This is a genomic window from Clostridium aquiflavi (assembly GCF_031344075.1).
Taxonomy (GTDB): domain Bacteria; phylum Bacillota; class Clostridia; order Clostridiales; family Clostridiaceae; genus Clostridium; species Clostridium aquiflavi.
Genome location: NZ_JAVJAN010000010.1, coordinates 1 through 96,447, shown reverse-complemented (window position 1 = coordinate 96,447; position 96,447 = coordinate 1). Strand labels below are relative to the sequence as shown.

Here is a 96,447-nt window from a genome sequence, read left to right as displayed (position 1 = left end):
GTACTCATAATACCTTTAAAACACATTATTTTAAAAGTTATCCACAAATTTTTTAATAATATAAATTCCTAAAGAATTAAAAAGGAGTTCAAAGACTCTTTCTCTTTAAACTCCTTTTAAATTATTAATCCCTTAAAGTTAAAGAATTATACAAATCAAACCGCCATTACCTTCATTAATAATTTTTTGAAGTGTCTTTTGAATTTTAACTTGTACATCTTCTGGCATCTTATATAATTTGTTTTGAAGTCCTTCTTTAACTAGTACTTCTAAAGATTTTCCAAACATGTTGCTTTGCCATAGTTGTGCTGGGTCTGTTTCAAATTGTTCTAGTAACCCCTTTACAAGTTCTTCTGATTCCTTTTCAGATCCCATTATTGGGCTAATCTCTGTCTTTATGTCACACTTTATAAAATGTAAGCTTGGAGCACTTGCTTTTAATTTAACACCAAATTTACTTCCTTGTTTTACAATCTCTGGTTCCTCGAATTTCATTTCTGATAGTTGTGGTGCTACCAATCCATAACCAGCTTCCCTAACATCCTCCAAGGCATCTTTAACCTTATCATACTCTAATTTTGCATAAGTTAAATCTTTTATTATACTTAAAAGATCACTTTCTGAATTTACTTCTAAATCACATATTTCACTAAGTATTTTATAAAATATACCATCTTTAGGTTTCATAAGTATATTTGCTGTTCCATTGCCTAAATCAACTTCTTTAATAGATGTTGTGCCCATAAATTCTTTTTCTTCAAAACTATTTAATATATGTTTAACATCTCTAACTTTTGAAATTTCATTACTCATAGTTAAAATGACATCGAAGAAGTTCTTTTTCAACCAATGATTACAGTCTAATTTTTCTAACCATTCTGGCATATCTATATTAACTTCTTTTACTGGGAATTCTCTAAGTACATACTCAAATAAGTCTTCTATATCTTCTTCATCCATATTGTATATATCCATTACTTTTACTGCTACATTATATTTTGCTTCTAATTCATTTTTTAATGCTTTTGTTTCTTGAGAATTGGGTTTATTAGTATTAAGTACAACCACAAATGGTTTATTTATTGATTGAAGCTCATATATAACTCTTTCTTCTGCCTCCATATAATCTTCTCTTGGTATTCCTGTAATACTTCCATCTGTTGTAATTACAAGTCCTATGGTTGAATGATCACTGATAACCTTTCTAGTGCCTATTTCTGCTGCATCTTCAAAAGGAATTTCATACTCATACCATGGTGTATGTACCATCTTACTTTCTTCACCTTCTAAATATCCCAATGCACTTTTTACAATATATCCTACACAATCTACCATTCTAACTTTAAATTTTGTTTCATCTCCTAAATTTATCTCTACCGCCTCATTTGGTACGAATTTAGGTTCTGTTGTGTGAATACTTTTACCTGAACCACTTTGTGGTAACTCATCTTTCGCTCTTTCTTTCTTATAAGTATTATCAATCTTTGGTATTACCATAAGGTCCATAAACCTTTTTATAAAAGTTGATTTACCAGTTCTTACCGGTCCAACTACTCCTACATATATGTCCCCTTGGGTTCTTTCAGCTATATCTTTGTATATGTTAAAGCTGTCCACATTATTCCCTCCTTATTCTTTTTACCAATATATATATATTCTTAAAAAACTAAAAATATACAGATTAAATAAAATTTTAAATAGAAAAGTCCTAAAAAGACTTTATTAACACAGTTATATGGTTAAAAAATTCTTTTTAGGACTAATATTAAAATATTTCACTTTTCTTTTCGCGAAGCATAAGTTCTTCAATCCCTAATTTAGGATCCTTTTTCTCAAATAAAACTTTATACAAAATGTCAGTTATAGGCATAGATACTCCTATTTTTTCTTTCAATTCATAAAAGGCTTTACAAGCTTTTACACCCTCAACTACCATTCCTATTTCTTCAATTGCTTTATCTGCATTCATACCACTTCCAATTAATAAACCTGCTTTTCTGTTCCTAGAATGATTAGAAGTACATGTTACTATCAAATCTCCCATTCCAGTCAAACCATAAAAAGTTTCTTCTCTTCCACCAAGAGCTAAACCTATTCTAGAAATTTCTTTCATTCCTCTGGTCATTAATGCAGCTTTAGTGTTATCTCCATAACCTAAACCATCTAAAATTCCAGCAGCTAGTGCAATTATGTTTTTAACAGCACCTCCAACTTCTACTCCTATCAAATCTTCATTTGTATATACCCTAAAGAAAGAGGTCATAAATAAATTTTGAACTTCACTAGCAGAATTCATATTTTCTGAAGAAACTACAAGTGTTGTTGGCAGTTTCAATACTACTTCTTCAGCATGACTAGGTCCCGATAAAACAACAATTGGATTATTTAACTCTTCCTTAATAACGGCAGATAATCTTTTATCAGTATGTTCTTCGATTCCTTTGGCAATTGAAATTATAATAGTTTCTTGTTTTATTTTATTTTTTAACTGTTTGCAAATACTGCGTATTGTATGAGATGGTATTGCTAAAACAATATATTCAGCATTTTCAGTTGCTTTTTCTAAATTATCAAATGCTTTAATATTACTAGGAATTTCTAAATTTTTTATATATTTATCATTTCTTCTATTAATATTTATGTCATCAACAACTTTTTTATCTCTATTGTATATACTTACAGTATTCCCCTTCTCCGCAAGCAGTATAGCTAAAGCTGTTCCAAAACTTCCTCCACCTATAAAACTTACTTTATTCATTACTATTCCTTCCTTTGTCTATACTCGATTTGTATACCAGTACCTTTAAAATCAAAACTATTTCTTAATTGATTTTCTAAATATCTTTCATAAGAAAAATGTGAAGCACTAGCATCGTTAACGAAAAATACAAACTTAGGTGGTTTAGTAGCAACTTGAGTTGCATAATATATCTTCATTCTCTTAAGGCTAACTATTGGTGGTTCTTTCATTAGTATCGCCTTACTTATTACATCATTTAATATTCCTGTAGATACTCTCTTGTTATAATTGTTATAACATTTTTTAGCTAATTCTAAAATTTTATGAGTTCTTTGTCCTGTTAATGCTGAAATAAATAGATATTCAGCATATGGCATAAATTTCAAACTACCTTGTAAGTCTTTTTTAAACTTCTCCATAGTTTTGTCATCTTTCTCAACAAGATCCCATTTATTTACAAGAACTATAATAGCTTTATTTAACTCATGAGCATAACCTATTATTTTTTCATCTTGTTCTGTTACACCATCTTGAGCATCTATCATAAGTATACATACATCTGCTTTTTCTATTGATGCATATGTTCTTATAACACTATATCTTTCTATTTCTTCTTTAACTTTGCTTTTTCTTCTAAGTCCAGCTGTATCGATTAAAATGAATTTTCCTTGTTCTGTTTCTAAATAACTATCTATAGCATCTCTAGTTGTTCCTGCTATATCAGAAACAATAAGTCTTTCTTCTCCTAACAACTTATTTATCAATGATGATTTTCCTACATTAGGCTTTCCAATCATAGCTATTCTGATATATTCATCCTCTTCAGCATCAGCATCAAATCTATCAAAATGTTCTACTACTCTATCAAGCATATCACCAAGACCTAATGCTTGTGATGCTGATATTGTTATAGGATCACCAATTCCTAAGTTATAAAATTCCCAACTGTTTTCTTCATATTTTAAAGAATCAATTTTATTTACTACTAATACTACTGGCTTTTTACTTTTTCTTAACATATTAGCTACTTCTTGATCCGCAGCAGTTAAACCTTCTTTACCATCAACTATAAATACTATTACATCAGCAGTTTCTATAGCAATATTCGCTTGTCTTCTCATTTGTTTCATTATTATATCGTCATTTGTAGGTTCTATACCACCAGTATCTATCATAGTAAAGTTATAATTTAACCATTCAGCCTCAGCATAAACTCTATCTCTTGTCACTCCCGGTGTATCTTGTACTATGGAAATTCTCTTCCCTGCTAATTTATTAAATAATGTTGACTTACCAACATTTGGTCTTCCTACTATTGCAACTATCGGTTTTCCCATTAAAATTCCTCCTTATATTCGTTTAATATACTAATTAAATTTTCTCCTGTGTAATCTGTTACTATAACTTTTACATCTAATGCCTCTTCAATATCTCTAATTTTCAAATCATCTAGCATAATTTGTTCACTAGAGTCAGCTAATTCATATCCTTTTCTAAACATACAATCAGCCATTAATAAATATTTCGTATTTATTTTTCCTTTTAATTGATTTATTATATCAGTTCCAGTTAAAAGTCCTGTTATAGTTATTGTTTCTCCAAAATAATTGTTTATTACTTTGTATACATCTAATTTTATATTAGGATTTTTTTTCAAAATCTTATCTCTAGCTTTTATAATTTCTTCATAAGCTAAAGCACCTGTTGCGATTGAAAAACTCCCCTTAGAATTTTTATCTAGATCATTTAATGTTTCATCTATAACATCATTAAAGTATCTTACAACCCCTACGCCATCTTCTAGTTGTTCATATCCTCTATAGAAGTCATTACCTGGAACTTCCTTGCCTGAAACTATATAAAATTCATCTGATAGCCTTACAAAAGGTTCATTTACTTCTTTCATAAATTTATCTTGAAGTTCTTTAACCATTTCGATTTCTTTTGCAGATTGCTCCTTAGTAAATGTCTTTACATGTTGAAGTTTTTCTCTAAATTTAGTTATTCCTATTGGAACAACAGCCACACTAGCTACAAATGGATGAAGCTTATATAAATCTTCTATAGTTCTCTTTAATTCATCTCCACTATTTATGCCTGGTATACATACTATTTGAGCATTTATTGTAATTCCTGAATCTGTTAATCTTTTTAATCTCTCTAATATATTTCCTGCAAATCTATTATTCAACATTTTAACCCTAAGTTCTGGGTTTGTTGTATGTACTGATACATTAATTGGACTTATGTGATATTTTATTATTCTATCAATATCTTCTTCCTTCATATTAGTTAATGTAACAAAGTTTCCTTGAAGAAAAGATAATCTAGAATCATCATCTTTAAAATATAAAGTATCTCTCATTCCAGGTGGTAATTGATCTATAAAACAAAAAATGCATTTATTACTACATCTTTTTGCTTTATCCATTATGCCACCGCCAAATTCAAGACCTATATCTTCTCCGTATTCTTTTTCTATTTCTATTTCCCAAATTTCGCCATTTGTTTTTTCTATTTCTAAAACTATTTCTTCATCTGCTGATAAAAATTTATAATCCATAATATCGCCTATTGGAGTTTGATTAATAGATATTAGACTATCATTTATTTCTATTCCAACTTCTTCAGCAATACTGTATTCTTCTACTTTTGTTATAATATTTTTCATTTTTTCACTCCTAATTATAACATCCCATCTTCATTATAGTACGTTTAATTATATAATAACTAACTAGTTATTGCAAACACTATATTTAAAACCATTTTTTATTCATTTTTCCCTAAAATAAACTTTAAGTTTAAACCTTTTTTTATAAGTAAAGGCTAGGAATAATTTACTTCCTAGCCTCTACTTTATTCTTTTATTCATTTAAATCCACATAAGTTCCGTTCTTTGAAAAAATTGTCCATTCACATATATTAGTAACATGATCTGCAATTCTTTCTAAATACTTTATTACAAATAATAGTTGTGTTCCTTGATTAATTAAATTCTCATTCTTTTTAATTTCATTTATGCAAACACCAAATAATCTTTTATATAAATCATCTATTGCATCATCCATTTTACATATTTTATATGCAAATTTAACATCATCCCTTATATATGAATCTATTGCTAATCCAATCATTTCTCTAACTCTTATTTCCATATCCCACAATTCACTAATATTTTCTTTAAATACTACTCTATCTAATCTTTTAGTTATTTTGCATATATCCACTGCATGATCTGCCATTCTTTCTAGATCTGTTACTATTTTTGATGCTGTAAACACTCTTCTTAAATCTGTTGCAAGTGGTTGCTCCATTGCAATAAATTTTATACAATCTTCTTCTATTATTTTTTGCAACTCATCTACTTTATCATCGTATTTTATAACCTTATCTGCCATATCTGAATCATGATTTTTCAATGAAACCATACTATCATGTATTTGTTTTTCTACTAAACTTGTCATTTTTAATAATTGTCTATTAATTTCTTTAACTCTAGCATCTTGAGATTCTCTTGTCATTAATCCTCACCCTTTCATTTAACCAAATCTACCAGTTATATAGTCTTCTGTTCTTTTATCTCTAGGATTATAGAATATATCCTCAGTTTTTCCAAATTCTATAACTTCTCCACTTAAAAAGAAAGCTGTTTTATCTGCTATTCTTCCTGCTTGTTGCATATTATGAGTTACTATAACTACTGTATAATCTTTTTTTAGTTGCTCTATTAATTCTTCTGTTTTATTCGTTGAAATTGGATCTAAAGCCGATGTTGGTTCATCCATTAAAATAACTTCTGGAGATACTGCTAAAGTTCTTGCAATGCATAATCTTTGTTGTTGCCCTCCAGAAAGTCCCATTGCACTTTTTTTTAATCTATCCTTTGTTTCATCCCAAAGCGCTGCACCTTTTAAACTATTTTCAACAATTTCATCTAATATTTTTTTATCTTTAGTTCCATGAATTCTTGGGCCATATGCTATATTATCATAAATAGACATAGGAAATGGATTAGGTCTTTGAAATACCATCCCAACTCTTTTCCTTAAATATATCTCATCATAATCTTTATATATATCTTTATCTTCAAATAAAACCTCTCCAGTTATTCTAACTATTTCAATCAAATCATTCATTCTATTTAAAGTTCTTAAAAAAGTTGATTTACCACATCCCGATGGTCCTATTAATGCTGTAACTTCATTTTTATTTATATTCATATTTATATCTTTTAACGCTTGATTTTCAGCATAATATAAATTTAAATTCTTAGTTTTTATAATACTCATTCCTTATACTCCCCTACTTTCCACCATAAGATTTCATTAATCTATTTCCTATTAACCTTGCTAAAATATTAAATAAAAGAACTGCTATAATTAATACTGCTGCTGTCCCATTAGCAATTTGAGCTGCATCTACTACTATTCCTTCAGAATTTAATTTCCAAATATGAACAGCCAAAGTTTCTGCTGGTCTAAAAAGAGAAAATGCCGATTTATTTCCAACCAAACTTATTTGATTAAAATTTAAAGCTCCTGAACTTAATCCTGCTGTATACAGGAAAGCTGCTGCCTCTCCAAAAATTCTACCTGCTGATAATATTATTCCAGTTAAAATCTCGCTCATGGCTGTTGGCACTGTAAGTTTAGATATTGTTTGCCACTTACTTGCACCAAGTCCTAATGAAGCTTCCTTTACCTTCTTGCTAGCTGCTTTTATTGCATTTTCTGAAATTCTAGTCATAGATGGTATATTTAATATACTGACTGATATAGCTCCAGCGAGTATTGAATATCCCCAACCTGCCATATTAACAAACACTAATAGTCCAAACATACCTATAACTATAGATGGTAATGAAGAAATTGTTTCAAGAGACATTCTTATTATGTTTAAAAACTTTCCTTCTTTTGCATACTCAGCTAAGTATATTCCTGCACCTATTCCTATTGGTACTGTTATTATTAATGAAACAATAAGCATATAAAATGAATTAAATAATTGTGGTCCTATTCCTCCACCAGCTCCTGTTAATTTAGGTTTTCCAAATAAGAAAGAAGGTTTTATCATATTTCCACCTTTATATAATATATAAGCAATAAATGCACCTAACAAACCTACTATAAATATGCTTATTATATAAAACACTACAGTGGCCATTTTATCAACTTTTTTAGCATCCATTATACTGCACTCCTTTTTTCTATCTTTCTAACTATTACTATAAAAATAAATGAAATAACAAGTAATATTAATGCTAATGTCCATAATGCGTCATTCCACATTGTTCCACCTACTGTATTAGCCATATCCATTGTTATAATACTAGTTAATGTAGACATCGAAGAAAGAAGTCCTTCTGGCAATTTAACAGTATTACCAATTACCATTTGTACTGCAAGTGCTTCTCCAAACGCTCTTGCTATACCCAATACCACACCTGTCAAAATTCCTGATTTCGCTCCTGGTACTATTACTCTGCTTATTGTCTGCCATCTTGTCGCTCCTAATCCATAAGAAGCTTCTATATGATCATTAGGTATATTTTTTATTGCATCTATAGCTAAAGTAGCAATTGTAGGTAATATCATTAATGATAAAACTAATATTCCTGATAAAAGTGAGAATCCCATTCCTCCAACATTGTTTTTTATAAATGGTACCAATACTGATATTCCAACCCACCCATAAACAACTGATGGTATTCCAACTAATATTTCTAATGATGGTTTTATTACATTATTACCAAACTTACTAGAAATAATGTTAGTAAAAATAGCTAGTGCAACTGCAATAGGAGCACTTAAAATTACAGCTCCTATTGATACACATGTAGAACCTAAGATGAATGCTAAAGCTCCAAAGGAAGGCTGCTCTTGATTTGGCTTCCAATCATTTTTAAATAAAAATTCAGTTATGCTATATCCATTTTGGGTAAATGATTTAATTCCTTTTGAAGCTATAAATAATAATATCAAGCCTGTAATTACTATTATTAGTATTCCACATAGAGTTGCAAAGCCCTGACCCAAATATTCATTTTTAAGCCTTTCCTTAAAACTTCTCTTTTTCATCTTTTAATCATCCTTTAAATTATTATTTTTCTTTTATTTCAGCTCCTGAAATAAATCCTAAACTTTCTATGCTTTCCTTATTATCTTCACTTGTTATAAAATTTATAAATTCTTGACTTAATCCTTCTGCTTCACCTTTTGTATACATATGACCCCATGACCAAAAAGAATAACTTCCGTCTTTTATATTTTCATTATGTGCAGATACTCCATCAATACTCGTAACTTGTAATATTTCTTTAGCATCAGCTGTATTCATATAAGAAAGAGCTAAATAACTTATTGCTCCATCATTTTGTTTCATCGCAGTAAGAACTGCACCATTTGAATCTTGAACTGCCCCTAAAGAATCATTTTCTAATGACTTATTTCCATCTAATATTTTATTTTCAAATGTACCTCTTGTTCCAGATCCTGATTTTCTATGAATTAAGAATATTTCTTTATCTGGGCCTCCAACGTCCTTCCAATTTGTTATTTTTCCTGAAAATATTCCTTTTAATTGTTCTTTACTTAAATTTGTAACTCCTAATGATTTATTTACAACAATTCCAAAACCTTGACCTATAACTTTATGATCTACTAATTCTTTAGATTGCGCTTCATCTAATTTTTCTTCTGCAAATATATCTGAATTTCCAATATCAACTGTCCCTTCTAATACTTGAGTAAGACCTGTTCCTGAACCACCTGCTTGCGCACTTACTGCAGCATTAGGATTTATTTCATTAAATTTTTCAATTGATTGCTCCATTAATGGTAATAATGCCGATGATCCGCTTACCGTTATTGATCCACTTATTCCATTTCCTGCCTCACTTGCACTATCTTCAGATCCACATCCGACCATGCTTCCTCCAATCATAGTTATTAATAATGCGCTGACTATAAGTTTTAAAGTATTTTTTTTCATATAAAATTCCTCCATCAACTTTTTTTACATTAATTAATTCTTTTATACTTATAATATAACCAGTAAGTTAAGCTATTATTAGATTAAAGTTAACTTTTATTAGGACTACGTTAAATGAATTTAACATTGGAAAATATCAATACCTTACTACAGCATATCCTAAAATTTAAATTAATTTTATAAAATCTATGCAAAATAAAATAAGCTGAAAATTTTACTTTTCAGCTTATTTTAATAATTGGCTATGTTTTAAATATGTGTTTATCTATGCAATATGTAAAGTGACGTATATCAACACAACACTAAAACATACTCTAATAATTTATATATATTTTATCCTCACTTTAAATGTGCTACCTTCACCTAATGTACTTTTAACATTTATATCTCCATTAAATGTTTTAACTATATGTTTTACAATAGCTAGTCCTAATCCTGTTCCACCCTTTTTTCGTGATTTATCCACTCTATAAAATCTTTCAAATATTCTTGGCAAGTCTTCTTTAGGTATACCTATTCCATTATCACTAACTTCTAAATAATAATATCCTCGTTTACTATAACTTATCACTTTAACATTTGAGCCATTCTCTGAATATTTTATAGCATTTTCAACTAAATTTAATGTTAGCTGATAAAATTTGTCCTTATCTCCTAATATAAGTTCTTGATTATCATCATAAAATTCCAAATTTATTTCTTTATTATTAGCAAGTTTTCTTATCATATTTACAACATCTTCTATTATAGTTTTAGGTAAAAATTCATCATTTTGAATTGATATATTACTCTCAATACTAGAAAGTACTAAAATATCATTTATTAATCTTGATAATCTTTCTGATTCCTTGTCTATTATATTTAAAAATTTTTCTCTAGTTTCATCATCTTCTACATATCTTAATGTTTCTGCAAAACCTTTAATAGATGTTAATGGTGTTTTTAACTCATGAGACACATTTGCAACAAATTGAGTTCTCATAAGTTCAAGTTTTTTTATATCAGTTATATCCTGTATCGTTATAACTTTACCTATCATCTCTATTCCGTTTATTATATTTGATTTTTTTATCTTTAAATCACGTTCTATTGGATGAAGTATTTTTATTTCTTTATCTATTTCATAATCCTCTTCTAAAAAAGTATTTATATCATAATCTGAAATATACTCAATTATGGATTCACCTAAAATATTTTTCTTTATACCAAATATTCTTTCTGCATAAGGATTAATAGATATTACAATATTATTATTATCTACTGCAATAACACCACTTTCCATACTTCTTAAAATAGATTCTATTCTAGTTTGTTTGTCAACTATCTCATGCATTTTCATTTGAAGCTGATCTGCCATATTATTAAAACTTTCTCCTAAATTTCCAAGTTCATCTTTACTATTTATTTTAGCTCTTATTTTATAATCTCCATTAGCCATCTTGTGAGTCACTGATTCTAAATCTTTAATTGGCTCAATAATCATCTTTATCAATTTTAAACATAATGATATAGAAAAAAACATTACAACAGTTATTATCCCTATACAATATTTTATATTTTTATTTTGGAACGTTTTTACCATATTAACAGGAACTGAACTTACCACCATTAAATTATTATTTAATTTTGTAGCATAATATATTAAATTAATATTACCATCTTCACTATACTTAGTTGATGATCCTTCTCCACTTTCTATAGCTTGTTGAAATTCTTTATTATTCTTATAATTATTTTCTAATTCATTTTCCATATCATATAATACAATTCCATTTGTATCAAGTAATGTAAATCTAACTGGTGCATTGTTTATTTTTATTTCTCTAAAATCTTGTTTATTGATATTATTTAATGAATCTAAGTTATCTAATTGACCAATAAGTAAGTTAAAATTTCTAAGTTCATTTTTCGTATCTCTAATTTGTTGAAAATTACTTAACAACACAAAAAAAGAAGTTACTATTATAAGAGCAAAAAAAACTGTCATCATTGATGATATTAATATTTTCTTTTTCATTATTTATCAATTGGGTTAAACCTGTAACCTACTCCTCTAATGGTTTCTATAAATTTAGGATTTTTATCGTCTTCTTCTATCTTCTTTCTTAGATATCTTATATGTACATCTACTGTTCTAGTTTCCCCTATGTACTCATATCCCCATATTTTATCTAATAACGTTTCTCTTTGAAGAATTTTCCCTCTATTTTTTATTAATATTTTTAAGAGGTCAAATTCCTTTAAAGTCAATTCAATTTTTTGATTATTAATAAACACCTCATGTCTATCAAAATCTATTTTAAGGCCTTGAGACTCATATGAATTATTTTCAATGTCTGCCCCTGGATAAGTTCTTCTAAGAACAGCTTTAACTCGTGCTAATAATTCTCTTACAGAAAAAGGTTTAGTTATATAATCATCTGCACCTAATTCTAAACCTAAGATTTTATCAATTTCCTCTCCTTTTGCTGTCAATATTATTATTGATGTATTTTGAGTTTCTTTATCTTTTTTTACTTCTTTACAAACATCAAAACCATCTAATCCTGGTAACATTAAATCCAATAATATTAATTTAGGTTTTTCTATCTTTGCTATTTCAAGGGCATCTATACCATTATTGCAACAAAAGACCTTGTACCCTGCATTAATTAAATTAAACTTTAGTAATTCTATTATGTGTTCCTCATCATCCACTATCAATATTTTTTCATCAGACATAACTATTCTCCTTACTCTAAAATTATAAAAGTAAACATTCTACCATAATCCCCATTTGATTTTCTATATGAATGTAATTTAATTTTTTCACTACAATATGTACATAATTCTAAAGTATTTATATTCTCTTCTTTAACTCCTGAATTTCTTAAATCATTTAATATACATTCTTCTAAATTTAAATTATTTTTATTGAATAAATCCAACTCTTTAATTTCTTTCTTTTTTTTTAAAAACTTTTCTTTTAATTCCGCTGATACTTCATAACAACAACTTCTTATATGAGGTCCTATATAAGCTTTAATATTTTTAGGATTACACTTAAACTCATTCTTCATTTTTTCTATTGTTTTTAAAGTAATAGAATTAAATGTTCCTCTCCATCCACTATGAATTGCTGCTGATACCTTTTTAATCTCATCCACCAATATAACAGGAACACAATCCGCAGTAAAAACTCCAATAATAACATTTTTATTATCTGTTATTATTGCATCCCCTTCTTCATTTTTAATATCATTATTATTATAAATTAATATATTATCACTATGTACTTGTTTTAAATATACCACTTCGCTAACATTAAATTTATATTTCAGTGATTCTAATTGATTAATTCCTTCATCAGTATTCCTATTAAAACTCCTATTAAGTTCTGCATTTGAAAATACTATTTTGGCAGTATTGTCTAATTTTATTGTCATAAAATCTTCTATATTTTCTATTTCTTTTAAGTCTAATTTTTTCAGAATTATCCCCCCAAATTTATACATTAATTTTATCATTTATAAGTTTTATATTAATTGTATTAACTAACTTTTAACGTCTCTATAACATATATATAACATACTATTATATATATTAATATATAAAAAGGATTTGAAAGTTAAATCTAACATATTCAAAATCCTTTTTAAATAACTATTTTAATTTTAATTTTAATTAACTACGAGATTCTTAATTTCTTCTAAGAAAGTATTTATATCCTTAAATTGTCTATAGACCGATGCAAATCTAACATATGATATTTCATCAACTTGTTTAAGTTTATCCATAACCATTTCACCTATATCTTTAGATGCAACTTCAGTAACCATTCTATTAGAAATTGATTTTTCTATTTCATAAGCTATATCTTCTATTTGTTTTCTTGAAACAGGTCTTTTTTGACAAGCAATAATAAGACCATTAATAATTTTTTCTTTATTAAAGTTTTCCCTAGTTAAATCTTTTTTAACAACTAAAACAGGAAAATCCTCTATTTTCTCATACGTAGTATATCTCTTATTACAATTTAAGCACTCTCTTCGTCTTCTAATTGTAGTATTATCATCTGTTGCTCTGGAATCAACAACTTTGCTTTCTTCAAAATTACAAAATGGACATTTCACTTTAATCACCTCTTTTACTTTAGTAAAAAGTATTTATAAATTTATTATATATAGTTTTTGTTCTGATTACTACCCATTATTAGAATCATACTCTGGAATATTATTTGATTTAACTAATATAACATCAACTCCAACTTTTACTATATCATTCCACTTAATTTCTATTTCATCATCTTTTAAAAACCACGATTTCATAGTTGTACTTGGTAAAATTAATGAAGTTATTTTATTTTCATCACAATCAACTTTAAAATCTTTTATAAAACCAAGTTTACGCCCTGTAGATATATCTATTATTTCCATAGATCTCATGGCATTAAGTGAATACATTTCTGCTTCCATAGTTATCCCCCTACCTATAAAAAATACTTTTATACATTAACACTGATTTGTAATACTCTTTCTTGTATAACACTAAATACAACATTTGCCTGCTAATGAATTCTAATTTATAAGTTTCAAATGAGTATTTAAATACATAAATTTTGTATTTAATTTGCTTTAAATACAAAGCAAACAGCAAGTGAAACTAAAAATTTTATTTATTCTATATATTTATATGTATGATAACTTTACTTAATTACTTATATAATAAAAACTGATATTTGTTAAATATCAGTTTTTATTATACCATATGGATTAATTTTAAACATGTTTTCTCATATGCTTTAAAGCTGTTTTTTCCAGCCTAGACACTTGTGCTTGAGAAATGCCAATTTCATCTGCAACTTCCATTTGCGTTCTTCCCCTAAAAAATCTTAAATTTAAAATCAATTTTTCTCTATCTGTTAGCTTTTTCATAGCTTCCTTTATGGATATATTTTCAAGCCAACTTTCATCTGTATTTTTCGAATCACTTATTTGATCCATAACAAATATTGCATCTCCACCATCATGATAGATTGGTTCAAATAAAGATACCGGATCTTGTATTGCATCTAACGCAAATACAACTTCTTCTCTTGGTAGTTCTAGTTCTTTTGCAATTTGAGATATTGTTGGCTCTTTATTATTGTCCTTTATAAATTTATCTCTTACTATTAATGCCTTATATGCAATATCTCTTAATGATCTACTAACTCTTATAGAATTATTGTCTCTTAAATATCTTCTAATTTCTCCTATTATCATAGGTACTGCATAGGTTGAAAACTTAACATTTTGTGATAAATCAAAATTATCTATTGATTTCATCAAACCAATACATCCTACTTGAAATAAATCATCAACGTTTTCTCCTCTATTATTAAATCTTTGAATAACACTAAGTACTAATCTTAGGTTGCCTTTTATAAAGGTTTCTCTAGCACTTAAATCTCCTTTTTTTAATGCTAAAAGAAGTTGTTTCTTTTCTTTTTCTTTAAGCATTGGAAGTTTAGAAGTATTTACTCCACATATTTCCACCTTATTAATAATCATAAGTACCAACCCTTTCGGAAGTAATAATCTGCTGCATTAAAGATTATCTCCGATAGATAATACTTTTATACTAAAGACAAGCTAAATCATTTTGCTTATTTCTTTTTTTAGTCTTCTAATTATTTTTTTTTCTAATCTTGAAATGTAAGATTGAGATATTCCAAGCATATCCGCAACTTCCTTTTGAGTTTTTTCTCGTGTCCCATTTAGCCCAAATCTAAGTCTTACAATTTCTTTTTCTCTATCATTTAAAATTTTAAGTGCCATTAACAATAATTGCTTGTCAACTTCATCTTCAATTAAATTGTATACCTCATCATTTTCAGTACCTAAAATATCTGATAACAATAATTCATTTCCATCCCAATCTATATTTAAAGGTTCGTAAAATGAAATTTCTGCTTTTATTTTACTATTTCTCCTTAAATACATTAGAATTTCATTTTCTATACATCTAGATGCATATGTTGCTAATTTAATCTTTTTTTCTGGATTAAAAGTATTTACTGCTTTTATTAATCCAATAGTTCCTACTGAAATTAAATCTTCTACATGAACACCTGTATTTTCAAACTTTCTTGCTATATAAACAACTAGTCTTAAATTTCTTTCTATTAAGATACTTCTTATACTTTCGTCTCCATGCATAAGATTATTCACTAAGGTTTCTTCTTCATCTTTTGATAATGGTGGTGGAAGTGCATCGCTACCACCTACATAATATAGCTTTCTTCTAAATAATTTAAATCTAGATAATAACTTATTTAAAAATAAAATCATTCTTCTCATAATACACCCCTTTTATATTACTCCTCTTGATAACAATGCATTAAAATCATTTTCTTTACTTAACTTCTCATTACAAGGACATATGATAGCGTCCACTTCATTATAAAATTTTTCACCTTTTATTTTTATAGATTCTACCTTTATTCCTTTTAAATTACCTCCATACCCAATTGCACTATAAGGTATGTAATAGACATCCTTACAATTAAAATCAATTGTACTTATAAGATCCTTTTCTATTAAAATACATGGAAGATTGCTAACAGGCTCTCTTAGTTCATTACCAGTATCTAAGAAACCTTTTATATCATACATATTGTCAGATACCTTAAACTGTATACTAAACTTAAAATTATTCACCATTAATTTGTTTTTAATATATTCTATTAATCTATTACAAAACATATATATTATCATTCCACCTAATAGCAAATACTTCATTGAGTACTTGCTTATTTCAAAACTTTCTCCTAACAAATATTCATTTTGATTTAGTGAAAATAAAAAACATAATCCACTTAATGTAAATGTTAATAATAAAAATACACACATTGCTTTAATTGTATTAATAAAACCTTTTTTACCATAGCTTATCCTAATCATTATATATAAGATTATTATTCTACAAGGAAATGAAGTTAACACATTCAATTCAGGAAATAATAGTACAATCGTATACAATGCTCCTATAAATCCTGAACATATTAATAGAATATCTTTAACTTTATACTTTAGTATTTTCATTGTTAGTATCATAAGAAATAAATTAATTATAAAATTTTCTAAAATTAAAATATCTATATATACCTCCATACGAATCCCCCTATTGAGTTTTATTATAGACTTATATTAATTAAAAATTTGTCACAATAGCATACGATATTGCCATTTTTAGAACATAACTTTTTACATATATTTACATTTAGTTTTTAATAATCAATAATACTTTTATATTTAATCAATTACTATCTTTAATTGTATAACATAGATAAATTACTTTATAAAAAGTAATAACATGTATTAAAACAATAAAATTTGTATAAAGAAAAAAGCATGCAAGATTAATTAATCTCGCATGCTTTTCTTATATATAAATTCATAAAATACTAAGTATTAATGCTTTTTAGTTCTTCTTAAGAAAACAGGTATATCTAATAGATCATCATCATCAAAATTACTTTCTTGTTTAGGTTGTTCCACTGTCGCTGCAACTTCTGGTGTAGGAGCCTTAGGCTGTGGTACCTCTTCTCTTTGAGTTTGAGTAACCTTATTTATCACTTCTGAAGGAGCAATATTATTGTTAGGAACTTCAAATCCTGTAGCTATAACAGTAATTCTAATCTCCTCATTAAGTGTTTCATCAATTACTGCACCAACGATTATATTAGCATCAGGATCTACTGCTTCACGCACAACATCAGCTGCATCGTAAACTTCTAATGCACCTAAATCAACTCCACCTGTGAAGTTTATTATAACATCTGTTGCACCTTCAATTGATGTTTCTAATAATGGAGATGAAATTGCTTGATGAACTGCATCTTGAGTTCTATTATCTCCACTTCCAAAACCGACCCCCATATGAGCTAATCCTTTATTAAGCATAACTGCCTTTATATCTGCAAAGTCCGCATTAATTACACCAGTAATAGTAATTAGGTCAGAAATTGCCTGTACACCTTGTCTTAACACATCATCAGCTAATTTAAATGAATCTAATAATGTAGTCTTCTTATCTGCCATTCTAAGTAGTCTTTCATTTGGAATAATAACCAATGTATCTACTTTTTGTTTTAATGTTTCTATACCCATTTCTGCATGTCTCATTCTTCTCTTACCTTCAAATGGGAAAGGCTTTGTAACTACACCTACAGTTAATATTTCCATAGACTTAGCTATTTCTGCAACTATCGGAGCAGCACCAGTTCCAGTTCCGCCACCCATTCCTGCAGTTATAAATACCATATTAGCACCTTTTATTGCAGCTGAAATTTCTTCTTTACTTTCTTCTGCTGCTTTTTTCCCTATTTCAGGGTTAGCTCCAGCACCTAAGCCTTTTGTTAACTTTTCTCCAATTTGAATTTTTTGATCTGCATGTGAAAGCATTAATGCTTGTTTATCTGTATTAATTGCTATAAATTCTACATTTTTTAACCCTTCAACTATCATTCGATTTACAGCATTACTACCGCCACCTCCGCAGCCTATTACTTTTATATTAGTTAATTCTTGAATATCCCCATCAAAATCTAACAAAATAACTCCTCCTTTAGAAAATTCCCTCTAAAAAATCTCTGACTTTCTTTAAAACACTCTTACTTGCTTTGTTTTCTATTTTTTCTTTTTCATTTTTACTTATAACAATATCATTAACCTTCTGTGAATTTTTATACTCATATGAAATTAAATCTAAATTATCATAAACTTCCTTGACCACAGCTAAAGATGTTATATTCTCAGGATTTTTTATCCCTAAATCATCTTTTGTTATAACTGTAGCTGGAATTTTCAAAATATCATTAACGAAATTGCTTATATTCTCAAAATAATTTAATCCACTACCATATAGAATTATACTACAAATTCTATCATAATGACCAGTGTTTTTTAACTCTCTATTAATATAATTTAGTATTTCTTCAATTCTAGCATTAATAACTTCATAAAATAATGATTTTGATATCTTTAATGTTCCAACTTCTATTTCGTCCGCTATTTTATTATCTTTATACAAAGTTTCATAATTACTAGAATAAATTATTTTTATATTCTCAGCTTCCGAAAATGAAAGCTCTCCACAAATTGCCAAATCTTTAGAAATATTACTTCCGCCTAAAGGTATACTACCAATGTATTTAGGAATTCCATTACTAAATATAGCCATATCTATATTGCCTGCACCTATATCTACTAAAACTTTATCTCCTACATCATCCTCAGTTAAAAATATCTGTTTACCACACAATATATTTAACTTTATATTAGATAGATTGTAATTAGTGCCTTTAAAAATCTCATAATATTTAGTAATTTCATCTTTTAATCCTATTATTAAAGTTAAATTTATATCTAATTTATTACCTCGCCAATTTAATATATCTCTATGTAAAACTTTTCCATCCAAGATATAAAAATTAATCAACGTATCAATTAGAATTTCATTGTCACTAATAGAAGTAGCGTTTCTAGCCTTTTTTAATGCTTCATTTATATCTTCTTTTTTAGCGATCCCCTCTATTAATGAAATAGAAACAGTGACTTCAGTTATTCTAATATTTCTTGTTGATATCCCTGCTGAAATATTTTTTATCTTCCTACCACTTTTATCTTCTAAATCTTTTAAAAGAGTTTTTAAAACTTCTCGACACTTGTCAACATCTTTAATTATTCCTTTTTCAATTCCTTTAGATTTACAATACTTAACACCAAGTATTTGCATATCCTCTTCATCTTTTTTTGCTGCAAGAGAAGCTGATAGCTTCTTACTTCCAAAGTCTATTGATGCAATTATTTCTTCTTGCATTATTTTATTTCTTACCTCCTTGCAGAAAAGTATACTGTTTCCTATTTATATTCAACATAACAATTAAAATTCCTTTTTATTACTTTGTTAATTTTAATTATTGTTTGATTTCCATTTTATATACTCTTCTTTAACTATTATATTTTCATTAACCAATCTTTTCAAATCCATATCAATAGTTTGCATTCCATACTTAGACCCCATTTGAATAAAACTATTGATCTGCTCATAATTTCCCTCTCTTATTAAATTCTTTATACTAGTAGTGCATGTCATAATTTCTAGTGCTGCAGTTCTTCCAACACCTGTAGCATTAGGTAATAAAATTTGTGATACAACTCCTCTCAACAACGAAGAAAGTTGTACTTTAATTTCATTTTGTTCTTTATTATCAAAAGAGTTAATTATTCTATAAATACTATTAGCAGCTCCCATTGTATGAAGTGTTGAAAATACCAAATGACCTGTTTGAGCTGCTCTTAATGCCACTTCTATTGTTTCAGTATCTCTCATTTCTCCAATTAATATAACATCTGGATCTTGCCTTAATGCAGCTCTTAGTCCCATAACATAGCTCTTAGTATCTTGACCAACTTCTCTTTGATTTATTATTGATTTATTATTATCATAGATATACTCAATAGGATCTTCTAATGTAATTATATGTTTCTCTTTTGTGTTATTAATTTCATTTATCATGGCCGCGAGTGTTGTACTTTTACCTGATCCTGTAGGACCTGTTACTAATACTAATCCATCATTCAGTTTTGTAAAATCTTTTAGTATTTGTGCATTTGTTATATCACTAATTTTAGGTATACGTTGTTTTATCACTCTTAAACAAATAGAATAATTCCCTTTACACTTATATGCATTACCTCTAAAATTCCCCATACCTTCAGGTTGATACTTAAAATCAATATCCCCTTCTTCTAAAAATTCTTCAAATCTTTCTGGTGCTAGTTCTCTAATGTATTGAGCTACTGTTTCATGATTAATTACTAAGTTACTAGCACTTTTTAAATTACCATCTATTCTAATCATTGGAGGTAACCCAGAAGAAATATGAATATCAGAAACATTATTTAAATCAATGCTTTTTATCATTTTGTCGATATTTGACATACTCATCCCCCATTAAATATTAAAATATATTTTTAAAAAATAAAACCTTTTTTAATTTATTCTAAAAATAATCTTCCTATAATAAGATTATCATATTTTTCAATATAATTAATAGTTTTTTATATTAAAATAAGGTGCGCTTTTTAGCTACACCTTATTTTGACTTTAAATTTTACCAAATAATTCTTTTTTTAGTTTTTTTAAAGCTTTTTTTTCTATTCTAGATACATAAGAACGAGAAATTCCTAACATCCCTGCTATCTCCCTTTGAGTTTTTCTGTTTCCATCTATCAATCCATATCTCATTATAAGTATTGTACTTTCTCTTTTAGTTAAAGAATCTTTAATTTTTTTATATAGGTCTTTGATCTGTAGGTTATTCTCTACTTTTTCTAAAACCGAATCACTATCACTACTTAATATATCGATAAGACAAATTTCATTTCCTTCCTTATCTACTCCAATAGGATCTTGCAGATATACTTCACTTTTTTGTTTTTTATTATTTCTAAACAACATTAAGATTTCATTTTCTATGCACCTAGAGGCATAAGTAGCAAGTCTAGTACCCTTACTAGAATCAAACGAATCAATCGCTTTAATTAATCCAACAGTTCCAATAGAGATTAATTCATCTACATCTTTATTAGGAAAAGAATATTTCTTTACTATATGTGCTACCAATCTTAAGTTTCTTTCAACTAAAACACCCTTGGCTGTCTTATCTCCATCTTTAAGTCTTTTTAAGTATTCTTCCTCTTCACTTTCATTAAGCGGGTTGGGAAATGTATTTCCGCTACTTATATATCCTGTTAAAAATAGAGAATTACATATCAATTCTATGAAACCATTTAATACAAACACCTTTTTCCTCCATAACAGTGCTTGATACTATAATATGTTTAGAAATTAAAAAAGTTGCTTATTCATTTCTATTTTATTATATTTATTTATTATTTAATGTTTTAACTATATCTTTAAATATGGGAGCAGCCGTGTCTCCTCCACCAAGTTCCACATTAGTTGCTAAATTTTGTAGTTCTATATTCGGTATAAATACTACCATAGTATATGTTTTGTTATTAAATTTAAAATACCCTGAAAACCATCCATGTGTATTTCCATCACTAGCTGTAGCTGAACCTGTTTTTCCGCCTATATCTAAATCTGCTATATATGCTTTTATTCCTGTACCTCTTACTACAACCTCTTTCATTCCATCTTTAACAAGTCTTGATGTTATTTCACTATAAATTTTTTTCTCATCACTTTTAAATTCTTTTACTACATTATCATTTTTATCTAAAATACTTTCTACAATATACGGCTTTACATATATTCCATTGTTCACTACAGTATTTACAGCCCCTAACATTTGAACTGGCGAAACATTCATACATTGACCTATTGATATATTGTTCATTCCTGCATCTTCTTTAGGTTTTATTCCACAAGTTTCATTTTTATTTTCTCCTTCTAAGTTTAAAACTCTATTATACAAACCTTGTTCTTTAGAATATTCCATCAACTTATCATATCCTACTAAAGAACCAATTTTAGCAAATATATCATTACAAGATCTTACTAATGAATTTTTGACTGTTAATCTTCCATGACCTTCCCTACATATATTTCCACTACAATTGAATGTATCATTTACATTTACCAAACCCATTTCTAATGCAGAGGCCAATGTAATTATTTTATATATTGATCCTGGTTCATACCCAATTTCTTGGATACCCAAGTTTATATTAGCTTCACTTTCATCTTTTTGTACTAAAGCTCTTATCTTTCCAGTATCACTTTCTATGATACTTACTCCAACATTTTTTAAATACTTATATTCTTCTTTTTCAAGTATACTTCTTATTTTATCTTCCATATCTTTATCAATAGTTAATTTCAAATTATTATTATCATCATTTATATTAACTACTTCTTTAGCATATACAGACTTATTATCTAAATAAAAATTTTTTTTAGGCAAATCATTATTTTTTAGGTATCCTTGAAGATTTTCTTGCAAAGATCCTTCAACTTGATTTTCATCTAATATATTAGCTAAAAAGCTACTAACACTCCATGCTTTTTTTGTATCTACTTCATCAAAGATATATGTGTAAATTCCTTTTATATTTTGAAGTTTATTTATTTTATTATAAGTTTCTTCTGAAATATTATAATAAATCTTTCCTTGTGATTTCATTATTTCTGCATAATTAAAATCAGGATTTTCAGATTTCATTATAAAATTTAAAGCCATTAAATCCTCTAGTGTCTCCTCATAATTATTCAAACTAAAAGGCTTAATATCAACAACTAAAACATATTTTTTATTATACTTCATCAAATCTTTTCCATTAGTATCTAAAATCATGTATTTTATATTACTTATATTTTCCATTTGATGATTTTGATAAGATACCTGTACTTTTTCTGATGGATGTACCTGTAACATATACAATCTCATACTCAACACTATTATTAGTGTAATAAAAAAAGCCAGAATCTTTAGCAATCTCTTCTTTATGCTATATTTATCAGTAAAAATAAAAAACACCTCTCTTCAGCTTAAATTTTAGCCTTAGATAAGGTGTTTTATTCAAAAGTAAAATATTTTATTTATTTTATAATGAAAGTACTTTATTAGATTTTACTAACATATCATTTTTTTGTAATGGTTTTTCAACTTTCACTTTAAATATCATATGTGCTCTATTGGCAACATCAGTTTTAACATTTTTTTCTGCATCAAACATATCTAAAAGTTTAACTTTAAAATATGGTGTATGCGGTCTTAATATCTCTACTTCATCATTTTCAAATACTCTATTTTTTTGTAGTATTGTAGCTATTTTAGTTTCAGGATCATATTCTTTAACCATACCTACAATATCATAGTCTCTTACATAAGATGATTCTTCATAATTTTGTTCACCCATTCTACCTAAGAAGAAACCAGTATGATATTTTCTATGGCTTATTTTATTTAATGTATCCATCCACTCTTCTTTAAATTTATAATTTTCTGGATCTTCCCAATAAGCATCTAGTGCCTCTCTATATGCTTTTACAACAGAAGCTACATAAAATTCACTTTTCATTCTACCTTCTATTTTAAATGAGTATATTCCACTTTGTACAAGTTCTGGTATATAATTAATCATACATAAATCTTTAGAGTTCATTATATATGTACCATTTTCATCTTCAACTACTGGATAATATTCACCTGGTCTTGTTTCTTCCATAAGATGATATTTATATCTACATGCATTTGAACATACTCCTTTATTAGAATCTCTTCCAAGCATATAATTAGATATTAAACATCTTCCTGAATACGCTATACACATTGAACCATGCACAAATGCTTCTATATCACAATCCTCTGGAATATTAGATGTTATTGTTTTTATTTCATTAAAAGTTAATTCCCTTGCTAATACAACTCTCTTTACTCCTAAATCATGCCAAAACTTAGTTGCTACCCAGTTAACAGTATTTGCTTGAGTACTTAAATGTAGTTCAAGATCTGGAGCAGCTTCTTTTGCTATAGCAATTAATGATGGATCTGCTACAATAATTGCATCCACACCTAAATCATATAAGCTTTTAATATATTCTCCTGCACCCTTTAAATCCTGATTTCTTGCGAAAACATTTAAAGTAACATATACTTTTTTACCTCTTTCGTGACAATACTTTATTCCTTCTGCCATTTCTTCATTAGTAAAATTATTTGAAAACGCCCTTAAATTTAGTTTTCCTCCACCTAAATATACAGCATCTGCTCCAAAATCTATTGCAATTTTTAATTTTTCTAAATTTCCAGCTGGTGCTAAAATTTCTGGTTTTCTCATTTTAAATTACCTCCTTTTTGTCACTGCAATACCATCTCCCATAGGTATTACTGTTGTTATTAGCTTTTCATCACTAGTAACCATGTCTAAATATGTTCTCATTCTTTTAACTATAGTTATCTTTCTTCTTTTAACAAGCTCATTAGAAGCTACCATACCTCTAAATAAAACATTATCAGCTATAATAATCCCATCTTGTTTTAACAATCTTAAACAATGTGGAAGAAAATGATTATAGTGACCTTTACCTGCATCCATAAATATTAAATCAAAAGGTTCTTCTAATTTTTCTAAAACTTCAAGACAATCGCCTTGTTCTATTTTTATCTTATCTTCTAAATTAAACTTTTTCAAATTTAATTTAGCAAATTCTATCATTTTTTCATCTCTCTCAATTGTTATAATTTCTGGATTAGTTTTTGCAGCTTCATACATTAATATAGATGAAAAACCTATAGCTGTACCAAGTTCTAAAATTCTAAGTGGTTTTTTCATATTTACCATAAACTCTAAAAATACCCCTGTTTCTTTTTGAACTATAGGAACAGCATTTTCTTTTGCAAAATCTTCTATTTCTTTTAATATTCCTTTTCTATCAGGAATTAAACCTCTTATATAATCTTCCATATAATCATATGTAATTTTACTCATTTAAATCCTCCATACTAAACTAATATCCCAATTCTTCTTTTTTCTTTAAAAAATCATCATAACTATCAGTAAAATAATGATATCCATCTTCTTTTAATATATAAAACAAATAATTTGTTTCTTTAGGAAATAATGTAGCTCTTATAGATGCCTTACCTGGATTTGCTATTGGTCCTATTGGTAAGCCAACATATTTATATGTATTATATAAGGAGTTAACTTCCAAATGCTTATTTAATACTACATCTACATGATAACCAAGTCCATATATTACTGTGGCATCTAATTGCAATTTCATATTGTCTTTTAATCTATTATAAACAACAGAAGAAATTAAATCTCTATCATAATCATATCTAGCTTCTTTTTCTATCATTGACGCAATAGTTATTAATTTTTCAATTTCATTGTCTTTTATGTCAATTCCATCTTCATTTTCAATTTCTACTAATACTTCTAAAAATCTATTAAACATTAAGTCAACTACTGATTCTGCATTAGAACCATTTTTAATAAAATATGTATCTGGATATAAGAACCCCTCTAAATTGTATCTCTTATTAGAATCTTCTTTTATAAAACTTGGTAATTTATAACTCTTTATTGCATTTATAAAATCTTCTTTCGAACAAATTCCTTCTTCTTCAATTTTAGAAGATATTTGATCTATTGTATATCCTTCTGGAATTACTAATTTCTTAACATTTTTATTGTCTTCTTGATTGTTTAATGTATTTATTAATTGTGACAAATTAACATTAGAGTTAACTTCATATATCCCCTCTTGAAGATTCATGTCTTTTTTATTAAACATTAAATTAAGTTTTATAAAATACTTATTAGATAATTTATTTTCTCTATTTAACCTATCCAATATTGAATAAATTCCTTCGCCATGTCTAACTTCTATAGAAATTACATCTTCATTTCCCTTTAGAGGTTTTGATATACTCTTTTTATATGAAAATAATAATATAGCACATAAAACTATTAAAAAAAGACTTAAAGTTAATATGATGTTCTTTTTAAAGGATTTAAGCTTCTTCATAAAGTTCCTCCGTAATATATAATAAAGTAAATAGTCATAAGACCATTTACTTTATTATAATATCTTTTTATATTATTTTAAACATAAGAACTTATATTATTTTTTACTTCTGCTTACTAATTTCTTTCTTTCAGAACTACCTAATACAGTTTTTCTCATTCTTATATTCTTTGGTGTAACTTCTACTAATTCATCATCATTTATGAATTCTAAACATTGTTCAAGCTTCATTTCTAATGGTGGAATTAATTTTACTGCTTCATCAGCACCTGAAGATCTTGTATTAGTAAGTTTTTTACCTTTACAGATATTAATATCTATATCCTCTGCTCTAGATGATACACCTACAACCATTCCTTCATATACTGGAAGACCTGATGTTATAAATAATTGTCCTCTTTCTTGAGCATTAAATAATCCATAAGCAATAGATTCTCCATCTCCAAATGAAACTATAGATCCTCTACTTCTAGTTGGAATTTCACCTTTATATCTATCATAGCTATGGAATACATGGTTCATTATACCATTTCCCTTAGTATCAGTCATAAATTCATTTCTGAATCCAATTAATCCTCTTGCTGGAACTATAAATTCTAATCTTGTATATCCGTTAACAGCTGATGTCATATTAACCATTTCAGCTTTTCTTGGTCCTAATTTTTCCATAACTGGTCCCATGAATTCTTCTGGAACATCAATTGTTAAATATTCCATCGGTTCTTCTTTATGACCATTTTCTTCTTTAAATATAACACTTGCTTTTGAAACTTGGAATTCATAACCTTCTCTTCTCATTGTTTCAATAAGTACTGAAAGATGAAGTTCTCCTCTACCTGAAACTTCAAAGCAATCTGGTGTAAGTTCTGTTACTCTTAAACTTACGTTCGTTTCTAATTCTTTAAATAATCTATCTCTTAAATGTCTTGATGTAACGAATTCTCCTTCTTTTCCTGCAAAAGGTGAATTGTTTACCATAAAGTTCATGCTAAGAGTTGGCTCATCTATATTTACAAATGGTAAAGCTTCTGGATTTTGAGAATCTGCAATAGTTTCTCCTATGTTTGCATCAGTAACACCACTTACTGCAACTATATCTCCAAGTGCTGCTTCATCTGCTTCTATTCTTTTTAATCCATCATAAGTAAATACACTTGTTATCTTATAATTTGCTGTACTTCCATCAATTTTTACTAAGGCAACTGTTTGGTTTTTCTTCACTTTTCCTCTGTGAATCTTACCTATAGCAATTTTACCAACATATTCGTTTGTATCTAATGTAGTAACTAACATTTGTAATGGTTCGTCTATGTAACCTTCTGGTGCTTGAACATGTTCTATTATCTTTTCAAATAAAGGAATCATGTCATTGTTAGTATCCTCAACATTATTTCTAGCAAAACCTTCTCTAGCTGATGCATATATAATTGGGAAGTCTAATTGTTCATCATTTGCTCCTAATTCTAAGAATAAATCAAAAACTTCATCTATAACTTCTTCTGGTCTTGCATCTGGTTTATCTATTTTATTTATTACAACTATTGGTTTTAATCCTAATTCTAAAGCTTTCTTTAAAACGAACTTAGTTTGAGGCATAGGACCTTCATATGAATCTACTACTAATAAAACCGAATCAACCATTTTCAATACACGTTCAACTTCTCCACCGAAATCCGCATGTCCTGGAGTATCTACTATATTTATCTTAATATCCTTATATTGTACTGCTGTATTTTTTGAAAGAATAGTGATTCCTCTTTCTTTTTCTAAATCATTTGAATCCATTACTCTTTCTTGTACTTTTTCATTACTTCTAAAAACATGGCTTTGCTTTAATAGGGCATCTACTAAAGTTGTCTTACCATGGTCAACGTGAGCAATAATTGCTATATTTCTTATATCTTCTCTCTTTATTAGTTCCATGTAAATTCCTCCAAAAATAATTATTTAATGTATGGACAGTTTAATTTTTACTCTATGTAAACCTATAACTTTTTTTCTCCAAAAGAAAATTGGATACAAAAAAGTATCCAATCTTCTATAACCACTGTTTTTTATTTTAAACTGTTATTCTACAAAAGTCAACTCAATTATACACGATACTCTTTACCAATAATTTTAAATTTCCATAATTATTGGTAAAATCATTGGTTTTCTTTTTGTTTTTTCATAAAGAAGTTCTCTTAATTCATCTCTCATTCTAGATTTCAATGTAGCCCAATCAGTAATATTCTTTTCTTCACAATCTTTTAAAACTTTTCTAACAAGTTCTTTTGCTTGATCCATAAGACCTTCTGATTCTCTTACATATACAAATCCTCTTGAAATTATATCTGGACCTGCAATTACATTAGCAGTATGTCTTTCCATTGTAACTACAACAGTCAATATACCATCTTGTGATAGATGTTTTCTATCTCTTAATACTATATTTCCAACATCTCCTACCCCTAATCCATCTACAAATACTTGCCCAGCTGAAACAGTACAGCTTTTCTTAATGCTCTTTCTTGTAACTTCTATTACATCACCATTTTCAGGTATTAAAAGATTTTTTTCTGAAAGTCCAAGACTTATAGCCAATTCTCCATGTTGCTTTAAGTGTCTATATTCTCCATGTACTGGAATAAAGAATCTTGGTTTTACTAGTCTTTGCATTAATTTTAATTCTTCTTGGCAAGCATGACCAGAAACATGTACTTTTTCTAAAGACTCATATATTACTTCAGCACCTTTTTTAAATAACTGATTAATAACTTTAGAAACTAGTTTTTCATTACCTGGAATTGGCGTTGCTGAAATAATTACAGTATCACCTTCAATTATATTTATCTTTTTATGTTCAGATGCTGCCATTCTAGCTAATGCTGACATTGGCTCTCCTTGGCTTCCTGTTGTTATTATAACAATTTTTTCATTTGGATATTTTGATATTTGATCTACAGATACAAATACATCTTTTTCTATAGTTAAATATCCTAATTCTATTGCAACTTGAACTATATTTTCCATACTTCTTCCAGATACCGCAACTTTTTTGCCATAAATTTGTGCTGCTGTTATGATTTGTTGAATTCTATGAACATTTGATGCAAATGTAGCAACTATAATTCTGCCTTTCGCATTATCAAAAAGCCTAATAAAACTCTCACCCACTGTTTTTTCTGACATTGTATAACCTGGTCTTTCAACATTTGTTGAATCTGCTAACATTGCTAAAACGCCTTTTTTACCTAATTCTGCAAATCTTGCAAAATCCATTATTTCTCCATCAATTGGAGTATAATCGATTTTAAAATCCCCCGTATGAAGTACCGCTCCAAGTGGTGTATGAACTGCAATTGCTACTGAATCTGCAATTGAGTGATTGGTTTTTATAAATTCTACTGAAACATTATTTAACTTTATCGTATCTCTTGGCTTTATTGTAACTAATTCTGTAGTTGAAAGTAAACCGTGCTCTTTCAATTTTGTTTCAACGATTCCAAGAGTAAGTTTAGTACCATAAATAGGAACATTAAGTTGTTTTAAAACGTAAGGTAATGCACCTATGTGGTCCTCATGCCCGTGTGTTAAAAATATTCCTCTAACTCTATCTTTGTTTTTAATAAGGTATGAAACATCCGGAATAACAATATCAATCCCAAACATATCGTCATCTGGGAATTTAAGTCCACAGTCAATTACTACGATATCTTCTTTATATTCAATGGCTGTGATGTTCTTACCGATTTCATTTATACCACCTAAAGGAATAATTTTAACCTTAGCTCTTTCGTTTTTCATGTTTCCCCTCCTTCTTCTTTTAATATTTTATAATTAAAGACTTCTTAATTTATAAGAAATTCTTTTATTCATTTTTATTTTTTTCTTGACACTCTTCACATAATCCATAAAATTTAACACTATGATCAGATATTTTAAATTTGTATTGTGTCTCTATTTGTGTTTCCAAATCCTCTAATAAATCATCTTCAACTTCTAAGACTTTATTACATATATTACATACAAGATGATGATGTCTATGAGTTTCATTAGAGTGAACTAACTCGTATCTACTACAACCGTCATTCAATTCTAATCTGCATATTATACCTAATTCCTCTAAAAGAATAATAGTTCTATATACAGTTGCTAATCCTATTTCAGGACAACTTTTTTTAACTTCATCATATATTTCTTCTGCTGTTAAATGCTTTCCTTCTGTCTCAATAATGGCATTAACAATAGATCTTCTTTGCGCAGTTAATTTATACCCTTTTCTTTTTAAGTCTTCTTTCAAGGCATTCATATCTATTGAAGTTGATTGCTCCATAATAACACCTCACTTTATAAAATATAAGTTAATTTATAAAATTTTACTCTTGTTCTGACATAACAAGATTATATGCTTCTTCAACTAAATCAAATTCTTTTTCATCTTCTATTGAAACAAGAGTTTCATTGCCATCTTCATCAGATATAACTTTTAATACAAATGCTTCATCACATTCATCATTTTCTGCCGGAGTCACTACAACATATTCCCCATTTATTTCGTCTATTTGGAAATAAGTTATCACCTTAAATTTAATTTGTTCTCCTTGTTCATCTAATAATTCTATATATTCTACGTCTTTTTGCATTTTAAATGCTCCTTCCATAACTCTTATATTTTCTGTTCACATAACTAATATAAACAATACTCTTAATTCTATAAGTTCAAGATTTATTACTCTTTTAAAGTATATTAATTATATGCTTAAAGATATCCATTCTCAATTTTCATATTTTAATCATAACTCTATATGAAACCAAGAACTTTGTCTATATTAATCTGTTATAAATTTCAATATTATTTAGATATTCTATCTAAATATCCTTGAAGTATGTATGTTGATGCCACCTTATCAACTATCTTTTTTCTCTTACTTCTTGAAAGATCTGCTTCAAGCATAGCTTTATGAGCTGCAACTGTTGTTAAACGTTCATCCCAAAATTCTACTTTTATATTTAAAGCTTCTTCTACTAGTTTGCCCATTTCCATAGCTATTTCTCCTGATGGTCCTATTGTTCCATTCATGTTTTTAGGAAGTCCTATAACTATAGTTTCTACTTTATATTCATCACAAATTTTTCTTAATTCTTCCATGTCTTTTTCTTTATTTGCTCTTCTTATTGTAGTTATACCTTGTGCTGTAAAGCCTAGTGGATCAGATATAGCTACTCCTATAGTTTTTTTTCCTAAGTCTAAACCTAATATTCTCAAATTAAAGCACCTCTTAAAAAATAAGAGCGCCCGCTAATACGGGCACTCTTTACTTTATCTCTAAATAAGATTTTATAACTTCTTCAAGTATTTCATCTCTTTCAAGCTTTCTTACTAAAGCTCTTGCTCCGTTGTAATTCGTAATGTAAGTAGGGTCTCCTGAAATTAAATATCCAACTAGTTGATTTATAGGATTATAACCCTTTTGTTGTAGTGAATCATAAACCTCTGTTAATATTGCTTTTGTTAAAGCTTCCTTAGTCTTGTTTAAATCAAATTGCATTGTATGTTCAATATTTTTACTCATAAGATTGCTGCTCTTGCAGCTCACCCCCTTACAATATATCAAAAAGAAACTATTTCCATATATAGCATCACCATAATTATTATAAATTATTCATTTATTCACATATTAATGAAATATGATTCTTAATGACAAATTTATATTATATACAGTATTCTTATATATTATTATAACCTATATTTATTAAAAAGTATACTACTTTACTAAAGTTTCAACTATTTTATAAACAGAATCAAGTGCTTCACTTATTTTTTCTGGTAATTTACCTCCAGCTTGGGCCATATCTGGTCTTCCACCACCGCCTCCGCCAAGGATCGTTGCTGCTTCTTTAATTACTTTACCACAATGAGCTCCTTTTGATACTGCTTCTTTATCAGCCATAGCACATATTACAACTTTTCCATCTATTGAACTTGTAAGTAAAGTTAATGAATTATTAACTTTATCTCTAACTTTTTCACAAAGTCCTCTTAATGCTTCTCCATCAACATCTTTTAATCCATAAGTAACTACGTTTATACCTTTAACATCTTTAGCTGAGTTAATTATATCATTAATTTCCATTGAAGCAAATTTAGATTTTAAGTTAGTAATTTCTTTTTCTTTTTCTTTCATTTCTTTAGATTGTTGATCTAATTTACTTGTAATTTCTTTTTCTGAACATTTTAATTTTCCTGAAATTTGTTTTAATAATTCAGCTTTTTCATTTACTAATTTATATGCTTCCATTCCAGTTACAGCTTCTATTCTTCTTGTTCCAGCTGCTATTCCATTTTCAGATATTATTTTAAATAATCCAATTTTACCTGTATTATCTATATGAGTTCCCCCACATAATTCTTTAGAATATTCTCCAGCACATACTACTCTTACTTTTTCAGCATATTTATCATCAAATATACCTACAGCTCCTGAATTTTTAGCTTCTTGTAAGTCCATTTCTGTAGTATTAACAGGTGTAACACTCATTATAGCTTCATTTACTAATTGTTCCACCTTTAATAATTCTTCTTCTTTTACACCTTCAAAATGAGAGAAGTCAAATCTTAATCTATCAGCACTAACATATGAACCTGCTTGATGAACATGAGAACCTAATACTTTAACTAATGCTGCATCTAAAAGATGTGTAGCTGTATGATTTCTCTTTATATTTTCTCTTCTAGCATTATCAACTTCTAATGTTACTTTATCTCCAACTTTAAGTTCTCCGCTTATAGCTTCAACAAAATGAATTATCTTGCCACCGATATTTTTCTTAGTATCTAAAACTTTGCCCTTAAAGTTTTCATTGTGTATTATACCTGTATCTCCTATTTGGCCACCCATTTCAGCATAGAAAGGAGTAACATCTGTAACTACAACAGCATTATTACCTTCTGTTATTGAATCTGTAAAATCTTCTCCATTAACTAAAGTTTTAACTTCAGCAATTAAGCTATCATTTTCATATCCATCAAAAGTAGTTTCAATTTCACCTGAGATTATATCTAATGTTTTTACATCTGTTCCCATATAATTAGAAGTTTTTCTTGCACTTCTAGCTCTTTCTCTTTGTTCCTTCATTTCTTCATGGAAACCGTCCTCATCAAGAGATAAGCCTTCATCTTCTAATATTTCTTTTGTAAGTTCCATTGGGAATCCAAAGGTGTCATATAATTTAAATCCATCAGCACCTTTTAAAACTTTTTCATTGTTTTCTTTTAATTCGCTTATAAGATTATTTAGTATTTCCATACCAGAATCTAAAGTTTCTCTAAACTTATCTTCTTCTATTTTTATAACCTTTTTAATATACTCTTTTTTCGCTTCTAAATCTGGATACGCACTACTACAATCTCTAATAACTACATCACATAAGTTACAAAGGAATGCATCTTTAATACCAAGAGTTTTTCCATGTCTTGCAGCTCTTCTAAGTAATCTTCTTAAAACATATCCTCTTCCTTCATTTGATGGCATAATGTCATCTGAAATCATGAAAGTTATTGATCTAATATGATCAGTTATAATTCTTAAAGACACATCAATTTTATTGTCTTCTCCATATTTAACACTTGCAAGATTTCCAACTTCTTTTAATATATTTTCTAATGTATCAATTTCAAATATGCTATTTTTGTTTTGCATTACAACTGCAAGTCTTTCAAGACCCATTCCAGTATCTATATTAGTACTAGCTAATTTTTCATAATTACCTTTCCCATCACCATCAAATTGAGTGAATACAAGATTCCAAACTTCTATAATCTTATCTGCATCACTAAGTTCTACAAACTCTTCTGAATTCGTTGGTACTTCATCAGTTCTGCTAAAATGAATTTCTGTACAAGGACCGCAAGGACCTGCGCCATGTTCCCAAAAATTATCTTCTTTACCTAATCTAAATATATGAGATTTGTCTACATCAGTAAGAGTAGTCCAATATTCATATGCTTCATCATCATCTAAATATATAGTTACATACAATTTTTCTTTAGGTAATTTTAAAATACCAGTTAAAAATTCCCAAGCCCATGGAATAATTTCTTTCTTAAAGTAATCTCCAAATGAAAAATTTCCAAGCATTTCAAAGAATGTACCATGTCTGCTTGTTATTCCTACATTATCAATATCACCTGTTCTAACACATTTTTGACAAGTAGTAATTCTCTTCTTAGGTGGTTCTTGTAAACCAGTAAAATACGGCTTTAATGGAGCCATACCAGCATTTATTAACAATAAGCTTTTATCATTTTGTGGAACTAAAGAAAAACTTTCTAATTTTAAATGATCCTTACTTTCAAAAAATTTTAAATATGCATCTCTTAAATCATTTGTCTTTGTAAATTTCATAACTTTTCCTCCATAAATATGTATTTGTCTTTTTGATTTTATTAGATTTTCAAACTTAAAACATATGTATAATTTCATATACAAAAAAAGCTCTCTCCCTTATAACAAAGGGACGAAAGCTATTATTTCCGCGGTACCACCCTAATTATGCATTAATAAATATTAATACATCACTTAGTAATTTATAGCTCCTAGGCAGCTTCGAAATATATAGTAAGAAGTTTGCACCATCCACTTCCTCTCTTAATATCCATATAAAATCTACTAATCCTAATCATCGCTTAATATTTTATTATTTCATCAAAAATTATATTTCATATATATAATTATGTCAATATATAACTAAACTTCATTACTTAATGTGATAAAAATCAAAACAAATAATAATTTATATCATCATATAGAACTTTTATTATTACTCCTATTGGCACAGCTAAAAGCATTCCTACAAAACCACCAAACTTATCTCCTATTAATAATAATATAATAATTATTACAGGATGCATATCAGTACTATCAGCAGTTATCTTAGGCGATAATATGTTTCCTTCTATTTGTTGAATAATAAATACACCAATAGTTACCCATAAAGCTTTAATAGGTGAATCTAGTAACGCTACTAATACAGCAGGCACCCCTCCAAAAATAGGACCAAAATAAGGTATTATATTTAATATTGCATTTAATATTGAAATCCATATAGGAAATTTAACTTTAAATACCATAAGTAATATAAATGTTAAAAAACCAATTATAAGAGACAGAAAAACTTGCCCTGTAATATACCTTCCTAAAACTTTATCTATATCATTTAAAATTTTTTTAGTTACTTCTCTTTTTTCTGTTGGTAATATAAATAATAATTTATTATATATTTTATCTCCATCACATAAAAAATAATATACTACCACAGGTATAACAGCGCAAGAAACTATATTTTCCACAATTAATACAATGTTATTAAATAAAGATTTAGATAAATTTAAAAATAAAGCATTTCCCTTTTCAATTAATTCATTATAAATAGATTTTAATATTGGAAAATTATCCACTCTAAATTTAACATATATATCTTCTAAAAAATTTGCAATATTATCAAATATAACTCCTATATTAGATATTTCCTTAAAAAGTTCAGGAATTATAAGCGTTATACAAGAAATAAACATTCCCAGTATAATTAGTATTATTAATCCAGATGCAACCTTCTTTTTAATTTTAAATTTATTTTGAAATAAATCTCTAATAGGTACTATAATATATGCTAATATAAAAGAAATCATAATCATATTTACGATACTCTTTATAGAATTGTTAAATACGTAGCTTAATATAAAAATTATTAATAGTAATGTAAGTAATAGAACTACTAACTTACTTTTATACTTTTTTATCAAATTCATATTTAGTCATATTGTGAGGAATGGATTTAAAGGAAATATTCTCTTTTCCTGTATATAGTATATAATCATCACCTAGTATACACTCATTTAGTAACAGTACTTCTTTACCCTTTAAAATCTTATCAATAAATCCAGAAGTTATTATCATAGCTTTAATAGTATAATTGTTCCTATCTATTAACAAGTCTTCAACTGCGCCTTTCAATTTACTATGTGTATCCATAACATCTAAGTCTTTTATATCTTTAAATTTTAATCCATTTCCACTTTTCAATTCTTTAGCTACTATATCATCACCAATATCTATAACATCATTAATAGATATATAATTTTTTTTAGAAAAAAAAGTTGTATTGGAAATTTCAAAGCCCTCTAATTTTTTTTCATAAAAATTTATATAAATATCTTTTACACTCCCTATTTTTTTACCATCCAAATTATATATTTTCTTTAAATAAAAATCTTTAGTTCTAATCATATTTCACTTTTACTACTCCTTAAATATATTAGATTGTATTTTAGCAGAATATTGATATATGTATAAGCAAAATAGACGAGTAATTAAACTTTACCTATTGTATATATCAACACACATTTAATCCAGAGCCATATATTAAAATTTCATCTTCATAATCCCTATTATATCCATAAGCAATAATTTAATTCTTACTATGATTTAAATATGTATATCATTACATATTTAAATCATAGTAAGTAAAAAAGCAATGATACTATGAAAATTTCTAGTATCATTGCTTAAAGAATCTTATTTTTTAAATAATAGCCTCTATTACTCCACCACCAATAACTATATTTCCGTTATAGAAAACAACTGATTGGCCCTTTGTTATAGCTCTTTGTTTTTCATTAAATACAACTTTAACTCTACCATCTTTCAATGGTACTATAGTAGCTTTAGCCTGTTTTGCAGAATATCTTATCTTAGCTTCAACTTCTATTTCTTTTTCTAATTTATCAAAAGTAATAAAATTCAAATCTCCCGCTATTAATTCTGTTTTAAAAATATCTTCTTCTGCTCCTATTACTACTTCATTTGTTCTAGGATTTATATCAGTAACAAACACAGGTCTACCAACTGAAAGACCTAGACCTTTTCTTTGACCAATTGTATAATATACAATACCTTTATGTTTTCCAAGTATGTTTCCACTTTTATCAACAAAGTTTCCACTCTTTACAGCACCAGGTTTAGCATTTAATATATATTTACCATGATCATTATCTGAAATAAAACATATTTCTTCACTGTCTTTTTTATTATGAACAGCTAATCCTATTTCTTTTGCTATTTCTCTTATTCTGTCTTTAGTATACTCACCACAAGGCATAAGTGTATGTGCTAACTGATCTTGAGTAAAGTTATATAAAGCATATGTTTGATCTTTTCTGTCATCATCAGATCTTATCAACATATATCTATCATCTTTTTTCTCAATTTTAGCATAATGACCTGTTGCTATATAGTCTACCCCTATTCCTTGTGCTTTTCTTAAAAGTTCATCAAACTTTAAATGCTTATTACATTCAATGCATGGATTAGGAGTTCTTCCATCTATGTACTCTTGAATAAATGGTTCAATAACCTTTTTTTTGAAAGAATCTCTAAAGTTTAAAACATAAAAAGGTATATCTAACTTATCACATACTCTTCTTGCATCTTCAACAGCTGAAAGTGAACAACAACCGCCTTCTCTTTCTTCAGCTTCTTTATCTTCTTGCCAAATTTGCATTGTAGCACCAATTACTTCATAGCCTTGTTCTTTTAATAAATATGCAGCGACGGAGCTATCAACTCCGCCACTCATACCTACTAAGACTTTTTTCTTAGTTAAACTCATCTATTCTTCTCCATGAACCATGTTATGTAATTCATCATGATCATGTTCTTTCATTGGTTTTACGTCTAATCCATGAGAAGCTCTATAATCATTTATAGCTTTATGAATAGCTTCTTCTGCTAATACTGAGCAATGCATCTTTACTGGTGGAAGACCATCTAATGCTTCCGCTACTGCTTTATTACTTAATTCCCATGCTTCATCTAAAGTCTTACCTTTTATCATTTCAGTTGCCATTGATGATGATGCTATTGCTGATCCACATCCAAAAGTTTTGAATTTTACATCCTTTATGATATCACCCTCAACTTTTAAATATATTTTCATTATATCTCCACACTTAGCATTTCCAACTTCACCTACGCCATTTGCGTCTTCAATTTCTCCAACGTTTCTTGGATTTCTAAAGTGATCCATTACTTTATCTGTATATATCATATTAATTTTCTCCCTTCTTTAAAAAGTCTTCCCATAATGGTGACATATTTCTTAATCTTTGAATGATAGGTGGTAATGTTTCTATAACATAGTCTATATCTTCTATGTTAGATCCATCCCCTAGTGTTAATCTTAACGATCCATGTGCTTCTTCATGTGGTAATCCAATTGCTAATAATACATGTGATGGATCTAATGATCCTGATGTACAAGCACTTCCACTTGACGCACATATTCCTTCAAAATCTAAAGATAGAAGAATTGATTCACCTTCTATAAATCTAAATCTTACATTTACATTACCAGGTAATCTCTTTTCTCCTCTTGGACCATTTAGATGTGAATATGGTATTTCAAGTAGTCCATCTATTAATCTATCTCTTAATTCACTCATTGTCTTAATATGTTCTTCTAAATTTGCTGTAGCCAATTCAATAGCTTTACCAAGACCTACTATAGATGCTATATTCTCTGTTCCAGCTCTTCTTGTTCTTTCTTGACCACCACCATGAATCAAGTTTTCAATCCTTATTCCTTTTTTAATATATAAAACACCGATACCTTTAGGTCCATAAATTTTATGGCCTGCTAATGATAACATATCTATATTCATTTCTTTTACATCAATGGGAGCATTTCCAATTGCTTGAACAGCATCAGTATGGAAATAAACATTTCTTTCTTTACATATATCCCCAATTTGTTTAATTGGTTGAATTGTTCCAATTTCATTGTTTGCAAACATTATTGAAACTAATATAGTTTTATCTGTTATAGCATTTTTTAAATCTTCTAAATTAATAAAACCTTCTTTATCAACATCTAAGTAAGTAACATCAAACCCATTCTTTTCCAAATACTGACATGTATGAAGAACAGCATGATGTTCTACCTTTGTTGTTATTATATGATTACCTTTATTTTTATGAGCAGAAGCAATACCTTTTATTGCCCAGTTATCAGCTTCTGATCCACCACCTGTGAAATACACTTCATTAGCTTCACAATTTAATGCTTTTGCAACCTTTGCTCTTGCTTCATCTATAGCCATTTTAGTTGTTCTTGATATTCCATAAAAAGAAGATGGATTACCAAAATTTTTCGTAAAATATGGTAACATTTCTTCTAGCACTTCAGGCTTTACATAAGTTGTAGCCGCATAATCCATATATACGTTTCTCATTGTTTATTCACTCCTATCGACAATTTCAATTAAAGTTCTCTTTGTTTCATAATCATCTATTATATCTTTTAAAGTAATTGAATTCATAACATCATCTATACTATCTTTTATCTTTTGCCACAATAACTTTGTTGCACAACTATCAACGTTAGAACACTCTACCCCATCAATACAATCAGCTATTTCAACAGGTCCTTCTAGAACATGCATAATATCACCTACTGTTATTTCTGAAGGTGGCTTACATAAAACATATCCGCCTTGAGCACCTCTTACACTTCTAATTATATTAGCTTTTCTAAGTGGACTAAATAGTTGTTCTAAATAATACTCTGAAAGATTTTGTCTTTTAGATATAGTCTTTATTGATGTCGGGGGACCTCCATAGTTAAAAGCCAAATCAACCATAGCTCTAACTCCATATCTTCCTTTTGTAGAAAGTTTCATATATTCACCCTCTCTAATCACTTATCAATAATTCATTTATATCTTATCAAAATACTCGGCTTTTGTCAATTCATTAGAATTATTTTTTATAGATGACCAATATTTCCGTGCATTTTCTTCATATTTGTTATTTTGTTCAATATAATATCGTTTTTTCTTTAATTCTACTGGTAAATACTCTTGTTTTATATAATGATTTGGATAATCATGAGGATACTTATATCCTCCAACACCAAGACTTTCTGCACCAGCATAATGACCATCTTTTAAATGTTTAGGAACATCTCCAAAATTTATACTTTCCAAATCACTCATTGCAGAATTTATTGCTAGATAAGAACTATTAGATTTAGGTAACGTTGCTAAGTATATTACTAGTTCAGCTAAAACTATTCTAGCTTCTGGGAATCCTACTTTCATAGCTAAATCTAATCCTGAATTAACAACAGTAAGTGCATTGGGATGTGCAAGACCTATGTCTTCAGCTACTATGACAGAAATTCGTCTTATAATAGCTGCTATATTTCCTCCTTTTATAAGTCTTGCTAAATAATGAATTGCTGCATCGGGATCACTACCCCGTATGCTTTTTTGAAGTGCACTTAATAAATTGTAAAATTCATCTCCACTATTATCAGCTCTCATATTAGATTGTCCAAGCTTTTCAATATAGTCTACAGAAATTTCCTTGTGTAAAGTCATTTGTGAATTTACAGCTAATTCTAATATATTATAAGCTTTTCTATAGTCTCCTTGAGATATTTCAGCTATATACTTTAAAGCTTCATTTGAATATTCCACTTCTATACCTTCATTTATTAGTTTATCTAAAGATTTCTCTAATCCTACTATTATATCTGGTATTTTTAATGGTTCAAAAGCAAAAATATTGCACCTACTTATTATTGCTTTATGTATTACAAAATAAGGATTTTCAGTTGTGCTTGCTATTAATGTTATTCTTCCATCTTCTATAAATTCCAATAATGATTGTTGCTGCTTTTTATTAAAATGTTGTAATTCATCTATATAAAGAACTACACCTGCATAGTTTAACAAATTATCTAACTCACTGGTTATATTTTGTATATCTTTTACTGATGCTGTTGTTGCGTTTAATTTATAAAACTTCTTATCCACATATTTAGCCATTATATTTGCTAAAGTAGTCTTACCTGTTCCTGGTGGTCCATAAAATATGCAGTTACATATTTTTTTACTTTTTATCAAATTATATAATGGAGTATTTTCACCTAATATATGTCTCTGTCCAACAAAATCTTCAATTTTACTCGGTCGCATCAAATCAGCTAAAGGACTCATAAATTCACCTCTTTGATATAATCAAAAATTCTTTTTATATATTTATATCTAAATCTTTAATTACAATTATATTCATCAAATAATATTATATCAAAAAAGAAAAATAAAAAAGCATTAAATAAACAAAATAATTAAAATTAAATGTTTATTTAATGCTTTTTATTCAATATTTATTTTCATACATTTTCTACTATACTAGATGCAATCTCAATTTCATCCCCAATTTTCATTTGCCCACCTTCTATTACTTTTGCAAACACTCCATTAGTAGGCATAATGCATTCACCCATTTTTTTATAAATTTCACAATGAGCATGACACTCTTTTCCTATTTGAGTTATTTCTAATTTAATGTTTCCACAAGTTAATAGGCTCCCTATTGGTAAATCTTTTAAATTAAATCCTTGTACTATAACATTTTCACCAAATGCACCATCATTTACTTCTGCACCTTTAGCTTTAAAATCTTCTATTTTTTCATATGATAATAAACTCACTTGTCTATGCCAATTTCCCGCATGAGCATCATTTTCTATTCCAAAATCCTTAACAAGATTTGCCTTTTCTATTCTTTTTTTCTGTGTACCTCTTTTTTCACTAATACAAATTGCCATTATTTTACCCATAATTATCCTCCTATTTGTACCATTTTTCTTTCTTCTAAATTATCTTCTCTTTTAAATTCTAAAAAGTTATGATGTTTAGGTTTATTATAAATAGCTTTTTTAATCATTAAAATAAATTCTTCTTCATCTATTCCGTTTCTTAAAGCTTTCTTTAAATCCAAGGTATAATTATATTGTAAACATAATTTTAATATCCCGTCTGATGTCATTCTAATTCTATTACATTTTTTACAAAATCTATGACTTAATGCACTAATAAATCCGATCTTTCCTTTAAAATTATTTAATGTGTAATATTTAGCCGGACCATTTCCACTCTTTCCAAAATGGTTCTTCATAGTTCCATACTTTTTTTCTATGATATTCTTAATTTTCTCTTGAAAAACAACTTCATTCATATCACCTAATCCAATTGGCATCATTTCTATAAATCTAACATCAATTCTTTCATCTTTTGCAAATCTAGCAATAGATAAAATTTCATCTTCATTAAAATCTTTCATAATCAAACAATTTATTTTAACTGAAGGAATATTACTATTAACGGCTTTTTCTATTGATTTTAAAACATTACTTATACCATCTTTTCTAGTAATATCTTCATATTTTTTTCTATCCAAAGTATCTAAACTAATATTAATTCCATCTAATCCTGCTGATTCTAAATCATCTAAATAATCATGTAACAGTATCCCATTACTTGTAAGAGTAACATTTTCAATTCCTTTTATAGTCTTTATATCTCTTATAAGATCAACTATATCTTTTCTTACAAGAGGTTCTCCCCCTGTAATTTTTATATTATGAATCCCTAACTTAACCATACTTTTACATATAGTAATTATTTCATCAAAAGTTAATATTTCATCATGCTGTAAATATTCCACCCCATCTTTTGGCATACAATATTTGCAACGCAAATTACATCTATCTGTAACAGAAATCCTAAGATAATCAATTGTTCTATTATACTGATCTTTCATTATGTTTCTCCTCTCTATTAGAGTCTTTGGAATAAAATCTAAAAATCAATATTTATACAGTTATTCATTAATGAAATCTCCACTTTTTCCACCTATTTTTCTTCTTAAATGAATATTACCTATTTCCATAGCCTTATCTATAGCCTTACACATATCATATATAGTTAAAAGAGTGGTTGATACAGCTGTTAACGCTTCCATTTCAACACCAGTATTTCCTGTTACTTTTACTTTAGACGTAACTTCAACTTCTAAAGTTTTAGGTAAAAGCTCAAAATCAATAGTGCAATTTGTTATCATTAAAGGATGACATAAAGGTATTAACTCTGAGGTTTTTTTTGCAGCCATAATTCCAGCTACTCTTGCCACACCCAAAACATCACCTTTTTTTGCTGTTCCTTGTTCAATAGCTAAAAATGTGTCTCTATTTACTCTTATTTTTCCTGATGCAATGGCAATACGTTCAGTTGCATTTTTATTACCCACATCTACCATAATTGCATTGCCTTCATTATCAAAATGATTAAATTTATTTTCCATAACCAATATCCCCCTATATCTTTCCAAATCCACAATTAGGGTATGTGCACTTTTCACACGAAAGACATAGTCCACCGTGACCCAATGATGCTAAATCATCCTTAGATATTTTTTCATCAGCCATAATCCTCGGTAAAACTAAATCAAAAATAGTTTGTTTTGCATACATAACACAACCTGGTAATCCCAAAATAGGAATATTGTCATTATAATAAGACATTAAAAACATTGCTCCTGGTAAAACTGGTGCACCATAAGATATTATTTTAGCTCCTGTTGATTTAATTGCACTTGGTGTTAAATCATCTGGGTCTACACTCATTCCACCAGTACAAATAACCATATCTGCACCCTTATCAATATACTCTCTAATTGCATTAGTTATATTATCTGTATCATCGTTTACAATAGTTTGTCCTATTATTTTAACATCAAACTTTGATAATTTTTCTTTTATTACAGGAGAAAATGTATCTTTAATTCTTCCATAATAAACTTCATTTCCAGTGGTTACGATTCCCACCTTTTTCTTTACAAATTTCTTAAGTTCTATAATAGGTATGCTCTCTCCTAGTTTCTTTGCACTTTCTAATTTCTTTCCATCAATAATTAAAGGAATTACTCTCATTCCTGCTAATTTATCGCCTTCTTTTACTATAGTGTTATTATGTCTAGTTGCAATTATAATTTCATCAAGCATATTTATTTTTTTTAGCTTGTCAATATCTATTTTTAATAACCCTTCACAGCTAGCAATCAATTCTATTTTTCCTTCTTTAACTTTACTGTTAGTCATATTATCATTTTTACATATTTCAAGTAATACTTCTGCAGCTTCATTCTCGTGAAAAAAACCTTCTTTCTTTTCCCATACATATAAGTGATCTTTTCCTAAAGATAATAATACTGGTATATCTTCTTTTGTAACTATATGACCTTTTCTAAACGCAGTTCCTTTTTTTACATCTTTTATGATTTGAGTAATATCATGACAAAGAACATGTCCTACTGAGTTTTTTGTATCAATAAGTTTCATCAGGCTTTCGCTCCTTTTATTGTAGTATTTTATCAAATTTTCATATTTATCTTTCGCATAAGCATCTAATATACAGCTATAGTCATATTTCCTATTTATATTATACATTATATACTATTTTTACCTGTAAATACAAATTCATTTATATCTACATTATTTTATTTCTATATATAAAATCACTTAACTTTATCTAATAATTTTATAAGCAAATTTTATACCACTTTTTTATATAAAAACTTAATTTATTTATCTTTAATCTACTTGAATTCTTGAAAATCTTATCATTTTTAAATACATTATATTCATTGTTTATTTAGAGCAAAATCTCCTAGGCGACTTTAGCCCAGCGATTTTTTTAGCCATATACCCTTTCTAAACGTAGTGCAAGAATAATTGCCCGTCAAAAGAATAAAAATAATTGTTTATTAAAATGATAATATATTATCATTTTGATAAATCTCTATTCTACAAGATTATTAATTGGATATGTATAAAAAACGGCACTAATTATCAAATTGATAATTAGTGCCGTTTCTTATAATTTATAACTTAATAAATCAAATTATATTTCTACTTATTAAACAAATAAACTTTCTATCACTTAATTAATTTAATTCAGCATCGATCATACTTAATATTAATCTATCCATTCCACTTTCAATAATATATCCACCATCAACTCGCATTGTATCTCCTGTTATAAAACTTGCTCTTGGACTACAATAAAATGCTGTAGCATAAGCAATATCTTCTGGCTCTCCTATTCTAGCAACTGGTGTTTCACTCACGATCTTATCCTTAGCTACTTGCAATAATTGAGAGCTCATAGAAGTATTAATAGATCCTGGTTGAATTGAGTTAACTGTTATTCCATAGCGTCCAAATTCTTTAGCTAAACTTTGTGCCATAGCAACTAGTCCTTCTTTAGCTAAACAATAATGTGCATTTCCTGTAACTCCATGATAAGCTCCAAGTGATGACATTATTACAATTCTTCCATATTTTCTTTCTTTCATTTTTTCTCCACACGCTTTTACACAATAGATAGCTCCATAAACATGTGTATTTATAATAGCTTCTATATCTTCCATTGGCATTTTAGTAAGGTAATTTAACGGTGTTGAGTTTCCTGCGTTACAAACTAATATGTCTATTTGACCATGTTTCTCATAAATACTTTTGATAGCATCATCTACAGACTTTTTATTAGATACATCTACTTTATATGATTCAGCATATCCACCTTTTGCTACAATAGCGTCCTTTGTTTCTTCGTTTTTTTCTTCATTTCTAGCTAAAATCATAACTTTAGCGCCTCTTCCAGCTAGTTCTTCGCTAATAGCTCTACCTATGCCTGTGTTTCCCCCTGTAACAATAGCAACTTGATTAATTAATTCTTTGTTCATACTTTCCATCTTCCTTTTCTATGACTTATATTATTATAAAAATTTATAGTTATTATTAATTTAACTTAACTATTATCATCTACATTGATTAATATACCAAAAAAGTAATGTTTATACAAATTTCAATGTTTTCTTTTATTTTAGAACAAAAAAATTATAAACATGATATTAACTACTATGTGCTTATGTTTTAAAATTTGGCTCTGTTTTAAATGTGTGTTGATATATACAATAGGTAAAGTGGCATTGTAATTGGATTTTGAGAATTCTCAATGAGTATTGGGCTATACTCATTTTAGCATTCCTAAGTTCAATTACTCCGCTCACTTTGCTTATGCATATATCAACACTCCGCTAAAACAAAGCCTAAAATTTAAATTATTTTTCACAACACACTTTTTTAATCTCTATAATAAAAAAGATAGATATTAAAATAATTCTTGTTATCTTAATATCTATCATCATCTTTTTATACTGGTATAGCTCTATGCCCTATTCCTATAACAACTTCATCTAAATGAAGTAAACCAATACTTAAGAATATGCATACAGAAATATGTTCCCCGCCTCTAGCTATTCCAATTTTTCCACCTACATTTTGTGCATTAGCTCTATTAGAAACTTGAATTATAGCATCTCTAGTAGCTCCTATTACTGCACCTTCATGTAAATGTTCTTCTCTTATAAGGCCATTTCTTTTGGATGCAACCAGTGCACTTTCTAATATCTTTGATATTGATGAATTAATATTTCCACCTATATTTACTGCTGTAACTTTTATACCTTCTTTGTTATATATCTTTTTTAAATCTTCTTCCTCAAATCTATCACATATAGCCATTTTAGTTGCTATTTTAGCAACCTTTGTGCTATTACTCTCCATAAGATTATTCTCCTTTAATATTAATTTTTATTGTTATATTAACAATAACGTTAAGTATTCTATTAACTTCTTAACTATATTTATTTCATTTTCAGTAAATAAATCCTCATCATCTTCTGAAATGATTTCAATATATTCATATAATACTAGTGTAATAGATACTAGTACAATCTGATCCTTTTTTATAAATCTTTTTTCACATAAATCATCATATACTTCACTAATATTATCAATAAATTCATTATTATTTTCAATTATTAATGAAGATAAACCCAATAATAAATAATGCTCTTCTTTTATTTCCATTTTAGTATTATTTAAATGTGATTTTATTTCTATAACATTATTTATATAACTAGTATAATCCATTTCATCTAAATTTATCATTGCAAGTGTAATAAAAAAAGCTTCTTTTTTATCAAATTTTTTTCTGAGTAATTTAAAATATATCTTTAGATACTTTCTAACTAATTGATTATATTCCCTAGAAAACATTGATAAATTTATAAAGCATATATTCATTAATTTAAATTCATCTATACCCTGTACTTTGCTCTTTATTTCAGTTTTTGCCTTTAACATATTATTTAATATATTATCATATTCTTTTTTATGAAATCTTAAAGTAATAATAAACGATAAAAGTTCTAAGTACTTGTCCTTTTTAAAACCTTTATTTACTAAATTATCATATATTATAATTGTGTCTTTAACTATCTTTTCATATTGAAAATTTGAACATAAAAAAGCAGACATTGCTTTTTTAACGTTTCCATTAAATACATTATTTAGTTCACTTTTACTTATGTATTTTCTAATACTTTTTAATTCACTTTTATCTACTTCATTTTTATTTATTATATAAAGTAAACTTTCTAATATTTTAACTTTATTATTATCAAATATTAATGTTCTGCTTATATCTTTATAATAGTCTTTAAATATATCTACCTTACTTTTCAGATCAACATCCATAATCATCATCCTCTTAAAAAAAATTAACTTTAATATTATATTATTTCTAAATAGTATATATTGTCAATGACTCATATTTAACTTTCTTAGCTTAAAAAATATATTAAAATATCTATAATCAAAAAAGCTCAAAAGATTGCAATCTTTTGAGCTTATATTAAAAATCACTATATATTATAAATTACTCTAAAGTTCCTATTTTTCTAAATTTATCATAACGTTCATTTATCATTTGATTTGTTTCAATGTTTTTCATTTCATTTATTGCATTCATAAGTTCTTTTTTTATGAGCGTTACTTGTTTTGGTGGATTTTTATGTGCTCCACCTCTTGGCTCTTTTATTACCTTATCTATAATACCAAACTCATTTAAATCTTGTGCTGTTATTTTCATAACATTTGCAGCTTCTTTTACTCTCTTGCTATCTTTCCATAATATAGATGCAAATCCTTCTGGTGAAAGTATTGAATAAACTGCATTTTCTAACATAAGTATTTTATCTGCCACTGTTAATGCTAATGCTCCTCCACTTCCCCCTTCTCCAATAACTATAGAAATTATGGGGGTTTTCAATCTACTAAGTTCGAACAAATTATTTGCAATAGCACTACCTTGCCCTCTTTCTTCTGCCCCGACTCCACAAAAGGCTCCTGGAGTATCTATAAAACAAATAACAGGTCTATTAAATTTTTCTGCTTGTTTCATAAGTCTTAATGCTTTTCTATAGCCTTCTGGATTGGGCATTCCAAAATTTCTTTCTATATTTTCATTTGTATTAGCTCCCTTTGTTATTGCTATTACCGTAACGCTAATATCTTCAAATGATGCTATTCCACCAATTACAGCTTTGTCATCACCAAATAATCTATCTCCATGAAACTCTATAAAATCTTTAAAAATATTATCTATATAATATTTTCCTGTAGGTCTATCTTTATGCCTAGCTATTTCAACTTTTTCCCAAGGGCTTGATACTACTATTGATTTTATAAACTCTTTATTCATACTTATTCACTCCATGTAAAATAAGAATCTTATATAAATAAGCTCTCATATTTTTTCTTTCTACAATACTATCTATGAATCCTTTTTCAAGAAGAAATTCTGATTTTTGAAATGACTCTGGAAGAGTTTCATTTATTGTGTTTTCTATAACTCTTCTACCTGCAAATCCAATTAAAGCATTTGGCTCACTTAATATAATATCGCCTTCCATAGCAAAACTTGCTGTTACTCCTCCAGTAGTTGGATCAGTTAATATTGTTATATATAATAGCCCCTTTTCATCATGCCTTGCAAGAGCAGCACTTATTTTTGCCATTTGCATAAGCGAAAAAATACCTTCTTGCATTCTTGCTCCACCTGAAGCTGTAAAAATCAAAATAGGAAGATTATTTTCTGTAGCATATTCTACTATTCTAGTAATTTTTTCTCCGACAACAGTCCCCATGCTTCCCATCATAAAGAAACTATCCATTATTGCACAAGCTACTTCCAAATCATTTATTCTACCTACTCCAGTAACTACTGCTTCTTTACTTCCAGTATTGCTTTGAGATTGATTTATTTTCTCTTTATAATCTTCAAAGTCAATAGGATTATTTGTTTTTAATGATTTCCACATTTCTTTAAAAGTATCTTTATCAAATAATTGTTTTATTCTTTCCTTAGGTGATATTCTAAAGTGTTGATTACACTTATTACATACATATTTGTTATTTTCTAAATCTTCATAGTAAATCATACTATTACAATTACTGCATTTAGTCCACATTCCAGATGGAATATTAGGCTTTTCTTCTACTACTTTACTTTTATATGCTGATGGATTAACCGTTGCATATTTACTTTTTTTAAATAAATCCTTAAGCATTATTCTTCACCATCTTTTCTGATAAAAATGACGTATCATAATTTCCATCTAAAAACTCTTGCATTTCAAGTATAGAAAATTGAAAATCAATATTAGTTTTTACTCCACCTACTGCAAATTCACCTAAAGCTCTTTTCATTTTTACAATAGCTTCTTCTCTAGTTTTTCCAAAAGTTATAAGCTTTGCAATCATAGAATCATAAAAATAAGGTATATTGTATCCACAATATATAGCAGAATCTACTCTAACCCCCATCCCACCTGGAACGCATAACTCTGATACTTCTCCAGGACATGGTCTAAAATCATTCTCTGGATCTTCTGCATTAATTCTACATTCAATAGCATGACCAGATATCTTTATATCTTCTTGCTTTAATAATAACTTTTCTCCTGAAGCTATCTTTAATTGTTCTTTAACTAAATCAACACCTGTAATCATTTCTGTAATTGGATGCTCTACTTGTATTCTTGTGTTCATTTCCATAAAGTAAAAGTTATTATCTTTATCAAATAAAAATTCTATAGTTCCTGCATTTTTATAATTAACAGCCTTCGCTGCTTTCTTAGCTATTTCTCCCATAGTATTTCTTATTTCTTCATTTAATATATTAGATGGAGCCTCTTCTAAAACCTTTTGATTCTTTCTTTGAAGAGAGCATTCTCTTTCTCCTAAATGAACAACATTTCCATACTCATCAGCCAAAATTTGAAATTCAATATGTCTAGGTCTTTCAATGAATTTTTCTATATACAATCTGTCATCACCAAAGCAAGCTTTAGATTCAGATTTAGCAGTTTTATATCCCTTTAAGAATTCTTCATCACTTCTGGCAATTCTTATTCCTTTTCCACCACCACCAGCAGCTGCCTTTATCATTATAGGATAACCTATTTTTTTAGCAATACCTAAAGCATGTGTTTCATTCTCTATTTCCCCTTCATATCCAGGTACAACAGGAACATTTGCTTTTTTCATTATTTCTCTAGCTCTTGCTTTGTCACCCATAAGTTCAATTGATTCATAATCTGGACCTATGAATTTTATATTACATTCTTTACACATCTTTGCGAACTTAGCATTTTCAGATAAAAATCCAAATCCAGGATGTATTGCATCAGCCCCACTAAGTACACATGCACTTAAAATATTAACAATATTTAAATAACTATCTTTAGCTATTGCTGGACCTATACAAATCGCTTCATCAGCCAATTGAGTATGAAGTGCTTCTTTATCAATTTCTGAGTAAACAGCAACTGTAAGTATTCCCATTTCTCTACAAGCTCTAATTATTCTAACTGCAATTTCTCCTCTATTTGCAATAAGTACCTTTTTAAACATATCCTTCACCTATCCTATAGCAAAAAGTATTTCAGCTTCACAAACTGTTTTACCATCAACTGAAGCTATTCCTTTACCTATTCCTATTGGTCCCTTAAGTTTTACTATTTCACAATATAAATCTAATCTATCTCCTGGTACAACCTTTGCCTTAAATCTAACCTTATTAGTTCCAGCAAATAATGGAGTTTTTCCTTTAAACTTTTCCATTGATAAAATAGCCACAGCTCCTGCTTGTGCCAAAGCTTCTATTTGTAAAACCCCTGGCATAATTGGTTCTTGTGGATAATGGCCTTGGAAAAATTGTTCATTTGCAGAAACATTCTTATATCCCTTAACAAATAATTTTTCTTCTATATCCATTTCAGTTACTCTATCTATAAGTAAAAATGGGTATCTATGAGGTAAAATTTCTTTTATTTCTTCTATCTTTAACATAAACATTAATCCTCCTTAATTTCAAAGAGTTTTTGTCCAAACTCAACCATATCTCCATCTTTTGCAAAACACTTTACTATTTTTCCATCATAATTACTTTCAATTTCATTCATTAACTTCATTGCTTCAATTATGCAAATTACTTTTCCCTTTTTTACATAATCTCCTTCTTTAGCAAATGACTCGCTATCAGGAGATGGTGATGAATAAAATGTTCCAACCATTGGTGATGTAATTATTACTGTGTCTTCTTCTACAGTTTCTTCTGACATATTACTTGATTTATTCTCTGGGAAATTATTCTTTTCTTGTATAGGTTCCTCTTTTGTATGAAGGTTGCTTTCCTTTTTTGTAGTCTCTTCTTCTTTTTCTACATTTCTATTTAAGCTTCTAGTTAAAGACTTATCCATTTTTATATAGCTATCATTTGATTTTAATTCAAAGTAAGCTAAATCCGAAGAATTTATAATATTTATAAGTTCTTTAATATTTTGAAAATCCATAAAATTACCTCCTACTTTTCTTCCCATCTCTTAAATAATAAAGTTGCATTGTGTCCACCAAATCCTAAAGAATTTGTTAAAGCATACTTAAGTTCTTTTTTTCGTCCCTTATTTGGTACATAATCTAAATCTAATTCTTCATCTTTAGTTTCATAACCTATTGTAGGAGGTATAAAACCTTCTTCAAGTGCTTTTAAACACACTATAGACTCAATAGCTCCTGCTGCACCTAATAAATGTCCTGTCATTGATTTTGTAGAAGATATTGGAATGTTATATGCATCTTCTCCAAAAACTTTTTTAATTGCTGCTGTTTCAAATTTATCATTTAATTGAGTTGAAGTTCCATGAGCATTTATATATGAAACTTCAGTTTTATCTATTTTAGCTTCATTAATTGCTTGACTCATAGCTTCTGCTGCTCCAAAACCTTCTGGATGTGGAGATGTAATGTGGTATGCATCACAAGTTGAACCATATCCTACAATTTCACCTAATATATTTGCTCCTCTTTCTAACGCTGAATCTAAAGATTCAAGTAATAATATTCCTGCACCTTCCCCCATTACAAAGCCACTTCTATTCTTATCAAAAGGAGTTGAAGCTTTAACAGGATCATTTGAAGAATTAAGTGCTTTCATACTATGGAATCCTTCAACACCAATTCTTGTTATTGGAGCTTCTGCACCACCTGCTAACATAAAATCAGCGTATCCATGTTTTATATATCTAAATGCATCTCCAATGTTATTTGTACCAGTTGCACATGCTGTCACTACTGATGTACAAGAACCTTCAAGTCCATATTGAATAGATATGTTTCCAGCAGCTAAATTGATAATTGCCATTGGAACAAAGAATGGTGACATTCTCTTTGATTTACCTGTAACTAATTTAGTACATTCAGTTTCTATAGTTGCAAATCCACCTATTCCCGAACCTACCATAACACCAAATCTTTTTTTATCTACTTTTTCTAAATCTATTTTAGAACTTTTCATAGCTTCCTCTGCTGCTATTAATGCCATTTGAGAAAATCTATCTAGTCTTTTACATTCTTTTTTACCTAAAACTTCTTCTGGATTAAAATCCTTAAGTTCTCCGGCAATCTTAACATTAATTAATTCATTATCTATTAACTTAATAAAATCTATTCCTAATTTACCATCTTTATTGTTTTTCCAAAATGTATCTACATCATTTCCTATTGGAGTTAATGCTCCCATTCCTGTAACAACAACTCTTCTTTCCATAACTCTATACTCCTCCATTACATTACCATTCCACCATCAATATTTATAACTTGACCTGTAACATAGTTTGAGTTTTCACTTGCAAGAAACGCTACAACACCAGCTACATCTTCTGGAGTTCCAAATCTTTTTAATGGTATGTTCTTTTTTGCTTCTTCTTTAACTTTTTCACCTAAAACACTAGTCATATCAGTTTCAATAAATCCTGGTGCAACTGCATTTACATTTATACCCCTTGCGCCAAGTTCTTTAGCTAAAGATTTTGTCATGCCTATAACTCCTGCTTTAGAAGCTGCATAGTTTACTTGCCCTGCATTACCTGCAACACCAACTACTGATGAAATGTTTATTATCTTTCCATGTTTTTGTCTGACCATGACAGGAGTGATTGATTTTAAGCAATTAAAAACTCCTTTTAAATTTACATCTATAACATCATCAAAGTCTTTTTCTTTCATTCTAAGAATAAGGGTATCCTTTGTTATTCCAGCGTTATTTACAATAATATCTATAATTCCGAATTTACTTTTTGCTTCACTTATAATATTTTCTACATCTTCTAACTTACTTATATCACCTTTAACAGTTAAAACTTCTACGCCCATTTTTTCTATTTCAGAAGCTACTATTTTTGCTTCTTCTTCGCTACTTCTATAATTCAATACTATGTTTGCACCAAGAGAGGCTAATTTAAAAGCAATTGCTTTACCTATACCTCTTGCAGCTCCTGTAATAATTGCACATTTTCCTTTTAGCATTAATAAAAATCCTCCTTAAGCTAAATTTCTTCTAATGTTAATAATAATTTATTTAATGATTCCATATCTTCTATATTTAATACTTTAACGCTTCTATTAATTTTCTTTACAAATCCACTAAGAACCTTACCTGGTCCAACTTCAATAAATGTATTAACTCCATTTTTTATCATATCTTCAATAGTCTTATCAAAAAGTACAGATGATCTTATATGTCTTTTTAATAACTCTTTAAAATCATCTTCTTTATCATAAGGTAACCCTTTCACATTAGAATATACAACTTTATTTAATGAATTTATATTTGTATTCTTTAATGTGTTATAAAATTCTTCACTTGCATTGTTTAATAATGAACTATGGAAAGGTCCACTTACCTTTAAAGGTATTCCTAATCCTCCAAGTTCCTTTGCAATTTTCACTGCTTCATCAATAGCTTTATTTTCCCCAGCTATAACTACTTGTTTTGGACAATTGTAATTTGCTGCTTCTGCAATGCCAAACTCACTTGCTCTTTCTAATAGATTTTCTAATTTTTCATTATCAAGCTTTAAAATAGCTGCCATCTTTCCAAGACCTTTTGGAAGAGAATTTCCCATGATTCTACCTCTCTCTTTTACAAGAAGTAATCCTTCTTCCAAAGAAAGCGCTCCTGAAAAAATTAGTGAAGCATATTCACCAAGACTTAATCCTGCAGTATACTTTGCTTCAATATTATTTACTTCCAAAGCTTTTAATGCTACTAAAGAAGCCACTACTATTGTAGGTTGAGCATTTTCTGTTTGCATTAAAACTTCTTCAGGACCATTAAATAGCATATCTTTTATTGGCATATCTAATATTTTTTCTGCTTTATCAACTATTTCTTTACATTCTGGTATTTTATCATAGAATTCCTTTGCCATACCCACATATTGGGCACCTTGACCTGGAAAAAGGAATGCAATATTTTCACTATTCATGATTTCCTCCAAACAACACAAACCTTTGCTTTGCTTCTTCAAACATCTCTTCAATAATTTCCTTTGATGTTTGTTCTTTATTAATTAAGCCTGCAATTTGTCCAGACATTATAGATCCATTATCCACATCACCATCTACTGCTGCTTTCTTTAAAGTACCTGCTCCTAATTCTTCTAATTTTTCTGGACTTATACCTTCTTTTTCTAACTTAGCATACATTCTTGATAGTTTGTTTTTAAGCACTCTTACTGGATGACCTGTAGATCTACCTGTAACTTCTGTATCTATGTCTTTAGCTTTTAATATCTTATCTTTATAATTTTGATTTACTGTACATTCTCTTGCAACTAAAAATCTAGTTCCAACTTGAACTCCTTCTGCTCCTAACATAAAAGAAGCTGCAATTCCTCTTCCATCACCTATTCCACCTGCTGCTATAACTGGTATGCTTACTGCATCTACAACTTGTGGAATTAATGCCATTGTAGTAAGTTGACCTACATGACCACCTGATTCTGTACCTTCTGCTATAATTGCATCTGCTCCTGCTTTTTCCATTCTCTTAGCAAGGGCTACTGATGCAACAACTGGTATTACCTTTATATTATTTGCTTTCCATCTTTCCATGTACTTACCTGGACTTCCTGCTCCAGTAGTAACAATAGCTATATTTTCCTCACATACTAGTTCCGCTATTTCTTCTGCATTTTCAGACATTAACATTATATTTACACCAAAAGGTTTATCTGTTAATTTTTTAGCTTCTCTGATTTGTTTTCTTACCCATTCTGTTGGTGCTGCTCCTGTTATTATTCCAATTCCACCTGCTTCACTTACCGCTGCTGCTAAAGATGCATCTGCGATCCAAGCCATACCTCCCTGAAATATTGGATACTTTATACCAAGTAGATCACATACTCTATTATTTGCCACAAATAATTCCTCCTAATAGTGTTCTTACAAAAATACTTATATTATATAATTAAATCGGGAATACTTATTTGCATACCCGACTTAACTTGGATGTTAGTATTTTAAATTTTAATTATTCGTCTTATTCTTTACATATTCAACTGCATCTTTTAAGCTCTTTAACTTTTCAACTTCCTCTATTTGAATATCGAATTTTTCTTCTAATTCAATTACAACTTGGAATAAGTCTAAAGAATCTGCTCCTAAATCTTCAAATGTAGTTTCTAAAGTTATTCCATCCTTTTCTACACCTAATTGTTCACATATTATATCTCTAATTTCTTCAAATAACATAATTTTTTCCTCCTTGATGTCTCTTTTTTTATTTATCTTTAAATTAATAGTTAACTATATTTTAAGTATCTGTTTATATATTAATATCTCAACACTTTACTAAAACATAGCCTAATAATTTAATTTTTACCATTCTAGTAATGTAGCTCCATAGCTTAATCCACCACCAAAAGCTACTAAAAGTATCTTATCTCCTTCTTCTAGAAGATTTTTTTCATATAACTCATTTAAAGCTAATGGCACTGAAGCTGAGGATGTATTTCCTGTTTTATCTAAATTTATATAAAACTTATTTATATCTATCTTTAATTTTTTAGCAACATAATCTAATATTCTTATATTAGCTTGATGAGGTACTATGTACTTTATATCATTTAAGCAAACATCTGTACCTTCTAATACACCATCAATTCCTTTAATAATAGCTGAAGTTGCAAATTTAAAAACTTCCCTACCATTCATCTCAACATATTGGTTGCTAATAAAATTTTCTTTAGTAAAAGGAGTGTTAAAATCAAGCGCACCTATAGTCAATGAATCTCCTTTTTTCCCATCTGTTTTCAAATAGGAATTAATTATTCCATTCTTTTCATCTCTTACAAGTACTGCTGCTCCACCACCATCACCAAATAATATACATGTTCCTCTATCATTCCAATTAATAACTTTAGAAAGTGTTTCTGCACCTATAACAAGTGCATTCTTGTAATTTAATGATTTCATTAATGAATTTGCAGTTTCTAATGCAAATACAAAACCTGAGCAGGCAACATTTATATCAAATGCCGCAGCCTTATTAGCATTTAATTCTTTTTGAACTAAACACGCCACAGATGGCATAAACATATCTGGAGTAATAGTTGCTACTATTATTAAATCTAAATCTTCAGAATCAATCTTTGCTCTCTCAAGGGCAACTTTAGCGGCTTTCACAGCAATTTCCGAAGTATTTTCACCTTCTGAAATTCTACGTTCTTTTATACCTGTTCTTTCAACTATCCACTCATCATTAGTATCAACAAATTCACTAATTTTATCATTTGTAACAACGAGTGATGGTAGATATCCCCCTACTCCCCCTATTTTAATATTCATACTTTTCTCCTTAATTATTTCAATTTATATTTTTCTCTTAAAAACTCATTTATCTTATTTAATGCTGAAATTAGCATTGCTTCTTCTTGTTGTGTTAAGCTTTCTATTGAGTTACTAACCATATCATTATGAAATTTTTCATGTAATCTATAAGCTAGTTTTCCTTTTTTAGTTAAAGCAATTAAAACAACTCTTCTATCTTCTTCTATTCTGCTTCTTTCTACATAACCTTTTTTAATAAGTTTATTGATTGCAGTTGTTAATGTTCCAACTGTTATTTTTAAATCTTGAGCTACTTCAGACATAGTTCTTTTTTTATACATTCCAATTGCTTCAATAGTATGAATTTCAGTAATTGAAAGATCTGAAATTACTCCTTCTTTTATTGTTTGTTCTTCTATTTGTAAAATATCATTAAATAATTCTACTAATATCTGATTGACTATCTTTTTTGATTGATTCATCTATTTATTTTCCTCCAGATAAAACATTAAATATTTGACTTAGTAATTTAATTTCTGCAATCAAACATTTTGATAATCAAAATATACTACATTCAAAATAAATTGTCAATTATTTTGAAAATATATTTTCGTTATTTACCATTATTTTCTTCATATCCCCAAACTTTTAATTATTGAATACATATGCTATAATTGTTATGATATTTTAAAGTATTACTTATTTTTTTAAATAGGGAGGAAAGAATAATGGTAAAAAAATTGATTTTAGCTACAGTTCTAATGTTAAGTATAGCTTTAGTAGGTTGTTCTTCAAATTCAGCCACTAATACAAAACCAGAAGACAATACTGTAGTAGAGAATCCAAAGACAGATAATGAGAATGATATCAAAAAGGACAATCCTACTGATACTTCTAAAGATGATAAAAATGATAAGAATAATAAAAAAGAAACTGAGGCATTCTCTATATATACTGAAGATGCAGATAATATGGAAATAAAAGAAATTTCAACTATTGAGCTAAACAAAGATTTAAGTTTAGAAGATAAATTAAAGAAGTTATCAAAGGCTCTTTCTGAAAAAACATTTGATAACTTACCAATAGAAGTAAAATCTATTGATACTGTAGATGGCAAAAAAATTGCTACTATAAACTTAGATGAAAGTGCAGTTAATAAAGGTGTAACTAGCAATGCTGATTTAAAGAAACCTAATTGGGCAGCTAATAAATTACAAGGTTCTACCGGTGGAGAAATATCTGAAAATAGTTTATTAGAAACTTTTCTTCAAGTAAAATATAAAGGTGAGTGGATTGATGGAGTAAAATTCTTATATAAGAACGAACCAATCGAATTTGAACATACACCTAATTTATCACAAATTAATTATAGAAAATAATCATTAAAATAACAATAAAGCTATTACTTAATTGGACAACCCAGTTAAGTAATAGCTTTTTATTGTGAAAATAAAAGACTCTGTTTAATAACATATTTAAAACATAGATAAATACTTATTATTTAGTATAGCTTTCTAATATTTCAGCAAAATATAAGACATGCTTTGATTCACCTTCGCCATAGAATTTATTTTTTATTTCAGGATCAATATTATCTAAATCCATCTCTTGTTTAAACATTATTTTGCACTCATAATATTTATTACATCCATGAACTATAGGACTACTTACACTTTTGCTAGGTATAAATTTTATATTAGCTTCTTTTTCTTTGTCTATCTCTCTACCTGATTTTGTTCCGCATATAGTAAGTGCTGATTTCATACTTCCTTCAAATGGTATACTAACTGTATAGTTATCACCAGAATCTAAAAATTCTTTAGTATATCTTGTTTCTCTAACTAGTGCCATAAATATAGGTCGTCTCCAAATATAACCTACACTTCCCCAGCTAATTGTCATAGTATTAGCTTTATTTTCGTCTCCACATGTTAAAAATGCTCCTGTTTTATAAAGATTATCCATTGAAATCTCTAAACCTTCTGTAAAAGTTTCCTTCATAAGCCTTCGCCCCCACTTTCTTTAATATTTATTTTAGCAAAGTATTCATATATGTATAAGCAAAGCTGACGAGAGTAATTGAACTTAAGAAAACTAAAAATTACAATGCCACTTTACCTATTACATATATGAACACATATTTAAAACACATAATTTTTGCATCACTATATAAAATAATACCATATTATTCTATTAAATGTTGTTTATAAATTCTTTGTATTCCTTTAAATCTCTTATAGGATCAAGTTCTTTATCTTTTTTCATATAATCTAAGAATAAATCATTTAGCTCTATACACTTTTCTACATCTTTTAAAGCCTTTAATAATTCCTTTGTATTAACATAGAAGCAAGCTCTATTGTAATATAAGAATCCTTCTTCTGGATTTATTTCTATTCCTTTATTTATTACATTTATTGCAGTTGTAAAATCATTATCTTCCCTATATATAACAGCTAAATTTAAAAAACTATATGTATATGTAGGATTTGCTTTTATAGACTTTTTATAATAATCTATAGCTTCTTGTTTCTTATGTAATTTATTTGATATTACAGCTTTGTTAAACAATATTCTATAATGTTTAGGATTTATTTCTAGAGCCCTATTTATATATTTTAACGCTTCTTCATTTCTATCTAATTCTTCAAAAATGCAAGCTAAGTTCGCATATCCCCATAAATCATTGTTATTTAATTCAATAGTTTTTTTATAATTTAAAATTGCCTTTTTTTTATCACCTAATTCATCATATATATTGGCTAAAAAGAAATATGCTTTATCATAACTTGAATCTTTTTGTATTGATATTTTGTAATACTCTTTTGCTTTTGACAAATCGCCTAATTCATCATATATAGTTCCTAAACCATAATAAGCTCTGGGTTCATCTTCATCTAAATTAATTATTTCTAAATATTTTTCTTCTGCTTCTTTTCTCAAACCAATTTCATCATATAATAATGCCATATCAAGTAAAAATTCTATATCCGTTTTACCTACATTTAATGCATATGCTTTTTTATAAAATTTTAAAGCTTTTAATAAGTTTCTCTCACTTTTTAAATTTCTAGCCATATTTAAATAATTATCGTACAAATAATTTTTATTTTCCATGTTTATACTTCATCCTTGCTGATTCTTTATAATAACTAATTTAGTATATCACTAAAAAATTCAAAAATAAAATGCTTTCATAACAAAATATTTCATTAATTATAAAAGCATTTATTAACATATATAAAGGTAATAATCTTATTAAAAAATACTAGTTAAGTGCTTTCTTTGCCTTGACTCTTCACTAATTTTTTTAAGTATCTATTATTAACTGAAAAGTTTTCTACCTTTTTCTTAAAACCTTTTCTATATGACCAAAACGATATAGCTGCACCTATAGTCTCTCCTAATAATGATATAAAAAAACCTTTTATAGGACCAAAGAAAATAATATTAGCACCAGTAACAAATATAGAAGGAATTACTCCTAATACTGCTATAATTACACTAGCAAAAATACTTATCATTAAAGCTATATTCCTATAATTACTCATTATATTAATAAACACATCTGTATTCATCATATGTTAATCTCCAATCTAAAATTTAGTATTAGTAAATTCTAATAATTATAGCATAGTAATTTAATATTTGAATATATATTACTTATAACTTCATTACTTGTGGTACGGTTCATAATTTCTTATTCTAAATATAAATTAATCCTCAACAATACCTTGTCCAGATTTCCAATGTAAAATCCATAGTTTTCTCCGATGTCCCATCCCTTTATTTATCATTATGCATGAGACAATACAGGGAACATTAAATCTTCTGTTTTAAATGGATTATCTTTTCCAATCTTAATAAAAAGAGTAGTATCCTCTTCATTTACCAAAGTTTTTTCATAAGATGAAATATTATTTGGTGTAAAGCCTAAAATCACCTTCTTAGTTTTCTCATTCATTATTAAGTATATATTTTATTATTAACTAATAAATTTTCATCCATTTTTAATTTTTCCCTTCCCTTATTTGCATTATATTCTTATATCTTATCCTAGTATTTTTTATGATACAACCTTAATAACTTTTACTAAATAAAAATGAGCCATAAACTATATAAAACTAGTTTATGGCTTATTAAACTGATTATTTTGCAGCCCATAATTCTATTTCTATTTTTAATTCAGGCAACCCTAATGCACTTATATATGCAATAGTCATTGAAGGATATTCTGTACCAAACAATGAATCCCACTTACCATATAAGTAATTCCAATCAATTTCTTCAGTTGCCCAAATATTAACTTTAATTACATTATCAGCGGATAATTGTTGAGATGCTAATAAATTAGCAATATTTTTAAACGTATTTTTCACTTGATCATTAATTGATTCAGGAATATTGTTATCTATACCCACACCTACTTGGCCTGAAGTCACAAAAATCTCAGCATCCTTTGGTATCTTTGTTATATGACTATATTTTCCCACAGGAGGCGGAATAGCTGAAGGGTTTACTCTTTTAATTTTTTCAATCTTCTGTTTACTTATCATTTACTTATACCTCACTTTATTAATTTTATAGCAATTTTTAGAATCAAAATTGTTATCTTTAAATACCATCTACTTTTATTAAAATTATTTTATAAAAAATCAGCTTAAGTTTTTTCATATTATGTTTTATAATTTAATCTAATTTTATCATACACTCTTTGCTTATTGCACGTTTGAGAATACCTCTGTAAAGATTTTGAGCACAAATGAAAATTGCAACTCTCTTTATATAAAAAAGTGGATACTTAGCCTCAGACTAAGTATCCACTTTAATATGTATTATGTTGGCATATTATTCTTCTTATACTACTTTGAGATAGATAATATTCTTCAGCAAGTTCTTTAACTGACATACCGTCTTTATATTTATTATATATCTCTATATTTCTTTCTCTTATCTCAAGCTTTGAACCACTTGATTCACCCCAAGACCTCTTATTTTTAAATTTTCTTGGTATATATAAATAACCACCATCCATGTATTCTTGAATTAATTCAAGAATATCTTTAGGTAATACATCTTGTGCTTTTTTATATTTCATTTTATCTACTCCTATTTACTTTTGGGGTAAATAATTAAGCAAAAACTGCACAAAACACTTATTTAAATTTTTATATAAAACCCCTGGCAAGTCATGTTTTGATTTATATTACAGTCTTTGCTCGGAGCTTAATTCAATAAATCTGATTAAATTTATTAACATATGCATCCCCCCTTTTAATTTATTTGTTCTGTAGTTATTACATCTTATCAATTTAATCTTTAAGCCATAAACTATATAAAACTAATCTATGGCTCATTAAATTAATCATTTTCTTTTTTGCTGTAAGTATATAATCTTTTTTATCATTACCTCACATTTGTAGTTTTTATCATGGATTTGGCAAATAAATTCTCTACATCTTCCACCATGATTTTCTTTTATCTCAATAGTAAGAGTTAATAACAGAAACCATATGGACTCCCCAATTTCTCCTATGAAAAATTACACACACTTTAAAAAGTTATTTTATATACTTAATTTCATCTAAATCTGAGCTGCAAATCACTTCAAGATTTTTAAAAATCTTTTCTTCAGTCCAATCCCACCATTTTAAACTTAATAAGTATTTTATTAATTCATCATCAAACCTCTTTCTTATAATTCTACAAGGGTTCCCCCCAGCAATATGATACGGAGGAACATCTTTTGTTACCACAGAATTAGCAGCAATAACTGAGCCATCTCCGATATGCACGCCAGGCATTACTGTAACATTCTGTCCAATCCATACATCATTACCAACCACAGTATCACCTTTTAGAGGTAAATCTTCAAGGGTAGGTATAGTTCTTTCCCATCCATTCCCCATAATATTAAAAGGATAAGTTGTTACAGAATTCATTCTATGATTTGCACCATTCATTACAAATTCTATGCCTTTTGCAATAGCACAAAATTTTCCTATAATAAGTTTATCACCTATAAATTCATAATGATGAGTAACATGTTCTTCGAACTTTTCTGCTCCATTTATATCATCATAATAAGTGTAATCCCCAACCTGAATATTAGGATTTTTAATAACATTTTTTATATAGCAAATGCTCTTTATATTTTCATTAGGGTAAATACTATTTGGATTTGGTCCAAATTTATCCATATATCTTATCTCCTTTAATATATCCAAGCACGGATCTGTCAGTTTCTCTGTCATTAATAAGATAATAAACCCTTTCTGTAACTCTTGTTAAACCCATAAATTTTTCCACCTTTCTTAATACAAAATTAAAACTCCCCATAGACAAACAATATCATCTAGGGGGAGTTAATTTATTTAAAAATCTTTTATTATATTTAAATTAAATTTAATACAAAACATATATTTTAGCTTAACAAAAATAAGCATATATAATATATGTGTATTTAAAGTTACTTTATTTTTTATAAAAGAGTTTAATAGAAGATATTGTTCTTAAAATGCACACTTAATTAAAGTTCCATACTAGAACTTTAAAGCATCTTAAACTATTTAATTTTAATAGTTTAGTTAAGAACAACTAAAATCATCTCTTCAAGTCTCCTTTTTTATAAAATAATCACTTCAAATAGTATCACACAGCATTTTTACTGTCAATGTTTTTGTTTAGCAGCCTGTAACTAATAAAATATTATTAAATATATTATTAGTTAACTGTTCAACATAACTTTATATCATTTCAAATCCAAATTTAGTAAAAACATCATTTACTTATGGTATGATTCTCCGTAACTACTCTAAATGAGGTTTTCCATTATATATTCAGCAAAACCTGAATCCTCGTTTTGTTGTTCTTTAATTACTTTAAAACCTTTCTTTTTATAAAACTCAACAGCATCTTGATTTTCTTTATAAACTGCTAATTCTAATTTTTTATACTTATTAATTACATAGTCAATTAACTTACTACCTATTCCCAAGCCTTGATAATCAATATCTATAAATAACGCACCTATAAATTCATTATTTATTATACTTATAAATCCTATAATCTCTTGTCCATCATCATATACAAAAGTATCCGCCGTAGGTATATACACATTTTTTACAACATCATAATTATTCTCCCAATATTTTTTATCAATAAATTTATGTGCTTTAATTGTGCTTAACTTCCATATTTCCATAACCTTATCTAATTCTTGTCTCTTTAATGTTCTAACTATACACATAAAAAATTCCTTATCTACTCTTATTTATTATTTTTCTTATAGTATGTTCTGATAAATAATATTTTTTTGATATCTCTTTTATATTGTAGCCATTTTCGTACATTGAAATTATCTGATTATTCCTTTCAAACATAATTCTTTTTGCACCAGTTTTTTCTCCCCACTTTTCTCTATTATCATACTTTGGTATATATATTAAATTACCTTGTATATATTGTTGAATTTGGTATAGCAACTCTCTAGGTAATACTTCTTCAGCATTTATATATTTCATATTTCAATTCTCCTCATAATAAGATTTATAGTAACTCTTTATGAGGTCGCTTCTTTTTATAGCTATTCTTTTAAAGAGTACTATATTATTTTAACGAAGCTAAATATTACAAACATCAAGTCACCTCCTAATTTATAAATTTATTAGTATATTATACATCACTTATTCTAACTTTAGTTAGCCTAAAACAATTATAATCATTTTTAACTAAGATATTTATATTACTTATGGTACGATTCTCCATACCTTATTCTAAATACAAAAATAGTAGCTTCACTTTCAATTAGTAAGCTACTATTTCTTTTAAACTCTAACTTCAAAAATAGTTTTATCATCTACATAATATTCACTATGAGTATATTCTTTATTTTGATTAAGACACATGAAATAGACAAAAGAGGCATTATATATTCTGTGTCAAACAAGGAAGCAAGTTCAGTTAATAGCGGGCTATTAGCTAAATTTGCTGACACAATATGACGCAAAATAGATGCGCATACTAGGCTATTATTTTTTTGAATGTGCCTAAAGTTGAATATTTATTTTATGTTTATTATCTCGATCTATGACTGTATAGTTTTAAATTCAGCATCTGGAATAAGTATTATATTCTATTGTTTTGTCTTTGCATTTCTAAATAATCTGATACAATCCTCTCACCATCCACAGAGTTAACCTTTAGCCAATCCATATAAAGATTACCAAATTTATTATAACACCATTCTGTTGAATATGAACTAAAATGGTTAAACATTTGATATATATATCTTACAGAATTATATCTCTTTATACCATTATCATCTACCCATTCAACAACTTTGTTTAAATCAATATTTCTTATATCTTTTACTTGTACTGTTTTCATATTTCCATTTAATTTATAATGAATCTCGACTATGTCCTCATATTCATGACCTCTAATTTTTTGCCACCCTTGCATATCTCCAGTTCCTGATTCAACATATAATTTCTTCTGCTTATCTGAAAACTCATTTTTATAATCATCATAAGGCGCTTGATTTTGATTAACAGGTTTCACTACATATGCAGTTAATGTAGGAGCATAATATCCAATGCCCATATTCAAAATTTCACATGCTGATTTTAGAGAAACAAAAGTTGTATTTTTATATAATATATTCCTAGAATTAATGCTTTCTCCATGAACTTGAATATTAACATTATTAAATGCTACATCAATATCATTTACTCCTTTTGGAATTACATCTTTGGGTTCCTCATATAATTTACAAGATTCACCAACACTCCCCGCAGGCATTTGTCCAATGTATATTGTATTTGTAGGTTCATAATAATGCACAGATAAGTTAAGTAGTTTTGAAAGATTGCATATTGGTAAATAAATAGTATCATTATATACCATATTATCGCTTTCAAAATTAACTCCATTAACATTAATATTAATCTCATTAAAAGATACCCTAATATTGTTGTTCCGAGTATTTGCAAATGCCGAAGTTGGCATAATAAAAATTGTAATTAGTATTAACATAAGCATTCTTTTTATTTTCATTGTTATCTCCCCCCTTTTTTAATATATTATATCATTATTTTTCCATATAATCCATATTTTATTTAAGAGTTGTAATTTATAGATTTCTCTTCACTTTCCACATATTATATAATTTAGATAATAAAAATCTTACATCATCCTTATCTTATATACTATCTATTATTTACTTTGATTAAAGTTGAATATTTATTTAATATTTATTATCTCATCAAATATTAATTCTTTTCCAATCTCTTTATAGGAAGTTTCACTTTGACCTTTTGATTCAGTTATTGTTTCGCCCTTTTCTAATATGGGTTTATTTATTATAACCCTAATATTTTTACTTTCATTAGAAGGTGCTTTAAAAATAATATTTTCAGTTTTATTATCTTCATCTATACTACTATCTGAAAAATTAAGTTCTTCTCTATTTTCATCATAAATCGAAACTTCATAGTCACTCCACTTACCTTTGTTATAAGTTAAACTAAATATCATATCAAAAGGTGTTATTGATAGCGAGTTTAAATTTACACTGTCATTTCCTATGTTATCTAGATTTACAACTCTTTTAATATCTTTATTCACTTTTACAGGTATTTTAAAAGCCCATGTACCAGATTTCACATCACGTTTTTCATCATTTTCTACTGAATCAGTTTGAAATGATATGTATTTAACTTGAAATATAAATTCATCTGGGATAGATATTTTTAGCGATGACAGTTTATACTTTTCCATACCGACGAAAGTATTATCATCAATAAATTTTCCTTCAAGACCAGCAATTCCTGTATTGTCTAGTTGTTTATTAGAGAAATCTACTTTATTATATTCTTCACTTGTTATAAGTTGATTCATTGTTAAAGGTGCCTCTCCCCACGACGTATATTTAAAAGGCTTTTCACTCTCAACAATATATGTTACATATAAAGATTGTCCATCGCATAATATATCAGACAAAGTTACACCTACTCCATTAGAGTATGCTGTTTCATTGACTGATGTAGAGTATTCTGAATAATTACTTGGAAAGTATATATTTTTTTCAATAGCTTGAAATACATTTCCAACAATAGGTATTTTAGCTGCTAATGCTGGATTTGAAAACCCTATAGTTAAAACAATAATTAAGGAAGCTGCTGTAATCCCTAAATTTCTTCTAATAAGTTTTTTTCTTTTAATATTTTTTAAATCTACAGCTCTTTTTACCCCAATATCTATAAAATCATCTATATTATCTGGTATACTAATATTTTCATAGTTCTTATTCATTTAAAAAGTCCTCCTTTAAAATTTTACTTAAATCATTTTTAGCTCTTTTCAAATGACTTTTAACTGTATTTTCTGGTATCTCCATAATATAAGATATATCTCTTAACGATAAATCATTAAAATACTTAAGGATTATTACTGTTTTATAGTTATTTCTCAATTTATCAATTGCTTCATATAAATCAAGTTTTTCCTCAGTAGATATAAACTCTTTTTTAATCAATATATCATTATCATTTAAATAAGTAATTTTTGCATTTTTTCTTATTGTATTTATACATTCATTTATTACTATTTTTGTTATCCATGTTTTAAAAACACTTTCTTTTTTTAGTTTTTTTATATTAATAAATGCCTTATATGTGCTTTCTTGTAATATATCTAAAGCTATCTGTTCATTTTTTACATAACTATAAGCAATTTTATAAAGATATGTTTTATTTTCCTTTATTAAACTTGTAAATGCTTCTGAATCTCCTTTCATGGCCATTTTTACCAAACTATTTTTCATTAGACTTTTATTATAAAATCTATATACTAACGTATTTTCATTAATCATATTATCTCCCTTAACATAATGATTTTTATTTTTACACCCATACCACAAATTCTAAAAGAATACTAAAGTATTAATATATATATATATTAGCTAAGCTTTCTTTATAAATAGACTGTAACTTATTTAAATGCCTTATTACATCTATTAGACAATTAATGATTATAAAAAGTTGCAAAAAATAAAATGCTTTTCTAACAACTTATTTCGTCATTAGAAAAGCATTTATTATAATATATTTTTAATACATTGTCCACATTTGAGTTACTTGTATAACGCTCTACTTAGATTCTAATATCCTTGCAGAATCATTTGTTATCTTGGTTAATAAATTATAGTCTTCTCCTAATATTTCTCTATAACGATTATGTAACTTTAATCTGTACTTTTGTATATCCTCTTGAATTTTTTCTCCGTCATTAGTTAAATATATATGAGATAATTTTCCTTCAGCTCGTCTCTCAACTAAACCATTTATAACCAATTTATCTATAAGTCTCGTTATTGTAGATGGTTTTAAGTGAAGTTCTTTGCTTAATTCCTTTTGTGTTATTCCAGGTTTAAACTTTACGCCAAGAAGTATATATACATATGTAGGAGATAATCCTAGTGGCTTTAACTCGTCTTCAGCTATTTTGGCTGCTATCTTTTTTAATCTAGTTGCAGTGAAAAATAAACACTCACAAAAATTTTGTTCAAGCATTATGCCCTCCGTTCTAATTTTTTATAATTTTATCTATATAAATAATATATTAAAGATAATTTTTAAAATTTGCAACTAAATTAATACCACTATTTTATATAAAAGTATTTCTTTACCCTATATTTTATTATCAAGATCGTTATTTAATTGTATAAATAATATCAAAAAAAGTTGATTACTATTTAAATAATAATCAACTTTTTAAATAACTGTATTTATTTAACAAGTAATTGTTCTTTTGCATGAACCATAGTTGTTAATAAATCATTACATTCTGTATTTATATTAAATTCTTTACCTTTTCTAGATACATATCCATTTATATAATCAATCTCTGTAAGACGATGATTTTGAATTAAATCTTGATGCATTGATGGATAGTGTTCTCCAGCTTGGCTTGGATCATATATTTTTTCTATTCCTTTTGCAACTTCCTCAACATTTAATTCTACTCCATATTTAGCAGCAATATCAGCAAATTCTTTTATAATATTACGAATAAGCTCTGGAGCTTCTTTTAGCTCTCCAAACTCCTTAATATTACAATCTAAAATTGTGCAACAACTATTTAAAGTTCCATTTACACATGCTTTACGCCATATTGAAAATATAACATTTTCACTATAATGAGCTTTTAATCCTGCTTGATTTAATATGTCACAAATCTCTCTTGCTTCTACTTCCATATTAGAATCAATATTTTGTACTTCTAAGCTTCCATCTCCAGTTAATACAACATGTCCAGGACCTGCTAATCCAGCTGTCCATAAAGTTACACCCATAAGTATATTTTTACTATCAACATATTTTTCAATAGTTTCATTATGACCTAATCCATTTAATAGGCATAATACTCTTGTATGTTTTCCTAAAATATTATTTACAGATTTTAACATAGATTCTAATCCCATTGATTTAGTAAATAAAATTACTAAGTCTGGAACTTCTTTAGCATCTTCTGGTAACATTGCTGGTATTTTTACCTTCTTACATTCTCCATTTTCTTCAACTGTTAATCCTTCTTTATTTATAGTATCTACATGATCCTTCCATGCATCTATTAAGAAAACTTCATTTCCAGATTCATGTAACATATATCCATAACGTGAGCCCATAGCTCCTGCTCCAACAATTGCAATTTTCATTTCAATTCACTCTCCTCTTTTGCTTCAATTACAAATTAAATATATTTAAAAATATTTTCATCATATAAATGTATAACTTTTCTACAGAACCAATCAATAACAAATGCACCTACAAAAGGTATAACCACAAATGCTATTAATACTCCAATAATTGATCCCGAACTATTTATAGCCGCTAAAGGACCAACTAATCCAACTAATCCAAATCCAGCACTATTCGGTGTACCTAAGATATTAAACAGATAAGCACCTATTCCACTTAAGATACCATTTGCAATAATAGGTACTGCTATTATTGGATAGGTAACTAAATTCGGCATCATCATTTTCATGGCTCCTAATAACACAGATAAAGTAACTCCACTTTCATTCACTTTTCTTGATCCAATTACTAAAACAGCTGTACAAGCAGTAACCCCAATAGCAGCTGCTCCGGCACCTAGTCCTGTTATTCCTATGGCAATTCCTATTGCTACAGTTGAAATTGGTGAAATAATTAAAACCGAGAATGAAACACTAATTAAAATACACATTAATAATGGTTGTAACACTGCGAAATTATTAATTAAGTTTCCTATTGTTATAGTAATTTGTCTTACATATGGAAGCATAAGCATTCCAATAACACCCACACCAGCTCCAACAATTGGTAATAATAATATTGTTAACGATCCTAATTTATTTCCTATTAATCTAACAACATATACAGCTATACATGCAACTAGCATTATGTTTATTAAATCGCCTATACCAACCATTTGTACTCCATGTTCTGTGACTTTATAAGCACCTGAGCCTAAGAATACTGCTGATCCAACAATAACTGATTGCATAGGATTAAGATTAAATTGTAATCCTACTAATACACCTACAATAACTGGAACTATAAATTGCATAATACTTACAGCATTGTAAAGAATGGAAAATATTGGAGAAACATCTATTAGTCCTTTAAATATTGAACCTAGAATTGCATTTGGAATTAATCCTACAACAATTCCAGTTGCAGTTCCAGCCAAAACTTTATTTAAATAATCTTTAGGTGTTAATTTGTCTTTTTCTACTATATTCTTTTCTATCATATTCATCTTCTTCCTATTTGTAAATTTTCCCTTAAATAATTGTTTATTTTTTATCATTCTGATTTAAAATTTTTTTAGTTGTATCTTCGATAAATTACTAGTAACTCATTGAAAGTTAGTTATATTAACTTAAACTTTAATATATAATTCCTCATTTGTATGTACAACTAACTTTTCAAAAGTAAATATATCATATTTAAAAACAAATTTCAACACATTAAAATTATAAAAGTTAAAAAAATAACAATATATTATATAAATCAACAATTTTAGAGTATTTTTATAGATAAATGTTAAAAATTTCTCAATAAATTTTTGTGTTTAAATAAAAAATCGCAAAAATAAAATGCTTTTCTAACAACTTATTTCGTCATTAAAAAAACATTTATTATACTATATTTTTACTATTGTTAATATTTTTTCCTAGTACAATATTAACATTGGATATTGCTCCTAAAATACATTTTAAATTCATATACATTTGTTATACAAAATATATGTACTTAATTAATACTTTTTTCTTCAAGAGTATATATTTTTTCATATAAGATATCTATCTGGGAATTTAATTTATCAGCTTCTTTTTGTTCTTGAGTTGATAATTCGTCTTTGTCGTTATATATTTTATCTAGTTTATCTTCTATTTCATATACATCATTGTATATTTTTAATAATGTATCTTTTTCATCAGATGTTAGATTCGTATACTTTTCTATGGCTTCTTTATCACAGTGAATTCGTACTTTTTTATTTAAGTCCTTAATTGAATTGCGTGTATTATTAAGTTTCTCTTTAAGTTCTGTTAATTCTTTGCTACTTGGGTTATTTTCTTGTGAATTTAGAACATAAAATTCATCTATCTTTAAATTTATATAATCCATTTCATTATAAGCATTTAATAATTTATCTCTTTCTTCTTGTGTTAAAAATGTATGTTCTTTTATTATTTTCTCATTTGTATCTATATTGATTTTTTGCTTTATATCTTTAATTTTGTTTTCTAAAACATTAATTTTATCATCATATTCTTTTAATTTTCCTTCTTCTTGTGAATTCAATTCATCAAATGTATTACCATTAAATAATTCATTTCTTTCTTCGTATATGTCATCAAATTGATTATATGTTTCTAATAGAAGATTTTTTTCATCTTGTGATAAAAATGCATAACTCTCAACTAACTCTTTGTTATTATATATACTAATTTTTTTATTTATATCTTTAGTATTCTTTTGCAAATTATATATTTCTTTCTCATATGCTATTATCTTAGATTTATTTTCCGAACTTAATATTTCTTGCCCCTCATAAATCTTATCAATTTTACTATAGATATCTTCTTCTTGCTTATTAGTATTTATTAGAATATCTTTTTCATTTTTTGATAAAAAGATATATTCATTTATCATAGATTCATAACTATAATTTTCTTCATTACCATTTTCATATATAGAAACATCATTATTATTTTTTGAAGTAGTAACTTGTTCATTATTATTTTCATGTAATGCAGCAACTTTATCTGCTGATAATTTAAAGTTAGTTGTTGAAGCAAAAGCCGAGCTAGGCATTATAGCTATGGATGCAACTAAAATTAATGTTGATATTTTAGTTTTATTTTTTATCACAGAAACATCTCCTTATTTATGCAATTATTTTTACAATTTAATATTTTATACACAATAACATTATATAGTATAATAATCACAATTATCCCTAATAGTATATTAATATTATAAAAAGTTAGAAGCATCCAACTAAAAGTGGATGTTACTAACTTTGTATAAAATATTATAGTGATACCATTTTCTTAAGCAATCAAAACTATTTTCTCTATTTAATTCTATAATCACACTACTTTTATATAGTATAAATTAATATTTAAATTTATCCCACTGCTTTTTCTCTCTAACAATCTTTAAAATAAAGTATCCTACAAATAAAACTGTATATGTAATTAATTTAACCCAATCTAACTTATTGTTTAACAACGCTAATACTATATGTATATAAGCTATAAAATAGAATGGATAAGCTAATCTTTGAAGTTTCTTCCATTCCTTATAACTCATTTTAGCTCTAACTCTTTTTAATGATGTTATAAATAAAGGAATCATTATACAAAATCCTATAAGTCCAATAAGTAAATATACTATATAAAAAATTGTTATTGGTTTTCCAACTATTAATTTATTTATAAATCTAACTGCATACATTACACAATGTGGAATAATAAGTATTGAACCTAAAATAGCAATTTCAGCTCTAACACTCAATAATTTTTTAGTAATATTCCATTTTTTATTTAAAGCACCAGCAAACATAACAAGTACAAAAAATGAAATAGAAACATTTCCCTTCATAAATGCTTTTTCTAGATTTCCCATAAAGCCCTCTAACTTTAAGCTATTTGTTAATCTAAATATTTCATAAACCATAACAAGACCAGCTATACTTGAAGCTAGTCCATAAAATACCTTTGAATATTTTCGAATAAGATGTGAAAATATTAATGTTAATACTGTGACTAATACTAAAGAATAAATTAAATACATTACTGCCCCTCCTATTAAATGATATGCATTATCATTTTCAATAATGTTAATATATTTTCTTTATTAAGTCAACATTAAAAACTATATATATTTATTAATTAAAAGTACTAAAATAAAAATATGCAGTTGATTATAAAAAACAACTGCATAAAACAAAATTTTGTTATTCAAAAATTATTTATTTATAAATTTATCTTTCTTATATTATTGAATACTATTTATATATTATGCTACTAATTCCTCTACTTCTTTTTCAATTTTATTTAAGCTTCTTATCTTCTTTTCTTCACCATAAGCAACAACTAATAAAAGACAAATTCCAATTATAAGTGCACCATAGAATATAATAAATACATCATTCCATCCGTGAAGGCACATTCCACCAATATTTACACCTGATGATTTAGGATCAGCTATTTTAGCTAGCATAACTTTAGCTGTAGAATCTCCAAATAAATATCCAAAAGTACCACTTAAACCATTTGCAACAGCAATTGCTTTTTTAGGAGCAAATCCCACAAGAGATACACCTATTAATAATTGTGGTCCAAATATTAATGCACCAAGAGCGCATAGTGAAACATTTACCATTGTAACGCTTGTAGCATATCTATATCCTAAAACTGCAAATCCAGTAAGTATTAAACAGAATACTGCAACTATTGCTCTTCTTCCTTTTAATAAGTCAGATATAAATCCCCAACTAAGACTACCAATAAGTGCACCTGTTTCAAAATAGAATATTGTATTAACTGCATCACCCATTGCAAAATGTAATTGTTCAGTAACGTATAAAGGAGCCCAATTATCTATTCCTATACGAACTATATAAACGAAAACATTTGCTACACATAAGACCCAAATCCATGGATTTTTTAAAACATATTTTTTAAACACTTCAAATTTACTCATGTTATTTAATTCAGCACTATTTTCAGCTTTAACTTCACCAAATATTTCTTCTGCAGAATTCCAACCTAACTCTTCTGGCTCATCTTTTCCTACAAATAACATTGTAAAACCAATAACAGCTGCTATTATTGATGGAACAATAAACATTCCTGCCACATTACCATGGAAAAATTTATTTGCTCCCCATAATGCTAACATTCCTGCTAATGCTCCCCCTATATTATGAGACATATTCCAAAATCCTAAATATCTACCTCTTTTATTAGTAGGGGTCCATCTAGTAATTGTTGAATAAGCACTTGGTCCACCTGGTGCTTGGAAAAATCCACTTAATCCCCATAATATTAATACAGCTCCAGTACATTTATTTCCTGATATTAGTATAAGACCGATTACAAAGACCATTGTTGCAGACATCATAAGTAAAAATGACACTATACGCTTTGCATTTTTACCATCAATAAAATATCCTAACAATGTTTTACCAAGTGCATAAGTTATAGAAAATCCAAAACCTATATATCCAAGTTCAGATGTTGTAAAACCTAATTGTTCTTTTAAAAGTGGTTGTCCAGCTTTAAGATTATTTCTAATTAAATACATAGAAGCATACACAGAAAATACAACTAAGAATGCTTTTAAGAATTCCTTTAACCACATCTTTCTTTGATCTTCAATTGATACTGTAGCTTCTTTTTTATTAATACTAAAAAAACTTGTCAATTTATTCATATCTATCCTCCAAATTACCTTAATATAATAAATACTTCTTAAAAATATTTATCTTTTAATTTTATTTGCATTAAAATTTATCCCCCAAATAATAAATTTTAATGTTTTAAGTTCTAAATACTAGAAATTGAAAGTTGTTTAATTATTAATTTAAAAAGTTAAAGTATTAATTGTCATTACGTTATTTCAAAAAAGTTTAAATTTAAATATTCCCTTATTTATAAATTTACGCTTTAAAACTATTCCACATCTTAATTAACCACTCTCTGTCTTCACTAGCTTTTTTGAAATCATAATTATCATACATATTTACTTCACAATTTTGTTCATAATCATCATCTTTTATATCTTTTCTTGTAGATTTACCTTGAGAGATATTTATTATCATTTCCTCACTCTCTTTGGTTGTACAAAAGTCTATAAAGTATTTGCCAACGTCTTCATTTGGACCATTTTTTATTTTTGAAATTGCATCTATATTCCAGCCAGTTTTTTTAGGGATATTAGTTATTACATTAAATCCAGAATTTTTAACTAACAATTGATCTGCTATAAAATTTGTACCTATTAAATATTCTCCAGTTGCAACTTTCTGTGCTGGAATATATCCATTAGATGTAAATTGTCCTACATTTGATTTCAATTCTTTTAAAAATTCTATAGCTTTTTCTTTACCCATATTTTGTACAATTGATGCTATAATAGTATATCCTGTTCCTGATATATTAGGATCTGGTATTATAATCTCACCTTTATACATTGGATTAAGTAAATCCTCATACTTTTCTGGCATTTTTAATCCCTTATCTGCAAATTCTTTATCCCATCTATCCTTGTTCACAATAATAGATAAAAAATTAACTTCTAAACCTGTCCAATATCCATCTTTATCTTTATATACATTTTGTATGCTATCGTAATTTTTGCATATATATTTTTCTGAAAGTTGCTCCTTTTTCATTAGATTATGAGCATCACAAGTTCCACCTATAAATATATCTGCTTTAGGATATTTTTTTTCACATCTAATTCGCTCTAATGCCTCTTGCGTAGACATTCTTATATATTCGTATGTACATCCTGTTTTTTCCTTAAACATTTCTAAAAGTGTTCTACCAACTTCATCTCTAGATGCTACATAAACAACTATATGCTTTCCTTCCAGATTTAAATATCCATCTTTATAAATTACTTTTGAACTTTTTTTATTACAAGCAATAAGGTTAAAAGACACACATATGATTACAATAAAGCAAATAAATTTTTTAATATTCATTACTAACTCCCCTCTCTAATGCTGATGATTTTTAAATATTTTTCTCTAATATATCTTCGCATATCCCTTTAAGGTCTCCCTTAAAATATGTGTGTTGTCCATTTTCATCTCCCATATATTGAACAACAAATATTCCGTCCATATATACATCCATATTTACAATATTGCAGCTTTTAACTTTTATTGAAGTATCTTCTTTATCATAAATATAAATTTTTATATGCGATAAAGCTTCCTTCTTTTCCTTTGTTAAAGCTTTAATTCCATCATCACTATCAAGTTTAGTTGAATTACTTATTAAATTTTTTAACTTTTCTTTATCTAAATCATTCAATTCTTTTACTTTATTAGAATCACTAATAACTATTCTATTTCTAGTATTTATGAGATTAGCTATATTAGAAGTTGAATATAAGTAACCTAGCAAATCATTTTTCAATCTATTTATTAATGGTAATTTATTGTTATCATGATACATGCGATTATTTAAAATAAGAACATCGCTTATTTTAAATTTATCTTTCATACCATTTAAATAGTAAACATTTGCATCAATGCTTATATTAGTCCCTTCTGTAATATAGTTTTCCTCTTCCGAAAAATCATTCATAATCTCACCTATGGAATTCCATATCATTTGTATAGAATTCTCATCTTCAAAAACATAACCACCCCATTTGTCATTAGAAATTTCAATTTTTATAGGTATAGACATATTTATCTTATTTACAACATCATCTTTATCACTTATTATTTTGACTCTGTTATATAAAAATCTATAATTTAAACTTGTCATTATAATGCAAATTATAATTATAGTAGTGTATATGCCTATAATCTTAGCCTTTAAGCTAATTTTCTTCACTTATGTTTCCTCCCATATAATAAAAATTTAACATCTCATAAACATTTCACTCATGTTTCGTAAATGTAACATTCATTATTTTTCATAATACTAATTACTTTTAAATATAATTTCTACAGATGTACTTTCTCCTAGGTTACTTTTAATTTTTATATCTCCATCTTGCTTTTTCATTATTTCTTTACATATGCAAAGACCTAATCCATTTCCATTGTTGTTAATAGAATTTAAATTATTCACCCTATAAGTAGGCTCAAAAAGTTTAGGTATATTTTCTTTAGCTATACCTATACCATCATCTATGATATTTAAAATTATTTTTTTATTCTCAACTTGCAATTTTATTTTTATCTTTCTACATTCACTGTATTTTATAGCGTTATCTAATACATTTAAAATAACTTGCTTGGTCTTGTCTCTATCTATTAAAGCTTCAATATCAAATGTATTTTTAATTATTTCTATTTCATATTTTTTTATTCTCGGATTAATAATAACTAAAACTTCTTCTATGACTTCTTTTAAATTATTTTTCTTTTTATCTATCTCAAACTCGCTTTTTCCTAGTTTTGATAAGTCAAGAAGTTCTTCTACTAGCTTTAAAAGCCTTATTCCTTCTTCCTTCATATAAACTAAACTTTCATCTATATCATTTTGATTTTTTAATTTAGGTATAATCTCAGAATATCCTATTATTGCTGTTAATGGAGTCTTAAACTCATGCGTCACATTATCTAAAAAACTCTTTTGTTTTTGTTTTTCCTCTTTTAAACTTTCAACATAATTTTTTATACTCTCAGACATTACATTAAAAGTTTGTGCTAGATCTTCAATTTCATCTCCACTTCTAATTTTTATTCTATTATCATATTCTCCTTTGGTAACTTTTTGAGAAACTATCTTTAATTTTTTTATAGGTCCAACTATTTTTTCTGAAAGAAGCTTACTTAAAAGCCATGATATAAGAATTGATGTACATGCTAATATGCCCATAATTATAAACATATCATTTATAAGTTTTTCGCTACTATCTAAAGGATATATATATCTTACACATCCTAATGTTGTATCTTTTAAATATATAGGACTTGAAAATAATACATAAATGTTTCCATCAATTTTTTTAACAACATAGGCCTTATTTCCCTTTATAGCATTAGTTATATCCTCATCAAAAAAAGTAACGCTATTAGAAACAGAATCAGTCATTATGTCACCATTCTTATCATAAATTTGAATCCTATAATTTAATTTTTTAGATAGATATATATTAATTAGTGGAGCTTTATGCTCAAAATTTCTTTCAATATCGTCCACCTTATCTTTTTCAATGTAATTTGATATGTATACTTGAGTGTTGTAACTCTCCTTTGTTAATAAATCAATATTACTTTTTATTACGTTATTATATAAATTATTTATTATTGTTATATATATAAATATTATTATTGGAATTAATATCCCCATATTCATGAGAATTATCTTAGTTTTTATGTTAAAATTCAGTCGCATTAAAAATGCATCCTCCTAATGTCTTATTTATAAAATTAAATAGTCTCTTCTTTAAATTCTAATTTGTATCCTACTCCATAAACGGTTTTTAATTTATTTGAATACTTGCCCATCTTTTTTCTAACTCTTTGTATTAGAATATCAACTGCTCTTGTATTAACATCGTACTCATCACCCCATACTCTCTCTAAAAGGTTTTCTCTAGTAAAAACTTTATTGTGATTTTCCATCATAAGTAGCAGTGTATCAAACTCTTTATAAGTCATAAAAATTTCTTCTTCCTCTATGAAAACTTTTCTTTCATCTTTTAGAATCTTTAATTTTTCAATCTTTATTTCATTATTATTTTTTGAGCTTGGCTTTTTTGTAATCCTCTTTGTTACTGCTTTTATTCTTAAAATAAGTTCTGCGCTATTAAATGGTTTTATTATATAATCATCTGCACCCAACTGAAGACCTAAAAGTTTATCATTCATTTGACTTTTTGCAGTAAGCATTATAACTGGAACTTCACTATCTATTTCTTGAAATTTCTTTATAACGTCATGTCCACTTATATCTGGTAACATTAAATCTAATATAACAAGTTCTGGTTTTTCAGTTTCAAATTTTGAAATTGCATCTGCTCCAGTCATACTTATAATAGGTTCATATCCTTCTACCTCTAAATTCAATCTAATTAAATTAACTATACTTTTTTCATCATCTACTACTAATATTCTCATAAAATAACCACCTTCAATAATCGTTTAAATAATATTTAATTGATAATTATTTATTTAATTCCATACCAGATTAAAATGTTATCACTTTATTTTACATATTTCAACTTTATTAAATTTAACTCTATAGAAATATACAAAAGGTTGTAGTTTAAACTACAACCTCACAACACTCTAAAATTATTTTCTATTTTGTTCTTTTTTATCTTTTCTACAAGATACACATCTTGTTGGCTCGTTAGTTAATCTATTTATTTTTCACAAGCATAAGCATAAGTTCAAATTCTTTTAAAGTAAGATTAATTATTTATATACTAAACTCTTTTTCTTAAAATAAAAGTAAATTCAAATTTCCCGAGACAAATATAAAACGCCTTTATAACATGATTTATATAATAATCCCACTCCTAATATCATTAATATTAAATTATATAATATTATATTAATTCCATTTTGGGTATTGCTTTCTGTTAAATTGAATAATTTTACCACATTAAAATCAATTACACTATTTAAAAACCACATCTCAAAAAAGATTCCAGTAAGTATTACATAAAATATAGGGAATATATATGCTGTAAGTTTTGTCCCAGTTATTGTTGTAATTCCAAATACAAATGTTGAAAAAGTAACTGAAGATATTAATGTTCCTAAAAGTATTATAATAATATATAATATTTTTGAGCTTTCATACACACCTATAAATCCACTTATTACGAAAGCACCATTTGTCATTCCATCTCTAATATTATTTAATCCATATTTTATAATAAGATATAAAATGCAAATACCATAGCTTATTGCAAATATTATAAAATTTATTAAGACATTTACTATTAATTTAACTTTAAAATAAGTTTTTATATCTATAATTTCCAATAACTTATTTATAAATCCTGATTCTTTATCATTAATTATTGAGGTAGAATAAATTATTCCTGCTATAATCGGTCCTATAAATCCTATATATGAAAATTCACTAAGTCTTATAAAATAATCTACTCCATCTAATTCTTGACATGGAAATTTTATTTCTTCTAAATAAGGTATCATAAATACTGATAAAATTATTAGAATAGAACTGATTGTTCTCCAAGAAAATATATTCTTTTTAAATTCTAATTTTAAATATTTTTTCATATATATATCTCCTTTATTAATATTTATCTGCTACTGCACCTAGTGTAGCTGCTTTAATATAAGTTTTATCTTTTAAGGCTTTTAATGATTTACTATCACCACTTACAACTACTCCTATTATCTTTAAATCTTCTTTATTAATCTCACCTTTTCCATTACTTAAATTATCAAATAATTCTTTATACTCATTACTATAATTGTTGTCTTTTCCTTCATTAATAGCATCTATAAAATTCTTTTCAGGATTATCAATTGAATCTCCTTGGTTGTCTAAAGCTTTTATACCATATACATAATATTCATTAAATATTAACTTATCTGAAAAATAGTAATCATTTTCAGAAAAAGTATCTACCCAATACCAATTTAAAGTGATATCACTAGGAAGCATATTCTTTACTTCTTCAAGACTATAACTTTTATCAAAAGATAATGATATCTCCATTAATTTATCACTACCTATTTCATCAATATTTTCTAAATCATTTATATAATTTTCATATTTTATTGATGGATGATAAAATTTCATTACCTTTTTTCCTACTTTATTATAAGCTTCATTTGAATCTCTTGATGATTTACTAACTCTATCAAATAAATATTGTCCCATATAACCATAAACTCCATTTATTAAAGGTATATATGTATAAGACTCCTTATAATTTCCATCAATTATAGGCTTATTTTTTAAAAATCTATATCTAACATAGTCTATTTCACCAATCATAATTCTGTCATCAATTTGTATACTCCCTATATAAGCATTTGGCATAGCTACATCAAATAAAGTTCTTAAACTATCCTCTTCTTTATTATTCATAACATTCAAAATAGCGCCATTAGATATAAATAATACAAAACTTACTATAATAAACATCATTAAACTTATTATTATAGTCCTTACTATTGAAAATATCTTAGCTCTTTTAACTGCGTTATTAAAATTAGGTTTTTCTTTCATTTCAAACAGTTCTTTTAATTTTTCTTCATCACTCTTTATATCCATACTTGTTCCTCCATAACTTTTTAAATTTTTCTCTTGCTCTAAAAAGATAAGTTTTAACTGTATTTTCGTTTATTCCCAAAAGTTCCGCTATTTCTTTATAAGATAAACCCATGTCATATTTAAAGAACAATAGATTCTTATGAACGTCACTAATAGAATTTAGAATTTCATTAATTTCTTTCTTTCTTTCTAAATCCAATATAAACTCCTCAACTAAATTGTTTTCTACCAATCTTTCTTTAAAAACTTCTTCATCAATACTTAAATAAATATGTCTATTATTTTTTCTGCACAAGTCATAGTATTTATTAATTGCTACCTTAAAAAGCCATGATGAAACTTTATTAGTCTGTATACCATCAATGTATTTTAATGCTGTATAAAAAGTATCTTGTACTATATCTTCAGCATTATCTTTACTACAACCAAGCTTAACTAAATACTTATATATTATAATCATCTTTTTTTGAAACATCTCATTTATTAATTCATTGTTCATCATTTCCTCCTTCCATAAAATAATTTAGTTATCAGCTTAGATTTTGATACTTCTGTTATTATGACGTTTTAACTGCAAATATGTATACATTTATTTTACATTAAATGATAAATATCAATCTGTTAAGTTATTATAAATTGTTTTTTATATATTAAATTCTCAAATAGCAGAATTTAATACTATTGCTCAATCTTCAACTTTAATTTCCTAAAGAATTAAAATTCTTTAATTAATCTAAGAAAAATACTATACTTAATAATGATGATATATTAATTAAAGACTAGATTGAGGGGTTTATATATGAGAAAAAAAGATATACTTGAGTTAAAAAGACGTTTTAAAAAAGATCATTGCACCTTCACTAAAATGTGTGGTTGTTATGTTAATGGAGAAAAGCATATTATTTTAAAATTTAGAGAAACTTTTCTAAATTTAGATGAGGACGAATACTTTAAATATTTAGAAATTGCAAGAAAAGTACTTTCTGGAACTATTGGCAATAATATTTTAGAATTAAACTTTCCCATTAATGAAAATTTTATAAATGAAAAACAAATTTCTCTTATGCAGCTTAAAAACAGTCAATTAAAGGATGATTCTCTTCTTGATGCTTTTTATCAATCTATTATAGATAGCTATGATTACACTGGTAACTTTTTAATACTTATTTTTCATGATGCTTATGATATTATTACTAAAACTACTGATAATGCAAAGCTAGATGAATCTGAAGAAGTATATGAATATTTGCTATGTGCAATATGTCCTGTTTCACTTTCAAAACCAGGTCTTAGATACTTTGAAGAAGAAAATAAAATTAAAGCTAGGCTAAGAGATTGGGTAGTTGATGCTCCAACTAATGGTTTTGTATTTCCTGCTTTTATTGATCGTAGTTCAGATGTTAACTCTATTATGTATTACACAAAAAATGCTAAAGATACACATACTGAATTAATGGAAAATGCCTTAGGTTGTTCTTCAAAACAAACCGCTACTATACAAAAAGAAACTTTTCAAACAATTATTAAGGATTCTATAGGAGCTGATGAAAAAAAATCTGATAAGATCTTTATGGAGATACAAGAAAACCTAAATTCTATGGTAGATGAACATAATTCCATATATGATGATACCGATTGTGATCCTATAACATTAACAAAAAAGGAGATACAAAACCTTTTAATAGAAAGTGGAGTGCCTGAAGAAATTACTAATAAAATTGAAAAATCATATGTAGAAAATTTTGGTGATGACCTTCCTATAGCAGAAAATTTAATTGATTCAAAAATACTTAAGGCAAATGCTCAAATAAAGAAAGAAAAGCATCTTAAAAAACAAGTGGAAATTTTACAAAACAGATTAGAACAAGCTAAACAAGAAACTGCTATAGATAATGAAAACTCTTCTTCTAAAGATATTAATGATGACAACGTAGTTTTAGAAGAAGCTTTAAAAAACAATTTAGAAGAAACTCAGGACACAAATTCAGAATATAATAACTCTGAAACTAACTATGATGTTATACTTCATGTAAAACCTGAAAAAGTACCTCAAATAAAATCACAAATAATCGATGGTCAAAAATGTATAGTTATTCCAATTAATGAGAATGAACAAACTACAGTTAATGGGCTAGATGATTTGATTTAAGTTATCCTGTTGTACTAAAAAACCTAATCTTGGTTATATATCTTACACAAGATTAGGTTTTTCATTAATAAATTTTGCTTTAATTACTATATACTTATCTTTTATGCTACAAATTTAAAAATGATATTTATATGTGATTAATTTGAATATTAAACATCATTATTAGAAATTTGTCTAGGCCATGAAAGTAACGTCTTCCTTGATATTTTCAGTTGTTTTTCATTTGGGAAATTCAAATCACAGAAATAATTATGATAATTAGCAGTCCATACATATTTATCCCATACTATTATATCTTTTTTATGTAATTCTAACATTTCTTCAATTTTTAATTTATGCCTAAGAAGTAACTCTATTTGCACTTTTTCAAACTCATATTCATTATTGCATTCTGTATAATATTTAAATATAGTGTTCAAATAATTTAAAAACCATTGGCCATCACTATCAATAAGTATTTTATTCTGCTGTGGAGCAACATCATAATAATTAATATACTTTTGCAATCTATTGACTGTTTTATAATCTAATACAATTCTTGGATAGCAAGCCAATTCACTTTCTGTATTATGAGCATCTAAAAGAGCTGGTCCAAACACAATATCTTCATTTATATAAAACTCACCTACACTTACACCCCCTCTAACAAAAAGGCCCTCTAAAGATAAGTTGAATTGATATTCTGATACATTGTCTAATATTTCATCTAACTCTTCTTCTCCATCATCTTTTATAGGATACCCAACAATCATATTATCAGTATATATCTTTATTTTACCTTGACTATACTTATTAGGAATTATACATTGTTTGTTCTTATTTATAAGGTAACTAATTTCTTTAAGCAATTTGTTACCATATCCATCCTTACACGAATTTACTATCATTTGCGAAAAACCTAATATATCTATAGCACATACTATAGAATTAACAAGCTTTGGGTTGTCTTGATCATATCTTTGCATATTCATTCCAACACATCCTTAAATATATTACTTATATTTTAACATTTAAAATAAGCTGTTGTGAATATGTTAAATAGAAATATTAGTAACCTCAGTTGCCTAAGTAAATAGATGAATGTCAATAGAACTTGAAGTTTTATTTAAATATGTAAAACTAAAAGCATTGTTGTCATGACTATGATACTTAAAATAATAGAACATGAATTCATAGCACTAGCAAGTCCAATATCACCCTTACATTTTTCAGTGAATGCAATTGAAATTGCTGAAATCGGTGCAAATACTATAAGTGCTAATACTTGACGTACCTCTAATGAAAATGGTAAAAAATTTAGAAATACAAATGCAATTATTCCTGATATTCCAAACCTAATAATAAGATTTCTTAAAATTTTTCCAAGCTGATTTTTATTAAGATTTAATTCTAATCCAATCCCAATCATAAGCATTGCTAAAAATCCATTTGCTGCTCCTACTGTATCACTAAACATTATAATTGATTTTGGAAGTAATATATTAAATGATGATATTATAAGCATAATAATATATGTATTTAAAGGTATTGAAGAAAATATATTTTTTATAAATTTCTTCACAGTAGTTTTTCCATCAGTTTTTGCAACTGCTGATGCCATACTATATGTTCCACCAGTACAAAGGAGTGAGTTACCTGCATCAAATAAACATGTAGCTACTACCCCAATAGGTCCTAAAAAATTCTGTACATATGGCATTGCAAAACATCCTATATTGTATCCTGAAAAATTTATCATATTAAATGCTTTTTCATTATTATCATTTCTCCAAGCAACTAAATAGCCTGTCCCTATCATAATAAAATTACATATTATTCCAATTATAACCAAAAATAAAAGTGTCATGTCCATTTCAAGTTTATTAAAATTGCTTATAACTGCACAAGGCAGTGTAATATTAAGTACTATTTTTGATACAACTTTAAAATCACTTAATTTAAAAAATCCTATTCTTTTTAATAAATATCCTAGAACTATAATTAATATAAATACTCCTGCTTTTATTAATACTGCGCTCACTATACCACTTCTTTCCTTAAAAGTTCATTTTTCTTTCATACTTTCTGTATTTAATCCTTTAATATGATAAAAATTCAAAATAATATTTGTCATTTCTTTAGGAGTTTTTTCTGCATCATCCTCAATCCATCTTTTTAGTACAAACCATAATCCCCCTGCTGTAAAATGATTAAAATAACTATTTTCTGATACAAAAGTTAATTTTTTTAATTCTTCATTTGTTGCCATTGAATTTAAATATTTTAAATGTAAATCAAGCAATATTAAATATACATTATTATCTATTAGCTTTTTTAAAAACTCTTTATTTTTATACCAATATTCAAAATATGTAATAAGTAAATCATTTAATGTTACTTCCTTTTTAGCTGAAATTATTTTTATGAACTCATTGTACAATCCATCAACGTGATATTCTAATATAGCTTCCTTTGTTGCAAAATTTCTATAAATTGTTTGCCTTGCTAAATCCACATTTTCTGCGATTTCTTTTAAAGTAATCTGATTATAAGGTTTTTTTTCCATTAATTCGATTAATGAATTTACAATCCATTTTTTTGATCTTAAAGTTATAGGATTAACTTTTTCTTTAAATTGACTCATTTGTAACCTCCATTCTTATTTGTACCATTTATTACATATTATTGACTTCATACTTTACAATATTATATGATGAATACATAAGTGTTACAAGTGTACCTTTTGTAACATGAATAACATTTTTGTGAGGTGAACTCTATGAATAAAATAGCTGTTGTTGTAGATAGTACTGCTGTAATTGATAAAAAATTATTTGAAAATAATAACAATTTATATTCACTACCACTACAACTAATAATTGATGATAACTCTTTTAAGGACGGAATAGATATAACTCCAAGCGAATTCTGTTCTAAAATGAATGAATGTATCCATCTTCCAACTACTTCACAGCCCTCTATTGGAGATGTTTTTAAACTTTTTGAAGAAATAGTAGATAAATATGATTACATTATATATATTACAATTAGTTCTAAATTAAGTGGTACATTTCAAACTGGAATAGTAGCTAAAAATCAAATTTCAAATGATAAAATAATTGTTTTTGATTCTCTTTATACATCAACTATTCAAAAACAGATGACAATCACAACGTTAGAATTAATTAAAAATGGAAGTTCTATTGAAGATATTTTTAAAAACCTGGAGTATATAAGAGCAAATTCAAAAATTTATTTAGTTGTAGATAATTTATCTCATTTACACAGAACTGGAAGAATATCTTTGTCTGCTGCATCTTTTGGGAAGTTACTAAATATAAAGCCAATCTTATCTTTTGAAGAAGGTAAAATAGTATTAAAAAACAAAGTAAGAACCATGAATAAAGTATATAATAATTTAATTGAATTAATAAAAAATGAAAATTTAACTTTGAATTCAAAAATTATTATTGCTCATGCAGATGGTTACGATTCTGCATTAAAATTAAAAGAAAAAGTATTAGAAATATATCCTAAACATACAATATTGATTGAGGAATTGTCACCTGTAATAAGTGTACATACGGGCGCTAGAAGTTTTGGAATATCATGGATATACTAATATCATGTTAATTTTGATATTAGAAAAAAGTTGTCTAAAATTTTAATTTTGGACAACCTTTTATTTATTAGACAATCCAATTATTCTATTGCAAAAAGAATCCTTAAGTTCTATCTTTATAAGTGACCTTTTTTCATCATTATTCCACCAATAATCAGAAATAAAAGCAACTCCAAATCCATAAATAATCCCTTACGCTTTATAATTCATATCAGCATTATAGCCCTTAATCCGATAAACAATCTGCTTTAATAATAGACATAAAATTCTTAACTAAAGATGAGATTTCTTCATTCTTACGTACACAAATAACAATTTCATTTTTAAGATTGATATGATCTACATAAATTCTTGATAATTTTCCCATATTAACAAATTCTTTAACTGCTATTGAAGAACAAAAACTCACGCCATAACCAGATGTAGAAGCCATAAGTGTTTCATGCAATCCATTAAATTCAATTGCTATTTTAGGTAGTCCAATACCATAGGTATAGCAAAGAGATTCCAAAAGTACTCTTGCATGGCTTCCTTTTTCCCTCATTATAAATGATTCCAACATAATATCAGCTAAACTAACTTTTTTATTGGCATATTTGTGATTAGGAGAAGCTACAAACCATAAATCATCATCCTTTATTTTGGTAACATTAATTTTATCTATATACTTCATTGCGCCACCTCCTAAAATTGCCACATCTACCTGATATGAAATAAGATAATTAATAGCATCTTCAGTATTCATAGTGTTAATTTCAATATTTATATCTTCATTTTCTTGTTTTAAACTGGCTACCCACATAGGTATCAAAAAATTAGTTGAAAGATAATTACCTGTTATTTTCAAAGTACCATTTTTCCCTTGTTTATAATTTTTTATTAATGTCTCTATTCTATCTTCTATTTTAAAAATCAAGCCGGCTTCTTTTGCCAATTGCTCACCTATTTCACTTAAACAAATACCTCTACCTTGCGGCAAAAATAATGTTATCTCATTTTCTTTTTCAAATTTTTTGATCTGTGATGTAATTGCTGGTTGACTAATTTTTAGTTGCTCCGATGCAACTGTTACGCTTCCTGTTTTAGCCACTGTATAAAATAATCTTAATCCATGTAAATTCATATTTTGTCTCCATTCATACATTTTATTTATGAATCATATAATAACATATATTATACATATAAGTATTTTCCCGTTATACTCTTATTATAAATTATTGTCGGCATTACTTATAATAAATATTTAGGAGGAAAATATGGGACAAACTATTATATATTTTATTAGACATGGTCAAACAGAGTGGAATCTAGAAACACGAATGCAAGGACATAGAGATTCTCCTCTAACAAAACTCGGTATGACTCAAGCCCAAAAATTACATGATAGACTTGTTAAAGAAAAAATCGATTTAATATACTCTAGTGAAAGCAAACGTGCTTATGATACAGCTAAAATTATCAAAGGTAATCGAAATATCCCTATTCATACAAAAAAGGAACTGAGAGAAATTCATATGGGCGAATGGGAGGGCATGAAACAGATAGATATCATTAATAAATATTCTCAACCTTGGAGTGACTTTTGGAATAACCCTATACTATATGTTCCAACTGGGGAAGGTGAATCCTATGAAAAATTTAAAAATAGAGTTATACCTACAATTGAAAATATTATTAATTTAAATCAAGGTAAAAATGTGGCCATTGTAACACATCGAATTACTTTAAAAGTTATCATGTCATATTTTAAGAATCAAAATATATGTGATATTGGTAATAATTCAGATATAGAACCAGCTAGTCTTTCCAAGATATGTATTGATGATGGGATATCTAAAATATTATTGTATGGCGATATATCTCATTATAAATAATAAAAAATATAAGCTAGACTAAAATAACCAACGACAACACTTGCATTAGTATTGTGAACTGCCCCTGTCAAGTAGACAGGGGGCAGTTCATCGTGGTTGGTTTCATTGTTGATGTCAGGCATATAAAATTATTAAACTATTTATAATAACCTAACATAAAAAACTCTCACCTGTATATTTAATACAAGTAAGAGTTCTACTAAAATAAACTTTTATTAGTTGACTAAACTATTATTATGATTTTAACTTATGTTTTTGTACAAAGTCAGCTACTGCAGTGTAAAGTACATCTGTTGAAGAATTAAGTGCAGTTTCACAAGAATCTTGTATAACTCCAATTATAAATCCAACACCAACTACCTGCATAGCAATATCATTTGGAATACCAAATAAACTACAAGCAAGTGGTACTAATAATAATGATCCTCCTGCTACTCCTGAAGTTCCACATGCACTGACAGCTGATAATAAAGTAAGTATTATAGTAGTTCCAATATCTACTGTTATACCTAGAGTATTAGTTGCAGCAAGTGCTAATACTGATATAGTTATAGCAGCGCCTCCCATATTTATAGTTGCTCCAAGCGGTATAGAAATTGAATATGTATCTTCGTTTAGTCCAAGCTCCTTACATAATTTCATATTTACAGGTATATTAGCCGCTGAACTACGAGTGAAAAATGCTGTAATCCCACTATCTTTTAAGCATTTAATAACAAGGGGATATGGATTTTTACGTATTGCTATAAAAGTTATTATTGGGTTTATCACTAAAGCAAAAAATGCCATACATCCAACTAATACTAATATCAATTGTCCGTATTTAAGTAATGATTCTATCCCTTGCTTAGATATGCTATCAAATACAAGTCCCATTATTCCAAATGGAGCTAAATTAATTATCCATCTTACTACTTGTGATATAGCATCTGAAATATTTACTATAACTTCCTTAGAACCTTCATTAGCATTTTTTAGAGCAAGACCTAAAATTACTGCCCAAAATAATATTCCTATATAATTAGCATTAGAAAGTGCATTAACTGGATTAGATACTATACTCATTAATAAATTATTTAATACTTCTCCTACTCCACTTGGTGGTGTTAAGTTTTCTACACTTGTTGTAAGAACTAATTTAACAGGGAATAGAAAACTACCAATAACTCCAACTACTCCTGCTGAAAGTGTTCCTAAAAGATATAATAATATAACTGACTTCATATTAGTCTTTTTACCTTCTTTATACTGAGAAAGTGCAGCCATTACTAAGAAAAATACTAATAATGGAGCTATTGCCTTTAATGCACCTACAAATAATGATCCCAATATTGATATTGGCGCCCCTAAATTTGGAATTGTTAATGCAATTATTATTCCTAATATTAGACCTAATATTATTCTTTTAACTAAACTTATATTATTCCATTTCTCTATTAATCTTTTCATTTTGCCCCCTTATATTTGTCATATTGTTAAAAAACATAATAAAACAATATCATAATATTGTTTTTTCCGCAATAAAAATAATATCATAATGTTGTTTTTTCACAATAAAAATAATATTAACTAAATATTTTAATCATTCTTATACTTTCCCATTTACAACATAATTAACAATTTTTCAATTTCAAGTCTCTATGCTATTTTTTATACTATGCTAACTTATGATTATGCTTATTTAATCATCTACAAGTCCTTTAGTTGCAGGACTTCCTAATAATCGTCCTTTATAATCAAATCTTGATCCATGACATGGACAATCCCATGTTAATTCATCTGCATTCCAATGAAGTTGGCATCCTAAGTGAGCACATTTTGTTGATACAATAAATTCTTTTCCTTCATTATTTTTGTAAACTCCGACCTTATCTCCATTATATTCAACAATTCCAGCATGCCCATTTTTAATATGTTCTATAGTGCTGCTTGGAATATATATTTTTTGTGCAATAAAGTTCTTAGCTGTTTCGCTTATATCTTTAGCAATATTATTTATTGATAATGATAAATCAAATCTTTTGGGAGAAAATATTTCTGAAAAATCATTTTCTTTTCCTAATATCATATCTGATATTATCATAGCTGACACCATAGAACTTGTCATTCCCCATTTATTAAATCCTGTGGCAACATATATATTAGGGGTTTCATCAGAATATTTGCCTATGTAAGGTATTCCATCCACAGTCATACAATCTTGAGCTGACCAATGATACTTTTCTTTTGAATTTGGGTATAATTCTTTTGCAACTTTTCTTAACTCATCATAGCTTCCACCATTTTCATTTTCTCCTGTTCTCTGTTTTATACCTCCTAATAATAGTAAGCCTTTATATGTTCTAAAAGAATATCCACCTTTATCAACATCTATGTACATACCATCAATATCATTCACATTTTCTAATGCTATAACATAGGATCTTTCTTGATGCATTTTCATAAAATAATATCCAGGTGCATTCATTATTGGATAATGTGTTGCTACCACTATATTATTTGCAGTTATATTTCCTCTATTTGTAATTACCAAATTTTCTTTAATTTCCAATGCCCTAGTATTTTCATAGATAATTAAATCCTTTGAAATGTCTTTTAAGAATTTAAGTGGATTAAATTGTGCTTGATTATTAAATTTAATAGCTCCTTTAATTTCAAAAGGAAGATTAGCTTTTTCTACAAACTCTGAGTTAATCCCTAACCTGTTAGACGCTTCTACTTCTTCTTTAAGATTATCTATTTCATTTAGAGAATATACATATGCTGGCTTCTCTTCAAAGTCACATTCTATTTTTCTTTCTTCAATAATTTCTTTATACTTTTTTATAGCAAATTCATTTGCCATTGCGTATTGCCTAGCATTTTCTTCTCCAAATTCAGATATTAATTTATCGTAAATTAAATCATGTTGAGATGTTATCTTTGCAGTAGTATTTTTTGTATTTCCGCTTGCTATTTCATCTGCATCAATTAAAACTACATCTTTACCATTTTGCTTTAACATATATGCTGTTAATATTCCTGATATTCCTGCTCCAATAATTAAAATATCAGTTTTTATATTTTTATTTAAAACTTCTCTTCTTCTAAATTTACAACTTTCACTCCATACCGATTTCATAAAATCACCTCATTTTTAATATTCCATTTTTAAAAAAATATATACAATTATGTATTTTAATGAATATACCTAAAAGTTCATAAAATATATTTATAACTCAAAAAAATAGTAGTCCACATGAAACTACTATTTCTTATCATAACAATAATTTTACTTTCTCTAACTAAAATTATTCTTTCAACTTCATTTATTAAGATGGAACTGTACTCATTTTAGTGTTCCTAAATTCAATTTATTAGTTCACTTTGCTTATGCATATATTAACACTCTACAAAAGCAGTATCTACATTAAATATCCCCTTTAATTTTTCCATATTTCCATAATGCCAACATAGCATTTACTGATTGTTCTGCTGTTGGATATGCTGGTATTCCATGATCTCTTAACTTCATTATTGCTCTATGACACTCTTCTCCACCTTGACATTCCATAATAAATGGTTTATTTAAATGCTTATATGTCTCATGAAGTTCTATTACAATATCAACTACAGCATCAACATCTGTTACTGCTGTTGGACAAATTGATCCTAAAACGCCATTTACATTTGGATCTCTCATAGCTTGTGTAAATGCACCTTTATATTGTATTGGAGATGCTGTTCCTGAAATATCTACTGGATTTAATGGTGATCCAAACATAGGCATATAAGCCTTAATTCTTTCTCCAAGCCCTGGTGATATTTCCTTTAATTCTTTAAGTGGCATTCCACATCTTTCAAAATGGTCACAACTTAATAATCCAGATCCTCCCCCATTAGTTATCATAACAACGTTTTCACCTTTTAATGAAGGCTCACTTCCAAGTGCTAAAGAAATATCTAGAAATTCTTGCCATGTTGTTGCTCTTATTGCACCTGCTTCTTCAAATATCTCATCGTAATACGCATCATCAGTTCCTTCATTTTCAGATGCAGTATGTGCAAAGGCGGCTTTAACTCCTATCTTAGATCCACCAACTTTTATTGTAACTATTGGTTTTTTATGATTAAACTTCTTACATACATCTATAAATGCTTCTGGACTATCTAGCCCTTCAATATATACAGATAGACATTTAGTATTTTCATCTATTCCTGCATAACTTATAAATTCACAAAAATCTACATCAGCTTTATTACCAAGACCAACAAAGAAGCTCATTCCAAAGTGGTCACTTTGAGAGGTTCCAAGCGCTGCTAAAAGGTTAGCACCTGATTGTGAAATCATAGCCACTGGCCCCTTGATTGGTAAGTAAGGTATGAATCCACAATTAAAATTCAAATAAGGACTTCCCATTCCAACAAGATTTGGACCTATCAATGGAAGTTCATTATCTCTACAATATTGAGTTAATTCATTTTGAAGCTCTCCTCTTCCAATTTCCTTAAATGCACTAGTTGCTATAACAACTATTTTAACTTTCTTCTCAACGCATTGTTTAAGTATCATTTTTACAATATGAGCTGGAACTGCTATAAAAACTAAATCTATTTCATCTGGAATATCAATTACTCTCTTATAAGCTTTTAAGTTACATACATAATCAGCTCTAGGATTTACTGGATATATTTTGCCTTTATATCCCCAATTATTTAGTCCTTGAATTACCTTATATCCAACTTTAGTATCATATCTACTAGCACCTACAACAGCTATTGATTTAGGATTCAACGCATACTTTAAGTTATTAACTACATAATCACGAGCAAATTCAACCTTCATTTATTTTCCCTCCCTTACACTATTACAGCATCTTACTGTATTATACTGTGTTCTATCTTGAAGGAAATCATCTGTAAATACACATTCTTCCCAATATCCATTTTCATCATCTAAACGACATACCCATCTTCTATATTGCCTTTTAGTATCAGCTTCTTTAATTTCTTCAATTTCTCCATATCCATCTAATATATCTCTTATTTTATCTAAATCAGTTAATTCATTATAAGCAGTAACCATTATGTCATATAAAGAATCACTAAATTCTAATACATTATTTAATTCTGATATTTCTGATAATTCATCAACAATTTCAGCCTTTCTGGCACTAGGTATTATTTGGAATAACCTTATCAAGTACATCTTCATGCTTAAACCTAAAGCTCTAAAGTTTAAATAAATCATTGGAAGTATTATTCTCTTATCATCAACTATTTTAATCAAATCTTTTTTCATAGTTTCACTATCTAATCCTGATAACTGTGCTAAAACATCATAATCTAACATATCACCAATTGATTCTGTACTATTTATAGCATCTATTATTGCAAAATCTATTTCATCTATTTTATCTTGAACTTCAAATAATTTTTTTATCTGATCTTTTCCCCATACATGTTTTCTATATCCATCACCTTTAGCATCCCACATATTCACATTTGATTCTCTTACGTCTCTTCTTATAGGACATAAATGTACGTAGTCAACATATTCATTTTCCTTCCATGGAGCTATTACATCACTCAATAAATTATCCAATACTCTCATATGATTTCCATTAAAGAAATCAAATTCACCATCTGTTTCATAGCCTGTACATATGTCATCTTTATCTTGGAACCATTTAGAAAGAACTGCCTTTTGTTCCTTAGTAGTACCTTCTTTTAGTTTAACTACCCAATAATAAAGCCCCCAACCATAAACTTGGGTAGCTGGATTCATAACAAACATAATCAAATGCTCATCATACATTCTTCTAATTCTCTTTTTTATTTCTTCTTTCTCTACTTTAGTTACCTCTGAGATATAATTTAAATTAAAAACTTCAGGATATATTTGATAGCATGACTTAGCAATATTATAAGCACTCATTTCTGCACTATCTAAAGGTACAGTACCATTTTCAGTAAATCCAATTCCTCTAGGTCTAAAAAAGTAATTGTCCATCCAACCTTGTCTTTCTTCAGTGCCCAATTCATAATTTTTATCTGACATACCTTCAACTCCTTAAATTTTTATATTAATAAGTTAGTGTTTTATATTTAGAACACACAAAATAACTGAACTGTACTCATTTTAGAATTCCTAAGTTCAATTACTCCCCATGTTTTATTTATTCATATATAAAAATCATCATAAAGCATCACTTATTAATAATTTATATTATTTTTAATATTTTTTAGAAATATTAACTACATTACATACATATTACTAATAAAAAAAAGTATGCAGTTCTTTCGAAATGATTTTTAATTGTTTCTTAATTTATGCATTATATTTTGCATCAATTTATGAAAATAATATTAATATGCATAAAAAAAGGAATTCAATTCTTATTTAGATTGAATTCCTTTTTTTCATTTACCAATGTGTATCAAATGTATATCAAAATTGCTTTGATGCAACTCTTTCAATATTCATTACATTAAAAGCACAATTATAAATTTTAAACTAATTAGCTTTTTCTATTGCTTTCTCTGTAATAATTTCCTTTTGTTTTTCATCAAGTTTTTTATTTTCTTTTACTTCTTGTTTATTATCATCTTTATTAATTAAATCAACTTTTTCAACAGATGATTTTGTTGAATCTATATTTTCTTCTACACTTATTTTTTTATTATCTTGTTTTTCTGAATCTAATTTATCTGATAATTTTATATCATTTATATTTTCTTGTAAAATATTTGATTCTTCTTTTTTATTTATATCATCTACTTTTGAATTTGTTACTTCTTTAACTTTTTCTTCATTTTCCTTGTTTTCATTGGCTGTATTTTTTATTTTAGGTTCTTCCATTAAAATACTTCTAGCTTTCACAGCTTTAACTTTTAATGTATCTTCTAATACTTGTTTTATTTCTGATTTTGTTAAATTATTTTTCTTTTCTTTTTTAGCTGCTAATATTGCAGTTTTTACTGCCGATGCATTACTTGAATTTACTGTTTTTATTCCTAGTGTTTCATAATAACTTATAGTTGTAGTACCACTATTTATATAATTAAGCGCAGTTTTTATTGTATTTATATTTG

Annotated in this window: 95 protein-coding genes, 2 pseudogenes and 1 other annotated feature; of the genes and pseudogenes, 4 read left to right on the top strand and 93 right to left on the bottom strand. The window is 27.4% G+C overall.

The features are described from left to right. Positions 1 to 138: 138 nt before the first annotated feature. The 58 genes from spoIVA to RGC78_RS04910 all read right to left on the bottom strand — a co-directional run bounded on the left by spoIVA (position 139) and on the right by RGC78_RS04910 (position 57,711). Complete coding sequence (gene spoIVA / locus RGC78_RS05195; protein ID WP_252212911.1) at positions 139 to 1,617, bottom strand: stage IV sporulation protein A; 1,479 nt, start codon at positions 1,615 to 1,617, stop codon at positions 139 to 141. Between the two features lie 148 nt (positions 1,618 to 1,765). Next, a complete protein-coding gene (locus RGC78_RS05190; RefSeq protein ID WP_252212912.1) occupies positions 1,766 to 2,758 on the bottom strand; it encodes an NAD(P)H-dependent glycerol-3-phosphate dehydrogenase in 993 nt (330 codons plus the stop codon). Between the two features lie 2 nt (positions 2,759 to 2,760). Next, the gene (gene der / locus RGC78_RS05185; RefSeq protein WP_252212913.1) at positions 2,761 to 4,077 is read right to left on the bottom strand and encodes a ribosome biogenesis GTPase Der; all 1,317 of its coding nucleotides are present in this window, start codon (positions 4,075 to 4,077) and stop codon (positions 2,761 to 2,763) included. After that, entirely contained in the window at positions 4,077 to 5,411 is a 1,335-nt protein-coding gene (locus RGC78_RS05180) for a DUF512 domain-containing protein (RefSeq protein ID WP_252212915.1), read from the bottom strand. The genes der and RGC78_RS05180 overlap by 1 nt, the downstream gene beginning before the upstream one ends. 193 nt (positions 5,412 to 5,604) lie before the next feature. Then, the gene (gene phoU, locus RGC78_RS05175; protein ID WP_252212917.1) at positions 5,605 to 6,261 is read right to left on the bottom strand and encodes a phosphate signaling complex protein PhoU; all 657 of its coding nucleotides are present in this window, start codon (positions 6,259 to 6,261) and stop codon (positions 5,605 to 5,607) included. Between the two features lie 18 nt (positions 6,262 to 6,279). Further along, a complete protein-coding gene (gene pstB / locus RGC78_RS05170) occupies positions 6,280 to 7,029 on the bottom strand; it encodes a phosphate ABC transporter ATP-binding protein PstB (protein WP_252212918.1) in 750 nt (249 codons plus the stop codon). 13 nt (positions 7,030 to 7,042) lie between these two features. Continuing rightward, a complete protein-coding gene (pstA, locus tag RGC78_RS05165; RefSeq protein WP_252212920.1) occupies positions 7,043 to 7,927 on the bottom strand; it encodes a phosphate ABC transporter permease PstA in 885 nt (294 codons plus the stop codon). Then, entirely contained in the window at positions 7,927 to 8,817 is an 891-nt protein-coding gene (gene pstC / locus RGC78_RS05160) for a phosphate ABC transporter permease subunit PstC (protein ID WP_252212921.1), read from the bottom strand. The genes pstA and pstC overlap by 1 nt, the downstream gene beginning before the upstream one ends. A gap of 22 nt (positions 8,818 to 8,839) precedes the next feature. Beyond that, the gene (locus RGC78_RS05155; RefSeq protein ID WP_252212923.1) at positions 8,840 to 9,730 is read right to left on the bottom strand and encodes a phosphate ABC transporter substrate-binding protein; all 891 of its coding nucleotides are present in this window, start codon (positions 9,728 to 9,730) and stop codon (positions 8,840 to 8,842) included. Between the two features lie 322 nt (positions 9,731 to 10,052). Beyond that, entirely contained in the window at positions 10,053 to 11,747 is a 1,695-nt protein-coding gene (locus tag RGC78_RS05150; RefSeq protein WP_252212924.1) for a HAMP domain-containing sensor histidine kinase, read from the bottom strand. After that, positions 11,747 to 12,451 (bottom strand): winged helix-turn-helix domain-containing protein, encoded by a 705-nt coding sequence (locus tag RGC78_RS05145; RefSeq protein WP_252212925.1) that lies wholly within the window; start codon positions 12,449 to 12,451, stop codon positions 11,747 to 11,749. Before RGC78_RS05145 ends, RGC78_RS05150 begins: the two co-directional genes overlap by 1 nt. 11 nt (positions 12,452 to 12,462) lie before the next feature. Beyond that, a complete protein-coding gene (gene pgeF, locus RGC78_RS05140; RefSeq protein ID WP_252213067.1) occupies positions 12,463 to 13,155 on the bottom strand; it encodes a peptidoglycan editing factor PgeF in 693 nt (230 codons plus the stop codon). A gap of 234 nt (positions 13,156 to 13,389) precedes the next feature. Continuing rightward, entirely contained in the window at positions 13,390 to 13,842 is a 453-nt protein-coding gene (nrdR, locus tag RGC78_RS05135; protein WP_252212927.1) for a transcriptional regulator NrdR, read from the bottom strand. Between the two features lie 69 nt (positions 13,843 to 13,911). Further along, positions 13,912 to 14,184 (bottom strand): YlmC/YmxH family sporulation protein, encoded by a 273-nt coding sequence (locus RGC78_RS05130; protein WP_012424744.1) that lies wholly within the window; start codon positions 14,182 to 14,184, stop codon positions 13,912 to 13,914. A 303-nt stretch (positions 14,185 to 14,487) separates the two neighbouring features. Continuing rightward, positions 14,488 to 15,261 (bottom strand): RNA polymerase sporulation sigma factor SigG, encoded by a 774-nt coding sequence (gene sigG, locus RGC78_RS05125; RefSeq protein ID WP_012425713.1) that lies wholly within the window; start codon positions 15,259 to 15,261, stop codon positions 14,488 to 14,490. Between the two features lie 81 nt (positions 15,262 to 15,342). Then, the gene (gene sigE / locus RGC78_RS05120; protein ID WP_252212928.1) at positions 15,343 to 16,050 is read right to left on the bottom strand and encodes an RNA polymerase sporulation sigma factor SigE; all 708 of its coding nucleotides are present in this window, start codon (positions 16,048 to 16,050) and stop codon (positions 15,343 to 15,345) included. A gap of 12 nt (positions 16,051 to 16,062) precedes the next feature. Beyond that, positions 16,063 to 16,863 (bottom strand): sigma-E processing peptidase SpoIIGA, encoded by an 801-nt coding sequence (locus tag RGC78_RS05115; RefSeq protein WP_252212930.1) that lies wholly within the window; start codon positions 16,861 to 16,863, stop codon positions 16,063 to 16,065. 300 nt (positions 16,864 to 17,163) lie between these two features. Beyond that, positions 17,164 to 18,306, bottom strand: a complete 1,143-nt coding sequence (gene ftsZ, locus RGC78_RS05110; protein WP_252212932.1) for a cell division protein FtsZ — start codon at positions 18,304 to 18,306, stop codon at positions 17,164 to 17,166. 13 nt (positions 18,307 to 18,319) lie between these two features. Next, positions 18,320 to 19,573: a cell division protein FtsA gene (locus RGC78_RS05105; RefSeq protein ID WP_309556175.1), complete on the bottom strand. Its 1,254-nt coding sequence runs from the start codon at positions 19,571 to 19,573 to the stop codon at positions 18,320 to 18,322. 93 nt (positions 19,574 to 19,666) lie between these two features. Beyond that, positions 19,667 to 20,698: a type IV pilus twitching motility protein PilT gene (locus tag RGC78_RS05100; RefSeq protein WP_252212936.1), complete on the bottom strand. Its 1,032-nt coding sequence runs from the start codon at positions 20,696 to 20,698 to the stop codon at positions 19,667 to 19,669. Between the two features lie 165 nt (positions 20,699 to 20,863). Continuing rightward, positions 20,864 to 21,562 carry an RNA polymerase sporulation sigma factor SigK gene (gene sigK, locus RGC78_RS05095; protein WP_252212938.1) on the bottom strand — a complete coding sequence of 233 codons (699 nt, stop codon included), beginning with the start codon at positions 21,560 to 21,562 and terminating at the stop codon, positions 20,864 to 20,866. A gap of 82 nt (positions 21,563 to 21,644) precedes the next feature. After that, entirely contained in the window at positions 21,645 to 23,159 is a 1,515-nt protein-coding gene (locus RGC78_RS05090; protein ID WP_252213069.1) for a penicillin-binding transpeptidase domain-containing protein, read from the bottom strand. A gap of 169 nt (positions 23,160 to 23,328) precedes the next feature. Then, positions 23,329 to 24,564: a peptidase U32 family protein gene (locus tag RGC78_RS05085; protein ID WP_252212940.1), complete on the bottom strand. Its 1,236-nt coding sequence runs from the start codon at positions 24,562 to 24,564 to the stop codon at positions 23,329 to 23,331. A 6-nt stretch (positions 24,565 to 24,570) separates the two neighbouring features. Next, positions 24,571 to 25,215, bottom strand: a complete 645-nt coding sequence (locus tag RGC78_RS05080; protein ID WP_252212942.1) for an O-methyltransferase — start codon at positions 25,213 to 25,215, stop codon at positions 24,571 to 24,573. Between the two features lie 19 nt (positions 25,216 to 25,234). Beyond that, positions 25,235 to 26,263: an endolytic transglycosylase MltG gene (mltG, locus tag RGC78_RS05075; protein WP_252212944.1), complete on the bottom strand. Its 1,029-nt coding sequence runs from the start codon at positions 26,261 to 26,263 to the stop codon at positions 25,235 to 25,237. Positions 26,264 to 26,359: 96 nt separating this feature from the next. Then, positions 26,360 to 28,186: a translational GTPase TypA gene (gene typA, locus RGC78_RS05070; RefSeq protein WP_252212946.1), complete on the bottom strand. Its 1,827-nt coding sequence runs from the start codon at positions 28,184 to 28,186 to the stop codon at positions 26,360 to 26,362. 195 nt (positions 28,187 to 28,381) lie between these two features. Further along, on the bottom strand, positions 28,382 to 30,049 hold the full coding sequence (locus RGC78_RS05065; protein WP_252212948.1) for a ribonuclease J: 1,668 nt from the start codon (positions 30,047 to 30,049) through the stop codon (positions 28,382 to 28,384). A gap of 64 nt (positions 30,050 to 30,113) precedes the next feature. After that, positions 30,114 to 30,578, bottom strand: a complete 465-nt coding sequence (locus tag RGC78_RS05060) for a Fur family transcriptional regulator (protein WP_252212950.1) — start codon at positions 30,576 to 30,578, stop codon at positions 30,114 to 30,116. A 43-nt stretch (positions 30,579 to 30,621) separates the two neighbouring features. Further along, positions 30,622 to 30,888, bottom strand: coding sequence for a DUF1292 domain-containing protein (locus RGC78_RS05055; protein WP_252212952.1), 267 nt, complete (start codon positions 30,886 to 30,888; stop codon positions 30,622 to 30,624). A gap of 209 nt (positions 30,889 to 31,097) precedes the next feature. Next, on the bottom strand, positions 31,098 to 31,511 hold the full coding sequence (gene ruvX, locus RGC78_RS05050) for a Holliday junction resolvase RuvX (RefSeq protein WP_003373859.1): 414 nt from the start codon (positions 31,509 to 31,511) through the stop codon (positions 31,098 to 31,100). Positions 31,512 to 31,560: 49 nt separating this feature from the next. Then, on the bottom strand, positions 31,561 to 31,818 hold the full coding sequence (locus RGC78_RS05045; protein WP_003372947.1) for an IreB family regulatory phosphoprotein: 258 nt from the start codon (positions 31,816 to 31,818) through the stop codon (positions 31,561 to 31,563). A 192-nt stretch (positions 31,819 to 32,010) separates the two neighbouring features. Then, positions 32,011 to 34,650: an alanine--tRNA ligase gene (gene alaS, locus RGC78_RS05040; protein WP_252226767.1), complete on the bottom strand. Its 2,640-nt coding sequence runs from the start codon at positions 34,648 to 34,650 to the stop codon at positions 32,011 to 32,013. A 105-nt stretch (positions 34,651 to 34,755) separates the two neighbouring features. Next, positions 34,756 to 34,937, bottom strand: a binding site (T-box leader). Positions 34,938 to 35,021: 84 nt separating this feature from the next. Then, positions 35,022 to 36,053, bottom strand: a complete 1,032-nt coding sequence (locus RGC78_RS05035; RefSeq protein ID WP_252212955.1) for an AI-2E family transporter — start codon at positions 36,051 to 36,053, stop codon at positions 35,022 to 35,024. Further along, positions 36,031 to 36,531, bottom strand: a complete 501-nt coding sequence (locus tag RGC78_RS05030) for a PRC-barrel domain-containing protein (protein ID WP_252212957.1) — start codon at positions 36,529 to 36,531, stop codon at positions 36,031 to 36,033. The genes RGC78_RS05035 and RGC78_RS05030 overlap by 23 nt, the downstream gene beginning before the upstream one ends. A gap of 295 nt (positions 36,532 to 36,826) precedes the next feature. Continuing rightward, a complete protein-coding gene (mnmA, locus tag RGC78_RS05025; RefSeq protein ID WP_252212959.1) occupies positions 36,827 to 37,912 on the bottom strand; it encodes a tRNA 2-thiouridine(34) synthase MnmA in 1,086 nt (361 codons plus the stop codon). Continuing rightward, entirely contained in the window at positions 37,913 to 38,350 is a 438-nt protein-coding gene (gene nifU, locus RGC78_RS05020; RefSeq protein ID WP_252212961.1) for a Fe-S cluster assembly scaffold protein NifU, read from the bottom strand. It abuts the gene before it with no gap. A gap of 1 nt (position 38,351) precedes the next feature. Continuing rightward, complete coding sequence (nifS, locus tag RGC78_RS05015) at positions 38,352 to 39,533, bottom strand: cysteine desulfurase NifS (RefSeq protein WP_252212963.1); 1,182 nt, start codon at positions 39,531 to 39,533, stop codon at positions 38,352 to 38,354. A 3-nt stretch (positions 39,534 to 39,536) separates the two neighbouring features. Then, positions 39,537 to 39,980 (bottom strand): RrF2 family transcriptional regulator, encoded by a 444-nt coding sequence (locus RGC78_RS05010; RefSeq protein WP_252212965.1) that lies wholly within the window; start codon positions 39,978 to 39,980, stop codon positions 39,537 to 39,539. Between the two features lie 36 nt (positions 39,981 to 40,016). After that, positions 40,017 to 41,303 (bottom strand): replication-associated recombination protein A, encoded by a 1,287-nt coding sequence (locus RGC78_RS05005; RefSeq protein ID WP_252212966.1) that lies wholly within the window; start codon positions 41,301 to 41,303, stop codon positions 40,017 to 40,019. Between the two features lie 176 nt (positions 41,304 to 41,479). Continuing rightward, entirely contained in the window at positions 41,480 to 41,929 is a 450-nt protein-coding gene (locus RGC78_RS05000; protein WP_252212968.1) for an MOSC domain-containing protein, read from the bottom strand. A 2-nt stretch (positions 41,930 to 41,931) separates the two neighbouring features. Beyond that, positions 41,932 to 42,912 carry a GTP 3',8-cyclase MoaA gene (gene moaA, locus RGC78_RS04995; RefSeq protein WP_252212970.1) on the bottom strand — a complete coding sequence of 327 codons (981 nt, stop codon included), beginning with the start codon at positions 42,910 to 42,912 and terminating at the stop codon, positions 41,932 to 41,934. Between the two features lie 60 nt (positions 42,913 to 42,972). Next, entirely contained in the window at positions 42,973 to 43,452 is a 480-nt protein-coding gene (moaC, locus tag RGC78_RS04990; RefSeq protein WP_035791073.1) for a cyclic pyranopterin monophosphate synthase MoaC, read from the bottom strand. Between the two features lie 13 nt (positions 43,453 to 43,465). Next, positions 43,466 to 44,488, bottom strand: coding sequence for a molybdopterin-binding protein (locus RGC78_RS04985; RefSeq protein WP_252212972.1), 1,023 nt, complete (start codon positions 44,486 to 44,488; stop codon positions 43,466 to 43,468). 605 nt (positions 44,489 to 45,093) lie between these two features. Beyond that, the gene (locus tag RGC78_RS04980; protein ID WP_252212973.1) at positions 45,094 to 45,894 is read right to left on the bottom strand and encodes an SDR family NAD(P)-dependent oxidoreductase; all 801 of its coding nucleotides are present in this window, start codon (positions 45,892 to 45,894) and stop codon (positions 45,094 to 45,096) included. A 469-nt stretch (positions 45,895 to 46,363) separates the two neighbouring features. After that, the gene (locus RGC78_RS04975) at positions 46,364 to 46,777 is read right to left on the bottom strand and encodes a HutP family protein (protein WP_252212974.1); all 414 of its coding nucleotides are present in this window, start codon (positions 46,775 to 46,777) and stop codon (positions 46,364 to 46,366) included. A 33-nt stretch (positions 46,778 to 46,810) separates the two neighbouring features. After that, positions 46,811 to 47,752 carry a DUF4003 family protein gene (locus RGC78_RS04970; protein ID WP_252212975.1) on the bottom strand — a complete coding sequence of 314 codons (942 nt, stop codon included), beginning with the start codon at positions 47,750 to 47,752 and terminating at the stop codon, positions 46,811 to 46,813. A gap of 181 nt (positions 47,753 to 47,933) precedes the next feature. Beyond that, complete coding sequence (locus RGC78_RS04965; protein WP_252212976.1) at positions 47,934 to 48,758, bottom strand: acetyl-CoA carboxylase carboxyltransferase subunit alpha; 825 nt, start codon at positions 48,756 to 48,758, stop codon at positions 47,934 to 47,936. Next, a complete protein-coding gene (gene accD / locus RGC78_RS04960; RefSeq protein ID WP_309556166.1) occupies positions 48,751 to 49,626 on the bottom strand; it encodes an acetyl-CoA carboxylase, carboxyltransferase subunit beta in 876 nt (291 codons plus the stop codon). Before accD ends, RGC78_RS04965 begins: the two co-directional genes overlap by 8 nt. Next, positions 49,619 to 50,971, bottom strand: a complete 1,353-nt coding sequence (locus tag RGC78_RS04955; protein ID WP_309556165.1) for an acetyl-CoA carboxylase biotin carboxylase subunit — start codon at positions 50,969 to 50,971, stop codon at positions 49,619 to 49,621. Before RGC78_RS04955 ends, accD begins: the two co-directional genes overlap by 8 nt. 9 nt (positions 50,972 to 50,980) lie before the next feature. Continuing rightward, the gene (gene fabZ, locus RGC78_RS04950) at positions 50,981 to 51,409 is read right to left on the bottom strand and encodes a 3-hydroxyacyl-ACP dehydratase FabZ (protein WP_003370298.1); all 429 of its coding nucleotides are present in this window, start codon (positions 51,407 to 51,409) and stop codon (positions 50,981 to 50,983) included. A gap of 5 nt (positions 51,410 to 51,414) precedes the next feature. Next, positions 51,415 to 51,912: an acetyl-CoA carboxylase biotin carboxyl carrier protein gene (gene accB / locus RGC78_RS04945; RefSeq protein WP_252212981.1), complete on the bottom strand. Its 498-nt coding sequence runs from the start codon at positions 51,910 to 51,912 to the stop codon at positions 51,415 to 51,417. A gap of 11 nt (positions 51,913 to 51,923) precedes the next feature. Continuing rightward, positions 51,924 to 53,165, bottom strand: a complete 1,242-nt coding sequence (gene fabF, locus RGC78_RS04940; protein WP_252212982.1) for a beta-ketoacyl-ACP synthase II — start codon at positions 53,163 to 53,165, stop codon at positions 51,924 to 51,926. A 17-nt stretch (positions 53,166 to 53,182) separates the two neighbouring features. Next, positions 53,183 to 53,923: a 3-oxoacyl-[acyl-carrier-protein] reductase gene (fabG, locus tag RGC78_RS04935; protein WP_252212983.1), complete on the bottom strand. Its 741-nt coding sequence runs from the start codon at positions 53,921 to 53,923 to the stop codon at positions 53,183 to 53,185. Between the two features lie 20 nt (positions 53,924 to 53,943). Beyond that, entirely contained in the window at positions 53,944 to 54,885 is a 942-nt protein-coding gene (gene fabD / locus RGC78_RS04930; RefSeq protein WP_309556161.1) for an ACP S-malonyltransferase, read from the bottom strand. Next, positions 54,878 to 55,819 (bottom strand): enoyl-[acyl-carrier-protein] reductase FabK, encoded by a 942-nt coding sequence (gene fabK, locus RGC78_RS04925; RefSeq protein ID WP_252212986.1) that lies wholly within the window; start codon positions 55,817 to 55,819, stop codon positions 54,878 to 54,880. Before fabK ends, fabD begins: the two co-directional genes overlap by 8 nt. 108 nt (positions 55,820 to 55,927) lie before the next feature. Further along, positions 55,928 to 56,152, bottom strand: coding sequence for an acyl carrier protein (locus tag RGC78_RS04920; RefSeq protein ID WP_252212987.1), 225 nt, complete (start codon positions 56,150 to 56,152; stop codon positions 55,928 to 55,930). A gap of 126 nt (positions 56,153 to 56,278) precedes the next feature. Beyond that, the gene (locus RGC78_RS04915) at positions 56,279 to 57,247 is read right to left on the bottom strand and encodes a beta-ketoacyl-ACP synthase III (RefSeq protein WP_252212988.1); all 969 of its coding nucleotides are present in this window, start codon (positions 57,245 to 57,247) and stop codon (positions 56,279 to 56,281) included. A 14-nt stretch (positions 57,248 to 57,261) separates the two neighbouring features. Continuing rightward, entirely contained in the window at positions 57,262 to 57,711 is a 450-nt protein-coding gene (locus tag RGC78_RS04910) for a MarR family winged helix-turn-helix transcriptional regulator (protein ID WP_252212989.1), read from the bottom strand. A gap of 246 nt (positions 57,712 to 57,957) precedes the next feature. Here RGC78_RS04910 and RGC78_RS04905 point away from each other — a divergent pair, with 246 nt between their 5' ends. Then, the gene (locus RGC78_RS04905) at positions 57,958 to 58,608 is read left to right on the top strand and encodes a hypothetical protein (RefSeq protein WP_309556159.1); all 651 of its coding nucleotides are present in this window, start codon (positions 57,958 to 57,960) and stop codon (positions 58,606 to 58,608) included. A gap of 118 nt (positions 58,609 to 58,726) precedes the next feature. Here RGC78_RS04905 and RGC78_RS04900 read toward each other — a convergent pair whose 3' ends face one another. The 26 genes and pseudogenes from RGC78_RS04900 to RGC78_RS04780 form a co-directional block, all read right to left on the bottom strand. Next, entirely contained in the window at positions 58,727 to 59,230 is a 504-nt protein-coding gene (locus tag RGC78_RS04900) for a flavin reductase (RefSeq protein WP_309556158.1), read from the bottom strand. A 192-nt stretch (positions 59,231 to 59,422) separates the two neighbouring features. Beyond that, a complete protein-coding gene (locus tag RGC78_RS04895; RefSeq protein ID WP_252212995.1) occupies positions 59,423 to 60,346 on the bottom strand; it encodes a tetratricopeptide repeat protein in 924 nt (307 codons plus the stop codon). 155 nt (positions 60,347 to 60,501) lie between these two features. Beyond that, positions 60,502 to 60,810, bottom strand: coding sequence for a VTT domain-containing protein (locus RGC78_RS04890; RefSeq protein ID WP_309556155.1), 309 nt, complete (start codon positions 60,808 to 60,810; stop codon positions 60,502 to 60,504). A 215-nt stretch (positions 60,811 to 61,025) separates the two neighbouring features. Then, a pseudogene (locus tag RGC78_RS04885) lies at positions 61,026 to 61,187 on the bottom strand (GNAT family N-acetyltransferase); the annotation flags it as partial. Between the two features lie 190 nt (positions 61,188 to 61,377). After that, a complete protein-coding gene (locus RGC78_RS04880) occupies positions 61,378 to 61,785 on the bottom strand; it encodes a RidA family protein (protein ID WP_309556152.1) in 408 nt (135 codons plus the stop codon). Between the two features lie 269 nt (positions 61,786 to 62,054). Next, entirely contained in the window at positions 62,055 to 62,327 is a 273-nt protein-coding gene (locus RGC78_RS04875; protein WP_309556151.1) for a CD3324 family protein, read from the bottom strand. 463 nt (positions 62,328 to 62,790) lie between these two features. Beyond that, positions 62,791 to 63,429 carry a Vat family streptogramin A O-acetyltransferase gene (locus RGC78_RS04870; RefSeq protein WP_309556149.1) on the bottom strand — a complete coding sequence of 213 codons (639 nt, stop codon included), beginning with the start codon at positions 63,427 to 63,429 and terminating at the stop codon, positions 62,791 to 62,793. A 614-nt stretch (positions 63,430 to 64,043) separates the two neighbouring features. Beyond that, positions 64,044 to 64,478, bottom strand: a complete 435-nt coding sequence (locus RGC78_RS04865) for an N-acetyltransferase (RefSeq protein WP_350339620.1) — start codon at positions 64,476 to 64,478, stop codon at positions 64,044 to 64,046. 10 nt (positions 64,479 to 64,488) lie between these two features. After that, positions 64,489 to 64,752: a CD3324 family protein gene (locus RGC78_RS04860; protein ID WP_309556148.1), complete on the bottom strand. Its 264-nt coding sequence runs from the start codon at positions 64,750 to 64,752 to the stop codon at positions 64,489 to 64,491. A 604-nt stretch (positions 64,753 to 65,356) separates the two neighbouring features. Then, entirely contained in the window at positions 65,357 to 66,286 is a 930-nt protein-coding gene (locus RGC78_RS04855) for a hypothetical protein (protein ID WP_309556147.1), read from the bottom strand. Between the two features lie 186 nt (positions 66,287 to 66,472). Then, complete coding sequence (locus tag RGC78_RS04850) at positions 66,473 to 67,543, bottom strand: DUF4179 domain-containing protein (protein ID WP_252213018.1); 1,071 nt, start codon at positions 67,541 to 67,543, stop codon at positions 66,473 to 66,475. Continuing rightward, complete coding sequence (locus RGC78_RS04845) at positions 67,536 to 68,102, bottom strand: sigma-70 family RNA polymerase sigma factor (RefSeq protein ID WP_252213019.1); 567 nt, start codon at positions 68,100 to 68,102, stop codon at positions 67,536 to 67,538. The genes RGC78_RS04850 and RGC78_RS04845 overlap by 8 nt, the downstream gene beginning before the upstream one ends. 277 nt (positions 68,103 to 68,379) lie before the next feature. After that, on the bottom strand, positions 68,380 to 68,802 hold the full coding sequence (locus tag RGC78_RS04840; protein ID WP_252213020.1) for a MarR family winged helix-turn-helix transcriptional regulator: 423 nt from the start codon (positions 68,800 to 68,802) through the stop codon (positions 68,380 to 68,382). Positions 68,803 to 69,017: 215 nt separating this feature from the next. Further along, positions 69,018 to 69,947: a 2-dehydropantoate 2-reductase gene (locus RGC78_RS04835; RefSeq protein ID WP_252213021.1), complete on the bottom strand. Its 930-nt coding sequence runs from the start codon at positions 69,945 to 69,947 to the stop codon at positions 69,018 to 69,020. Positions 69,948 to 69,982: 35 nt separating this feature from the next. Next, complete coding sequence (locus RGC78_RS04830; RefSeq protein WP_309556145.1) at positions 69,983 to 71,029, bottom strand: PTS sugar transporter subunit IIC; 1,047 nt, start codon at positions 71,027 to 71,029, stop codon at positions 69,983 to 69,985. 503 nt (positions 71,030 to 71,532) lie between these two features. Next, on the bottom strand, positions 71,533 to 72,657 hold the full coding sequence (locus tag RGC78_RS04825) for a hypothetical protein (RefSeq protein WP_309556143.1): 1,125 nt from the start codon (positions 72,655 to 72,657) through the stop codon (positions 71,533 to 71,535). Between the two features lie 246 nt (positions 72,658 to 72,903). Then, positions 72,904 to 73,584, bottom strand: a complete 681-nt coding sequence (locus RGC78_RS04820; RefSeq protein ID WP_309556141.1) for a ferric reductase-like transmembrane domain-containing protein — start codon at positions 73,582 to 73,584, stop codon at positions 72,904 to 72,906. Positions 73,585 to 73,809: 225 nt separating this feature from the next. After that, complete coding sequence (gene uhpT, locus RGC78_RS04815) at positions 73,810 to 75,228, bottom strand: hexose-6-phosphate:phosphate antiporter UhpT (RefSeq protein WP_309556140.1); 1,419 nt, start codon at positions 75,226 to 75,228, stop codon at positions 73,810 to 73,812. 226 nt (positions 75,229 to 75,454) lie between these two features. Next, positions 75,455 to 76,504 (bottom strand): ABC transporter substrate-binding protein, encoded by a 1,050-nt coding sequence (locus tag RGC78_RS04810; RefSeq protein ID WP_252213025.1) that lies wholly within the window; start codon positions 76,502 to 76,504, stop codon positions 75,455 to 75,457. A 31-nt stretch (positions 76,505 to 76,535) separates the two neighbouring features. Then, complete coding sequence (locus tag RGC78_RS04805) at positions 76,536 to 77,369, bottom strand: DUF3919 family protein (protein WP_252213027.1); 834 nt, start codon at positions 77,367 to 77,369, stop codon at positions 76,536 to 76,538. A 90-nt stretch (positions 77,370 to 77,459) separates the two neighbouring features. Then, positions 77,460 to 78,881, bottom strand: a complete 1,422-nt coding sequence (locus RGC78_RS04800) for a sensor histidine kinase (protein ID WP_252213029.1) — start codon at positions 78,879 to 78,881, stop codon at positions 77,460 to 77,462. A 35-nt stretch (positions 78,882 to 78,916) separates the two neighbouring features. Beyond that, positions 78,917 to 79,606: a response regulator transcription factor gene (locus RGC78_RS04795; RefSeq protein WP_252213031.1), complete on the bottom strand. Its 690-nt coding sequence runs from the start codon at positions 79,604 to 79,606 to the stop codon at positions 78,917 to 78,919. A 177-nt stretch (positions 79,607 to 79,783) separates the two neighbouring features. Continuing rightward, positions 79,784 to 79,858, bottom strand: a complete 75-nt coding sequence (locus RGC78_RS16165; RefSeq protein WP_350339621.1) for a zinc-ribbon domain containing protein — start codon at positions 79,856 to 79,858, stop codon at positions 79,784 to 79,786. 90 nt (positions 79,859 to 79,948) lie between these two features. After that, on the bottom strand, positions 79,949 to 80,743 hold the full coding sequence (locus RGC78_RS04790) for a hypothetical protein (protein ID WP_252213033.1): 795 nt from the start codon (positions 80,741 to 80,743) through the stop codon (positions 79,949 to 79,951). Positions 80,744 to 80,759: 16 nt separating this feature from the next. After that, positions 80,760 to 81,749, bottom strand: coding sequence for an anti sigma factor C-terminal domain-containing protein (locus RGC78_RS04785; protein ID WP_309556139.1), 990 nt, complete (start codon positions 81,747 to 81,749; stop codon positions 80,760 to 80,762). After that, on the bottom strand, positions 81,733 to 82,248 hold the full coding sequence (locus RGC78_RS04780; protein WP_309556138.1) for an RNA polymerase sigma factor: 516 nt from the start codon (positions 82,246 to 82,248) through the stop codon (positions 81,733 to 81,735). The genes RGC78_RS04785 and RGC78_RS04780 overlap by 17 nt, the downstream gene beginning before the upstream one ends. Positions 82,249 to 82,548: 300 nt before the next feature. On the opposite strand from RGC78_RS04780, the gene RGC78_RS04775 reads away from it, so the two are divergent. Beyond that, positions 82,549 to 83,898 (top strand): DUF4317 domain-containing protein, encoded by a 1,350-nt coding sequence (locus RGC78_RS04775; RefSeq protein WP_252213036.1) that lies wholly within the window; start codon positions 82,549 to 82,551, stop codon positions 83,896 to 83,898. A 149-nt stretch (positions 83,899 to 84,047) separates the two neighbouring features. Here RGC78_RS04775 and RGC78_RS04770 read toward each other — a convergent pair whose 3' ends face one another. The 3 genes from RGC78_RS04770 to RGC78_RS04760 form a co-directional block, all read right to left on the bottom strand. Then, on the bottom strand, positions 84,048 to 84,869 hold the full coding sequence (locus RGC78_RS04770; protein WP_252213037.1) for a hypothetical protein: 822 nt from the start codon (positions 84,867 to 84,869) through the stop codon (positions 84,048 to 84,050). A gap of 134 nt (positions 84,870 to 85,003) precedes the next feature. Continuing rightward, positions 85,004 to 85,918: an AEC family transporter gene (locus RGC78_RS04765; protein WP_252213038.1), complete on the bottom strand. Its 915-nt coding sequence runs from the start codon at positions 85,916 to 85,918 to the stop codon at positions 85,004 to 85,006. Between the two features lie 24 nt (positions 85,919 to 85,942). Further along, the gene (locus RGC78_RS04760; RefSeq protein ID WP_252213039.1) at positions 85,943 to 86,521 is read right to left on the bottom strand and encodes a TetR/AcrR family transcriptional regulator; all 579 of its coding nucleotides are present in this window, start codon (positions 86,519 to 86,521) and stop codon (positions 85,943 to 85,945) included. A 135-nt stretch (positions 86,522 to 86,656) separates the two neighbouring features. Between RGC78_RS04760 and RGC78_RS04755 the strand changes: the two genes are divergently transcribed. After that, on the top strand, positions 86,657 to 87,499 hold the full coding sequence (locus RGC78_RS04755) for a DegV family protein (RefSeq protein ID WP_252226795.1): 843 nt from the start codon (positions 86,657 to 86,659) through the stop codon (positions 87,497 to 87,499). 226 nt (positions 87,500 to 87,725) lie between these two features. Here RGC78_RS04755 and RGC78_RS04750 read toward each other — a convergent pair whose 3' ends face one another. Then, positions 87,726 to 88,622 (bottom strand): LysR family transcriptional regulator, encoded by an 897-nt coding sequence (locus RGC78_RS04750; protein ID WP_309556135.1) that lies wholly within the window; start codon positions 88,620 to 88,622, stop codon positions 87,726 to 87,728. 133 nt (positions 88,623 to 88,755) lie between these two features. Here RGC78_RS04750 and RGC78_RS04745 point away from each other — a divergent pair, with 133 nt between their 5' ends. Next, positions 88,756 to 89,373, top strand: a complete 618-nt coding sequence (locus tag RGC78_RS04745) for a histidine phosphatase family protein (RefSeq protein ID WP_309556134.1) — start codon at positions 88,756 to 88,758, stop codon at positions 89,371 to 89,373. A gap of 234 nt (positions 89,374 to 89,607) precedes the next feature. Here RGC78_RS04745 and sstT read toward each other — a convergent pair whose 3' ends face one another. The 5 genes and pseudogenes from sstT to RGC78_RS04720 all read right to left on the bottom strand — a co-directional run. Continuing rightward, positions 89,608 to 90,822 carry a serine/threonine transporter SstT gene (gene sstT / locus RGC78_RS04740; protein WP_252226799.1) on the bottom strand — a complete coding sequence of 405 codons (1,215 nt, stop codon included), beginning with the start codon at positions 90,820 to 90,822 and terminating at the stop codon, positions 89,608 to 89,610. 232 nt (positions 90,823 to 91,054) lie between these two features. After that, positions 91,055 to 92,494, bottom strand: a complete 1,440-nt coding sequence (locus tag RGC78_RS04735) for an FAD-dependent oxidoreductase (protein WP_309556133.1) — start codon at positions 92,492 to 92,494, stop codon at positions 91,055 to 91,057. 288 nt (positions 92,495 to 92,782) lie between these two features. Continuing rightward, positions 92,783 to 94,198 carry an acetate--CoA ligase family protein gene (locus tag RGC78_RS04730; RefSeq protein WP_309556132.1) on the bottom strand — a complete coding sequence of 472 codons (1,416 nt, stop codon included), beginning with the start codon at positions 94,196 to 94,198 and terminating at the stop codon, positions 92,783 to 92,785. Next, positions 94,199 to 95,413, bottom strand: coding sequence for an AsnC family transcriptional regulator (locus RGC78_RS04725; RefSeq protein ID WP_309556131.1), 1,215 nt, complete (start codon positions 95,411 to 95,413; stop codon positions 94,199 to 94,201). Positions 95,414 to 95,869: 456 nt separating this feature from the next. Continuing rightward, a pseudogene (locus RGC78_RS04720) lies at positions 95,870 to 96,447 on the bottom strand (hypothetical protein); the annotation flags it as partial.

Coding starts and splice junctions, on each gene's coding strand:
- RGC78_RS04735 (WP_309556133.1), bottom strand. CDS start 92,494: ATGAAATCGGTATGGAGTGAAAGTTGTAAATTTAGAAGAAGAGAAGTT.
- RGC78_RS05030 (WP_252212957.1), bottom strand. CDS start 36,531: ATGATTAGAACTAAAGATTTTTATTTAAAGAAAATATATAATTTGGAT.
- RGC78_RS05115 (WP_252212930.1), bottom strand. CDS start 16,863: ATGGAGGTATATATAGATATTTTAATTTTAGAAAATTTTATAATTAAT.
- RGC78_RS04755 (WP_252226795.1), top strand. CDS start 86,657: ATGAATAAAATAGCTGTTGTTGTAGATAGTACTGCTGTAATTGATAAA.
- RGC78_RS04745 (WP_309556134.1), top strand. CDS start 88,756: ATGGGACAAACTATTATATATTTTATTAGACATGGTCAAACAGAGTGG.
- RGC78_RS05010 (WP_252212965.1), bottom strand. CDS start 39,980: ATGAAACTTTCTACAAAAGGAAGATATGGAGTTAGAGCTATGGTTGAT.
- RGC78_RS05150 (WP_252212924.1), bottom strand. CDS start 11,747: ATGAAAAAGAAAATATTAATATCATCAATGATGACAGTTTTTTTTGCT.
- RGC78_RS04920 (WP_252212987.1), bottom strand. CDS start 56,152: ATGTTATTTGAAGAAATTAGAGATATAATATGTGAACAATTAGGTGTA.
- pstA (WP_252212920.1), bottom strand. CDS start 7,927: ATGGATGCTAAAAAAGTTGATAAAATGGCCACTGTAGTGTTTTATATA.
- RGC78_RS04795 (WP_252213031.1), bottom strand. CDS start 79,606: ATGAGAATATTAGTAGTAGATGATGAAAAAAGTATAGTTAATTTAATT.
- RGC78_RS04845 (WP_252213019.1), bottom strand. CDS start 68,102: ATGATTAATGAAAATACGTTAGTATATAGATTTTATAATAAAAGTCTA.
- RGC78_RS04875 (WP_309556151.1), bottom strand. CDS start 62,327: ATGAAATATAAAAAAGCACAAGATGTATTACCTAAAGATATTCTTGAA.
- RGC78_RS04985 (WP_252212972.1), bottom strand. CDS start 44,488: ATGAAACTTATTGATACAAAAAACTCAGTAGGACATGTTCTTTGTCAT.
- accD (WP_309556166.1), bottom strand. CDS start 49,626: ATGCTTAAGGATTTATTTAAAAAAAGTAAATATGCAACGGTTAATCCA.
- sigE (WP_252212928.1), bottom strand. CDS start 16,050: ATGAGAAGAATGATTTTATTTTTAAATAAGTTATTATCTAGATTTAAA.
- RGC78_RS04865 (WP_350339620.1), bottom strand. CDS start 64,478: ATGTGTATAGTTAGAACATTAAAGAGACAAGAATTAGATAAGGTTATG.
- RGC78_RS04905 (WP_309556159.1), top strand. CDS start 57,958: ATGGTAAAAAAATTGATTTTAGCTACAGTTCTAATGTTAAGTATAGCT.
- uhpT (WP_309556140.1), bottom strand. CDS start 75,228: ATGAATAAATTGACAAGTTTTTTTAGTATTAATAAAAAAGAAGCTACA.
- RGC78_RS04965 (WP_252212976.1), bottom strand. CDS start 48,758: ATGAATAAAGAGTTTATAAAATCAATAGTAGTATCAAGCCCTTGGGAA.
- mltG (WP_252212944.1), bottom strand. CDS start 26,263: ATGAAGAAGCTTAAATCCTTTAAAAAGAACATCATATTAACTTTAAGT.
- RGC78_RS04770 (WP_252213037.1), bottom strand. CDS start 84,869: ATGAATATGCAAAGATATGATCAAGACAACCCAAAGCTTGTTAATTCT.
- RGC78_RS04835 (WP_252213021.1), bottom strand. CDS start 69,947: ATGAAAATTGCAATTGTTGGAGCAGGAGCTATGGGCTCACGTTATGGA.
- RGC78_RS04970 (WP_252212975.1), bottom strand. CDS start 47,752: ATGGATGTTGATCTGAAAAGTAAGGTAGATATATTTAAAGACTATTAT.
- typA (WP_252212946.1), bottom strand. CDS start 28,186: ATGGAACTAATAAAGAGAGAAGATATAAGAAATATAGCAATTATTGCT.
- RGC78_RS04775 (WP_252213036.1), top strand. CDS start 82,549: ATGAGAAAAAAAGATATACTTGAGTTAAAAAGACGTTTTAAAAAAGAT.
- der (WP_252212913.1), bottom strand. CDS start 4,077: ATGGGAAAACCGATAGTTGCAATAGTAGGAAGACCAAATGTTGGTAAG.
- RGC78_RS05000 (WP_252212968.1), bottom strand. CDS start 41,929: ATGGGTAAAATAATGGCAATTTGTATTAGTGAAAAAAGAGGTACACAG.
- RGC78_RS05130 (WP_012424744.1), bottom strand. CDS start 14,184: ATGGAAGCAGAAATGTATTCACTTAATGCCATGAGATCTATGGAAATA.
- moaA (WP_252212970.1), bottom strand. CDS start 42,912: ATGAAAGATCAGTATAATAGAACAATTGATTATCTTAGGATTTCTGTT.
- fabF (WP_252212982.1), bottom strand. CDS start 53,165: ATGGAAAGAAGAGTTGTTGTTACAGGAATGGGAGCATTAACTCCAATA.
- RGC78_RS04725 (WP_309556131.1), bottom strand. CDS start 95,413: ATGTCAGATAAAAATTATGAATTGGGCACTGAAGAAAGACAAGGTTGG.
- sstT (WP_252226799.1), bottom strand. CDS start 90,822: ATGAAAAGATTAATAGAGAAATGGAATAATATAAGTTTAGTTAAAAGA.
- sigG (WP_012425713.1), bottom strand. CDS start 15,261: ATGATTATTAATAAGGTGGAAATATGTGGAGTAAATACTTCTAAACTT.
- RGC78_RS04915 (WP_252212988.1), bottom strand. CDS start 57,247: ATGAATATTAAAATAGGGGGAGTAGGGGGATATCTACCATCACTCGTT.
- RGC78_RS04870 (WP_309556149.1), bottom strand. CDS start 63,429: ATGGATAAATTTGGACCAAATCCAAATAGTATTTACCCTAATGAAAAT.
- RGC78_RS05100 (WP_252212936.1), bottom strand. CDS start 20,698: ATGTCAAATATCGACAAAATGATAAAAAGCATTGATTTAAATAATGTT.
- RGC78_RS05180 (WP_252212915.1), bottom strand. CDS start 5,411: ATGAAAAATATTATAACAAAAGTAGAAGAATACAGTATTGCTGAAGAA.
- RGC78_RS04840 (WP_252213020.1), bottom strand. CDS start 68,802: ATGCTTGAACAAAATTTTTGTGAGTGTTTATTTTTCACTGCAACTAGA.
- RGC78_RS05045 (WP_003372947.1), bottom strand. CDS start 31,818: ATGAGTAAAAATATTGAACATACAATGCAATTTGATTTAAACAAGACT.
- RGC78_RS04785 (WP_309556139.1), bottom strand. CDS start 81,749: ATGGATATAAAGAGTGATGAAGAAAAATTAAAAGAACTGTTTGAAATG.
- RGC78_RS04830 (WP_309556145.1), bottom strand. CDS start 71,029: ATGATAGAAAAGAATATAGTAGAAAAAGACAAATTAACACCTAAAGAT.
- RGC78_RS04810 (WP_252213025.1), bottom strand. CDS start 76,504: ATGAATATTAAAAAATTTATTTGCTTTATTGTAATCATATGTGTGTCT.
- pgeF (WP_252213067.1), bottom strand. CDS start 13,155: ATGACAATAAAATTAGACAATACTGCCAAAATAGTATTTTCAAATGCA.
- RGC78_RS04800 (WP_252213029.1), bottom strand. CDS start 78,881: ATGCGACTGAATTTTAACATAAAAACTAAGATAATTCTCATGAATATG.
- RGC78_RS05090 (WP_252213069.1), bottom strand. CDS start 23,159: ATGTTACAGGTACATCCATCAGAAAAAGTACAGGTATCTTATCAAAAT.
- RGC78_RS05155 (WP_252212923.1), bottom strand. CDS start 9,730: ATGAAAAAAAATACTTTAAAACTTATAGTCAGCGCATTATTAATAACT.
- fabG (WP_252212983.1), bottom strand. CDS start 53,923: ATGCTAAAAGGAAAATGTGCAATTATTACAGGAGCTGCAAGAGGTATA.
- mnmA (WP_252212959.1), bottom strand. CDS start 37,912: ATGAGTTTAACTAAGAAAAAAGTCTTAGTAGGTATGAGTGGCGGAGTT.
- RGC78_RS04975 (WP_252212974.1), bottom strand. CDS start 46,777: ATGGAGAGTAATAGCACAAAGGTTGCTAAAATAGCAACTAAAATGGCT.
- RGC78_RS05080 (WP_252212942.1), bottom strand. CDS start 25,215: ATGAGTAAAATTACATATGATTATATGGAAGATTATATAAGAGGTTTA.
- RGC78_RS05145 (WP_252212925.1), bottom strand. CDS start 12,451: ATGTCTGATGAAAAAATATTGATAGTGGATGATGAGGAACACATAATA.
- RGC78_RS04980 (WP_252212973.1), bottom strand. CDS start 45,894: ATGAACAAAGAATTAATTAATCAAGTTGCTATTGTTACAGGGGGAAAC.
- RGC78_RS04760 (WP_252213039.1), bottom strand. CDS start 86,521: ATGAGTCAATTTAAAGAAAAAGTTAATCCTATAACTTTAAGATCAAAA.
- RGC78_RS04855 (WP_309556147.1), bottom strand. CDS start 66,286: ATGAAAATAAAAAGAATGCTTATGTTAATACTAATTACAATTTTTATT.
- RGC78_RS04900 (WP_309556158.1), bottom strand. CDS start 59,230: ATGAAGGAAACTTTTACAGAAGGTTTAGAGATTTCAATGGATAATCTT.
- accB (WP_252212981.1), bottom strand. CDS start 51,912: ATGGATTTTCAAAATATTAAAGAACTTATAAATATTATAAATTCTTCG.
- RGC78_RS04910 (WP_252212989.1), bottom strand. CDS start 57,711: ATGAATCAATCAAAAAAGATAGTCAATCAGATATTAGTAGAATTATTT.
- phoU (WP_252212917.1), bottom strand. CDS start 6,261: ATGACAAGAGAATCTCAAGATGCTAGAGTTAAAGAAATTAATAGACAA.
- fabZ (WP_003370298.1), bottom strand. CDS start 51,409: ATGTTAAAGATAGAAGAAATAAAAGAAATTTTACCTCATAGATACCCA.
- RGC78_RS05035 (WP_252212955.1), bottom strand. CDS start 36,053: ATGAATTTGATAAAAAAGTATAAAAGTAAGTTAGTAGTTCTATTACTT.
- moaC (WP_035791073.1), bottom strand. CDS start 43,452: ATGGAAAATAAATTTAATCATTTTGATAATGAAGGCAATGCAATTATG.
- pstB (WP_252212918.1), bottom strand. CDS start 7,029: ATGAGTATTATAAAAACTAAGAATTTAAATTTATATTATGCTGAAAAT.
- RGC78_RS04860 (WP_309556148.1), bottom strand. CDS start 64,752: ATGAAATATATAAATGCTGAAGAAGTATTACCTAGAGAGTTGCTATAC.
- RGC78_RS05065 (WP_252212948.1), bottom strand. CDS start 30,049: ATGAAAAACGAAAGAGCTAAGGTTAAAATTATTCCTTTAGGTGGTATA.
- RGC78_RS04895 (WP_252212995.1), bottom strand. CDS start 60,346: ATGGAAAATAAAAATTATTTGTACGATAATTATTTAAATATGGCTAGA.
- fabD (WP_309556161.1), bottom strand. CDS start 54,885: ATGAATAGTGAAAATATTGCATTCCTTTTTCCAGGTCAAGGTGCCCAA.
- RGC78_RS05105 (WP_309556175.1), bottom strand. CDS start 19,573: ATGCAAGAAGAAATAATTGCATCAATAGACTTTGGAAGTAAGAAGCTA.
- RGC78_RS04750 (WP_309556135.1), bottom strand. CDS start 88,622: ATGAATTTACATGGATTAAGATTATTTTATACAGTGGCTAAAACAGGA.
- alaS (WP_252226767.1), bottom strand. CDS start 34,650: ATGAAATTTACAAAGACAAATGATTTAAGAGATGCATATTTAAAATTT.
- RGC78_RS05055 (WP_252212952.1), bottom strand. CDS start 30,888: ATGCAAAAAGACGTAGAATATATAGAATTATTAGATGAACAAGGAGAA.
- RGC78_RS04780 (WP_309556138.1), bottom strand. CDS start 82,248: ATGAACAATGAATTAATAAATGAGATGTTTCAAAAAAAGATGATTATA.
- RGC78_RS04850 (WP_252213018.1), bottom strand. CDS start 67,543: ATGAATAAGAACTATGAAAATATTAGTATACCAGATAATATAGATGAT.
- RGC78_RS05005 (WP_252212966.1), bottom strand. CDS start 41,303: ATGAGTCCTTTAGCTGATTTGATGCGACCGAGTAAAATTGAAGATTTT.
- RGC78_RS04955 (WP_309556165.1), bottom strand. CDS start 50,971: ATGTTTAAAAAGGTACTTATTGCAAATAGAGGAGAAATTGCAGTTAGA.
- RGC78_RS05085 (WP_252212940.1), bottom strand. CDS start 24,564: ATGAGAAAACCAGAAATTTTAGCACCAGCTGGAAATTTAGAAAAATTA.
- RGC78_RS04820 (WP_309556141.1), bottom strand. CDS start 73,584: ATGTATTTAATTTATTCTTTAGTATTAGTCACAGTATTAACATTAATA.
- pstC (WP_252212921.1), bottom strand. CDS start 8,817: ATGAAAAAGAGAAGTTTTAAGGAAAGGCTTAAAAATGAATATTTGGGT.
- nifU (WP_252212961.1), bottom strand. CDS start 38,350: ATGATATATACAGATAAAGTAATGGATCACTTTAGAAATCCAAGAAAC.
- RGC78_RS05060 (WP_252212950.1), bottom strand. CDS start 30,578: ATGGAGCAATCAACTTCAATAGATATGAATGCCTTGAAAGAAGACTTA.
- RGC78_RS04880 (WP_309556152.1), bottom strand. CDS start 61,785: ATGATAAGTAAACAGAAGATTGAAAAAATTAAAAGAGTAAACCCTTCA.
- nifS (WP_252212963.1), bottom strand. CDS start 39,533: ATGAGAAACGTATATATGGATTATGCGGCTACAACTTATGTAAAGCCT.
- RGC78_RS04790 (WP_252213033.1), bottom strand. CDS start 80,743: ATGAAAAAATATTTAAAATTAGAATTTAAAAAGAATATATTTTCTTGG.
- RGC78_RS04890 (WP_309556155.1), bottom strand. CDS start 60,810: ATGATGAATACAGATGTGTTTATTAATATAATGAGTAATTATAGGAAT.
- RGC78_RS05190 (WP_252212912.1), bottom strand. CDS start 2,758: ATGAATAAAGTAAGTTTTATAGGTGGAGGAAGTTTTGGAACAGCTTTA.
- RGC78_RS04730 (WP_309556132.1), bottom strand. CDS start 94,198: ATGAAGGTTGAATTTGCTCGTGATTATGTAGTTAATAACTTAAAGTAT.